The sequence below is a fragment of the Ectobacillus antri genome, from assembly GCF_003852715.1.
Lineage (GTDB): Bacteria > Bacillota > Bacilli > Bacillales > Bacillaceae_G > Ectobacillus > Ectobacillus antri.
Genome location: NZ_RIAV01000011.1, coordinates 1 through 92,748 on the forward strand (window position 1 = coordinate 1; position 92,748 = coordinate 92,748).

Sequence of the window (92,748 nt, forward strand, 5' to 3'; positions counted from 1 at the left end):
CTAGTGATGATGGCAAAGAGGTCACACCCGTTCCCATACCGAACACGGAAGTTAAGCTCTTTTGCGCCGATGGTAGTTGGGACCTTGTCCCTGTGAGAGTAGGACGTCGCTAGGCATACAGCAAACCGGTCAACATGACCGGTTTTTTTGCATGCAAATAATCATCAATAATTGTATAATTTCTGATCTCTCCTGCTGAAAAGAAGCAAGAAAAATTGAAGGAAGAAGTAACTTGGATTATGGAAACCTTGCGTAAACATCACATAACAGGTGTGGATCGTCTGCAACTTTTAGTAGAACTAGATATTTGCTTAGAGCGCGAAGGAGCATTAGAGGAGTTTATACAAATAGGAAAAGATGCTTCTTGCGGAAAGTAAGGAACATAGTGAATGAGAAAGCTCATGTTTTGGGGGCGTTTTACTAATGACATATACTAGGGAAAATAGGGTATGCTAAAAATATTGCTATAAAATACAATCATTATAAAGCAGATGTCTATGCGTCTGCTTGGTATACGTTTTCCGTAAAAGTTAGCCATCATCTTAAAAAACATAGCTGCTTCTATTTGTATGTATATATACATAACAGTGCTATAATAATACATGTATTATACATAGGGAAGGATGATAACCCATGACATTACAACAACAAATTATGAAAGAGCTTAATGTCTCCCCAACTATTGAGCCAGAACAAGAAATACGTAAGCGTATAGATTTCCTAAAAAGCTATTTACTGAAATCAGGAGCTAAGGGCTTTGTTTTAGGAATTAGCGGTGGACAAGACTCCACACTTGCGGGTAGATTGGCACAATTAGCTGTAGAAGAGCTACGAGCAGAAGGAAAAGAAGCTAAGTTTGTAGCTGTACGTCTGCCTTATGGTGTGCAGCAAGACGAGGCAGATGCACAAGCTTCCTTAGCATTTATTCAAGCGGACGAGCAGATTACTTTCAATATTAAAACAACAGTTGATGCATTTGCGATGCAATATGAGCAAGATGCAAGCGAAGCGCTGACAGATTTTAATAAAGGAAATGTAAAGGCTCGTGTACGTATGATTACACAATATGCAATTGGCGGGCAAAATGGTTTGCTTGTCATTGGGACAGATCATGCAGCTGAGGCTGTTACAGGTTTCTTTACAAAATACGGTGATGGCGGCGCGGATTTATTGCCACTTTCAGGTCTAACCAAACGACAAGGTCGCGAGTTGTTAAAAGCATTGGATGCAGATGAGAGATTGTATCTAAAAACACCTACTGCCGATTTGCTAGACAATAAACCGCAGCAAGCGGATGAAACAGAGCTAGGCATTACATATGATGAGTTGGATGATTATTTAGAAGGTAAAGAAGTGTCTGCGGCGGTCGCAGAAGCTATTGAAAAGCGATATAAAATGACAGAACATAAACGCCAGCTACCTGCAACTTTGTTTGATGCTTGGTGGAAGTAAGCAAAAAGCGCAAGATGAACAATCTGTTCATCTTGCGCTTTTTTAGTGTACCGCCGTATTGATACAATCATTGTCTTGTATGCTCATATATTTTTCTTCAATCATTTCAATAAATGGCTCTACATAGCGTCCATCAAACTGTTTATCTGCACAAGCGCGAAGCTCTACAATTGCTTCTGCGAAGGTTTTCGTAGCTTGATACGGTCTTTCTGTCGTCATCGCATCAAAGGAATCAATAATACATAAAATACGTGCCAGCTTTGGTATTGCATCTCCCTGAAGACCGTACGGATAGCCCTTGCCATCAAAGCGTTCGTGATGAAGCTCTACTAATGGAATAAGATCAATCAGCTTTTTGTTGGTTGAAATAATTTCTTTACCCCAAGTTACATGTTTTTTCATGATTTCCCATTCATGAGAGTCGAGTTTGCTTGTTTTATTAATGATATCGCGCGGAATTTCCAGCTTACCAATATCATGAATCAAAGCCCCTAAGATAAGTGTTTTTCGTTCAGTTTCATTTAGTTGTAACTTGTTGCTGAAGTCTACCGCATATTTAAAGACACGTTTACTATGTCGATATGTATACACATCTTTTGAGAGAAAGATATTAAGCTGTTGTTCAATTTCATATAATTCTTTTTCAAGGGTAACGGATTGCGATGCAAAGTAAGAGGACTGTTCATCAAAGACATGAATTAAATTTCGGCCCTGTGCTTTTGCATAATACATCGCTTGATCAGCCTTGCTTAATAATTCTTGTGAGTCATATGTATCAATTGTATATTCAGCAATTCCTGCTGAGAAAGATAAGCATTTATAAGGAAGGTATTCAACACCATCAAAATAAGTATCGTTTACTTTTTTACGAAGGCGCTCCATGTATAAATAAGCGTCTTCTTTTAAGGTGTTAGGCATTAAAATAGAAAACTCTTCTCCTCCATAGCGAGCGACAAAATAATTTTGTTTGGCGCACTCACTTTGTAATAGTGAGCCAAAGAACTTTAAAAGTTCATCACCTTTCATATGGCCGTATAAGTCATTATATTTTTTGAAGTTATCAAGATCGACCAATGCAAGACTCAACGAACGTTTGTGCTGAGAAGCTTCTCGTATATAATCTTCAAGACTGTCCTTGAAAGAACCATGATTATTTAAACCAGTTAAATAATCAGTGTTCGCTTTATGATTTGCTTGTAGGTAAACTGCGAAATGTTGTTTAAAGGCAATTGATAATAGAATAGCTGTTGCTAAGAAAAGTAGTAAGCCAAATAAATTTTGATACGTAACTAAAATGATTAAAACCATTGATAATAATAGAGTAGCTATATATCCGGCAGTTCCCTCTTTCAACATAATTTGGAATATAGAATATCCTGATTGATTAGTATTTATAATAAAATATAGAACAATTATGATGACATTCACTACAAAGTAGAATATTAAGGAGCCTATATAAGGTAATAAATTAGATGCAATTAATTCATTAGGACTACCACCTAAAAATATGAACATGTAATGGAAGGAAATAATCATGATACTATATAATGATATATTAAAAACCTGCTTTGATATCCCAATTTTTCTTCCGTAGTGTTTCATAAATGTTAAACGCCCAATTAGAATCATGTTTAATGTGAAGCCTAGTCCATACATAAAATCTATAGCTAAATACAATGATGAATCTATAGAAAATGAATTTCCTCGAGGTGGTAAGGGAATAGTCATATAACCGAGTGTAGAAATACAAAGAATTAAAAACACTTTAAATGCTAAGTCTTCTAAATTAAGTAAAGAAGTAAATGAAAAATATAAATTAAGAGATACTCCAGTGATACAGATGAATCCTATATATAGATTTAATAGAGACTTATTTAGTGTCATAGCCTATCACTCTCTCTAAAAAGTAGGTAATATCAATAAATTACTTTATATATTAAGTTATAATTTAAGATACGTAGAGAAGCGTCATAAAATTATGACGCTCTTTCTCAACCACCCAATTGAAAACCGGATGTTAAAGCTATAATGATAGAACCCAAGATTACAGCGTTCACAAGAATACGAGTCGCTTTCATGCTGTCTCACCTCCTTTAAAAGAAGGTGTACGTCTGCTCGTAACCATGAGCCATTGGATGAAAATAAAGATACCGACATTCATAATGACATCACCAATGCTGATTACCTGGGATTTCGGATAAGGATCGGTGATAGGAATAATGTCTCCTAAAAATCCTAGGTTTGTATCAGATGTAAGCGCTTGATGCTTGGCATATAGATCGCCATTCTTTAACATATCAACAAATACGGGATCCAGTACGGTAGCAGCTTCTATTGAGACAGGCATGCGACCACCGTTTGCGGCGATGACAATAAAATTTAAAAGAACACCAATTAAAATGATTGTGAATCCTCGATGATGACGGTTTATGTATAAGAAAAATAATCCGACAATATAAACGAGAATATAGATGTAGTTACTGAGCGTTTTAACGAACAAAATCTTATCCTGCATTATAAAAACGAACACTTCAATCAGTAATAACACAGGGAAGATCCAGCCATGCTTTACATGGAAGTCAGCTAATCCTTTGAGACTGCCCTTTCGCAAAAAGCCAATGATGATAGATAGTAAAATTCCGTCAAAAACCATGGTATAATCACCTTTTGCGTATGTATATGGGGTTTCTAAATAATATATAAAGAAATTCGAGTGTATAAATTTTCTAATATACCTGTTAAGTGAATCATATATTTAAATATATACAAAGTCAATATAAACATTATTATAATATACAAAAAAAATAATAAAAGCGTTTTTTTTACGAATTGTATATTTCATTTTATAAAAACATAGAATCTGAAAAATAATGTAATAGATAGAATAAAATGATTGGAAAATGTATGACGGAATGATCTGCCCATTGATTATAAAAGGTTGCCTTCACATGAGAGTTTGTTCTTATATAAGAACAAACTCTCATTACAAATATCTAGAAAAAGGAAACAAAAAGCTATTTTTTGTGCTATGTATTTATATTAGTAAATATAAATACGAATGTTATTGATTGATTTCTATTTAATGTTCGATTTTTGTTGACCATTTCTATAAAAATTGTTAAGATAACGATGGAGATTGAAATATAAAGCCTCATATAATAGCAGGAATAGGGCCTGCGAGTTTCTACCCGGCTACCGTAAATGGCCGGACTATGGGGGAGAGTAGCTCGGTATATTTTATGTACGGAACCATTATGCCTGAGCAGAGTACTTTCCTTCATAGGAGAACTCTGCCCCAGGCTTTTTTATTTGAAGGGGGAGCATATATGCCGACAGTTGGAGTTATTATGGGAAGCACTTCTGATTGGGAGACGATGAAGCATGCTTGCGACATACTAGAAGAACTTAATATTTCTTACGAAAAACAAGTTGTTTCGGCTCATCGTACACCGGATTATATGTTTCAATATGCGGAAACTGCGCGTGAGCGAGGATTAAAGGTGATCATTGCAGGTGCAGGCGGAGCTGCTCATTTGCCGGGAATGGTGGCGGCAAAGACAACGTTACCTGTCATTGGTGTACCCGTGCAATCAAAGGCTTTAAATGGTCTAGACTCGCTCTTGTCCATTGTACAAATGCCGGGCGGTGTACCTGTCGCGACGGTGGCGATAGGCAAAGCCGGTGCCACCAATGCGGGATTGCTTGCGGCGCAGATATTGGGAGCATTTGATGAAAGAATCTATGTGGCTTTAGAAGAAAGACGAAAAGAGACAGAGAAAACGGTATTACAAGGTGAACTAGTATGAAAATGATTTTACCAGGTCAAACAATTGGTATTATTGGCGGCGGTCAATTGGGAAGAATGATGGCAATTGCCGCAAAAGAGATGGGATATAAGATTGCGGTGCTCGATCCGATGCCAAATTCCCCATGTGCGCAGGTTGCCGATACAGAGATTGTCGCACCTTACAATGATATACATGCGATTCAGAAACTTGCATCAATCAGCGATGTCATCACATACGAATTTGAAAACATTGATTATGAAGCATTGCGTTGGTTAGAGAAGGAAGCGTATTTACCACAAGGGAGTGAAGTGCTGCGCCTAACACAAAACCGCTATACAGAGAAAAATGCGGTTATGCGCTCTCACATTCCAGTCGCTGCTTTTCGTTTAATCTGTACAGAGCAAGACTTGCTTCATGGTGTTGCCGATTTTTCTTACCCTTGTGTATTAAAAACAACAACAGGTGGATATGACGGAAAAGGTCAAGTGGTGCTACAAAGCGAAGCGGATTTACCACAGGCAAAAGCATTGCTTATGAACAATGAATGTATTTTAGAAGACTGGATTCCGTTTGAAAAAGAAATTTCAGTAATCGTCGTTCGTAGTGTGAGTGGTGAAACGAAGGTATTTCCAGTAGCTGAAAATATTCATATTAATAATATTCTGCATAAAACAATTGTGCCTGCACGTATCCCGACAGAGCTACAGGAACAAGCAATTTGTTATGCAGAGACACTGGCTAACGATTTGAACCTAGTTGGAACGTTGGCAGTAGAAATGTTTGTAACCAAAGATCAATTATATGTGAACGAACTGGCACCAAGACCACATAACTCTGGTCATTATACAATGGATGCCTGCGAGACAAGTCAGTTTCAGCAGCATGTTCGTGCCGTATGCGGTTGGCCTCTTGGAGAAACCACTTTAACGAAAAATGTTGTCATGGTCAATATTTTAGGAGAACATATAGAAGGGGTTCTAAGCAATGTAAATCAATTTGCGCATTGCAAGCTGCACTTGTACGGTAAAGCGGAGGCGAAGCACAAGAGAAAAATGGGTCATCTCAATATTTTGTGCGACATTGACACAGCCTTGCAGAAGGTACAAACGCTCGGGATATGGAACCGCGAAGAATTGGAGGTTACGCAATGATTAATCGTTATACACGCCCAGAAATGGGTGCAATTTGGACGGAAGAAAATAAGTTTCAAGCATGGCTCGAGGTAGAAATCCTTGCATGTGAAGCATGGGCTGAGCTTGGCGATATTCCTAAGGAAGATGTAGAAAAGCTTCGTGCGCATGCTTCGTTTGACATCAACCGTATTTATGAAATCGAAGAAGAAACACGTCATGACGTAGTAGCATTTACAAGAGCGGTTTCTGAAACGCTAGGTGAAGAGCGTAAGTGGGTACATTACGGTTTAACATCAACAGATGTGGTAGACACGGCGTTGTCTTATTTGTTGAAGCAAGCAAACGATATCTTATATAAAGATTTGAACAACTTCATTGAAATCTTGAAAAATAAAGCGCAAGAGCATAAATACACAGTAATGATGGGACGTACGCACGGTGTACATGCGGAGCCGACTACTTTTGGTTTAAAGCTGGGTCTTTGGTACGAAGAAATGAAGCGTAATCTGGAGCGCTTTAAACATGCGGCTGACAGTGTACGTGTTGGCAAGATTTCTGGTGCAGTTGGTACATATGCCAATATTAATCCATTTGTTGAACAATATGTATGTGAAAAGCTAGGGCTTGAAGCTGCAAAAATTTCCACACAAACATTGCAGCGTGATCGTCATGCTCACTACATGTCTACCCTTGCGCTAATCGCAACTTCTATTGAAAAGATGGCTGTAGAAATTCGCGGTCTACAAAAGAGCGAAACACGTGAAGTTGAGGAGTTCTTCGCAAAAGGTCAAAAAGGTTCTTCTGCGATGCCGCATAAACGCAACCCGATTGGTTCTGAAAATATGACAGGTCTAGCACGCGTCATTCGCGGTTACATGATGACGGCTTATGAAAATGTCCCGCTATGGCATGAGCGCGATATCTCCCACTCTTCTGCGGAGCGCATCATCTTGCCTGATGCAACAATTGCTTTGAACTACATGTTAAATCGCTTCGGTAATATCGTGAAAAATCTAACGGTGTTCCCTGAAAACATGAAGCGCAATATGGAGAGAACATACGGTTTAATTTACTCACAGCGCGTTATGCTTTCGCTAATTGATAAAGGCATGGTTCGCGAAGAAGCTTACGATATTGTACAGCCAAAGGCAATGGAGGCTTGGGAAACGCAAGTTCCTTTCAAAACATTGGTGGAAGCAGATGAGCGTATTACTAATAAGCTCACACAAGCAGAAATTGATGAGTGTTTTGACTATTCGTATCACTTGCAGCATGTGGACACAATCTTTACACGACTTGGCTTGGATTGATAAATGCATAGGCACAGGATCATATTCTGTGCCTCTTTTTATAATCAGATGATTTTTACTATTAAAAAATATTAAAATTTACCGTTGACTACAAATGGCTTTGCAAGAGCCGTTACAAAAGGGGAGTGCCGGGGATGGAGAAACTGGATTTGCTGTATGAAGGAAAAGCAAAAAGAATCTATCGCACAGAACAAGAGGATATCGTATGGGTGGCATATAAAGACAGTGCCACTGCTTTTAATGGTGAAAAAAAGGCTATAATTACAGGCAAAGGTCGATTAAATAATGAGATTACAAGTCTATTATTTATGAAGCTGAGGGAAGCGGGTATTAACAGTCACTTTGTACAAAAAATCTCTGATACAGAGCAGCTTGTACGCAAAGTGAACATCATTCCGCTTGAAGTGGTTGTTCGCAACATTGCGGCTGGTAGCTTATCCAAGCGTTTAGGCATAGAAGAAGGCACGCTGCTTCCGGAGCCAATTGTAGAGTTTTATTACAAGAATGATGATTTAGGAGATCCGCTTATAACAGAAGATCATATCCGAATCCTGCAAGTTGCGACACCTATGCAGCTGCAGGAGCTTCGAGAACGTGCTCTGCAAATCAACAACGTTTTGAAAGCACATTTCGAGGGCTGTGGTGTAAGATTGGTAGACTTTAAGCTTGAATTTGGGGTTACTGAAGAAGGAGAAATTCTGCTTGCTGATGAGATTTCACCAGATACTTGTCGCCTTTGGGATGCAAGCAGCAATGAGAAATTTGATAAAGACGTATTTCGTCGTGATCTTGGCAATTTAACGGATGCTTATGAAGAAATATTAAAACGATTAGGGGGAATTTCACATGTTTAAAGTAAAAGTATTTGTCACATTAAGAGAGAGCGTTTTAGATCCACAAGGAGTAGCTGTTAAGGGCGCACTTCACAGCCTTTCTTTTGTAGAGGTGCAAGATGTTCGTATCGGCAAATACATGGAGCTTACCATTGACCGTACTGTATCTGATCTTGATGCAATGGTAAAAGAAATGTGTGAGAAGTTACTTGCGAATGTAGTAATCGAAGACTATCGCTACGAGGTTGAGGAGGTAGTTGCGCAGTGAAATTCGCCGTAATCGTTTTTCCGGGTTCAAACTGTGATGTTGATATGTATCATGCGATTAAAGATGAATTAGGTGCGGAAGTAGAATATGTTTGGCATGATACCAAAAGTTTAGATGCATATGATGGCGTGTTATTGCCAGGTGGATTTTCATATGGTGACTATTTACGCTGCGGAGCCATTTCCCGATTTTCCAATGTTATGAATGCTGTAAAAGAAGCTGCTGAAGCAGGAAAGCCAGTTTTGGGTGTATGTAATGGCTTTCAGATTTTGCTAGAGGCAGGGCTGCTGCCAGGGGCATTGATGCGCAATAAAAATTTGAAGTTTATGTGCCGGACGGTCGGCCTTTCTGTTGAAAACAACAAAACTATGTTTACTTCGCATTATGCGCAAGGTGAAATCATCAATATCCCGATTGCCCATGGTGAGGGTAATTACTACTGTGATGAAGAAACATTAAAAATGCTAGAAGAAAATAATCAAATCGTGTTCAGATATACAGACAATCCAAATGGAAGTGTTTCTGATATCGCGGGTATTACAAATGCACGTGGCAATGTACTTGGTATGATGCCGCATCCGGAGCGTGCTGTGGATGAGCTACTGGGAGGAGCCGATGGCTTGAAGCTCTTTCTATCAATCTTAAAACACTGGAGGGAACACCATGCCGTTACTGCTTGAGCCAAATCCAACACAAATCGAAGAGCAAAAAATTTATGCTGAAATGGGTCTTTCTGACGAAGAATTCCAAATGATTAAAGATATTTTAGGCAGAACGCCAAATTATACAGAAACAGGATTATTTTCTGTCATGTGGTCAGAGCATTGTAGTTATAAAAACTCCAAGCCTGTTCTTCGTAAGTTCCCGACTACAGGTGAACGCGTCCTACAAGGACCAGGCGAAGGTGCAGGTATTGTTGATATCGGCGACAACCAAGCGGTGGTGTTTAAGATTGAAAGTCACAACCATCCATCCGCAATTGAGCCTTATCAAGGGGCAGCTACAGGCGTAGGCGGTATTATTCGTGATGTATTCTCCATGGGCGCGCGTCCTGTTGCACTATTAAACTCTTTGCGTTTCGGTGAGCTACAAACACCGCGCGTAAAGTACTTATTTGAAGAGGTTGTTGCAGGAATCGCAGGCTACGGCAACTGCATTGGCATTCCAACAGTAGGCGGCGAAGTGCAGTTTGACCCTTGCTATGAAGGAAATCCGCTTGTGAATGCGATGTGCGTTGGGTTAATTAACCATGAAGACATCAAAAAAGGGCAAGCGCACGGAGCGGGCAATACAGTGATGTATGTTGGCGCTTCTACAGGACGTGATGGCATTCATGGCGCGACGTTCGCTTCGGAAGAATTATCTGAGGATTCCGAGTCTAAACGTCCTGCAGTACAGGTGGGAGATCCGTTTATGGAGAAGCTCCTTCTAGAAGCATGCCTTGAATTAGTAAAATCAGATGCTTTGGTCGGTATTCAAGATATGGGTGCAGCTGGCCTAACTTCTTCTTCAGCAGAAATGGCAAGTAAAGCTGGTATGGGAATTGAAATGCATCTAGATGATGTACCACAGCGTGAAGCTGGTATGACAGCGTATGAAATGATGCTTTCAGAATCTCAGGAGCGCATGCTGATTGTCGTGAAAAAAGGCCGTGAGCAAGAAATTAAGGACTTGTTCCAAAAATATGGTCTTGCGGCGGTTTCAATAGGTACAGTAACAGAAGATAAAATGCTTCGTTTATTCCATAAAGGAGAGATGGTGGCGGAAGTACCGGTCGATGCTTTGGCTGAAGAGGCACCTGTTTATCATAAACCTTCTCAAGAGCCTGCTTATTTTGCGGAATTCCAAGCGATGGAAAATGATGTTCCGCAGGTTGACAATTATAATGAAACATTACTTGCTTTGCTAAAGCAGCCAACGATTGCAAGCAAGGAATGGGTATACGATCAATATGATCACCAAGTACGTACAAGCACAATCGTAACACCGGGATCAGATGCAGCAGTTGTACGTGTGCGTGGTACACAAAAGGCGCTTGCGATGACAACAGATTGTAACTCGCGCTATATCTATTTAGATCCAGAAACAGGTGGTAAAATCGCCGTAGCAGAAGCGGCTCGCAACATCGTATGTTCTGGCGCTGAACCGCTTGCGATTACAGATTGCTTAAACTACGGAAATCCAGAGAAGCCGGAAATCTTCTGGCAAATTGAAAAATCTGTAGATGGTATGAGCGAGGCATGCCGTACATTATCCACACCGGTTATTGGTGGAAACGTATCTCTTTACAATGAGCGTAGCGGCGATGCAGTGTATCCGACACCGACGGTAGGTATGGTTGGCCTTGTACATGATTTAACTCATGTTACGACACAAGATTTTAAAGAAAATGGTGACTTGATATATGTAATTGGTGAAACACAGCCGGAGTTTGGTGGCAGTGAGCTACAAAAGATGATGTACGGAAAAATCTTCGGTAAAGCACCTGCGATTGATTTAAAAGTAGAAGCGAAACGCCAAAAACAATTACTTGCAGCCATTCAAGCAGGTCTTGTGCAATCTGCGCATGATATCGCTGAAGGTGGTTTTGCGGTAGCGATTGCCGAGTCATTGATGGGAACAGCATTTGGTGCGGATGTAACGATAGAAGGAGAAGCTACAACTGCCTTGTTTGCAGAAACACAATCTCGTTTTATCGTATCCGTAAAGCCAGAAAATCGTGCAGCCTTTGAGCAGGCTGTGGAAGCAACGTATATCGGTACAGTAACAGAAACAGGTAAACTCATCATTCGCGGTGCAGAAGAACTAATTCATGCTGATGTACAGGAGCTGAAAACCGCTTGGAAAGGGGCAATTCCATGCTTGCTGAACTCAAAGGCTTAAATGAAGAGTGCGGTGTTTTTGGGATTTGGGGGCATGAAAATGCAGCGCAAATTACGTACTACGGCTTGCACAGCCTTCAGCACAGAGGCCAGGAAGGTGCAGGAATCGTTGTAAACGATGGCACTAGCTTAACCGGACATAAAGGGCTTGGCCTAATTACAGAAGTTTTCTCACATGGTGAGCTTGATAAATTAAAAGGAAAAGCGGCAATTGGGCATGTAAGATATGCAACTGCGGGCGGGGGCGGCTATGAGAATGTGCAGCCGCTTCTCTTCCATTCGCAAACAGGTAGTCTAGCACTTGCGCACAATGGCAACCTGGTGAATGCAAATCGCTTAAAATATGAACTTGAGATGCAGGGTAGTATTTTTCAAACAACGTCTGATACAGAAGTATTAGCGCATCTGCTTCGTCGTCACAATGAATTTCCTCTTATCGATCGAGTGAAAGTCGCATTAAACAAAATTCAAGGGGCATTTGCCTTTTTAATGATGACAGAAACACAGCTTTTGGTTGCGCTTGATCCAAACGGCTTCCGTCCTTTAGCAATCGGTATGCTTGACGGGGCATATGTAGTCGCTTCTGAAACATGTGCGTTTGATATTGTGGGGGCGACGTATATTCGTGATGTGGAGCCGGGCGAGCTTCTCATTATTTCTGACGAGGGTATAGAATCAAGAGTGTTCACAACAGAAACAAAGCATGCAATCTGCAGTATGGAGTACGTGTATTTTTCTAGACCAGACAGCAATATTGACGGTATCAATGTTCATGCGGCTCGTAAAAATATGGGTAAACTGCTTGCAAAAGAAGCGCCAGTCGAAGCGGACGTCGTAACAGGGGTACCGGATTCCAGTATTTCAGCAGCAATCGGATTTGCAGAGGCATCAGGTATTCCGTATGAGCTTGGTTTAATTAAAAACCGCTATGTAGGGCGTACGTTTATTCAACCATCGCAAGAATTACGTGAACGTGGTGTAAAGATGAAGCTCTCTCCTGTTCGCGGTATTGTAGAAGGTAAGCGCGTAGTTATGATTGATGATTCCATTGTGCGCGGCACAACGAGTAGAAGGATCGTACAAATGTTGCGTGATGCCGGCGCGACAGAGGTGCATGTGCGCATTGCAGCACCGCCGATTGTCAATCCATGCTACTACGGTATTGACACATCCACAAGAGAAGAATTGATTGCATCCAAGCATAGCATAGAAGAAATGAGAGTACTCATTGGCGCGGATTCTTTATCATTTTTAAGTGAAGAAGGTCTTGTTGATGCAGTAGGACGCAAGCGCGGCGAATGCGGCGGACAATGTATGGCTTGCTTTAACGGACAATATCCAACACCGATTTACGGTGAAGAGCTGATACATCAGCGTAATTAATCATGCAATTATTAGAAGTGGTTTCAAAAGGAGGCGTACACGGTGGCACATTCTTATAAAGAAGCAGGAGTCGATATTGAAGCGGGATATGAAGCGGTGACGCGCATGAAAAAACATGTTCAAAAAACGACTCGTCCTGAGGTTTTGGGCGGCTTAGGCGGATTTGGCGGCATGTTTGATATCTCGAAATTCGGTATGCAGGAGCCTGTTTTAATTTCCGGTACAGATGGTGTAGGGACAAAGCTGATGTTGGCGTTTATGATGGATAAGCATGATACAATCGGAATCGATGCGGTAGCCATGTGTGTAAACGATATTGTGGTCCAGGGAGCAGAACCACTGTTTTTCCTAGATTATATCGCTTGTGGTAAAGCAGATCCTGCTCGGATTGAAAGTATTGTAAAAGGAGTGGCAGAAGGCTGTTTACAAGCCGGCTGCTCCTTAATTGGCGGTGAAACTGCAGAAATGCCAGGGATGTATGCCGAAAATGAATATGACCTAGCTGGATTTACAGTTGGAATTGCGGATAAGCAAAAGCTCATCACAGGGCAAGGCATCGAAGCTGGAGATGTATTAATTGGTCTGTCTTCAAGCGGTATTCACAGCAATGGCTACTCGCTTGTGCGAAAAGTGCTACTAGAACAAGGACAATTGTCTCTACATGAAACATACGGAAATTTGGAGATGACGCTTGGAGAAGAATTGCTTCGTCCGACGCGTATTTATGTGAAACCAATCCTAGCGGCATTGAAGCATTTTCCTATTAAAGGAATGGCACATATTACAGGCGGCGGCTTTATTGAAAACATTCCTCGTATGCTGCCAGAAGGAATCGGTGCAGAGATTGACTACGGCTCTTGGCCTATTCCGCCAATTTTTGATTTGCTACAAGAAACGGGCGGTCTGAATCGAAATGAAATGTTTAATATTTTTAATATGGGAATTGGTATGGTGCTTGCGGTGTCGGAATCAGAGTTTGTAGGTGTAATTAAATTGCTAGAGGCACAAGGAGAAAAGGCATATATTATCGGTAGAGCGGTTGCAGGAGAAGGTGTAACGTTTGGCGGAGGAGCAGTCGTATGAAAATAGCGGTATTCGCGTCGGGGAACGGCTCCAATTTTCAAGCGATGATAGATGCGATGGAGAACGGTGCGCTATCAGTGGAAATTGGTCTGCTCGTTTGTGATAAACCAGGAGCGATGGCCATTGAGCGAGCAAAAGCGCATAGTATTCCGACTTTTGTATTTGCAGCTAAAAGCTATGCTTCTAAAGAGGCTTTTGAAACAGATATTTTGGAGCAGTTGCGTGCTCATCAGATAGAATGGATTTTCCTCGCTGGTTATATGCGTTTGATTGGTACAGTTTTGCTGGAGGCGTATAAAGGTCGTATTGTAAACATTCATCCGTCGCTATTACCTGCTTTTCCAGGCAAAGATGCGGTAGGTCAGGCTTTGGAGGCTGGGGTAAAAGAGACTGGCGTGACAATCCACTTTGTTGATGAAGGTATGGACACTGGGCCTGTAATTGCACAAGCACCAGTGCCAATTGAACCGAGTGATACGCATAAAAGTCTGCATCAAAAAATTCAAGCTCTGGAACATACCTTGTACATCCAGACCATTCAAACTTTAGTAACAGGAGTGAAATTGTCATGAAAAAGCGCGCGTTAGTAAGTGTATCTGATAAAACGGGCATTGTTGAATTCGTTAAAGGGTTAATAGAAGCAGGTGTTGAGGTTATTTCTACAGGAGGTACGAAAAAGCTCCTGCAAGAAAATGGCTTGAACGTAATCGGTATTTCTGAAGTAACGGGATTTCCTGAAATTATGGATGGACGCGTTAAAACGCTTCATCCGAACATTCATGGCGGCTTGCTTGCAGTTCGTGACAACGAAACGCATGTGGCGCAAATGAATGAGCTTGGTATTCAGCCAATCGACTTTGTGGTAGTTAACTTATATCCCTTTAAACAAACAATTGCAAAGCAAGATGTAACATTTGAGGATGCAATTGAAAACATTGATATCGGTGGCCCAACAATGATTCGTTCCGCTGCGAAAAATCATGAATATGTTGCTGTCATCGTAGACCCTACCGATTATTCAGCAGTTCTTACAGAATTAAAGGAAAACGGCGATGTATCTAAGGAAGCAAAGCGTAAGTTAGCGGCAAAAGTGTTCCGTCATACGGCTGCATACGATGCTTTAATCTCTGAATACTTAACAAAGCAAACAGGGGAAGAAAGTCCTGAGACGATTACAGTTACTTTTGAGAAAAAGCAAGATTTGCGTTACGGTGAAAATCCGCATCAAAAAGCGACTTTCTATAAAAGTCCATTCGTAGCTGCTTCCTCGATTGCGTATGCAAAGCAGCTGCATGGTAAAGAATTGTCGTACAATAATATTAATGATGCCGATGCTGCGCTTAGCATTGTAAAGGAATTCGAACAGCCAGCTGTTGTGGCAATTAAACATATGAACCCATGCGGCGTTGGAATCGGTGCTGATATCCATGAGGCGTACCAACGTGCGTACGAAGCTGATCCGGTTTCTATTTTTGGAGGTATTGTGGCGGCGAATCGTGAGATTGATAAAGTGACAGCGGAAAAATTGCATGAGATTTTCTTAGAAATTATCATTGCGCCTTCCTTCTCACAAGAAGCTCTGGATATCTTACAAAGCAAGAAAAATCTTCGTCTATTAACGGTAGATATTGCGAAAGAGCAGGCAGCTAATAAAATGACGTCTGTACAAGGCGGCTTACTTGTCCAAGAAGAGGATACTTTGTCATTGGAGGATGCAAATATCACAATTCCGACAAAGCGTCAGCCTACGGAACAAGAATGGGAAGATCTAAAGCTTGGCTGGAAAGTTGTAAAGCATGTGAAATCAAATGCCATCGTGCTTACGAAGGACCATATGACGATTGGCGTTGGGGCAGGTCAGATGAACCGTGTTGGTGCGGCTAATATTGCAATCGCACAAGCAGGGGAAAAAGCAATGGGGGCATCTCTTGCATCTGATGCGTTCTTCCCAATGGATGATACAGTAGAAGCGGCGGCGAAGGCTGGCGTAACGGCAATCATTCAGCCTGGTGGCTCTATTCGCGATGAGGATTCTATTAAAAAGGCGGATGAATACGGAATCGCAATGGTATTTACAGGTGTTCGTCACTTTAAACACTAAGGGGGAGAAAGCATGAACATTCTGGTTATCGGACGAGGCGGTCGTGAGCACGCATTGGCATGGAAGCTCGCGCAATCAGGCCATCATGTTTATGTAGCACCAGGTAATCCTGGTATGCGCGATGTTGCACAATTGGTGACACTTGATGAAAACGACATTCCAGCACTGATTGCATTCGCAAAGGAAAAAGAAGTGGCTTTGACAATCGTTGGCCCTGAGGTTCCTTTAATGAATGGAATTGTAAATGCGTTTGAAGAAGCGGGTCTTCGTATTTTCGGTCCGCGTAAGGAAGCAGCAGTCATTGAGGGAAGTAAGGCCTTCACGAAGGATTTAATGAAGAAATACGATATTCCTACAGCTGCATATGAAACCTTTACTGAATACGACAAAGCTGTAGCTTATATTGAGCAAATAGGTGCACCCATTGTAATTAAAGCTGACGGATTGGCTGCCGGAAAAGGCGTTACTGTAGCCATGACGAAGAAAGAGGCGCTAGAAGCACTACAAGAGATGATGCTAAATGAGAAGTTTGGTGCTGCAAGTAAAAAGGTCGTAATTGAAGAATTCTTGGAAGGACAAGAGTTTTCTTTAATGGCATTTGTGGCGGGTACGAAGGTATATCCAATGGTAATTGCACAAGATCATAAACGCGCTTTTGATGGAGACCAAGGCCCTAATACAGGGGGAATGGGTGCGTATTCACCGGTCCCGCAAATTCCTGCGAGTGCCGTAGAGAAGGCTGTTGAAACAGTACTTCTGCCCGTTTCAGCGGCAATGGTGCAAGAAGGTCGCTCTTTCACAGGCATTTTGTATGCTGGTTTAATTTTAACAGCCCAAGGTCCTAAAGTTATTGAGTTCAATGCACGTTTTGGCGATCCAGAAACAGAGGTTGTATTGCCGCGCTTGGAGAATGATTTAGCAGATGTTATGCTGCGTCTGCTCGATGGAAAAGAAGTTGAGTTGCAGTGGTCAGCAGATGCAGTTGTCGGTGTCGTGCTTGCGGCGGTCGGCTATCCGGAAGCATATGAAAAGGGTCATGTCATTCGAGGTCTTGATCAAGTAGGCGAAGGCACCCTCATCTTCCATGCTGGTACGTCCATGCAAGACGGTGAATTCGTTACAAATGGTGGTCGTGTATTATTTGTAGCATGTAGAGGAAAAGAATTATCAGAAGCACAAAAGCGCGTATATGAAGAAATCCGTCATATTGAAAGCGCAGGCTTGTTTTTCCGCTCTGATATCGGTAAAAAAGCAATCGACTATATAATGGTATAAGAAAACAGCCGGTGCTATTGTAGCACCGGCTGTTGGTGTGTGGTAGAAAGGAAATTCAGTCGTTGCAGTGTTGACAAGAAAATGCGTTTTCTCTTCCGAATTCAGAATGATTTCGTACCCAAAATCGCTTCGGCTATATCAGCCTCAATTTCCTTGTCTGAAGCACTATAAGCTTCTTTATCATGATGTGAAGGCTCATCATGATGCGCTTTATGTGCCTCTTGTTTATTAGAATGTCCCTTTTTCATAAAGCTCATCATAGGTAAATTCATGTATTTGTTAAGTTTAAATGCTTCTGTAATCGGACAGAAACGAACTATACCCTCGGCAACCTTCATCGCCCCTAATACAACAGAAAGCTTTGCGGAAAAGCACCAAGGTTTACGCGTTAACTTAATAGCGGCAAAGGTAACCATTGTCAATCCCGCTGTAATGCGGATTAACGCATTTAACGTGCCGATGTTTGGTTTGAACACGAGAAACAGCTCCTTTTCCTTACGGTTGAAGTAAATCATCTACCTCGTATCTTATTGTGTGTCACCTCCAGAGCACTATACAATCCAACATTTAGGACAAACTATATAAGGTCAGATTAGCGGTTCGTTAATTCATGAAACTTTGTTATAATGAAATGATGCATAAAGCAGGAAAGAGGTGTTCTTATGTACGACATAAAACAATGGAAGCATGTATTTAAGTTAGACCCGAATAAAGAGATAAGTGAAGAAGATCTTGAAAAAATTTGCGAATCGGGAACAGATGCAATCCTTGTAGGTGGTAGTGACGGTGTAACCTTGGATAATGTATTATTCATGCTATCAAGCATTCGCAGATATACAGTACCTTGCGTACTCGAGGTATCATCTTTAGAGGCAGTAACACCCGGTTTTGACTACTATTATATTCCTTCCGTTTTAAACAGTCGTAATCCGCAGTGGATTACTGGTTTACAATACGAAGCATTAAAGGAATTCGGCGATATTATGAACTGGGACGAGATTTTTATGGAGGGATATTGTGTTCTAAATCCAGATTCCAAAGTCGCGGCGTTAACAGAAGCGAATTGTGCGTTAAATCATGATGAAGTGATTGCTTATGCACGCCTAGCGGACAAGTTGTTGCGCTTACCAATTTTCTATTTGGAGTACAGTGGTACATATGGAGATCCGGAGCTTGTAAAAAAAGTAAAACGCGAGCTAGAATCCGCTCATTTATACTACGGCGGAGGCATCTCGACAAAGGAACAGGCTGCAGAGATGGCCCAGTATGCAGATACGGTTGTAGTCGGCAATCTAATTTATACAGATGTAAAAGAGGCTTTGCGTACAGTGCAAGCGGTGAAAGGGGAGTGACAACATGAGCGGATTGCAATTATTAACGGGCTTAAATCCCGAGCAGCAAGCTGCGGTCAGAACAACAAGCGGTCCCCTGCTAATTATGGCAGGTGCGGGCAGTGGTAAAACAAGAGTATTGACGCACCGTATTGCTTATTTGCTACAGGAAAAAGGTATAGCACCATGGAACATACTCGCCATCACCTTTACAAACAAGGCAGCGCGCGAGATGAGAGAGCGTATTGATAAATTGGTTGGTCCGGAAGCAAATGATATTTGGATTTCAACCTTCCACTCCATGTGTGTTCGGATTTTGCGCCGCGACATCGATCGCATTGGCATTAGCAGGAATTTCACCATTTTAGATGATAGCGATCAAATGTCAGTTGTCAAAAACATTTTAAAGGATCGCAACGTTGATCCGAAAAAGTTTGAACCACGCGCTTTATTAGGTGCAATCAGTAGTGCTAAAAACGAACTGATTACCCCGGAGCAATATACAAAAGAAGCATCTCCCGACCCGTACGAAAAAATGGTTAGTGATGTGTATACGGAATATCAAAAGCGTCTTCGCAAAAACAATGCTTTGGACTTTGATGATTTAATCATGACAACCATCCACTTGTTTGAGCGCGTACCGGAAGTGTTGGAATTTTATCAGCGGAAGTTTCAGTACATACACGTCGATGAGTACCAAGACACAAACCGTGCGCAATATTTACTCGTGAAAATGATAGCTGCACGTTTTCAAAATTTGTGTGTTGTGGGTGATTCGGATCAGTCTATTTATCGTTGGCGCGGTGCGGATATTACAAATATTTTGTCGTTTGAGAAAGACTATCCGAACGCAACCGTAATTATGCTAGAGCAGAATTATCGTTCTACCAAAAATATTCTACAGGCTGCTAATACAGTAATTAATAATAATGTAAATCGCAAGCCCAAGAATTTATGGACGGATAATGAACAAGGATCTCCAATTTCCTACTATCGTGCGGTAACGGAGCAGGATGAGGCGTACTTTGTTGCGAAAAAAATTCGCGACGATATCCAAAATGGCAAACGCAGCTATAAGGATTTTGCGGTGTTATATCGCACTAATGCTCAGTCTCGTGTGGTGGAGGAGGTTTTCTTAAAATCTAATATTCCGTATAAAATCGTCGGTGGTATTAAGTTCTATGACCGCAAAGAAATTAAAGACATCCTAGCCTACTTACGCTTAATTGCAAACCCACAGGACGAGATTAGCTTCTCTCGTATCATTAATGTACCGAAGCGCGGTATTGGCGCATCCTCCATCGATAAAATCATCAACTACGGAACGGTGAATGACCTGCCTTTAAGCGATGTACTAGAGCAAATTGATTTTGTCGGACTGAGTTCCAAAATTACGAAGGCTGTCGGAGAATTTCATCGTCATATGAAGAGCTGGGTACAGCAGCAGGAATATTTGTCTGTAACGGAATTGGTGGAAGAAGTGCTAGAGAAAACAGGGTACCGTGATATGCTCAAAAACGAGCGTTCTTTAGAAGCACAGGCGCGTCTTGAAAACTTAGAAGAGTTTTTATCGGTTACACAAAACTTTGAAGCACAAAGCGAAGACAAAAGCTTAGTCGCGTTTTTAACGGATTTGGCGCTCGTAGCGGATATTGACCGCGTTGATGAAGAGCCAGGCAGTCAAGAAGAAGTAATTTTAATGACCATGCACTCAGCAAAAGGGCTGGAGTTTCCAGTTGTGTTTATTGTTGGTATGGAGGAGGGAATCTTCCCTCACTTGCGTTCCTTAATGGACGAAAATGAAATGGAAGAAGAGCGTCGCTTGGCTTATGTGGGCGTGACGCGAGCCGAACAAGAGCTGTATATCACAAATGCCCAAATGAGGACGCTTTATGGTAGAACGAGTATGAATCCAGAATCCCGTTTTATAGGCGAGATTCCACAAGAACTCATACAGCCACTTCATAATGTGCCGCAAAAAAGAAAGACAACGCCGACCGCAGCGCCTCGGATGCACCCTGTACAGCAACCGACATTGCAGTCAACAGGCGGAGAGCAGCATGGCTGGCGTGTAGGTGACAAAGCGGCACATAATAAATGGGGAACAGGTACAGTTGTGAGTGTAAAGGGCGCTGGAGATAATATGGAGCTTGATATTGCCTTCCCAAGTCCAACAGGTATTAAACGATTGCTGGCCAAGTTTGCCCCAATTACAAAGGTGTAGGAGGTTACTATGTTAACTGAAATTGCACAGCGCATAGAAGAATTGCGCGATATGTTAAATAAACTTAATTATGAGTATCATGTTTTGGATAAGCCTTCCGTTTCAGATGCTGAATATGACAAGTATATGCAAGAGTTGATGCGGTTAGAGGAAGAGCATCCGGAATTTTTGACAGACGATTCCCCTTCCTTGCGTGTCGGCGGGCAAGTCCTTGATGTATTTACAAAAGTGACACACACATCCCCTATGCTTAGCCTTGGCAATGCATTTAATGAGGCGGATTTACATGATTTCGATCGAAAAGTCCGACAAGGTAGTGGACGTGAGCACATTCGCTATGTATGCGAATTGAAAATAGACGGTTTAGCAGTGTCACTTCGTTACGAGAACGGCTTGTTTGTGCAAGGTGCTACGCGCGGCGATGGGGTGACAGGTGAAGATATTACCCAAAACTTAAAAACAATTAAGGCAATTCCGTTGCGTTTAAAGGAATCTGCTACAATGGAAGTGCGCGGAGAGGCATATATGCCGAAACGTTCTTTTGTAAAGCTCAATGAAGAAAAAGAAGAAAAGGGCGAAGTTTTGTTTGCGAACCCAAGAAATGCTGCAGCTGGTTCTCTACGTCAATTGGATCCAAAAATCGCAGCACAGCGCAATTTATCGTTCTTTGTGTACGGTTTAACGAATTTAGAAGGACAGACCATCTCCTCTCATAGCGAGGCGTTGGATTATCTTGATGCACTTGGCTTTAAAACGAACACGCATCGTCGTGTTTGCGGCAGTATAGAGGAAGTGATTGCCTATGTGGAGGAGTGGCAAATCAAGCGTCCAGAGCTTGATTATGAAATAGACGGTATCGTTATTAAAGTAGATGATGTGACGATACAACAGCAACTAGGGTTAACAGCGAAAAGTCCAAGATGGGCTATAGCTTATAAATTTCCCGCTGAAGAGGTTGTGACAAAGCTACTTGATATTGAGCTAAACGTAGGTCGTACAGGCGTTGTTACACCAACCGCAAATCTCGAACCTGTTCGTGTTGCTGGTTCCATTGTGCGCCGCGCTTCGCTTCATAATGAAGATCTAATTCGTGAAAAAGACATTCGTATCGGTGATTATGTAATCATCAAAAAGGCCGGAGATATTATTCCCGAGGTCGTAAGTGCATTGGTCGAGCGTCGCACAGGAAAAGAGCAAGAGTTCCGTATGCCAGAGACTTGTCCAGAATGTGAGAGTGAATTAGTAAGATTGGAAGGAGAAGTCGCACTTCGGTGTTTAAATCCATCTTGTCCAGCACAAATCCGCGAAGGGTTAATTCACTTTGTATCTCGTGATGCCATGAATATTGATGGGTTGGGAGAACGCGTGATTACACAGCTGTTCAATGAAAAGTTAATTCATACGGTTGCTGATATATATAAACTGGAAAAAGAACAACTACTGGCGCTTGAGCGCTTTGGTGAAAAGTCCGCTTCTAACTTAATTGCAGCTATCCAAGCTTCTAAGAATAACTCTCTAGAGAAGTTATTGTTTGGATTGGGGATTCGTCATGTTGGATCAAAGGCTGCTCGCACATTAGCCCAGCATTTTGACAGCATGGAAAATCTGCGCAAGGCAAGCGTAGCAGAATTAACAGCTATTAATGAAATTGGTGATAAAATGGCAGAGTCTATTGTCGCTTATTTTGATAATGAAGAAGTAGAAGAATTGCTTCAAAAGCTTGCCGAGTATGGGGTAAATATGACATATAAAGGTGCAAAACCTTCAGAAGCGGTAAACAGCGATTCGTATTTTGCGGGCAAAACAGTAGTGTTAACTGGTAAACTGGAACTCATGGGACGCAGTGAGGCAAAGAAGAAAATTGAAGAGCTTGGCGGAAAAGTGACTGGAAGTGTGAGTAAAAGTACAGATTTACTAATTGCAGGAGAAGCGGCCGGTTCCAAACTAGCACAGGCTAAAAAACATAACGTAGAAGTATGGAATGAAGAGAGGTTTGTGGCGGAGTTAAATAAGTAAGAGGTGTGAATATGAAGAAGCTTGCATTATGTATAAGTCTGGGGCTCATTCTGACAGGATGCGCCCCAAGCTTTCAAAAGGACGAAAAGATTGTCCAAAAAGTGGGGAAATCTAAAGAGAATTCAATTATTCCGAGCTACTCTATTTCAGATGAATATTATAAATCCATCATTCCGTTTCAAGAAGGTGCTGCCCGCGGCTTGGTAGTACAAGGGCTTAACAGCCGTTTAGATATCGATGAGTTTGAAACAGGTCTGATGCGCATTGCGCAAGAGTCTTTCAGTACAAAAGAGTACTTGTTTCAAGAAGGACAATTTCTAAGTAGAGAAACCATACAACAACTTGTACAGAGAAAACGGACAGATGCGCAGCAAGCAGAAGCGGAAAAGCGTCAAAACAATTTAAATAAAAAGGTTAAAGTGCCAAATATGGGGTTGAACCCACCATATGATAAAAATGCTCCTGGTTCTGTTGAAGATAAAAATGCTAAAAGTCCAATTTATTTATCTAATATTTTAGAGCATAACTATATGATTAAAAACGGTAACGGTGAAGTGCAGGTTGGCGGTGTTGTAATTGGTTTGGCAATGAATTCTGTTCATTATTATAATCTTCCGCCGGAGCAAGGTGGGTATCCGCGTGAAACACCTATTCCGGAAGGTGAGATGCTAGAACAGGGCAAAAGAATGGCCCAAGCTATCTTAGATATTTTAGTCAAACAAGAAAAATGGAGAGATGTTCCTGTTACTTTTGCAATTTATCGACAAGAAGCCAAGTCTTCTCTTGTGCCAGGGCATTTTGTAACCTATACAAAATTGGACAAGGGTGAAACCAAAATTGGTGATTGGGACAGTATTGATGAACGATACTACTTATTCCCTTCTGAAGCCGGAAAAGCGGATTATCGAGAAGATAATACAAAGATAGAAAACTTTAAGTCAGATATTGCCGAGTATTTCCCAAATAATTTCACGGCAGTAGTCGGTCGAGGATTTTATAAAGATAAGCAAATTCAAGAGTTAAAGCTAGATATACCTGTCCAGTTTAATGGAAAAGCGGAAATCATCGGCTTCACACAATTTGTGACAGGGTTGATTATGGAGCACTTTCCAAACTACGTTAAGGTCGAGGTGAATATTCATTCCGTCGGCAGGCAAGAGGCTGTAATTTTACGGGATTCAGAGCAAGAACAACCAATTGTTCATATATTTGACTGAGTAGGGTCATTCTTATAAAAGCTTTGGATAGACAAAAATATGATAGAGAGTGTATAAAAGGGAAGCTATTTCCTTGTTATACACTCTCTTCTTTTAAAATTTTATTTCTTAATATAAGACTGATACTTTTCCATATCTGTACTAATTACTTTTGCAGGTACTCCTGCAATAACGCAATTACTTGGTACTTCTTTTGTTACAACAGAGTTTGCGCCAATTACAACGTTATCTCCAATTCGTCCTCCCAGACACTTTGTACCTGGTCCTATAAATACGTAATCACCTATTGTTGGTAGCGTCTCTCTAGAGCCGATGGTTACATTTTGTGATATAACACAGTTCGCCCCAATTTTTGCTTTCGCATGAATGACAACCCCAATCCCTCCATAACCTAGTCGTGTTCCTTTTCCGATTTCGGCAGTATAAGGAATGATTGAGTTGAATCGGAAATGAATAAAGCTTTTAAGGAAGTTAGCTCCTTGTATCAAACCATTAAGGTAGCAATCACGAGCGATTCGATATAAGTCTAAAGCTGTCATATTATACATGGTCTCCAACACTTTATTACTAGGAAAGAAATTGTAAGAGAATATCTCATAGTGCAAGTGCATTTGTCTAAATAATTGTTCGGTGTCTTCTAGGAATTCATCAGCTACAATGATTTGGTGTGCTGATAAGTCTGTAATATCTTCTAAGCTTACGATAGTAGCTCCAAAGAAATTCGCTCCCTGTTTAGAAGTATCTGGTGACACAAAATAAGAAATTTCATACTTTGTTTGTAGGATAAAGCTAGCAGCAGCGGCCCATTTAGAAACCCCATAGATGATAATAGGTTGTTTTTTCAGGGATATACCAGGAGATTGAAAGCCTCTAAAAGTAATTTTTTCAGTATTTTGTATAGCCTTATTTCCTAATTTATCCTTTACAAAGACACGAATAAAATAATGACCTGGTTCATTCAATATGAAATAAACTTCCGAATCAGATGAATAAGAGGTTTTCTCTATAACCTCTTTATCTTTATATAAATAATATGCGTAGCTTACTTTATCACTAGAAGCTGTTACCTTTACATATAAATGAAAAAAATTTTTGATTTCTGTACAAATCTCGCGAATAGCTAACATAATTGTCCACCTGCTAAAAATTTATTTATAAAATGATTTCTTCATAATTATATATTAGTGTGTTATTGATTTACAATTCTACATACAGGCACGAATATCTTGAAAGAATCTTGCATCGTTAGGGTACTTGTAAATGGATGAATGATTTCTAGGGTATAAAGATAGTGATGAGAGCCTTAAAAATATTTTAAGAAAATGTTGCATGTATAAAAATATGTATAAAATTAAGTGTTTATCCGTTTCTTTACATTAAGTATGTAAGGGGATGTATTTTTATAAAAGTTAGAGAGCAATGAGGATAAAGGTATTTTATAGAATGTATACAAGCTTTTTCAAGTGAAGCCCATCAGAAGTTTTTTAGTGCTTTTATGAAAACGTGCACATATCATTTCGTTGTAAAATTATACACTTTATACAAAAAATAATGTTTCAAGAAAGTTTGAACTAATCATAATAATCATGTAGAATAGAGAGTGTGATGTAAACGCTTTTCATATAAAAAGGGAGGCATTGATTATGGTAGTAGCTTACAAGCATGAGCCTTTTACAGACTTTACGGTAGAGGCCAATAAACTTGCATTTGAAGAAGGTTTAAAGAAGGTAGAATCTTATCTTGGACAAGATTATCCACTAATCATCGGGGGAGAACGTATTACAACAGAAGATAAAATTGTATCCGTGAACCCTGCAAATAAAGAAGAAGTTATCGGTCGCGTATCAAAAGCAAACCGTGAGCTTGCAGAAAAGGCGATGCAAATTGCTGATACAACGTTCCAAACTTGGAGAAAAACAAAGCCAGAAATGCGCGCTGACATCTTGTTCCGCGCAGCTGCAATTATCCGTCGTAGAAAGCATGAGTTCTCCGCAATTCTAACGAAAGAAGCAGGAAAGCCTTGGAGAGAAGCGGATGCAGATACTGCAGAGGCAATCGACTTCTTAGAGTACTATGGTCGTCAAATGCTAAAATTAAAAGACGGTATTCCAGTTGAAAGCCGTCCAATTGAATATAACCGTTTCTCATATATTCCACTAGGAGTAGGCGTTATCATTTCTCCTTGGAACTTCCCGTTCGCAATCATGGCAGGTATGACAACTGCCGCAGTGGTATCCGGTAACACGGTTCTATTAAAACCTGCGAGCACAACGCCTGTTGTTGCTGCGAAATTCATTGAAGTATTAGAAGAAGCAGGTCTTCCTGCAGGTGTTGTAAACTTTGTACCGGGCAGTGGTTCTGAAGTGGGAGATTATTTGGTTGATCACCCTCGCACACGCTTTATCAGCTTCACAGGTTCAAAAGAAGTTGGTATTCGTATTTATGAGCGTGCGGCTAAAGTAAATCCGGGTCAAATTTGGTTAAAGCGTGTTATCGCAGAAATGGGCGGTAAAGACACAATTGTAGTAGATAAAGAAGCAGACCTTGAATTAGCAGCGCAATCTATCGTTGCATCCGCATTCGGCTTTTCTGGTCAAAAATGCTCTGCTTGCTCTCGTGCGGTTATCGTAGAAGATGTATATGATACAGTACTTGAAAGAGCAGTAGAATTGACAAAAGAATTGACACTTGGCAACCCGGCTGAACAAGGCACATACATGGGTCCTGTAAATGACCAAGGTGCGTTCGATAAAATCATGAGCTACATCCAAATTGGTAAAGAAGAAGGTAAGCTCATGACAGGCGGCGAGGGGGATGATTCCAAAGGTTGGTTCATTCAACCTACAATCTTCGCTGATGTAGCTGAAGATGCTCGTTTGATGAAAGAAGAAATCTTTGGACCGGTTGTAGCGTTCTGCAAGGCAAAAGATTTCGATCATGCAATCGACATCGCCAATAACACAGAGTTTGGTTTAACAGGAGCGGTAATCTCCAACAACCGTGCAAATATTGAAAAAGCTCGTGAAGACTTCCACGTAGGTAACCTATATTTCAACCGTGGTTGCACAGGCGCGATCGTTGGATACCAACCATTCGGTGGCTTCAACATGTCCGGTACTGACTCTAAAGCAGGCGGTCCTGACTATTTGCTTCTTCACATGCAAGCAAAAACAACATCTGAAACACTTTAATAAAAAAGGTCGATAGAGTACTACAATTGAAGTAAAAAGGAAGGGCGATATATAGCTCTTCCTTTTTTGTTTAGATGTAGGGGAAGAAAATAGAGAAAACAACAAAATTGTACAACATTAAGGGTGCACAATTTGAAATAAATATGCTAAAATACTAAATTGTGCAGAAGTTTTGACAATATTGTAAGGAGGAGCATCTGTGAATCAATTCTTCCATAAGAAATCGATACAAGAGATTATGGGAAATCGCGATAAAGGTCTAGAAAAAACGTTAGGAGCATTCGATCTCGTTCTCCTTGGAATTGGCGCGATTGTTGGAATAGGGATTTTAGTATTAACAGGCATGATTGCGGCAAACTACGCCGGACCGTCTGTTATTTTTTCTTTTGTACTAGCTGCGATTATATGTACATTTGTAGCGTTTTGCTATGCCGAGCTTGCATCTGCTTTACCGACTTCAGGTGGGGTATATATTTATTCATATCTTACTGTCGGAGAGCTTGTAGCGTTCTTAATCGGCTGGGCACAAATGCTTATGTATATATTGGCTGTAGCCGCAGTAGCTAATGGGTGGTCTGCTTATTTTGTATCACTATTGAGTGGTTTTGGGTTAGAAATCCCTAAAGTATGGCATACGGATCCGATGCAGGGCGGATTTGTCAATATACCCGCCGTTGTAATTGTCTTGTTATTAACATGGGTGTTAACACAAGGAGCAAAGGAAAGCAAACGAATTACCAATATGATGGTTATGATTAAAATCATCATCATTGCTTTGTTTATTGTGGTGGGCATATTTTATGTGAAACCGGATAACTGGACACCATTTATGCCATTTGGTGTGGAAGGGGTTATTGGCGGTGCTGCAGCTGTATTTTTCGCATTTTTAGGCTTTGACGCGGTAGCTGCGGCAGCAGAAGAAGTGAAAAATCCGAAGCGCGACTTGCCAATTGGGATTATTGGTTCTTTGGTCGTTTGTACGATTTTATATGTTGTCGTTTCTCTTATTTTAACTGGCATGGTGCCATTTGAGCAGTTGGATGTATCAGATGCGATGGCATTTGCGTTGCATGCCGTTGGACAAGATATGGTAGCAGGTATTTTGTCGGTTGGAGCATTAGCCGGTATTACAACCGTTATCCTTGCGTATTTGTACGCGGGTGTGCGCATGTTGTTTGCGATGAGTCGTGACAAACTATTGCCACAAACGTTTGCTCGCATGGATGCTAAAACAAATACACCTGTGTTTTCAACATGGTTGCTTGGTTTACTTGCAGCTGTGTTAGGTGGCTTTGTAGATTTAAAGGCATTATCAGATCTGGTAAACATGATTGCCTTATTAACATTTATTATGGTAGCAATTGCAGTCATCATGCTGCGTCGAACACATACAACCTTGCAGCGCGGTTTTACAGCTCCGTTTGTTCCGTATTTACCTGTGCTTGTGGTAATTTGTAGCGTCTTTTTAATGTTAAAGCTAAACCAGCTTACATGGCTCTACCTGGCATTTTGGCTGCTTCTAGGTGCAATTTCGTATTATATGTACGGACAATCACGGATTAAATCAAATAGTTTGAATAAAAAAGCTGGATAAAAGGAGCCCTTTAGCATGTGCTAAAGGGCTCCTTTTTAATAGGTATTAATCTTTGTTAAATTGCTTTCATGAATAAATAAACTGTTGTACGTAGTAGAATCGGAGAATACCTCATAGTATAGACCTTGTGAGGTTTGAACTGTTCCTTTAATAGCTACCGTAATCTCTTTACTTGTTACACTTGCTCTTTTACCAGCTAAATTTTCAAGCATGGTAACGCCAGCAGAAACTTTACCGAGCTGATATGTTTTATAATTACGGTTGCTATACATTTTATCCAAGCGATGCATAACGGATGAAATATTTCGGGACCAGTTGCTGTCGCTTGCATATAATACATTCATGCCTCGAGCTTTATCTCCAAGAAACGCACCATTATAGAATTTTGCATCGGGTGTTAAATAGTTTCTATGAATATATCCCGCACAATAGTCGATGCCCTCTTGTAGCGTTGCAAATGATGCGGCGCCTTCATAAGGATTGGAGTCTACCGCTTTAAATCCGAATAAATTATTCTTTTCTCTCGCAATCCGGCTTGTTCCCCATGCAGACTCTACAATGGCATGTGAAAGCAGATAAGCTGCATTCATATTATATTTGTTAGCAGCTTCAATAAAATAGATACCTGTCCCAATTAATGGGCTATCAGGTCGACTGGCACGAATAAACGCATCTAGTTCAGCTGCTGTATAGGATGATGGTACGCGCAAAGGCAAATATGCAAAGTATTGATAGCTATCCTTTCCGCCAATTAAAGTCCGATCAAAAGCTGTATACTGTACGCCATCTTTTAAATGTGTAGGTGCATAGCCTTCATTTAAGACATAGTAGCTGTCGGTAGCGGCCTGGTAGGAATTATAAAAAATGTTGCCGGCCTTTACTGTATAAAAAGATGTTTTCATTTTTAGCAAATTAGGATGTAGTTCTACATCTTGTGCAAATACGTATCCGTGTTTACCATCAAAAGACACATGAATACGGGAGCCATCTACTTTAATAAACTTTAAATCTGTATTGGGCGCAACATATGTTACTTGTTTGTGAGTTTCTAAGTCATATATATTAGCAACTTTATTGGTACGTACAAACCCTTGTTTCATATCAATAACTTTTCCGTTTCGTGTAACATAGCCGTCTACTTTCAAAGAAGCAAAGGTTTTTATAGCTTCTTGTTGATTTGCTTGCAGCATGCTGTAAGAGCCGGTAACGATAGAATATGAAGCTGTGCTTTTTTCTGTTTTAACATACCCTAAAGAAATATAAGCATATGTACCATTAAACGCAATCTTTCCCCAGCCATTTTCTTTGCTTACGATTGTAACGGATTGACCTTGATTTATTTTTCCTACAATGGCACCGTTTGTAGAAGGTGTAGATCTAACATTTAAAGTAGCTGTTGTAACAGATGTTTCTTCTTCTTGTAAAGGCTGTACTGAAAGAGCAGGGATAAACGCTTCTTTTCCGTTAAATAGAATGGTTAACCAATCCTTATCCTCTGAAACAACTTGTACTTCGCTGTTCTGTTTTACAACACCGAGCGACTTTCCTGTATAAGTAGCCTGATCGTATACTGTGGTTTGTGGGACTGTAATTTGTTTTTTTACAGTCCCTGTTGCAGGTGTATCTTTGAACTGTAAATACTTCGTGAATACGAATGCTTCGCGTCCGTTCAACCAGATTTTTGTCCAGGTTTTCTCCTGACTAATAACAGCAACTGTGCTTCCTTTTTTGATTTTATCTAAAATCTCCGCTTGAGAAGAAGCTGTAGCATACACGTCTAATAGAGTAGCTATAACAGTTGCTGGTTCTGTCTTAGGTGATGGGGCATCACTAGTCGCAAAACGTAAAAACTCAGTAGAAACGAAAGCGTCTGTGCCGTTAAAAGAAATTTTTGCCCAAGCGCCTTGTTTGGAAATAACAGAAACAGTTTGCCCCTTATTCAACTTGCCGAGCACCTTGGCAGAAGTAGAAGCGGAAGCTCTAACATTAAGCTTGTCAGCAGTAACAGTAGCAGACTCAGGCGCACTTGGAGCAGGAGTTGGAGTCGGAGCTGGTTTAGTCGCAAAACGTAAAAACTCAGTAGAAACGAAAGCGTCTGTGCCGTTAAAAGAAATTTTTGCCCAAGCGCCTTGTTTGGAAATAACAGAAACAGTTTGCCCCTTATTCAACTTGCCGAGCACCTTGGCAGAAGCAGAAGCGGAAGCTCTAACATTAAGCTTGTCAGCAGTAACGGTAGCAGACTCAGGCGCACTTGGAGCAGGAGTTGGAGTCGGGGCTGGTTTAGTCGCAAAACGTAAAAACTCAGTAGAAACGAAAGCGTCTGTGCCGTTAAAAGAAATTTTTGCCCAAGCGCCTTGTTTGGAAATAACAGAAACAGTTTGCCCCTTATTCAACTTGCCGAGCACCTTGGCAGAAGTAGAAGCGGAAGCTCTGACATTAAGCTTGTCAGTAGTAACAGTAGCTGTTTCACGAGACGCTGTTGATGGATGTTCCTTTGGTGCAATCAGTTTAATATATTCCATTGATATGTAAGCTTCTTTACCATTAAATAAGATGGTTCCCCAGCCATTTTGTTGTTTTGTTATGACAACGGCTTGTCCTTTTTTTAGACTTCCGAGTATCTTTCCTTTTGTAGAAGGCTCAGAGCGTATATATAAGTTGCTTGCCTCTACTGTTCCATTTGGTGAGGATTGTTCTTGTTCAGCAAATGCGTTGGGAGCAAATAGTGACAAGTTAAGTACGGCGATTGTTCCTAAAACGGTGGCTTTGTGTAAATAGTTCATATCTAATCTCCCTTTTATATGAATTATATAAACTGTCATACGTATGTAATTTAAGTAAGTGAATTTAGGATAAAAATAACAATTGGTTCGTGATTCTTATCTATAAAACCATTTTTATTAATATTTATATAATACATTATAATAAAATATAAAGATTAATTGTGTATTTTTATAAAAAATGTATATAAAATTAAAAAAACTTGTAAAATCTTCTTTTACATTAGGCTGTGTCACAGCTTAATATTGTTAATGGGTGCTGGTTAATGGGAGTAAGACGCATAGCGCATGTTCTCTGAATGCCCGCGGAAAGTAACAACAAACTTTAAGAGAGTCTTATAAATTAAGACAAAACGAGCTTCTTTTTTAGATGAGGGGCCCGTATGGAGTGTAGCAATATACAGTCAGTGAGTCGTTCTAGCGCTTTTATTTCAACATGTCAGCTAAGAGACTATATTTTATAGAAGAAAGTAGTATTTTGAAGAAGACACCGGTTGCTTGTCGCTTTAAAAATTTGGTATTATCAGTATCATATGAAGACAAAGATAGTTTGCAAGCTATACACTTTAAATGGAGGTGTCTGAATGACGTCAAGAATTTCGGTCGAAAACGTAAAGCATGTAGCACATTTGGCTCGATTGGCTATTACGGAAGAGGAAGCGAAAAAGTTTTCAGTGCAATTGGATGCAATCATTACATTTGCTGAGCAATTAAACGAGTTGGATACAACAAACGTAAAGCCAACATCGCATGTGTTAGAAATGAAAAATGTGATGCGTGAAGACATTGCAAAACCAGGTTTACCTGTTGAAGATGTACTGAAAAATGCTCCGGACCATAAAGAGAATCAAATACGAGTCCCGGCAATTTTAGAATAGGGGGAAACATAGATGGCTTTGTTTGAGCATTCTGTATCGCAATTACATAAGAAGTTGCAAGATAGAGAAATCTCTGTTACAGATTTAGTAGAAGAATCGTATAAAAGAATCGCAGCAGTTGAGCAGAAGGTCCGAGCATTCCTTACGCTTGATGAAGAAGGCGCGCGCAAAAAAGCAAACGAGCTCGATCAGAAACTAAATAGTGGAGAAGAAACAGGCCTCCTGTTTGGTTTACCAATCGGTCTAAAGGACAATATTGTTACGAAGGGGCTTCGTACAACCTGCGCTAGCAAGATACTAGCAAATTTTGATCCAATTTATGATGCGACAGTTGTGCAAAAGCTGCATAGGGCGGAAACTGTAATAATTGGAAAGTTGAATATGGACGAGTTTGCAATGGGCTCATCAAATGAAAACTCTGGTTTTCATCCGACGAAAAATCCTTGGAACATTGAATACGTACCAGGTGGCTCCAGTGGTGGCTCTGCTGCCGCAGTAGCTGCGGGTGAAGTGTTATTTTCTCTTGGTTCTGATACAGGTGGATCGATTCGCCAGCCTGCCGCTTATTGTGGTGTTGTCGGCTTAAAACCAACGTATGGTCGTATTTCCCGCTTCGGTCTTGTAGCGTTTGCTTCTTCATTAGACCAAATTGGCCCTATCACAAAAAGCGTAGAAGATAACGCATATTTGTTACAAGCTATTTCCGGTCACGATGAGATGGATGCTACATCCGCAAATGTAGCAACAGCAGACTATGTGGCTGCTTTAACAGGAGATGTAAAGGGATTGCGCATTGCTGTTCCGAAGGAGTACTTAGGCGAAGGTGTTAGTGAGGAAGTACGTCAATCTGTTTTACAAGCATTGCAAGTGTTAGAAGGACTTGGCGCTACTTGGGAGGAAGTATCACTTCCGCATTCGAAGTATGCACTGGCAACGTATTATTTGCTATCTTCTTCAGAGGCATCTGCAAACTTAGCACGCTTTGACGGGGTTCGTTATGGCATGCGCTCTGATAATGCCTCTAGCCTGATTGAATTGTATAAGCAAACGCGTAGCGAAGGATTTGGAGATGAAGTAAAGCGCCGTATTATGCTAGGCACTTTCGCCTTAAGCTCAGGATATTACGACGCATATTATAAAAAAGCACAACAAGTACGTACGTTAATTAAGCAAGACTTTGAGAATGTATTTGCAAACTATGATGTTATTATCGGACCGACAACACCAACACCTGCTTTTAAGATAGGGGAAAAGGTAAATGATCCATTAACCATGTATGCAAATGATATTTTAACTATCCCGGTAAACCTTGCTGGTGTTCCTGCTATTTCTGTACCTTGTGGGTTCGGTGCGAATGGTATGCCACTTGGCTTACAAATTATCGGTAAGCATTTTGATGAGGCAACAGTATATCGTACGGCCCATGCGTTCGAACAAGCAACAGAACATCATAAAAAAAGGCCACAATTGTAAGGAGGGAAAAGATAATGAACTTTGAAACAATCATTGGTTTAGAAGTACACGTGGAATTAAAAACAAAATCAAAAATCTTTTCCGCCAGCCCGAATGCATTTGGAGCACCACCAAACACGCAAACAAGTGTAATTGAGTTGGGTTATCCGGGTGTGCTGCCTGTTTTAAATAAAGAAGCTGTTGAATTTGCGATGAAAGCGGCTATTGCTCTAAATTGTGAGGTTGCAACAGAGACAAAGTTTGACCGTAAAAACTATTTCTATCCAGATAACCCAAAGGCGTATCAAATTTCTCAATACGATAAGCCAATTGGCGAAAACGGCTGGATTGATATCGAAGTCGATGGTGTCAAAAAGCGAATCGGTATTACACGTATTCATCTAGAAGAGGATGCGGGCAAGCTTACACATACGGGTGACGGCTATTCACTTGTTGATTTCAATAGACAAGGAACACCTCTTGTAGAGATTGTTTCTGAACCGGATATTCGCACCCCGCAAGAAGCGTATGCATACTTAGAAAAGTTAAAATCCATCATTCAATATACAGGGGTTTCTGACTGTAAGATGGAAGAGGGCTCGCTGCGCTGTGATGCTAACATCTCATTGCGCCCAGTTGGACAAGAGAAATTTGGTACAAAAACAGAATTGAAAAACCTAAACTCCTTCGCCTTTGTACAAAAAGGATTAGAATATGAAGAAAAACGCCAGGAGCAAATTTTACGTGCCGGCGGTGTTATCGAGCAGGAGACACGTCGTTACGATGAAGCAACCAAAACAACTATTTTAATGCGTGTGAAGGAAGGTTCCGATGATTATCGTTACTTCCCAGAGCCGGATTTGGTTGAATTATATATCGACGATGCATGGAAAGAACGTGTTCGAGCTGAGATTCCTGAACTTCCAGATGCGCGTCAAAAGCGTTATGTGGAAGAATGGGGATTGCCAAGTTATGATGCTGGCGTGCTAACAGCGACAAAAGAAATGGCGGATTTTTTTGAAGCGACAGTTGCAGGTGGAGCGGATGCAAAGCTTGCTTCCAACTGGCTGATGGGAGAGGTGTCAGCTTACCTGAATAAGCAGCAAAAAGAGCTCAAATATATCGCGCTGACTCCAGCAAGCTTAGCCGATTTAATCACTTTAATTGAAAAAGGCACAATCTCCTCAAAGATCGCCAAGCAAGTATTTGCGGAGCTAGTTGAAAAAGGTGGAGAGCCAGAAGCAATTATTAAAGCAAAAGGACTTGTTCAAATTTCGGATGAAGGTACACTGCGAGCAATGATTACAGAAGTGCTGGATAAAAATCCGCAATCCATTGAGGACTACAAGAATGGAAAAGAAAAAGCGATTGGCTTTTTGGTAGGTCAAATTATGAAGCTTACAAAGGGACAAGCAAACCCGCCTCTTGTGAACAAGCTTTTATTAGAAGAGATAATTAAGCGATAAGGTAATTTGTAAATAGGAATAAAGCCTTCTTTTTTATCAGAGCTTATGTTCTCAGAGAAGTGCCCAATCAGCTTTACAGAAAATAATATATCGTTGTAAAAGAGGTGTCCTTATCGCTTGGGGGCGCCTCTTTTCTGTTTAGCTCCGTGTTAATAGTTAGAAAAAATGAATTGTAACAGCGTTTTTCATAGAGGTAGGTGTTTAAACAAACGTTTGTTTACTTATACTATACAGATGAGCATAAGCGTTCACCAAATTGTGCGATAGCATTCTTATGCTTGTGTTGGCTGTTTGTTCATAAAAATGGTAAAATATATGATGGTGTACATAGAATACAAAGAAATTTTATCTACTGTTGAGGATGGATAGGATATGAAACGAGCAAGAATTATATATAACCCAACTTCTGGACGCGAGATCTTTAAAAAGAATTTACCAGAAGTACTTGAGAAATTAGAAAAATCTGGATATGAAACATCTTGTCATGCGACAACCTGTGAAGGAGATGCTACAAGGGCTGCAGCGATAGCGGCGCAGCGCGGTTTTGATGTAGTCATTGCAGCAGGTGGAGATGGTACATTAAATGAAGTAGTGAATGGGTTAGTAGGACAAGAGCATCGTCCGAAATTTGGTATTATTCCGGTCGGTACAACCAATGATTTTGCCCGTGCAATCGGTGTACCGCGTACCATTGAAGAGGCTGTTGATATTATTTGTGAGGGACATTCCGTACCGCTTGATATCGGTAGAGCGGGGGATAAATACTTCATTAATATTGCAGGTGGCGGTCGTATTACTGAGCTGACATTTGAGGTGCCAAGTAAGCTGAAAACTGTTCTAGGGCAACTTGCCTATTACTTGAAAGGCATTGAGATGTTGCCGTCCCTGCATCCTACCTATGTCGAAATTGAGTACGACGGCAAGCTTCTGCAGGAAGAGATTACGCTTTTTTTGATTACGAATACAACATCCGTAGGTGGATTTGAAAAGGTAGCACCATATGCGTCTATTAATGATGGCTTATTTGATTTGCTTGTATTAAAAAAGGGTTCTGTGGCGGACTTAATTAAAGCTGCATCACAAGCGTTGCGAGGAGAACATATCAACAATCCACGTATCTTATATACACAGGCGAACCGCATCAAGGTTACAACACCTGAGAAGCTGATGATTAATCTTGATGGTGAGTACGGCGGAGATGCACCTATGGAATTTGAAAATATGTATCATTATTTGGAGCTGTTTGTTCCAAAAACAAGAGTAGAGTAATGTGTAAACGAAGGCATAGACCTTCGTTTATTTTTTATTGTCAGGCTTTGTTAAATCAGAGTGGAACAGTGCACCAGCAATCATGAATGGATAAAGGAAGGAGAAATATGATACAATGATACGCAGGCAATTCAAAAAAAGAGGTCGAGAGATGAGCGTAAAAATGACACCCCCTGTTGGGAAGAATGAATATATAGATGTAATTTTTGAGGATTTAACACATGATGGTGCTGGTGTGGCAAAGGTGAATGGCTATCCGATTTTTGTAGCACAGGCGCTGCCAGAAGAGCATGCAACAATCAAGATTATTAAGGTAAAAAAGAATTTTGCGTTTGGCCGCTTGATTGAGCTGCATAAGAAAAGCCCCTATCGTCAAGAAGCGCCTTGTGCTGTGTATAAGCAGTGCGGTGGCTGTCAACTTCAGCATTTGAGCTACGAAGGTCAGCTAAAAGCAAAAGAAAAGCAAGTACGTGATGTGATGCGTCGTATTGGCGGCTTGGAAGACGTACTGATCCATCCAGTGTTAGGCATGGAAAAGCCATGGGAATATCGGAATAAGGCGCAGGTACCGATTGGTGATAGAGAAGGCGGGTTGGTCGCTGGTTTTTATCGTCAAGGAACACATGAGATTATTAACATGGAAAAATGCTTAATTCAAATTGAAGCAAACGATGTGTTAATTCAAGCAGTAAAAGCCATTTGCGAGAAATACGGCGTACAGGCATATCGAGAGGAGCAACATAAGGGAACATTGCGACATGTGATGGCACGCTATGGACAAGTGACCGGTGAAATTATGCTGGTGTTTGTGACGCGTACGGAAGATTTGCCGCAGCAACAGCAAATCATCGATGAGATTGTCGCACAATTTCCAAATGTGAAATCCATCGTGCAGAACGTAAATACAAAGCGTACGAATGTTATTTTTGGCGATGTAACAAAAATATTGTACGGCTCAGAATATATTTATGATTGTATCGGTGATATTAAATTTGCAATTTCAGCCCGCTCCTTTTATCAAGTCAATCCAATACAAACAAAGGTATTATACGATAAGGCACTGGAGTATGCTGCACTTAGTGGGCAAGAAGAGGTAATCGATGCGTATTGTGGAATTGGAACTATTTCCCTTTTCTTAGCGCAAAAAGCCAAAAAGGTGTACGGTGTTGAAATTGTTCCGGAAGCAATTGAAGATGCAAAACGTAACGCTGCACTGAATGGCATGACAAATGTAGAATTTGCGGTAGGAGAAGCAGAAACAGTAATTCCTAATTGGTATAAGCAGGGTATCCGCGCCGATGTAATGGTCGTTGACCCGCCGCGTAAAGGCTGTGACGACTCGCTGTTGGCGACCATTATTGATATGAAGCCAAAACGCGTTGTATACGTGTCTTGTAATCCTGCCACACTTGCTCGTGATTTACGTATCTTAGAGGATGGCGGCTTTAAGACGCGAGAGATTCAACCTGTTGATATGTTCCCGCAAACGATGCATTGTGAAGCGGTAGCAGTTTTAGAAAGTGTATAAGGAAAAGAGGCTGTAACAAAAGGTTTTCAGCCAAAGAAAAATCCGAACTATTACCCAGAATTCTCTACCCAGAATTCGATTTAGTTCGGATTTTTCCTTTATAGTGTTTGGCATTAGAGTTATATGATTCAGTTATGTCCTGGCCTCTTTTTTGTATAAACATAAATTATTTTATTTTTAAAATTATTATATACAAAAATACGGTTTTTATAATAGAATCTTCTTATGTAAATTTATCATATTTGCAATGTGAACGTGTAAAGAAGGAGTAAGAAAATGACTGGGTTATACATGTTAGGTGTTTATTTGCTTTCTATTACAAGTTGTTTTGTCATTATTACGTTACGAATGAATTATGAAAGCAAACGAGAAAAATATAAAGCGATATGGGGGCCTGTGTTATTAACCCTCCTTTTTTGGTGCATTCATATATTAACCGTATTATCGTTCGGATTGCCTCTTTCTGTAAATCCTATCACGTATTTTGTCAGTAGCTTAGTCATGGGCGGGTTGATGGTATGGGTCGTTTTACATTTGGCCTACAGTATATTTTTAACTCATGTTCGATTTCTTATGGCTGTTCTTGCTGTATCCACATATATGTTTGTAAGTCATTATATTACCTCTTTATTTGTATATGAAACGTTTGTAGATGTTAAGCTATTGCAATTGATGATGGCATTCACACTAACATTAGCCTATATTTATGCCGGACTTCGCTATTTAATTGAATTAGGGCGCTCTGAATCGTTAAAAAAAATATATATTTGGAAAGTGCTAGGTTCACTATTAGGTGGTATTGTCATGGCTGGTATTCCGTATGTGACATTTTTAGCAATTATAGAAACTGAAGATTCATTTCTAGGTTTGCGGGAAACAAGCTTTATACCTTATTACATACAGATTGTGTTTGTATTTTTATTGAATCTTGTTCCTGACTTAATGAGAGAAGAAACTGTGAGGGAGCAAGAGACACGGATTACAGATAATCAAAATAATCAGCAATTGTTGTTTGATAACCATCCAGAGCCTGTATTTGTATTAAGTAGAGATGGTATATTTGAACAAGTGAACGAAGCTTTTGAACAATTTACGAGGCGACCTAAACAGCAGATTATAGGTAATCACTTTGGGGATTTTATGTTCGGAGAAGTAAAGCGGCAATTTGAACAGCTGTTTAAGAGTACAATAGAAGGTGGTGCTCATCATAAAGAACTTCAGATTGAAAGGCAGAATACATACAAATTAGATGTAATGGTTACGACAATTCCTATAGTGGTAGAAGGTAAAACGACAGGGGTATATGGCATTATAAAAGACGTAACGGAAGCCAAAAAGGTAGAGGCGACCTTTCAACGATATGCTTATCAGGACGAACTAACACTGCTTCCTAATCGCCGTTCTTTTCTCAATAAGCTACGAAACTTAGAGGAAAGTACAGCGCCATATGCCATCATGTTTATTGACATGGATAGCTTTAAAAAATTGAACGATTTGTTCGGACACTCATTTGGCGATCAAATTATTCAAGCTTTTGCCGGACGTATAGCTAAGCTTTTACAAGGTAAGCATGTATTTTCACGTATTGCCGGAGATGAATTTACAGTATTGATACAAGAAGGGCTAGAAGAAGAATTATTATGTCAGTTAGCACAAGACATTATTGATTCCATGAAAGAGCCATTTTATGTAGCGGGTAAAGAGTGCTATGTAACGGCCAGTATCGGCATAGCGATGTATCCAAAGCATGCGGGTGCGGCATCTATAGTGATGAAGTATGCCGATGCAGCTATGTACCATGCGAAAAAGAAAGGTCGTAATACCTTCCAAATTTATAATGCAACCATCCGTGAAAATACAGAAATGCAGTTAACGTTGGAAAATGATTTGCGAAGAGCAATCAGCCTTGGAGAACTCACATTGCATTATCAGCCTAAACTACATGCATTATCAAATGAAGTGATTGGTTTAGAAGCATTGGTACGCTGGAAGCATCCTAGTCTCGGTATGGTGCCGCCCGGAAAGTTTATTTCGATAGCTGAAGAAACAGGTCTTATTGTAGCGCTGGAACGGTGGGTAATGAAGGAAGTTTGTCGTCAAATTATCCGATTTGAACAAGAGGGTGTTGTGCCGCCACGTATTGCCTTTAATTTATCCACTCGTCATATTTGCCAAGAAGATATTGTATTATTTATCCAAGAGTTATTAGAACAAACATGGGTTAATCCTAACTTATTAGAAATCGAAATCACAGAAAGCTTGTTTATGGAAAATACAAACCAAGCAATTGAAAAGTTACAAGTATTGAAAGACATGGGCATTCGTATTAGCATGGATGACTTTGGTACTGGGTTCAGTTCATTAAGTTATTTGAAGTCTTTACCTCTAAACTGCATGAAAATTGATCAATCATTTGTTCGTGATGTAACAAGTGATGAGAACAGCAAAGCAATTGTTGCTATGATTATTTCTATGGCGAACTTATTGCAATTTGATGTAGTAGCAGAAGGGGTTGAAACGCAGGAGCAATTGGAATGCTTAATCAATCTGCAATGTCACCAAGTGCAAGGATATTATTTTAGTAAACCATTACCTATAGACGAAATACAGCTCTTTTTACAAAAAGCATCGTAATAAAAGCACGGAGGTCCGTGCTTTTGTTATTTGTTTTTGTTAAAGTCTCTTATTGGTTTTTACTACTATATAAGTCTACATGTTTTTTTCGACAGATAAATAGCAAGAAAATCACAGCTCTAGAACGCCGTGCTATGTGTGTATGTTCTTACTTGAAACGCGTAGCTCTTAGGCACTGACTGGACCCTACCTTGCCCGTTCTCCTTTCCTACCCAAAAAGCATGTCGAGTTGTACTTATATAAATTTACTTTCTGCGTACTTGTTTAGTATTCCTTTCGTTACTTCAAGAGTAACTCACTGTGCAACGACTACTTGATTGCGTCCTTGTGCTTTGGCTTGGTATAAAGCTTGATCAGCTTGATGAATGAAGTGTGCAGCAGAGCTACGAGCATATTTTGCGACACCTGCACTGATTGTAATAGGGATATGTTTACCTCTATGTGTAAAATGGGCATTAGAAACTGCTGTTCGAATTCGTTCTGCAATCTGTAGGCATTCCTTTGTTGTAGTTTCCGGAACTAACACAACAAACTCTTCTCCTCCTATACGAACCAAGCCATCCGAAGCTCTAATATTATCTTGTATGATGCCTGCGACCTGCTTTAAAATATTGTCTCCGGCTGAATGGCCATATGTATCATTCACTGCTTTAAAATAATCGATATCGAGGAGAATGATGTGAAGTGGGATGCCGGTTTTATTACTGAGCGTAATGGTTTTTTCCATATAAAAATCAAAATATCTGCGATTGTATACACCCGTTAACTGGTCTACCAATGTTAGTTCTCTTGTTTCACGTAACGCCCGGTTGTATTGAATTTTACAATAAGCAACGGTGAATAGAACGGAGTGGTTCGTAATCGTTCCAACCATAAATTCAATGAGCATATCTCGAGACATATCCTGCGATATAAAAGCAAATGAATATTTTACAGCGCTGAGGAAAAAGGCAACTAACACCGCTACCCTCCAACTCGGAAAAGCAGCAATAAGTAAAATACCGGGTAAAATCATAAGAGACCAAATTGCATTATAGGGAAATAACGAATATAAAAACAGAGGCGAGAGAACAGTAATAGGGATTAAGAATAATAGTATTTTCTTATTCATTGCAACTTCCTTTCGACAACCAAGCTATCATAGCGTTTCCGCCTTAGACCATAGGTTTTGCGTCCCTATCTTTCAACAGGTTTGCCCTTTTCGTAGGATGATTTTGTAACTTAATATTACTAAATCGAGATATTCATTTCAATGAAAATGAAAAATATAAAAAAAAACTTGCGCAATTGCGCAAGTTTTTTTATAGGATAAAGCTGACAATTACAGCAGACAAAACGCTTACAAGTGTTGCTCCGTATAGAAGACGTAAGCCGAATCGTGCAACTGTATTTCCTTGCTTTTCGCTCAATCCTTTAACCGCACCAGCGATGATGCCGATGGAAGAGAAGTTTGCGAAGGATACAAGGAAGACAGAGATAATTCCAAGCGTACGAGCACTCAAATCATTTGCTACCTTACCAAGATCAATCATAGCCACAAACTCGTTTGTTACAAGTTTAGTTGCCATAATACCACCTGCTGTTACTACTTCAGAAGCAGGAACACCCATGATGAAAGCAAATGGTGCAAAGATATAGCCAAGAATTTGTTGGAATGAGATACCGAATATCATATCAAATACGTTATTGATGGCAGCCATTAAAGCAACGAAACCAAGTAGCATTGCACCTACGATAATCGCAACTTTAAAGCCGTCCATGATATATTCGCCAATCATTTCAAAGAAGGTTTGTTTTTCTTCCTCTTCTTGAATTTCAAGAATATCTTCTTCTTCTGTAACTGTGTAAGGATTAATAATTGATGCGATAATAAAACCGCCGAATAGGTTAATAACAATAGCTGTTACAACATACTTTGGCTCAATCATCGTCATGTATGCACCTACAATGGACATAGAAACTGTTGACATTGCGGATGCACATAATGTGTACAAGCGGTGAGAAGGAAGCATATCTAATTGTTTTTTTACAGTAATAAATACTTCAGATTGTCCCACCATAGCAGATGCTACTGCATTGTATGATTCTAATTTTCCCATTCCATTGATTTTGCTTAGAAGTAAACCAATCAACTTCATAATGAATGGAAGAATTTTAAAGTATTGAAAAATACCGATTAGAACAGAGATAAATACGATTGGTAAAAGAACACCTAAGAAGAAAGACATCTGACCTTCGTTTACAAGACCACCGAATACGAAATTAATACCTTCATTCGCATATTCAAGCAACTTTTCAAATACGCCGGCAATACCTTTAATTAAAACAAGACCAAACTTTGTGTTTAGTAATACATAAGAAAGAACCAATTGAACAACAATCATAATAGCAATAGGTTTAAATTTAATGTTCTTTCTGTCGGAGCTTACTAACCAAGCTAAACCCAAAACAACAACTAATCCTAAAAGGGCGATTAAATATTTCATTGCTGCCTCCATGAAAATAATAATAATAAATTACGAGTTACATAGATTACAAGTCTTTAGAAGAAAAGCCACCTGGTAACAACTCTTGTACAGATGTTACTTTGTAGTCGCCTTTTAAATTGGCAAGGATAACAGGAGTATGATCTTCGCCAAACTCTGCAATAACTTGACGGCACGCACCGCATGGTGAGATAGGCCCCTCTGTATCGCCGACAACCGCAATTGCCGAAATCTCAGTTTCGCCTTCAGAAACCGCTTTAAATAAAGCTGTTCGTTCAGCACAATTTGTTAAGCCATATGAAGCATTTTCCACGTTACAGCCGAGAAAGATCGTATTATTTTTTGTTAATACGGCTGCACCTACTTTAAATTTAGAGTACGGAACATAAGCATGATTACGTGCTTCAATTGCTTTGGCAATAAGCTTTTGAACATCCATTTGCTAGCCTCCCAATCTTCTAAAGATAGTTGTCAGATTGTAGAATAATCTTATAAGTGAAATGTAATGATTTGTATGATGTATGACTTCTGACAATATTGAATATATCCGAAAATTCGACACAAGTCAACAAAAAACTGATAACGTTTTCATTGGTTTTATATTGTCTGAATAAAATACAATTTCAGTGAAGGGGTGTGTTATAGAGAAATAGAAGTAATACATGTTTAGTTTTCTGACAAAATGTAAGAAGATATAGGACTTAAGTCGTATTTGTGTCTGCAGCAGTAGTATATATGAACAAGTTGGTCTAGAATGAATATAGAGGGAGTGATGACTTTGGAAAATATACAAAAAGAATTATTGTCTCCGTCACCACAGGAGCATGTGGAGCCTATTGCAGATATTATTATTAAAGAAGAGGAGCTAATGCGCCTTAACAAAGAAGCAGATTCATATGTTGAGCAATTAAATACAGAGAGAAATGCTGATATATCAAATGTTCTCACACAGCTTGCCGCTCTTGGCGATAAAGAACAGCGTGAAGCGGGTGACACGCTAACGGCCTTAAAACAACCGGTAGCTGCCATGATGAATGGAAAAAATGATGAAATTCCTGCGACTCTCCTTGAACTACGCAAGGTTGTGTCACAACTAGATCCGAACACAGTACAAGCTTCTGGTCTCAAACGGATGGTTCATAAAATGATGCGTAAAAATCCGATGGAAGCATATATGCATAAATATCAGTCCATTGATAAGCAAATTGAAGTCATTATTAAATCACTTCTTGTTGGTCGTGACAATCTACAAGAAGACAGCGTTGGCCTGCAGATGCTTAAAGAGCAGTCGCTGAATAAAATTCACAATCTAGATAAACAGGTATATTTAGGACGCAAATTGGCGGAGATGCTAGAAGTAGAGAGACAAAAGCCAGATCGTCAAAAAGATGTCCCCCTTATTAATGATGCGCTTGAAAAAATCTTGGTGCGAACCCGCAACATGCAACAAGCGAAAAGTGTCTTACTGCAATCTATTGCTTCCGTGGATATCATTAAGAAAAATAATGAAAAGCTTATTGAAGCGATACGAAATGCAATTACGATGACACAAAATGTTGTAACTGTTTCAGCTTCTATTCAATTAGCGCTCAACAATCAGCGTAAAAGTATTGATGCGGTAAACGCAACAAATGAAGCGATTGAAACCATGATATTAAGTAATTCACGTGCACTTAAGCAAAATACAGAAGAAACAACTCGATTACTTGAGAATCCGGCAATTGGTATGGATAAACTACGCGAATCGTTTCAGAACGTGTTCGCCGCAATTAAAGCTTCAGAAGAGTCTACAGAACGTATTATTCAATCAAGCAAAACATTTGTTAAAGAATTAGATACCTTTAATGATGAGATGAAGAAGAAGCTGATTGAATATAAGCGGAAGTAGAATTTAGGTAGGAAAGAAGAGCAGGCGTGCGGTATGTTCGTGCAGAGGAAAACCATATGTACAGCGTGTATGTGTGAAAGAAAAAGTGAGGTGTAAGATGGACACGATTATATCTATCATTTTAACGATTCTTGGCATTGGGGCAGTGCTGCTGTTAGGTACAGGGGCAGTCGTTGTAATAGCGGGAAGGCGTTTGTATGTTTCTTGGAAACAGCCTTATAAACGTGCGGTAGATTCTATGGAAAAGCTTTCGCATAAATCTATTCCGTTTTTACAGGATTTCACGCATCATGCTTCCTTTAGACGCTGGCTGCGCGAAGAGGGCAGAAGTGATATAGAGGCCCTGAGTGTACTGTTTTGTGCGACAGATCATAGTACAAAAGGATTTATTTTAGATGCTTTACCAAGACACGAGCAAAAGCGTCTGCATATAAAAATTAAACAAAAAAAGAACTTTGCAAAAGAAGACATTGATTTTACGGCAGTGAAAATTCGCGAATACATGGAGCAGGCATATCAACAAGCTGACCAAACATTAGACATGTCTTTTTACACATTGTATTTTCATGAAGAATACGGGGAAACGCTCAAATATATTCAAAATGCAAGCCGCACTGTTCATGCAGAGCTCCGTGAAACCATTCAAGTGGTGGTAACAGCTGTTTTACGAAATATACCATATTATCGAACACGCCGTCTTTACGAACAGCAACACAAATACGAATCTTTTATAATGAAGGATTTGCCTGAGATGTTGGAGATTATTACACAGCTTCCTCCATCACAGCGTCCGCCTAAAGAAGAAGAACTAACCTCTTATTTACAAAAGTTCTATGATGAGTTTCTTACAGAGGAAAGCATGATGTATAAAAACTTGGACAGTGCTTTGCAGGTGAAGATGCAGGCGACAAAAGAAAAGTTTTTTAAAAACTAACTTGTTTTAGATGACCAAAAGAACGGATGATATATGGTTGCAGTCTTGTCTGTGCTGAGTAAGGTTTTAGTGAGGTGCTCTCTCATTTTCATATGAAACCAGTTGTACTTATTTAGGGGCGGATTCAACAGCCCCTAAATGCATGTAGGATAAAAAGCGAGCGTTTGTCATATGAAGATGGAAATACGAGTTACATGTAATCATGGTATTGACATTTTTTTCTTTTAATATTATCATTATCGATAATGATAATATTTTTGATACAGACACATATACATGATGGTGTAGAAAGCAAGGTGATTGGTTTGGATGAAAAAGCAAAATTAATTATACATCCGGTTCGCATGAGAATCGTACAGACCTTTATCGGAGGACAAAAGTTAACCGTGCAGGAGATACAAGAAAAGCTAAAGGACGTTCCGCAGGCTACACTGTATCGTAATTTAAATAAGCTTGTAAAAGGCGGTGTGCTAGAAGTCGCCGCAACAAATCAGGTGCGAGGAACTATTGAAAAAGTGTATGAATTGGTAGGCGGAGAGGTGGGCCTTTCAGCGGAAGAATTTCAAAATAGTTCGCGTGAAGAACAAATGGGCGTATTTATGAGATTTGTCGGCAATCTAATTGATCAGTTTGGCCGGTACTTGGATCAAGATGAAATTGACTTAGTCAAGGACGGTGTCACAATGCGCCAAGTGGAGCTGTATTTAGATGACAAAGAATATTTGGAGCTAATGAAAAGTGTCGCCAAGCTATATCAGGAGGCTATGAAACACAAACCAGAGGGTGAGAGGAGAAGAAGGTTTGTTACAACGATTGTTGTTCCAGAGGTATTGATAGGAAAGGAGAAAAGTCATGATTAGAGAAGAGAACATAAAGATTTTAAGCGCTTATGAATTAGGAGCAACTTTAACCTTCCCAGCAACGGAAGACGTACAATCTCCCGCTATTTTGTTAATTCCGGGTACGGGTGGCAGCGACCGCGATGGAAACAAAGGCGGATTAGATATGAATTTATATAAAGATTTGGCTCACTTTTTTACCAAGCAAGGCTTTGTTACACTGCGCTATGATAAAAGAGGGATGCATGAGAGCGGAGGAGATGCCTATGCGTGCGGTATGTGGGATATGGTTGATGATGCAGCAGCTTGCTTGCGCTTTTTAAAAACGCATCCGCAAGTTGATCCTAACCGTATTATTATTTTTGGTCATAGTGAAGGTTGTATTCTTGGAACGGCTTTACAGATAAAGGAGCCTGTGAGTGGACTCATCATGGTAGGTGGCGGTGCGATGTCATTAAAAGAAGCTATTGATCAGCAACGCGAGAGCGCATTCGTAGCTATGCAGGCACAAAAAGGATTTAAAGGCTGGTTGTTTCGAACATTAAAAGCAGTGGAAAAAGCGAAAAAGCAAAATGCAGCGTTTGATGAAAAAGTGCTGAATTCTACAGAAGATACAATTAAAATGATGGGAAAAAAGCTGCCTGCGAAATGGCTACGTGAGCATTATTCCTATGATATATGTGCAGATTTAGCAAGTGTCACATGTCCAACGCTTGTTATAAGCGGCTCTAAAGATTTACAGGCTCCTATTGAAGGGGTGTTGAAGGTAGAGAAGCTTGTACAAGGAGCAGTAGAGACACATATCATTCCAAATATGACGCATATCTTAAAAACATGGGATGGAGAAATAGATGGTTTGAATTTGATGAAAGTGTATAAAGAGCAAGTAAATCAGCCAATCGATGGGACGTTTCTAAAGGTACTAGAAAATTGGCTGTTGCGCTATAAGGAGGCGAAGAGCGAATGGTTAGTCAATCAGCAATAGCAGGTCTCGTTGTACAATGTATGATATCAATCCTTATTCCCATCTTTGTGTACGTGTTTATGAAAAAGAAATATAAAATCTCATTTCGTCCGGTGTTGGTGGGGGCAGCTATTTTTATAGGGTTTGTATTAATTCTTGAAGGCGCATTGAATGCTTATGTGCTGCATGTTAATGAAACCACAGCAAAAATTACGGAACATCCTTATTGGTTTACCTTGTATGGATCGCTGATGGCAGGTGTGTTTGAAGAAGTTGGAAGGTTTATCGCATTTACCTATCTGTTAAAAGTGTATCGAGACCGAAAAGATGGTCTTGCCTTTGGTCTGGGACATGGAGGAATTGAAGCTATTATCATTGGCGGCATAACAGCAATTCAAAGTATTGTATATGCGCAGCTGCTCAATACAGGGAAATTAGAAACCGCGTTTGGCCAGCTTCCACCAGAAGCTTTACAAGGAATAAAAGATTCTTTGCTAGATTTAACCTTTGTTTCAGGGATTATGGGTGGTGCGGAGCGTATCGCAGCACTTGTCCTTCAGATTGCTCTTTCCATCTTAGTTTTATATGCAGTGAAAGAGAAGAAATTCAGTTATGTTATGTTAGCCATATTTCTGCATACCCTTGTTGATTATGTCGTGTTCTTGCATCGAACAATCGGTTTATCTCTCATGGTTGTAGAAGTATTTTTATGGATAGTAGCGATATGTTCTTATATTTTCATAAAAAGAAGTAAATCTTTATTTAATATATAAGTACAACTAGAAAAACCGACATTCTTTTTTGGGTGGGAAAGAAGAACGGGCAATGTATGGTTGCGGTCAGTGCCTAAGAGATACGCGTGTCAAGTAAGCATATACACATGTAGCGAGGCGTCCTGGAGCCGTGATTTTCTTGTTGTTTATATTTCGAAAAAAACATGTCGACTTATATAGTATTGTGAGGCTGGGACATAACTAGCTTTTACAAATAAAAAAGTGAAATCGCTCCGCCGATTTCACTTTTTTCAATTTATTGTTGAATTTTGTCCTAGCCACATTTTGATAATAGGCATTTGCCGACCGTATTCCTGTAACGGAAATGAACAACGAATTTGAACAGGGCCTGTTATTAAGCAGCCTTGGAGACCGGCGGCGTATGAGTTGGTTTCGTTTGATCCCAAATTAAGCCCATACAAGCGCCGCATACGGCTGGAACAACCCAGCTAAGTCCTAGAGAAGAGAATGGTAATGCATCGAATACGGGTTGTAATCCTGATAAGGAAACACCGAATGCTTTTAAGCCGTCACATAACGCAACGAGCCCTGTCAATAGCATCGCGCCTGCATACACTTTACGCTTCTTGGTCATAAATGACAAAACAACTAATACGATGGTGAGAGGATACGCTGTTACCAAGAATGGAACAGATACAGAAATGATTTGGTTCAATCCCATATTCGCAACCAATAAGCTTACAAGTGTGACCGCTGTGACAATAAATTTATAAGTCAGCTTTGGCGAAAGTTGTTCAAAATAATGACCACATGCAGTAGTCAAGCCTACACAAGTTGTAAAGCATGCTAATGTGAAGATAATCCCAAGCAATACTGTCCCGCTAGATCCTAAGAACATGCTTGCTGTATCTGCCAAAATAGCAGTGCCGTTTTCAAATGAACCTTCTGAACCCATTTTTGCACCAGTGAATCCAATTGCTACATATACAAAAGCAAGTGCTGCACCTGCTACGAGTCCAGATGCTAACGTATATTTCATCACAGCCCTTTTTTCTGTTACACCTTGACTGTGAATAGCAGATAAGATGACAATACCAAATGCCAATGCAGCCAGGGCATCCATCGTGGCATAGCCTTCAATAAACCCTTTAAAGAAAGCACCTGTTTCATACTTCTCGGTTGGTGCGGAAAGCGCCCCATCTAAATGACTTAATGCAACAACACATAGAACGCCGATTGCTACAAGCAAAGTTGGTGTGATAAAGCGCCCCATGTAATTTACCATTTTTGATGGATTTAAGCTAACTGCATACACAAGTGAGAAAAATACAAGAGTGAATATAAACAATGTTACGGTAGAAGAAGTCCCTGTAAAAGGCTTTACACTCATCTCAAATGCTACGTTCGCATTTCGAGGAATTGCCAGAAATGGACCGATAGATAAGTAGATAATCGCAATGAAAATTGTACCGAATAATGGGTGGACACGTCCTGCTAACTCTTGCGCGCCGCCTTTTACTAACAAAACAGCGGCTAATACGAGAAAGGGTAAACCAACGCCAGTTACGATAAATCCTAGCATAGCAGGTACAAAGGAAGTTCCCGCTTCCATTCCTAAAAAGGGCGGGAAAATTAAATTGCCGGCGCCAAAGAACATCGAAAATAGCGTAAGACCGATAAAGAAAATTTCTTTTGTTTTCATCATGAACACTCCTTAAGATAAAATAAAAAAGCTCGCCCCTATAATAGGGACGAGCTTAACTCGCGATACCACCCTAGTTCCGTAAAATGAATACGGCCCTCAACAACGTACAAACATACGCGATCCCGGTAACGGAGGACATCCGGCAAATCCTACTTACACCTTCAGCTTTGCGCCTCAAAGATGATTTTCACACAAGTTTTGTACATCAGCTTTCACCATTTGCTGACTCTCTGGAGAACAAAATTCTTGGCTACTCGTTCTTATCATTGGCTGTTGAACTTGAATATGTTGATAAGGTTAACACACTAATATCTGATAGTCAATATATTTTTTAAATTCTGAAAATTAATCCGTGAATGCAACCGTTTTTATGGCAGATGCTGCATTGCGCTCGTAACGCTTTTCAATTTTAAGCTCAATTTTTTCCAAAGCTTCTCGATCTCGCAATAGGTTTGCTTTGTTTTCTTGGACAAGCTGTTGAAATGATTTGCGCTGTGCTTTTATTCGTTTTAACATGATGCATTACTCCTTTTAGTCAGTCCGGTTGTATAATTCAGAAAATATTGCATATTTGAATAATACATCATTTTGTTATATTTGAATAGTATTTTTATAGCGTTTTCATAAAAAGTTCACATGTTAAAATAACAGAATCAGTATGGTAATTTGGCAAGCATCCATACATCATGAGATGTTCCGTTTTGCATGAGGTAGTTTCGTAAAATACCCTCTTTTTCAAATCCGTTTTTTTCTAATACACGTACGGAAGCCGGATTTTCTGGAAATACAGTGGCGCCGAGTCGAACAAGTTGCAGTTCAGAAAAACTATATGTCGTTATGGCTTGGATCGCTTCTGTTACATACCCCTTACTCCAATAGTCTGGATGAAGCTCGTATCCTACTTCAGCACGTCTATGTGTTGTATTCCAGTTATTTAACCCAATTGTCCCTAGCAATGTAGGTTCGCCTTTTAAAGAAATACCCCAGCGCATACTCCGCTTTGCCTCAAAGCCTTCTGCAAAACTTTTCACCATGTGTTCTGCCTGTTCAATGGATGTGAACGGCTCCATCCCATAGTAGCGTGTTACATCGCTACGAGAAAAAGTAGAAAATAAAGCAGTTGCATCTTCAACTGTAATTTGCCGTAAATATAAGCGTTCGGTTTCTAATATAGGAAAGTCCATATATTTCCTCCTTTTCTGTGATACTATCAATATAGAATGAAAATTTTGTAAAAACAAGTTATATATTCTATATGAAGATGGTGTTACAGCCTGATATTGCTATATGCGGAAGAGAAAATGTTATCACAAGTAGAGAGGTGTAAAGATGATGAAGAACTGGGATTGGTTTCGTAAACAGAATGAAAATAGAGGTATTTTGCTGGTGCGCTGCGCAGATCGTGCGGGAATTGTCGCAGCTGTTTCACAGTTTTTATTTAGCTACGGTGCAAACATTATTGAGTCTCACCAATACTCTACAAACCCAAAAGGCGGTACATTTTTTATACGAATTGAATTTGAATGTCCTGGACTGCGAGAAAAGGAAGCGGGTATGAAGCTCGGTTTTCAAGAAGTAGCGAGGGTATTTCTGATGGAGTGGAAATTAATTGCGGTGCGTGAAGTAAAGCGTATGGCAATCTTTGTATCCAAGGAATCACATTGTTTACTTGAACTTCTTTGGGAATGGCAAAGTGGTGATTTGATTACCGAACTGGTGCTTGTTATTAGTAATCATGAGGATACAAAAGATATGGTAGAGGCGCTGGGGGTCCCATTTTATTATATACCTGCGACTAAGGAAAATAGGCAAGAGGCAGAGAGGCAGCATTTGACACTTTTGCAAGAACATCAGGTTGATTTCATTGTATTGGCGCGCTATATGCAAATTTTAACACCATCTTTTGTAGCGAATTATCAAAATAAAATTATTAACATCCATCATTCATTTTTACCAGCCTTTGTCGGTGCAAAGCCGTACGAACGTGCGTATGAACGCGGTGTGAAGCTGATTGGTGCAACTTCACATTATGTGACAAACGATTTGGATGAAGGTCCCATCATTGAGCAGGACATTCAGCGAGTAAATCACCGAGATGACGCTGAGGCGCTTAAGCGGATTGGACGATCTGTTGAAAGAAGTGTCCTGATTCGTGCTGTGAAATGGCATTTAGAGGACCGAATTATTGTTGATGGAAATAAAACAATTGTTTTCCAATAACTCATACGAAAGTATGAGATAAAAATCATCCGACTTGGCGATGTTTCATTGTTCCTCTTTTTCTACAATGTAAGTAGAAGAAATCGAAAGGGGATTATAAAATGAATCAACAAGTTGTGATGATAACGGGAGCATCAAAAGGGTTAGGTAAGGCTTTAGCCTTAGCTTTTGCAAAAGAAGGGGCACGTTTGGCAATCAGTGCCCGCGGGGAAGCTGCGCTTTTAGCAGTTGCGCAAGAGTTACAAGAGTTGGGAGCAGAGGTGCTCGCACTTGCAGGAGATATGGCTGATGCAAATGATGTAGATCGCTTTGTTTCTATAACAGAAGCAACTTTTGGCAGAGTGGATGTATTAATCAATAATGCTTCAGTATTTGGACCTGGTCCTTCTCTCTTGCTGGATTATACAGATAAAGCTTTTGCAGACGTTTTGCGGATTAATGTGATGAATCCATTTTTGGTAACAAAGCGTGTGTTGCCTGGTATGCTTACGCAAGGTAGTGGCAGCATTATCAATGTAACGTCAGAAGCTGGTAAAACAGGATTCGGTGAATGGGGGGCCTATGGCATTTCTAAATTTGCGGTAGAAGGTTTGACACAAACATGGGCTGACGAATTAGCGGGGACGGGTGTGCGCATGAATATGGTGGACCCGGGTGAGATGGATACGGAAATGCATGCGATTGCTGTTCCGGATTGTGATTATGAGCTAGGAAATCCAGAAGAAAGTACAGCGGTGTTTTTATATTTAGCTTCTGAAAAAGCAGCAGCTGTAAACGGCCAACGATTTCAAGCCCGTCAGTTTGGGGGTGTCGAATAATGCAGGTAGCAAGATTTCATATACCTTCATATCTAAATGCGAGCATTCCAGCAGAGTATAGAGGCATGAAACGAGATGAAGTACGTATGATGAGTCTTGATACAAAAGGGCGTATCTCGCACTTACGCTTTCATCATTTGGTTGATTGCTTACGCCCTGGTGATCTTCTTGTTTTGAACAACAGCCGTACGATTCCGGCGGTGTTATATGGAAAGAAAGGCAAGCAAACCGTAGAAATTCGTCTATCTCAGCGATTATCCGCGCAGGAGTGGGAGGCGGTTGTCATCGGGATGGTGGCGGTGGGGGATCAGATCATGTTGCCAGGTGATGTGCAGGCAACGATTGTGGCGGGGGGTTCGGAAAAACCACTGGTCATTCTACGTTTTTCAGAAAGCAGCTTGGAGTTCATTTATAAATACGGCAGACCTATTCGTTATGAGTATATTGACACACCTTGGCCGCTTGATGCGTATCAAACGGTATACGCATCTGTGCCTGGATCTGTGGAAATGCCCTCGGCTGGACGCGCGTTTACATGGGGCTTGCTCAATCAGCTGCAAGACAAAGGAATAGGTATTGCTTTTTTACAGCTGCACACAGGTCTTGGCTATTACGGAAATGATCAGTGGGCTAATCCGAAGTTTCATCATGAAGCGTATGCTATCCCGCAGAAGACAGCAACATTAATCAATGAGACCCAAAAACGAGGCGGTCGCATTATTGCAGTTGGTACAACTGTCGTGCGTGCCCTTGAAACGGCAGCGAATGATAATGGAGAAGTAACTGCTAAAGCAGGTACCACAAATTTATATATCAGAAAAGATTATAAGCTTCGTGTTGCAGATGGATTAATTACAGGATTTCACGAGCCGGAAGCAAGTCATTTGGATTTATTGACAGCTTTTATTCAAGAGGATGTTCTATTAAAAGCTTATCAAGAGGCATTGCAACAGGGGTATTTATGGCATGAGTTTGGCGACATGAACTTAATTTTACCGGCAGACTTACAATGAAATGGCATCATGTGGGGATGTATGTACAAAGTATAGAGACGTCTCGTGCGTTTTATGAAGAGATGTTTGATTTTAAAGCAGCGGACTCATTTCAGTTTTTAGGAGAGCAAATTGTCTTTTTAAAGCGAGGCGAAGCGTTGCTCGAGTTGATAGAAGGAAAACAAAATCTGAGCGGCATGCATATGTGCTTCGAAGTAGAGGATATAGAAGAATGGATAGAGCGACTTCGCCAGCGGGGCTTATCACCTGTTGAAGGTCCGTTTCGACTGGACTGCGGCTGGAAGGTTGTCTTTTATGAAGGGCCGGATGGGGAAGTCATTGAGCTTTTGGCAAAGTGACCGGAATATCTCACAAAGTAGCTGAAATATCTCTAAAGTGACCGGAATATCTCACAAAGTGACCGGAATATCTCACAAAGTAGCCGAAAAAAGGTGTCCAGCTTCCGCAGGACACCTTTTTTATGACTTACCGAGCACCCATTTGCATTATGAAACCTTACTCTAAAGAGCATGTGAAATTCAAACATCATATGACTTTACAGTTCCTTTGAAGCCGCTGCTAGATTGCAGGTGCGCACGAGCCGTCATGCTGGTATTGTTATAGTAGAGGTTGTAAATAGCACGCTTCCCTTGCCGAAAGAACAGGCGGATGGGTTATTTCAGTATTTTGGTGTAAGCTCTAAAGAAGGGCACGAGGGTGTGGGTACATATATAATTGCTAATACGGTTTCTAGATACGGAGGCAATATCTCTTATAAATATGAACAAGCAAAGCCTGCGATTAAAGTGAAGTTACCCATTATAAAATGATAAAGTTAGGTGATGAAATGGAAACGTTTGAGATTTCAGTTCGCACTCTTGTTGAGTATGTGTTTAGAAGTGGTAGTATTGACGCAAGATTTCAAACGTCTCAAACGATGCTAGAAGGAACCCGCATTCACCAAAGTATTCAAAAGACCTACAGTGAACTTGACAAAAAAGAGGTTCCGGTGCGTTTAGAGCTTGTACATCAAGATGTTCATTTTACGTTAGACGGCCGATGTGATGGGTTATTGTGGGAAGATGGTCCGCTCGTTGTAGATGAAATTAAGTCAACGATGCGTGACTTAGCTGAAATTACCGAGAACTCTTATCCGGTGCACTGGGCGCAGGCAAAGTTTTATGCCTATATGTACGCAAAAGAGCAGGATTTAAACGAAATGACAGTGCAACTTACATATGTCCAGGTAGAAAGTGGTGAGCAAAAGCGTTTTCGTGAAACTATGGATTTAAAAGATTTAGAGGCGTTCGTATTTGGGGTGTTAAATCAATATGTACCGTATGCAGCGCTGCGAGCGAAGCAACGAAAAGAGCGGAATGAAAGTATGAAAAGGCTTGCGTTTCCGTTTCCAGCTTACCGCGAAGGACAACGTCAGCTGGCTGGTGCCGTCTATAAAACGATTGCGGAAAAACGAAACCTTTTCGCCAATGCGCCTACAGGTATTGGAAAAACCATTTCAACAACCTTTCCGGCCGTAAAAGCGATTGGAGAAGGGCTGGCTGAGAGATTGTTTTACTTAACGGCAAAAACGATTACGCGCACAACGGCAGAAGAGGCGTTTGCGCGGATGGAGAAACAGGGTCTCTGCATGCGTAGTGTGACTATTACGGCGAAGGACAAGGTTTGCTTTAAAGAAGAAACTCGCTGTCAAAAGGAGTACTGTGAATTTGCGGATGGTTACTATGATCGAGTTAACGGAGCGGTGCTTGATATATTAGAACACGAAACGCTGCTTACTCGCGGTACCATTGAAACCTACGCGCGTAAGCATACAGTATGTCCATTTGAGTTTTCTATTGAGTTGGCGTACGCTGCTGACGCGGTGATATGTGATTACAACTATATTTTTGACCCGCGTATTTCATTCAAACGTTTGTTTGAAGAGCAGAAGAAGCAAACAGTACTGCTAATTGATGAAGCACATAACCTAGTAGATCGTGCCAGAGAGATGTATTCTGCGGAGATACAAAAATCACAATACTTGCAGCTACAAAGGAGTTTTAAAGGAGTAAGTGTGCCCATTTTTGAAAGAGCGCGTGCCATCAATCAGCACTTGCTGGAAGTGAGAAAAAGGGCAGATGGAGAATTGGTGGAAAAGCGGATAGATGAAGAACTAGTGGGCTTAGTAGAAGGTTTTGTACAAGCTGCTGAGAAGGAGTTGATGGTGCAGGCGAATGAAGAGTTATTAGATGCATATTTTAAGGCGCAGGCATTTTTGCGTATTGCCGCGCTTTATGATGAGCGTTTTGTGATGTATGCGGAGACTACAGGGAGCGAAGTTCGCTTAAAGCTATTTTGCTTAGACCCGTCACATTTATTGAGACAGATGGGGAAAAACTATCGTTCTAAAGTCTATTTCTCTGCTACACTGACACCACCTTCGTATTATCGTGATATGCTCGGAGCGCAGGAGGAAGACTTCTCAATCGGCATTCCGTCACCGTTTCGGCGTGAACAGCTACAGGTGTTAGTACAGCCTGTTTCTACTAAATATCATGAACGGGAAAAAACAAAGCCGCATATTGTCGCCGCGCTTGGGCGCATGACGGAAGTGCGAGGAAATTATTTAGTGTTTTTTCCATCCTATCAGTATATGAGAGATGTGTATGAACTTTATAAAAGTGAATCGCCACATATCCAAACCATCATGCAGGATACAGGAATGCGTGAAGATGAGCGTGAGTATTTTTTACAACTGTTTCAAGCTGACAATCCTGAAACGCTAGTTGGTTTTGCTGTGCTAGGAGGGATTTTTTCAGAGGGAATAGACTTAAAGGGAGATCGCTTAAATGGTGTTGCGATTATTGGTGTTGGTCTTCCGCAGCTGGGACTTGAGCGTAACATTATTAAAGATTATTTCAATGAAAACGGCAAAAATGGATATGACTATGCGTACGTGTTTCCGGGCATGAATAAAGTGTTGCAGGCAGGTGGGAGATTAATTCGCTCGGAAGAAGATACAGGGACAATTTTGCTGATGGATGATCGCTTTTTACAAATGAAATATCGCAAGCTGTTGCCAGAGGAGTGGCAGCATTTTCAGATTCTGCAGTAGCTTGAGCAAAATATTTGGCGCATGTGCGGAAGGTGTTATAATACAAGATAATTCAAGCAAAGAGGTGAAAAGGATGAGCGAACAAAAAGAACTTGCGACGTTTGCGGGTGGTTGTTTTTGGTGCATGGTAAAACCATTTGATGAAATAGACGGTGTATATGGAATTGTGTCAGGTTATACAGGAGGTCATACAGAAAATCCGACTTATAAAGAGGTTTGCTCGGAGACAACAGGACATTACGAAGCGGTGCAAATCACATTCGATCCGTCTCGCTTATCGTACGAGGAACTTTTAGAAATGTACTGGCGTCAAATTGATCCGACAGATGCAGGCGGTCAGTTTCATGACCGCGGGCAGTCGTATCAAACAGCTATCTTTTATCATACAGAAGAACAGCGCAAAAAGGCAGAAGCATCAAAACGAGCACTTGCAGAAAGCGGTGTTTTTAAAAAGCCAATTGTGACAGAAATTCTGCCTGCTAAGCCGTTTTATCCAGCGGAGGAGTACCATCAGGATTATTATAAGAAAAACAGCTTCCGTTACGAAATGTATCGCAAAGGATCGGGTCGCGATGCGTTTTTAAAGAAGCATTGGCCAAAAAACAATGAGCATCTTAAGGAAAAGTTAACAGATATGCAGTTTTACGTTACGCAAGAAAATGGTACAGAACCTCCGTTTCAAAATGAGTTTTGGGATCACCAGGAAGAAGGTCTTTATGTAGACATTGTTTCAGGGGAACCATTGTTTAGTTCTCGCGATAAATTTGACAGCGGCTGCGGCTGGCCGAGCTTTACAAAGCCGGTTATGTCGGCAAGTGTAAAAGAACATGTTGATCTCAGTCACCGCATGGTGCGTACAGAAGTGCGAAGCCGTGAAGCCGATTCTCACCTTGGGCACGTATTTGACGATGGACCGCGTGATAAAGGTGGATTGCGCTACTGCATTAACTCAGCAGCACTTCGCTTCATTCCCAAGGAAGATCTAGAGCGCGAAGGCTACGGTGATTTTAAAATTTTATTTGATAAGAAATAAGACTGCTACAATTGATACGAAATTCAGCAATGAAAAGGAGGAGCAGATATGGCTCTTCCTTTTTAAATGAAAGCTAATGTTGCTCATTTGCATTTGTTGATTGAAGCGCCTAATCGGGTTCTGGTGCAAAGATTACATCCATTTGAAAGAGGTATATAGATTCCTAATGGAATCTGTTCTTATGCAGCCATTCCAAATAGTTGATGAATGAACTTCACTTGGTTTTGGACAGACTTGTCCTGTAAAGTAAGTTGTCCTTTTTTAATGATATGCATCGCTTCTATTCCAGAAAGAATAGATTTTGCTTTTCCATACTAATCATGTCCTTTTTTAGAGTGGTAGTATTAGTATGTCCAAGATTTATAGATTAATTTCAAGTTAGCTGAAATTTTTGCACCAGAACCTGGAAAAGCGTTCAGACACAAAAACAGGCTGTGGAGAAAGTCTTCTTCACAGCCTGAAAGCTCCTTCAATAAAAACTGGATGGGCTTACTTTAAGAGTTTGTTAAAATACTAGGATTATCTTTTTTTAGATGCGGTAACAAATTTTCCGCCACTTTCCATCCAGCTATGCATCCAATTACATTTAGAATGATATCATCTATATCAAATACTTTGTTGGGGTAATGTGTTATAAAATCTATAATTAGTTGGATACATTCAATACTAAGGGTTAATAACAAAGAAACTACAAGTACTTTTTTTAGACTTTGAACTCTTTTACTTAATATCTTCAAATAAACGCCCACAGGGAATAGCAAGGCCATATTCCCTATAACCTGTATCCAATTATGGTACTTTAGGGAAGGAATTATGCTTTTAAAAGGAATTACCTGAAAAAACATTGAAATTTTGATGTCTGAAGTGTCTTTAAAGGTGTAGATTGGAAAGAAGACAACCTTTATCAAACACAAAATATAAACTATTACCGAGTATATTAGAAGCGTACTGAGTATATCTCTACGGTTCTTTTTAATCAAAAAATCCACTAAAAAGAACAAAAGAAAAGCTCCTAATATTAATATTCCGAGAATCGATTCTTTAAAATCATATCTATGACCTACAATATCTCCTAGAATCACTTAATCACCCACTTTTTAGTATGATACTACAATGCTACCAGACATAACTTGTCCAGTGAAGTTTCTTAAATACAATCTATGATTTCCAGAAGTTGTAGGATCTAAAGTACAGCTATCATTTACGTAAGAATAATTCCAAGAAGAATCTTCTACATTACCATTTGCATTCTCTAGATAAATGGTCATTGTTTGACCATTTACACCTTGTGTAGGATATGTTTTTACAGTTACAGTTGCGCTACTACTAACAGAGAAATATCTAGTGAATAATCCACCAGTCATCCAATATGTAGAAGAGAATGAACCTGCAAAAGCTACTACGGAAGGTAAGAGTATTGCTGCTGCTAGGCCTAACATTGCTAATTTTTTCTTCATTTTTAAAAATACTCCTATAATTGTAAAATTTTGTTGCGATAACTATTTTCTTATTATACTATCTATTTGTCAATTGTTTTTTTGAATGTAAAAATAAAGCGATTACAAGGAATGTTAAGATGGTTATTTTGTTCAAAGAACTTTTTTGATTTTCACTTAATTTGAAGAATAAAAAATGAATACTCCATACATAGCTAGTTAACATAAGTCGGCATTATGGGTAGTTCCATGCTCAAGGGAATCCACGCCATTACTGGGTTTCTCTCATTCTTGGACATTATGAAATATGCAGAATTTTATACATCCCCTACGCATCAGCGTTTGATGGAAATGATAGTTCCAAAATCCTGTATGAAATCCTGCATATCCTTAGCGTATAATATCCGCGTTTTACCGTCAGGACTCCATGCCCATCAAGCTAAGAAGTTTGGAACTACCCCAAAACGAATATTTTAAACAAATAAAAGGGTGGTATTCCGCTATGAGGAATACCACCTTTCTTTGTCCGAAGCATAGTTAAAAATTTTGAAAACAACTATAAGCCTATAAGCCTATAAGCATTAAGCGTGGTTCAGTGAGAATACTTTTTCTACCTTTTTTCTATTTACAAGCAAACAACCTATTGCAGTAATAAATATAATAACTTTAAATGCAAGTACATCCTCGTTTTGGAAGTTAAACGCAAGAATGTCAGCCGATATTACACAAACTAGTTCAATTAAGCGCTCTTTTAATGCCAACTGACGGAGAAAAAAATATTGAATTACTAATAATGCAGACCCAATGAATAACAAGGTAGCTAGCGTATATAAACCGTAGGAGTCACTTTGTTCATTACCAATACGTGAAAAAAATGAACCAAAAATAAATAGATATCCTAAAGTACCTAGGCTATAAAGCATGTTACGATTCTTTAATAGAGCCAAATGAAAAAGAAGGTGTTCGTATTGAGGATACAAAAATATGTCAGCGAAGCAGGGATATATCCGAGACGAGAAATTGAGCGGATGATCCGAGATGGCCGGATAACGATTAACGGCACGCCTGCTCATAAAAATAGCATGTTAGCAGAGGAAGATATGGTGCTTGTTGATGGTAAGCCGCTCGTAAAAGCAGAGATTCAGCCAGTGTACATTGCCCTGTATAAGCCGGTGGGCATTACGTGCACAGCACAAAGCAGTGTGAAGGAAAATATCATTGACTTTATGAATTATCCGGAGCGTATTTTTCCGGTGGGGCGTTTAGATAAGGATTCAGAGGGGCTTATTATCATGACAAATGATGGTAGCATTGTAAATCGGATGATGCATAGCTCACATGAACATGAAAAAGAATATATCGTCACCGTAGATAAGCCGTTTGATGAGGCTTTTCTGCAAGGAATGGCGGCGGGCGTACCGATTTTAAACACGGTCACGAAGCCTTGCATAGTATCGCGGGTCGATGAAAACGTGTTTCGCATTATCCTCACACAAGGCTTAAACAGGCAAATCCGTCGTATGTGCAAAGTGTTTGGCTATAGAGTAACGAGGTTAAAGCGAATTCGGATTATGAATATTCATCTCGGTGAACTGCAGAGCGGAAAGTGGCGCTACGTGACAGAAAGCGAGCTTTCTGAGTTGATGTACCAACTAGAAGAGGACCTCAAATGAGATCCTCTTCTTTTGCTTTATTTACAGCCTGTAGGCGGTTTTTCACATCGAGTTTATGATATAAACTTGAGATATAGTTTTTCACAGTACCTTCTGATAAAAAGAGGCGCTCTGCAGTGTCTTTGTTGCTTAAACCGTGCGCTAAGCATTCCAGTACCTGCACTTCACGTTCTGTGAGATCGTACGGAGCAGGCGCTTGAACTGCCTGAGTGACAGACGGTTGAATTTGTTGTACCAGTATCTTTGCCAAATCATTCGGCAGCAGTGTGCCTCCTGTATGAACAAGTTTGATGCCGGCAATAAGGTCTTTTGGATGCATCGCCTTGAGTAGATATCCTTCCGCACCGATAGAAAGTGCATCAATTACATGCTGAATTTCCTGAAACGTTGTCAAAATCATAATGCGTATTTCAGGATGAGTAGCCTTAATGAACTTAGTAGCAGTAATACCGTCCATAATGGGCATCTGAATGTCCATTAAAATAATATCAGGCTTCTTTTCCTTACTGAGCTCAACGGCTTCTTGTCCATTTTTAGCTAGGGCCACTACTTCCAGCTCAGGGTCCGTGTTTAATACAAACGCTAAGCTCTCCCGAATCAGTTCTTGGTCATCTACTAGCATAATCTTAATCATATTGTATACCTCCTTTTAATGGGATTGTACATGTCACTACCACATGTTTTTCTATATTTTGTATGTGTAAATGTCCCTGTAGCTCTTCTAAGCGATTGCGCATACCAGTAAGTCCAAAGCCGTGCTGGATATCCTGTAATGCTTCCCCGTCATTTGTAATTTGTAACACCAGCTGTTGTGAGGTTATGGACAGTTTTACCTCTATCTTCGTCGCATGGCCATGTCGTTTCGCATTCGTTAAAGCTTCTTGCAGACACCTAACCAGTGTGAGTTTAATCTGGGGTGACAGAGCGGTTTCTTCCCCCTGCAAAGTAAAGGTGACTGTTGTTTCCGCATGCTGTTGAAAATCAGAAGCAACACGCTGCAGTTGCTTCCAAAGTAGTTCATCATTGTCTGTTGGTGCGATTTGATGGATGTTTTTGCGAATGGCATCTAAACCGGTGCGAGACACTTGTGCTAGCGACTCCGCTTTTTGCTTGGCTAACGCGGGATTGCTGTCAATCATATACGATAACGCATCAAGCCCTACAATTACTGATGTAAAATGATGGCCAATAGAGTCATGAAGTTCTCTGGCTAAGCGATTTCTTTCCTCAAGAAGAGTTACACCTTCAATTTGCGCTGCGTATTGCTCGAGCACTTTGTTTTGCTGTTGAATAAGGTGGTATTGTTTCATGTTTTCTTGTAATAAACGCTTTGCTTTCATATGGGAACTAATAATAACATTTAGACTGATACCAAACCCGAAAAATATAATGATATCAACATACTGCATGAAAAATTCGAACGAAAATCCCAACGCTTTGTAGCGTGTAGCTGGCAGAAGAACAACAAACACAGGAATGGCCCAGCGCCCGGTTTGCTTGGTTGCAAGATATCCAGCGGTAAGAGCGCTCATGAGAACAATCGCAGCCCCGAGCTCAGCCTCTAGAATAAGTTGTGTGTACAGAATAAAGCTACCTACCAATAAAAAATCTACTAAAAAAAAGAGCGCTACGTTTTTATACTTAGGATTCCAGAAGAAATGCGGTACAAAATACGCCAAGGTGATGAAAACTACAAAATACGTATATGGAAAGCCTGAGAGTTTGTGAGGCTCTAAGTAGAAGAATAATAAACCTGAGGCAAACCAAATAAATCGAAGAGAACTGATAAACCAATCGATCCAAAGCCATTCACGTTGCATCTCCATGTCATATCTCCTTTATATAAGTACAGTCATAACCGTACAGTATCACTTCTTCCTAATTTTACTATATTGCTGCTGAGAAAAAAATCACAATATATTATGACTCTCTTCACTTGGTCATGTGACCATTCCTGTTTATGATAAACGTATCATGATTAAAGGAAGCTGATGATATGAGCAGAGAAGATCTAAGAAAAGAGATGGAAGCAAGATTTAAAGGGTTGCCTCCTGAGGAATATCAAAAAATGCTGTCATTATATGAAGAACTATATGAAACTGCCCAGCGAAACGGTAAAACAGAGAATGAAATTATGTCTGCTTTAGGTTTAGAAACGAAGCCGATTAAGCCTGAAGTATCCGGAATCAGATTTACACTCTCAGTTTTGGGATTGTTGTTTTTTAATATCGTTGTTGTGCTAGGGCCAGCTTTAACGATATTTGCAGTTTATCTTTCTCTATGGGCTGTAAGTTTTTCGCTGATTATCAGTGCCGTGGCGGCGATTGGTGCAATCCTGTTTTTGGGGGAAAGCAACGCCCTGCAGCTCGTATTTCTGGCGATGGCGCTCGGCGGAAGCGGCACGTTGCTTGGAACCGCTTTGATACCGCTTGGAAAGCTGCTGTATAAGGTCACAATTTGGTATGCAGCTTTGAATATCAAAATTGCGAGAGGAGAATAAAGGATGCTGAAAAAAATAGCATTGGCAGCAGGGATTTTCACTACGGTAGGAATCGTCGGTTTAACAACCACTGCTTTTACACAGGACGGAATTTCATGGGAGAATGTGATGGGCAAGCAGTACGCATTTGATGAAAATAAATCGGCTGAAGCAGAGAAGGTTCAAAAGATACAAGTAGAGGTTGGGTCTGCAGATATTACAGTTAAACAAGGTGCGGGCGATCAAATTAAAGTCCGTTTACACGGGGAAGGAAATAAAAAAGGCATTCAAAAGATGAAGCTGGAACTGGTAGAGGACAATGATGCGTTAAAAATTCGTACAAAAAGCAATCACTTTGGCTGGTTTACGTATATCAACGCGAAGCTCGATGTAATTGTTCCTGAAAAGCTGTATGACCAAATTGCAGTGGAAACCGGTAGCGGTGATATAACAGTTGAAAATGTAAAAAGTAAGCAAATAGAAGTTGAAGCTTCTTCAGGTGATCTGCATATGTCTGGGCTTACTGCTGAGAAAATTAATCTACACGTGTCATCTGGGGATATCTATGGCGAGCGTTTGACAGGGGAAGTGAAAACAGAATCAAGTTCAGGTGATACGTTCTTGAAGTTAACGGAAGTTGCACATAATATAAATCTCGACTCATCGAGCGGTGATATTGAAGTAACAATAGAAAAGGAACCAACAAACATGGCGCTGGATTTTAAAAGCTCCTCAGGAGATGGGAGAGTATCCATCCCGATGAATTATGAAGAAAAAACAAGCGATGAGATTCGCGGAAAAGTTGGTGCTGGTACACATCAGATGCAAGTAAGAATCAGTTCAGGTGATTTTACCTTGCATACGAATTAATATAGGGCCTCCTCATATAGGAGGCTTTTATAAAGGCTGTTTTCGCAAACTTTGTTGCTATGTAACAAATAGTGGGGAGTGGTTGATTTCCGCTCGGGGTTGCTTGCTTTCCGCGAGGTGTGCGGTGAGCCTCCTTGGCTTACAGCCTGTGGGGTCTCACCTGACCCGCTGCTCCCGCAGGAGTCTAGCACCTTCCGCTCCAACCAACCTTAAACAAAGAAACCCATCTTAAAACAACAATCTCTTAGAAAAGAGCTTTTATAAAACACGCATCAAAAAATATGTATGTTTTACTTTTTCCTACTTCTTGTCCTTGGTATGATAAAAAGGAGAGGAGAGGAATTATGAAGGATAAAAAGGGAATATGGGCGACATTAGGCGGTATTGGCCTGTTTGCGCTCACAAAAGCAAAGTTTTTAGCAGTAGTATTAAAGCTATTAAAATTTAAAACGCTGATTTCCATGCTGGTATCTGTATGGGCCTATGCGCTTTTATATGGATGGAAGTTTGGGATTGTTCTTGTGTACTTGTTGTTTGTACATGAAATGGGTCACGTGTATGGTGCGAAAAAGAAGGGTATACCGACATCTCCAGCATTGTTCATCCCGTTTTTAGGAGCGGTTGTTGGTATGAAGGAATTACCGAAACGCTTAAAGGACGACGTGTTCATCTCTATCATGGGACCATTTGCTGGCTTGCTTTCTATCATTCCATTTATCGTATTGTATTACGTAACGGGAGTGGATTTTTGGCTGCATATGTTTAAGGTTGGCGCACTGCTAAACTTATTTAACTTACTGCCGATGATGCCGCTAGACGGTGGACGTATCGCGCGTGCGCTGAGCACAAAATTAATTGCAATTGCCTTTACAATCATGCTTGCCTTTACGTTCGTAAATCCGGATCCAATTCTTGTGCTTATCATTGTGTTTGGCGGTTTATATTTTGTATCCGCAGCATCTGAACGCTACGGCTGGCGCGAGAAGGCTGCGTATCGAGATGAATATCAGACTGCACTGCAAAAGTGGGAAAGTTTGCGAGCGGAGTGGCACGAAATTGCACCTGAAGATCGCTTATCTTGGTTAAATGGTAAGTTATATGAAGAAGGTCGCGTATTGGCGCAATACGAGCAGGAGTTTTATGCTTGGAACGGCAAACAAAGTAAGTGGCGCTGGACGCCAGAGACTGAAGCATTTAAGCGTGCCGAAGGAAAATTACAAGGTCAGTATCTCATTACGAAGGAAATGCAAACTTGGTATGACAATGAACCAGGTGAGTTACACAGTATTCATGAGGAGCTAAAAGCGTTGTCTGAGGAACTGGCGAAACAAGAGCTGTATGAAAAGTTAAGCAAAAAAGAGCGTGTTATCATTTTACTGCAATATGTATCTCTTGTTCTTGTATTGTCTGGTTGCATCGGTTTTGCGATGACTATGGAATGAAAAAAGGTTGCCGTTTGGCAACCTTTTTATATTCCAATCTCTTTTACCCGTCCCACTTGCCCATCGGTTAGCCGCACTTTAATGCCATGGGGATGAGATGGGGCATTTGTTAAAATATCTTTTACAATGCCAGAGGTCAGCTTACCTGTTCGTTGATCCTGCTTTAGAACAATTTTTACAGCGGAGCCGGGCTGGATATCACGACGATGATGGCCATTCATTATACACCCATGCGTCTACGTTGGTTGTTTGGCTTCTTTGTTTGCTGACTCTTCATGCCTTTTGTAGCTGTCGAGCCTTTCAGACTCCCTTTCCCCTGCGCCTGCGCTTGTTTTTTTGCCGCCAATTGCTGCATCATTACTTCTTTTAAGCTTAGCTTTTTTCCGTTTTGTTCGGTTGCCATGTATGTGGTCTCCTTTTGTATGAAGTTGGTATTCTCATTATAATACACCGCAACTCAGAAAGCCATGTGGCAAAAAGTTCAGCCGAGCGCCATGTTTTCCAGTATACTGAGAAAGGCATACTAAAGAAGAGGTGATGATGTGAAGGACTTTGCAAGTCTTACCATACATGAAGATTTACAGAAAAGATTACAGCGTAATGGATTAAGCAGCCCTACACCGGTACAGGAAAAGGCAATTCCGTTATTGCTCGCAGGAAAAGATGTAGTTGCACAGGCGCAAACAGGAACGGGAAAAACATTGGCATTTGTACTGCCAATTCTACAACATATAAACCCTGACTTACCGCACATTCAAGCACTTATTGTTGCACCAACGCGAGAACTGGCTGTCCAAATTACAGGCGAAATTGAAAAGCTTCGCACACCGGATATTCATGTGCTTGCTGTTTATGGGGGACAAGATGTAGAGCGACAAATCAAGAAATTAGCAGGTGCAACACATATCGTTGTTGGGACACCCGGTCGCCTTCTTGACCATATGCGCCGCAAAACAATTGATGTGTCGGATATTTCGACGCTCGTACTAGATGAGGCAGACCAGATGCTGCACATTGGATTTTTATCGGAAGTAGAAACGATTATTGAAAAAACATCTCCGGACCGACAAACAGCTTTATTCTCGGCAACCATGCCAGGAGAAATTCGAGCGCTAGCGAAGCGTTATATGAAGAAGCCTGAAAATGTCCAGATCAAAGCTTCGCAAATTACTGTAAAGTATATTCGCCAAATTGCCGTAGAAACAACAGACCGTACGAAGCAAGCTTCTTTGCGCGATATGCTTGAGCGCGAGCAGCCATTTCTTGCAATGATTTTTTGCCGCACAAAGCGCCGCGCAAGCACACTAAATGCTGCACTGCAAGAGCACGGCTATAACTGTGACGAATTGCACGGTGATTTATCGCAAGCAAAGCGTGAAAAGGTTATGGAACGCTTTCGCCAGGCAAAGCTACAATTCCTAGTAGCGACGGATGTTGCGGCACGTGGCCTTGATGTAGAAGGGGTGACTCACGTTTTCAACTACGATATTCCACATGATGTGGAGAGCTATATCCACCGCATTGGACGAACAGGTCGTGCGGGAGAAAGTGGATTGGCTGTCACATTCTTCGCGCCAAAAGATAAACAGCATTTAGAAATGATTGAAAAAGGAATCAAAATGAAAATAGAGCGCATTGAGCGCCCGAAAACAGAAGAGGTACAAGCAGACAGACCGAATCGGGAGCCGCGAGGCAAAAAGCCGGCATTTAAACAAGGCGGTCGAAAGCCAGCACGTGCGCAGGCAAAAAGCAGTCAAGGGCGCCGAAAGAGGTAAGATATGATTAATCATATGTGCGAAACCGCATATGGAATTTGATTTGTAAAGGCAGCTTTGAATTACAAGCTGTCTTTTTACGTATAAATATCGGAAAATTTACAAAATTAATGAAAAAAGGATGTGGAAATGTTGTATGATAACGGAGTGTGTATTTCAAATAAAAAGGAGAATGAGGACATGAAAATGCAGTATGCAAAACGTTTTTTTGCACTTTTAGTTATCATGACATGTATCATGACAACCGTATCCATGAAGTCAGTATTTGCTGGGGACGGATCGGCCGCTTCACCGTACACGGTAGCGCAAGCAATCGCCACGCAAAACAATACACTGAAAACCGTGCAAGGGTACGTTGTGGGACAACCGACAGCAACCAACACAGTCGTTACAAGTAATTATCCAAATGATTATGCACTTGCGTTAGCGGACAGTCCAACCGAAACGAACACAGCTAACATGATTTACGTACAAATTCCCACTTCATATCGTACAACTTTTGGTTTGCAAAGCAATCCAAGCTTAAAGGGTACTGCAGTAAAGGTGACAGGCTACTTAACAGCGTATTTTACACATGCAGGTATTAAAAATGTAACGAGTATGGAAAAGAGCGCCAGCACGGGCGGCGGTACAACAACTCCTTATGATAGTACATACTACAGTAGCGCCATCGGTAAAACAGGTAGCGCATTAAAACAAGAGTTGCATAACATCATTGATGATCATACAAAGCTTTCTTATGATGCGGTATGGGATGCACTGCGTTATACAGATGAAGATCCGAACAATACTAACAATGTAATTCTACTATACACCGGTCGTTCGCAAGGGAAGTTCACAAACGGATCTGGCGTGGACGACTGGAACCGTGAGCATGTGTGGGCAAAATCGCATGGTGATTTCGGAACTACGGCAGGAGCGGGCACGGATCTACATCATTTGCGTCCGACAGACGTATCCGTAAACAGTGCACGCGGCAATTTAGACTTTGATAACGGCGGTGTATATCACTCCGAGGCGACGCAATGTCGTTATGACAGCGATTCTTGGGAACCAAGAGACAGTGTAAAAGGCGATGTAGCACGCATGCTGTTTTATATGGCGGTGCGCTATGAAGGGGACAACGGTGAACTAAACTTAGAGATAAACAACTATGTAAATAACGGCACAGCTCCTTACCATGGAAAACTTTCTGTGCTGCTACAATGGCACGCGCAAGACCCTGTTGATAACTTTGAAAGAAAGCGCAACGATATTATCTACACAAAATATCAACATAACCGCAATCCATTCATTGACCATCCGGAGTGGGTAAATGCCATCTGGCAATAATGCCTAGACCTGTGCGATTGCACAGGTCTTTTTTAGAATAGCTTATAAAGATAACGAAGAGGAATCGGCCGATAGAAGTAGGAAACCGGCCGATAGAAGTAGGAAACCGGCCGATAGAAGTAGGAAACCGGCTGATAGAAGTAGGAAACCGGCCGATAGAAGTAGGAATCGGCCGATAGAAGTAGGAATCGGCCGATAACAATAGCAACTCGGTTGATATTGCTACAAATAAATGAAAAATAATTTGTGTAAGCTACTCTCCATTTAGAGTAATTTATATTTTCAGAAAACATTGACAGATAGAAAGGTTATTCTTTACCATGAATATGAAAGATGTTTTGTAAAAGACTTCTTAGTATATAACCGTATTGTTTCTGCAAAGGAGGTATCTGTTTACAGTTGCACCGGATCTCACATCTCATTAGGGTGATTACCCATACGTAGGGAGCAGACGCGACAGGTTGCATTTGTAGACAGTATTTGTCTATATTCAAACAAAAATGTAATCGCTTCCATAATAGCTGGTTAAAATTTAATACTCCAGCTGACATTTATGCAGTACAAAGCCAGCTCCGCTCAAACGGCTATGATTCAAATGAACGTCTGGCTAAAGGGAAAGACCACGATGATCACAGGATAAAGGAGGATAATATTATTACGAATTTGTATTGCTAAATTATTTCGTAAGGAGACTGTTATGATTATTGATATTTCTAGACCGCTTCATACGAAAACACCGACTTGGCCAGGTGATACACCTTTTTCATATGAGGTCAGCTGGTCAAAGGAGCAGAGCGGATCAGTAAATGTAGGAAAGCTAACGATGAGTATTCATACCGGTACGCATGTAGATGCGCCATTTCATTTTGATAACGAGGGCAAACAAACGTGCGAACTGCCGCTAGAAAGATATATCGGTAAGGCTCGCGTTGTGGATATGATAGGAAAGCAAAGCATTGGTAGTAGTGACTTTCAAGATTTGGATATAAAAGGAGTCGAACGTTTATTGCTTCGCACGTCTTCTTGGAGTAATTCAGAGATGTTTCCAGATTCTATTACGTACCTAGAGGCTGATCTTGCACCATATTTGGCAGCGCAAGGCGTGCAACTCATTGGGGTGGATGTTCCCTCGGTCGACCCGCTTGATAGTAAGAAATTACTGGCTCATCATGCACTTCACCGCCACGGCATTCATATTTTAGAAGGTTTGGATTTAGAAGGAGTCAACCCAGGTGACTATGAGCTTGTTGCGTTGCCGCTAGCGCTCATAGAAGGAGATGGTAGTCCTGTGCGTGCGATACTTCGTTCATGGAAAGGGGACTAAAACAATGAAAAAGCTAACAGATTACGAGAAATATATTCGAACAGAAGAGCTGTTGGAGTTGCAGAAAACAGAGGGAGAATTATGCTGTGATGATGAATTGACGTTTCAAACCATTCACCAAATTGCTGAGCTGCATTTTAAACTGATTCTGCAGCATATTAAGCTAGCTAATCAATATATGAGAGGAAGCGAGCTGACAAAAGCAATTGCGCAGCTTCGTCGGATAAATGTGCATCTCGAGCACTTACCGCATGTATTTGATATGGTGAAAGCGATTAGCCCGCGTGATTATCACACAATCCGCTTGGCTTTAGGAAGAGGAAGTGGTCAGGACTCTCCAGGATTTAATGCGATTTTACAACAAGGCCCTACACTGTGGGCACCGTTTGAAACATTACTTTTGCAAAATGGATTATCGCCTCTTACATTACATCAAGATGCACACAAGTATTTTTCGCTCTTTACCTTAATGCAGGAGTTGCATACATTTGATGAAAAGTTTCAAAGCTTCCGTTATTCACATATTCAGCTTGTACGCCGCATGATTGGTCTTGAAACAAAAAGTTTAAAAGGGGTACCTGCACAGGCGTTAGAACGCGGAGCTCGAACGATGTTTTACCCGCAGCTTTGGCGTGCAATTAGTGATCTAACGGATGTAACAGGATCTAGCTATAACCCACAGCCACTGGATTGAACAAACTAAACAAACGTTTGATTAAAAGGTGTGTATCCGCAAAATACATACCTTTTTTTGCATATACGTTCCGTTATTCCGGAAAATTCCGTTTTAGCGGAAATGCAAGTGTTTAAATTCCGATTTTTCGGAAAATAAACAAAATATAGTGGGTATTGAAGTTTCTTTTTAGAAGCAGGTACAAAAGCTTCTCGTTGATACGATTAAGTTTCTAAAAATTGTACGTAATAATTATATGAGTTGGCACAGTATTTGCTTTATTAAGAAGAGAAAAGGAACAAATATTAAGGAAAGGAGAAGCTACTAAACTTTTATTATAACAAAAATGAAAACGGTTACTTTTTTATTGCAATTATTTATTTTTATACAAACCGTATAAAGGGAAAAGGGGGATGTTTGTGGAATTTGTTGTTATTCTGTTGGCGCTGGGGCTTTTGATGTTTGTTGCTTACCGCGGATTCTCTGTCATCTTATTTGCACCAATCTGCGCTTTGTTCGCAGTTCTTTTGACAGACCCGGAATTCGTCTTGCCGTTCTTCTCCAATATTTTTATGGAGAAAATGGTGGCCTTCATTAAGATGTACTTCCCTGTATTCTTACTCGGTGCCATTTTTGGTAAGGTTGTTGAAATGTCAGGATTGGCTGAATCTATTGCTAAAACAATTGTTCAACTTGTCGGTGCAAAACGCGCTGTACTAGCAATTGTATTGATGGGAGCGATTCTTACATACAGCGGTGTGAGTTTGTTCGTTGTGGTATTTGCTGTGTATCCGTTCGCTGCGAACTTGTTCCGGGAAGCAAATATTCCAAAGCGCTTAATTCCAGGAACAATCGCACTTGGTGCATTCACGTTTACAATGGATGCGTTGCCGGGAACGCCGCAAATTCAAAATGTCATCCCAACGACATTCTTTAAAACTGATATTTACGCTGCTCCAACGCTTGGAATTATCGGTGCCATCTTTGTATTAATCCTAGGTATCTGGTATTTAGAAACTCGTCGTAAAAAAGCAGAAGCAGCGGGAGAAGGTTACTATGGTTTTGATGGTGCAGAGCTTGCGGCTGCGCAAGAGGCACCTGTAACAGAACAACAAACGCCACTTCGTACGAATACGAGCATGGGGCGTCAGTTGCTTGCGTTTGTCCCGCTCATTCTAGTTGGTGTGATGAACAAAGTTTTCACAATTTACATTCCGCAGTGGTATCCAAACGGCTTTGATTTTGCGGCAATTGGCTTAAAAGCATTTGGAAAAATTGAAACTGCATCAGTTGTAGCAGTTTGGTCGGTACAGATGGCGCTTTTAGTGGGTATTATTACGACAATCTTATACGACTGGAACCGCGTAAAAACAAACTTCCAGGCTGGTCTTAATGCAAGTATTGGCGGTGCTTTGCTGGCAGCGATGAATACGGGTGCAGAGTACGGCTTTGGGGGCGTTATCTCTTCTCTGCCAGGGTTCGGTGTTATTAGTAAAGGGATTGGAGAAACGTTTACGAACCCACTTGTGAACGGCGCTGTTACAACAACGACACTTGCGGGTATCACAGGATCTGCATCCGGCGGTATGGGAATTGCGCTAAGCGCCATGTCTGAAAAGTACTTGGAAGCAATTGAAAAGTACAATATTCCGCCAGAGGTAATGCACCGCGTTATTTCCATGGCATCCGGCGGTATGGACACACTGCCACACAACGGAGCGGTTATCACATTACTTGCGGTTACTGGGCTTACGCACCGTCAATCGTACCGTGATATTTTTGCGATTACAATCATTAAAACAATTGCAGTATTCTTCATTATTGGTGTCTACAGCTTAACAGGTCTGGTGTAAATGGTAGATTCAGTCGCCGGAATCCGGCGACTGGAATGTTCTACATGATAAATTTTAAGGGGGAACGGTCATGAAAAAAGGTAAGGTAGTTAGCTCATTTCAAGAGGCAGTAGCAGATATTCACGATGGCGCGACCTTGATTGTCGGAGGATTCGGTCTTTGCGGTATACCTGAAAAAGCGATATTAGCGCTGCGTGACCAAGGTACAAAGGATTTGACGGTAGTAAGCAACAACTGCGGTGTAGATGATTGGGGATTGGGATTGTTGCTTGCAAACCGTCAAATTAAAAAAATGGTCTCTTCCTATGTGGGTGAGAATAAAATCTTTGAGCGTCAGTTCTTAAGTGGAGAGCTTGAAGTTGAACTTGTGCCACAAGGTACATTAGCTGAACGTATTCGCGCAGGCGGTGCTGGTATTCCAGGCTTTTATACAGCTACAGGGGTCGGAACGCCAGTTGCAGAGGGTAAGGAGCATAAGGAGTTTAATGGCCGTATGTATATTTTAGAGCAAGGTATCGTTGGTGATTTTGCATTGGTAAAGGCATGGAAGGCAGATACACTTGGCAATCTCGTGTTCCGTAAAACAGCTCGTAATTTCAATCCAGTAGCGGCGATGGCGGGTAAAATTACAATTGTTGAGGCAGAGGAGATTGTTGAAGCAGGTGCGTTAGATCCGGATGAAATTCACACACCAGGTATCTATGTCCAACGTGTGCTACTTGGAGAAAACTATGAAAAACGAATTGAGCGCCGCACGGTTGTGCAGGCATAAGGAGGGGCAAATATGAATGCAAGAATGAAAATTGTAAAGCGTGCCGTGAAAGAAATTCAAGATGGTATGAACGTAAACTTAGGAATTGGTATCCCGACGCTTGTAGCCAATGAAATTCCAGCAGATTATAATGTCCTATTGCAATCAGAAAATGGTCTTTTGGGCATCGGACCGTATCCAATCGAAGGAACGGAAGATGCGGATTTAATTAACGCAGGTAAAGAAACAGTGACAGCGGTTACTGGAGCCGCTTATTTTGACAGCGCTGAGTCTTTTGCGATGATTCGCGGCGGTCATATTGATCTCGCAATTTTGGGAGGTATGGAAGTATCAGAAAATGGCGACCTGGCAAACTGGATGATTCCAGGTAAGATGGTAAAAGGTATGGGTGGTGCGATGGATCTTGTAAACGGCGCGAAACGTATCATCGTTATCATGGAGCATGTTAATAAGCATGGTGAATCTAAGGTGAAGGAAGTATGTACATTACCTTTAACAGGCCGACGTGTTGTGCATCGTCTTATTACTGATTTAGCTGTGTTTGATTTTACAGATGCAGGTATGGTGTTGGTTGAGACGCAAGAAGGAGTAACTGTGGAAGAGGTACAGGAGAAAACAGAAGCTTCTTTCTCGGTAAGCCCGAATGTGCGCATTGGCGTAAGCTTGTAAGGGGGGATCATGATGACGGCACTTACACAAAAAGTAGCGTTAGTAACAGGAGCAGCAAGCGGAATTGGTTTGGAGATTGTAAGAACCTTTGCCGCTGAAGGCGCAAAAGTCGTGATTTCTGACTTGAACGGAGAAGCGGCGGAAACGGCAGCTCATCATTTACGCGAACAGGGCTTTGAAGCAATCGCCGTAGCGTGCGATGTTACCAAGGAGGAACAAGTACGCGATAGCTTTGAACGGGTTATGCAGGAGTTTGGAAGATTAGATGTTCTAGTAAACAATGCAGGTTTACAGTATGTGTCTTCCATTGAAGACTTTCCAATTGAAAAGTTTGAATTGCTTGTAAAGGTAATGTTGACAGCGCCTTTCATCGGCATTAAATATGCGTTTCCTATTATGAAGAAGCAAGGATTCGGAAGAGTTATTAATATGGCATCTATTAATGGCTTGGTAGGGTTTGCGGGTAAGGCCGCTTATAACAGCGCAAAGCATGGTGTAATCGGCTTAACCAAGGTAGCAGCTCTAGAAGGAGCGGCACATGGTATTACGGTTAATGCACTATGTCCTGGGTATGTAGATACACCGCTTGTGCGTAATCAATTGGGTGATTTGGCAAAAACGCGTAATGTACCACTAGAGAGTGTGCTCGAGCAGGTAATTTACCCGCTGGTACCACAAAAACGCTTGTTGTCTGTAAGTGAGATTGCAGACTATGCAACGTTTTTAGCGAGCGATAAAGCAAAAGGAATTACAGGGCAAGCGGCCGTACTTGATGGTGGGTATACCGTGCAGTAAAAAAAGAAGAGGGAAACCTCTTCTTTTTTTTGTTGATTGGTAAGTATTTCTCTAAACAGGCTTATAAGATGCTGAAAATTCAGTCTGTTTTTGGTATGATAGACATACAGGGGAATGCGGAGGAGATATGGATGATGACGCAAAGTAAACTACCGTACGAGTGGCTGGAGGAAATCTTAAACCTAGCTGCAGAGTGGATTGTAGTTGTAGATCGTGAAGGAATCATTCGTTATATAAACGGGGCGTATTGTGATTTTTTAGATACAGATACAGTGAACGCAGTTGGTAAGCATGTGCAGGATGTAATTGAGAATACAAGAATGCATTTGATTGTGAAAACAGGTCAGGCAGAAGTAGCTTCTATTCAATCTATTAAAGGGAGTGAAATGATCGCCAATCGCTATCCTTTGTATGTGGGCGGGGAATTAGTTGGTGCGGTCGGAACGGTCATGTTTCGGAACTCACAGGATTGGCTGGACTATTCTCGTAAGGTACAGCCTGTTTTAGAAGAGTTAAAGTATTATAAAAAGCGATTTGATAAGGAGCTTCGTAGTAAATACGGATTTGGAGATTTAATTGGTATACATCCGAAATTTCAAGAGGCAAAGCGTTTGGCAGAGCGAGTGGCTGGGAGTCAATCTGCTGTACTTCTCTCAGGGGAATCTGGTACAGGCAAAGAGTTGTTTGCTCATGCGATTCATCAAACAAGCCCTCGGGGACATTTTCCATTCGTTCGTGTGAATTGTGCTTCTATACCAGAACATTTGCTTGAATCAGAGTTGTTTGGCTATGAAGAAGGTGCTTTCACGGGCGCTAAAAAAGGTGGGAAAAAAGGGAAATTTGAGCTCGCGCATCGCGGTACATTGTTTCTTGATGAAATTGGGGACATGCCGCTTCATATGCAAAGTAAATTGCTTCGTGTATTACAAGAAAAAGAGATAGAAAGAGTTGGAGGGCAGCTTCCAATCTCTGTTGATGTACGTATTATTGCCGCGACCCATCGCGATTTGGAACAGATGGTGCGCGAAGGGAAGTTCCGTCAAGATTTATACTATCGTTTACATGTGATGAAAATTGAGATTCCACCGTTGCGTATTCGTAAAGATGACCTAGTGGCAATCGCCAAGTCGCTCCTTCGAAAATTGGAGCGTAAGTTTAATCGGCAAGGTCTATCATTATCATATGAAGTTATTACACGCCTTCAGCAGCATAGTTGGCCTGGGAACGTACGCGAGCTAGAAAATGTTCTTGAACGCGCAGTCAATGTTCTAGATGGTACCGTGATTCAAATCGTACATTTACCATTATACTTACAGGAACATGTACCTCATACAGCGCAGCAAAGCGTTTTGGGTACACAGCATACACCAATTATCCCAATGAGGGACGTTTTGATGCAAGCTGAAAAGCAGGCCATACAAAATGCGTTACGTCATACATCAGGCAATAAGCAGCTTGCGGCGAAGCTGTTAGGTATGGGGAAAACGAGTTTTTATGATAAGTGTAGGTTGTATGGGCTGTGAGGTAGAGATGAACGATTTTCTCTTAGATGATAGAGAGGTCGGGTGTGGTGTTGAAGCGGACAGTGCTGAAGAGGAGCGCGTGCGGTGTGAGAATGAACTTAGTAAATTTGTGTCCCTAAAAGCGTTCTAAATATCAGATTATGGTGGGGAAGCTATCTTACCGGGCGAAGTGATATGAGGTCTATGAAAAGGAACAGGCAATTGTTCCTGTGTAGGGGGGGTGTTCGCTATAACGTATTGCACCGGAATGTATTGAATAAACAAAGTGTAATAATTGATGATGAATACGGAAAACCAGGGTATCATGATGTATGAGCCATTGTTAACGCATAATCTGTAATAAAAATAAAAGAAGTACATCTCTATATTTTTTAAAATAATTAAAATAAAAATAAAAAGTGTGTATTTTTTTATTTTCCATATCCTTATATCAAAAAACCTTGTAATATAAATATATAAACTATTATGTAATATACGGGGAGGATATGATGGTGAAAAAGCCGCGCTTTTTCTTTGGGTTAAAGTTTAAATTGATGTTGTTCACAACGGTATTAGCAATGATTACGTATTCTGTAAGCGCATTTTTTATCTTTGTAATTTACGATTATGTGAAAGAGCAAATGAGCGAAGGTTTGTTTGTAACGCTTGTTATGTTGCTTGGGGTAGTGTGGTCAGGGATTTTGGCATACAGTGCTGGTGGATTTATTGTAAAGCCACTTCGTCAATTAGAAGAAGCGGTTCGCAGAGCTGCGCAAGGTGATATACAAGAAGATGTACCGCTACCGAAGATGGAGGATGAGGTACGCTCTTTGAGTTCTGCATTTAATATGATGCTAGCAAGCTTGCGAGCAATGGTTCGCAATATTGATACAAACTTTACGGAAACAAATGAAAAGGTTGAGCAGATTTGCTTGCGTACCAGTGAAGTTGCGCAGCAAGCAAAAGGAGTGTCTGCGACGTTGCAGGAAATTGCAGGTGGTGCTGACCAATCGGCAGCTTCTATTCAAGAAATTTCCGGTACAGTTTCTAAAACAGTTGATCTTGCGGGTCGTGCAGAAGAACAAGCAAGACATTCTGATCAGTTAGCTTCGCAAATGGTACAGGCTCTTGGTCAAAGTACAAAGGTATTTACATCATTAATTCAAGGTATTCACAGCTTAGCAGAAGAAAATGAACAGTCTATGCAAAGTGTGCGCAGGCTAGAGGAGCATACAAAGCAGGTTGGAAATATTGTGGAACTTGTAAGTGCAATTGCAAGTCAAACGAACTTATTGGCGCTAAATGCCTCTATTGAAGCGGCTAGAGCAGGTGAGCATGGCAGAGGCTTTGCGGTTGTAGCGGAAGAGGTACGTAAACTTGCTGATGAAAGTGCACACTCTGCGCAAAGTATTTCTAGTTTGTTAAGCAGTATGCAAACAGAGGTTCAGATTGTTGTAGAACGAATGAGTGCACAAGTAAAGACAGCAAACGATGAAGCAAAGCGCGGGGAAGCGACGGAGTTACTTTTGAAAGAAATGTCCGTATCTGTTACTGACGTAGCGCAAGGTGTAGCAAAGATCAGTGAGTATATGAAGCAACAAATTCAGCATATTCATGCGGCGGGTGCACAGGTGTCGGCAATTTCTGCTATTGCTGAGGAATCAGCAGCAGGCGCCCAGCACGTGGCATCAGCAACGGTGCAACAAACAGAGCATATTGAACTAGTAGAAGAATTAACACGAGAGCTGCAACAGAAAGCGGCTGATTTAAAGAAAACAATTGAGCAATTTAACGTATAAGCTCTCGCCATTGGCGGGAGTTTTTTTGTTGTATCATTATGATAAAAGTTAGAAAGATTAGCACTTTTTGATATGATATGCCTATGGAGTAGAAAAAACATGAGAATCATATTGTATGTGCACAAATATAAAAAGGTAATATTACATGTTAAGGTAGAGAGGAAAAGTTATGAAAATTCAGCGAATCATAGTAACGGGTAGACTGCGTGAGGTTATACGGCAATACGTGGATGAAGATTTATATGAATATAAGTTTATGGCAGAGGAAGAAGTGAACGAAGCCGACTTGTCTTGGGCAGATGCCTACGTTGGCTTTGCGCCTCCTGCACAAGCAAGTCTTACATCTGTAAAATGGGTGCATAGCTTAGGTGCGGGTGTGGATGCTTTTCTTTTTCAAAGACCTTGGAACAAAGCAGTGTTGCTTACCCGTACTATTTGCTCTTTTGGTGAACGAATCGCTCAGTATTGCTTAAGTTATATACTTCGTGATTTGCAAAAGCACGATGAGTTTCAAGCGCAGCAACAGCAATACCGGTGGGTACCAGCTACACCGCATTTACTACATACGCAAACAGTTGTTGTGTTCGGCACAGGGGAGATTGGACGTGAATTAGCTAAGGTATTGTCGTCTTTTGGTGTTACAGTAATCGGGCTCTCTAGAAGCGGAGCGGCGCAGATATATTTTGATCAAGTCTACGAAATGGGACGTGCCGAGGAAGTGATAGGGAAAGCGGACTGGATTATCTCGACGCTTCCGTTAACGCGTGAGACAGAATGTATATTCAATCGCAACTTTTTTTGTCAGCTGCGCCATGCCGGCTTTATAAACGTGGGGCGAGGTAGAACGATACAGGATGAAGCACTTGTAGAAGCTTTAGCGACTGGCAACGTTAGAAAAGCGGTACTTGATGTATTTGCACAGGAACCGCTTTCGAAGGATTCTCTCTTGTGGAATCACCCGAATGTAATCATCACACCCCACATTTCTGCGGTTACTACGCCCGAAGAAGCGGTGCAATGTTTTTTAGAGACACTGCGAGAAGTTGAAACAGGGAATGTCCCTAGTAATATAGTAGATTTGCAGAAAGGATATTAAGCTTACTTTTTAGATAGGAGAGAAGAACGAGCCTTGCGTGATTGCGGTGAGGGGTTCTGATCGTCTTCAAAAAGCGGTACTCCGTATAGGTAGGGTCCACCTAGCAAGTGTAAAGAAGCAAACGACAAGCCATCATGCTTGTCGTTTTGTTATGTAATCTGAATGAGTAAAGGAATGAATTCTCTTTTGTTCGGAGTTCAGGCAATGAAGTAAGCGTTTTCAAAAAATATAAGCAACAATGCTGGAAAAAAGACGAAAATTCCCAAAAAAATATGCAAAAAAATATTGAATTATTTGATAGACATAGAATATAATGAGTTCATGTTAGAAAATATGACACGTAAATGAGAGGAGAAATAACATGACTCAAACAACTGCTTCTAAAGTTACAGAAGGTACACTTACATTGGAAACGATTCAAGAGATTATTACTCAAAAAAGCGTAGAATTGCTGCATTTGCAGTTCGTTGATATTGAAGGTATTTTAAAGCACGTAACGGTAACGGCAGAGCAGTTGGAAGATGTGGTAGAAGGAAAAATGATGTTTGATGGTTCTTCTATCAAAGGCTTCTCTCCAATTAATAAATCAGACTTATATTTACAACCGGACTTAAACACGTTCGCGGTTCTTCCTTGGACAGTAGAAGAAGGCTATGCAGAAGCTCGCTTCTTGTGTAGTGTTGCAAATCCAGATGGAACACTTTTTGAAGGTGACACACGTAACGTGTTGAAAAACGTTATAGATAAAGTGGCGGATAAAGGTTATACAATTTCTGTAGGTCCTGAGCTAGAATTCTTCTTATTCGAAGCTGACGAAAAAGGCACACCTACTGCAGTCCTTCATGATAATGCAGGTTATTTTGAGCCATCTCCTAAAGACTTAGGTGAGCGCGTTCGTCTAGAAATCTACCGTGCGCTAAAAGCGATGGGCTTTACCATTGAAGCTTCTCACCACGAAGTAGCAGAAGGTCAGCACGAAATTAACTTTAAATATGCTAGCGCTCTTGAAGCAGCGGATAAATCTACGACTTACAAGTGGGTCGTAAAAACAATTGCAAAGAAATTTGGCTTGCATGCGACATTTATGCCAAAGCCTGTATTTGGTATCAATGGTTCTGGTATGCACGTAAACATGTCTTTCTTTAAAGATGGCGAAAACGCATTTTATGATGCAAATGATAAAGCACAATTGTCTCAAACAGCATATCAGTTCATTGCTGGTTTAATGGAAAATATTAAAAGTTTCACAGCAATTACAAATCCACTTGTAAACTCTTACAAGCGTCTTGTTCCTGGTTATGAGGCACCTTGCTATATCGCTTGGTCTGCATCCAACCGTTCTGCATTGATTCGTATCCCTGCAAAACGCGGCGTTGCAACGCGTGTTGAGCTTCGTTGCCCAGATCCATCTGCTAACCCTTACTTAGCATTTGCGGTAATCGCGGCAGCTGGTTTAAAAGGTATCGAGCAAGGTCTAGAAGCACCAGCTCCTGTTGATGCAGATATCTTCCACATGTCTGAAGCAGAGCGCAAAGCTTACGGCATTGAAAACCTACCAGGTAGCCTAGAGGCATCTGTAGAAGCACTACAAGAAGGCACAATTGGCCGCGAAACACTTGGCGAGCACGTATACGGCGAGTACGTAGCGCTGAAAAAAGCAGAGTGGGACAGCTACAGAACAGCAGTTCACACTTGGGAGCTTGTAAACTATCAAGCAAAATTCTAATACAATGTAAAGAGGTACTGACTCCAAATGTCCGTTACAAGCGAACTTTTGGGTCAGTACCTCTTTTTTACTTGTTATTTCTTCTTTTTGGGAGTAGAATGTGTTTGAAAACAAAATAAACGTACCGGGAGCCTGAGAAGAGGGCTGAGAGTACGGCTACTTTGCCGTAGACCGTTTGAACCTGTTGGATAATGCCAGCGTAGGGAGAATGTTGCTTGAGAAATTCAAGGCACTTTGCATACGCGAAGTGTCTTTTTTATTTTGCTAAAGGAGTGAAGAACCATGAAGGAAAGAGTAGCAAGTTTACTAGAGAAGGTACGTAATGAAAATCCGCTGATACATAATATTACAAATGTCGTAGTGACAAACTTTACAGCCAACGGTTTGTTGGCGTTAGGTGCGTCTCCTGTGATGGCATATGCACACGAGGAGGTGGCGGACATGGCGCGCATTGCGGGTGCGCTTGTTTTAAACATGGGAACGCTAAACGCGGTAGAGGTAGAGGCGATGTTACTTGCAGGAAAAGCGGCTAACGAGCGCGGCGTTCCTGTTATTTTTGATCCGGTTGGTGCAGGTGCGACGCCGTATCGAACAGAAATAGCTCGTGCCATTGCTGGGACAGTGAAGCTGTCAGCCATTCGCGGGAATGCGGCTGAAATTGCCAATGTGATTGGAGAAGCGTGGGCAATTAAAGGAGTGGACAGCACCGGGGAAGGTAGCGTTGTAGAACTAGCGCAAAAGGCTGCCAAGCGACTGCAAACGGTTGTCGTTGTAACGGGGAAGGAAGATGTAGTTGCTGATGAGCAAGGTGTATACATCATTGCAAACGGCCACCCCCTTTTAACAAAGGTAACTGGAACAGGCTGCTTGTTAACATCGGTTATTGGTGCATTTGCCGCAGTAGAAACAGACGTTGCATTTGCTGCGGCTGCAGCACTTGCTTGCTATGGTGTGGCGGCAGAGCTAGCGTATGAACAAGCGGGAGATAACCCGGGGAGTTTTCAAATTGCTTTGCTAGATGCGCTTGCTATTGTTTCGCGTGTTCATGTTGAGGAAAGAGCTCTTATAGAAGGGATGAACAGTCATGTATAAAGTATTAACGATTGCAGGATCAGACAGTGGCGGTGGTGCCGGCATTCAAGCGGATTTGAAAACGTTTCAGGAGCTTGATGTATTCGGTATGTCTGCTATTACCGCTGTAACAGCGCAAAATACACTTGGTGTGCAAGGTGTGTATCCCATGTCAGTCGAAGCCGTAACACAACAAATTCAATCAATCGGTACTGATATGGGAGCAGATGCCATCAAGACGGGTATGTTATTTAGCGCAGAAATCATTCGCGCTGTTGCGGCAGGTATTGAACAATTTGGCTGGAAACATGTTGTCGTGGACCCGGTTATGATTGCTAAGGGCGGTGCATCTTTGCTGCAGCAGGAGGCCGTGGAGGCATTAAAAGAAGAGCTACTACCACTGGCTACTGTAGTAACGCCGAACATACCGGAGGCAGAGGTTTTGACCAAAATGAAAATTGAAACGATGGCAGACCGTCAGCGTGCGGCAAAGCGACTGCACAGTATGGGTGTAACGTATGTTGTCATTAAAGGTGGTCATGATGTACTTGACGAAGCAACGGATCTTTTATATGACGGTACTTCCTTTTTCTACTATACAAGCCCAAAGATTGCGACGAAAAATACACATGGCACGGGATGTACGTTTGCGGCGGCGATTGCAGCGCAATTAGCAAAAGGACAATCTGTACAAGAAGCAGTGCAAGTAGCCAAAGCGTTTATTCAAGCGGCTATTACAGATGAGCTGCAGATTGGGGCAGGCCATGGCCCTACGAATCATTGGGCTTATCAAAAATCGCTCAAGCAGGTGTTACGATGAGTAGAATTACAGCGAAGAAGATGAGAGAGCTGCTGCCGGTGTACTTTATCGCCGGCAGCAATAACTGCAAAGAAAATCTAGAAACAGTTGTGGAGCAAGCCATTCAAGGTGGCATTACATTATTTCAGTTTCGGGAAAAAGGAAACGATGCGCTGCACGGCGAACAAAGATATGCATTAGCACAAAGAGTGCAGCGGATTTGTCAGGAGAACGGGGTGCCATTCATCGTAAATGATGATATTGAGCTGGCCCTTTCCTTAGATGCGGATGGTGTTCATATCGGACAGGAGGATGAAGCAGCTTCTCTTGTGAGGGAAAGAATCGGCAATCGTATCTTAGGTGTATCGGTGCATAGTGTAGAGGAGGCAAAGCAAGCGATTCGAGATGGTGCCGATTACCTCGGCATCGGTCCTATTTTTCCAACAAACTCAAAAGCAGATGCCAAGCGTGTACAAGGAACGGTGGTTATTGAAGAAATAAGAAAGCAACACATTGCTATTCCGATTGTGGGAATTGGCGGTATTCATGTAGAAAACGCAAATCAAGTCATACGAGGCGGCGCTGACGGCATTTCTGTTATCTCTGCGATTAGTGAGGCACCGGCCGTTGCTGCGCGTGTAAGAGAGTTACGTAGAGCGGTAAGTCATGCCCAATAAGTGTTGTGTAGCTTGTTCCATATCTGTGCGCCCATCCTACTTTTGCTTTTATGATAAAATTTGATATATATCAATAGCTCACACACGTTAGAACTATATTACACATCGACATATAAAAGTAAGAATATAGCATCTCACTACATGTGTATGGTCTTACTCCGCACGCGTATCTGTTAAGCACTAACCGTAGCAAAACATGGTCCGTCCTTCTCTCCCACAAAAAGAACGTTGGTTTTTCTATTTGTACCTAATGTAGTACCTGTTTACATCTCTCAGTTTCAAACTAAATAGTTTCTATCTGTTAGATTTTTCTGTATACTTTAATGAGAGATACTGCTGTATGAGGACTGACCTAGTGTGTAGTCTTCGTGCGCCTTACGCTTGTAAGGAGACGTAAACAGCATGATACATATAGGAGGTTTGTAGAATGACACAATTCCAAGAAAAAGTAGAGAAGTATGCCGAGCTTGCTGTTCGCGTTGGTGTGAATTTGCAGGAAGGGCAAACGCTTATTATCAATGCGCAGATTGAAACAGCGCCATTTGTGCGTTTGGTTGCGAAAAAGGCATATGAGGCAGGCGCAAAAAATGTTCATGTGGAGTGGAATGATGATGAACTAACAAGAACGAAATACGAAAGCGCGCCTGATGAAGCGTTTACAGAATATCCGCTTTGGAAAGCGAAGGGCTTAGAAGAAATGGCAGAGAGCGGCGCGTGTGTGCTTTCTATCTATGCACCAAATCCAGATCTACTAAAAGGCATCGACTCGCAGCGTATTTCTAATGCAAATAAAGCAGCGGGCTTAGCTTTGAAAAAATACCGTAGCTACATGATGACGGACAAAATGCGTTGGTCTATTATCACAGTTCCAACAACAGCGTCCGTTGCAAAAATCTTCCCGGATGTTTCTTTAGAGGAAGGAACAGAAAAGTTATGGGAAGCGATTTTCCATATTAACCGTATTAACGCAGAAGATCCAATTGCTGCATGGCATACACATAATGAAACATTAAAGCAAAAAGTAGCTTATTTAAATGAGAAGCAATATGCAAAAATCGTATATGAAGCACCGGGTACAAACTTAACAGTAGAACTACCTGAAAATCATTTATGGCAGGGCGGTGGTTCTGTGAGTGCGGATGGTGTGGTATTCAATCCAAATATGCCAACAGAAGAAGTATACACAATGCCGCACCGTAACGGTGTGAACGGCGTTGTGCAAAGCACGAAGCCGCTTAACTACGCAGGCAACCTAATCGACAACTTTACACTAACATTTGAAAACGGAAAGGTTGTTGATTACACAGCTGAAGTAGGATATGACACATTAAAACTGTTGCTTGAAACAGACGAAGGCGCACGTCATCTAGGTGAAATTGCATTGGTTCCTCATAAATCGCCAATCTCTGACTCTGGTTTAATTTTCTACAATACACTGTACGATGAGAATGCCTCCAATCATTTAGCGCTTGGAGAGGCGTATCCAGTAAATTTAGAAAACGGTACATCAATGACAGAAGAAGAACTACAAGAGCGCGGCGCAAACAAAAGTCTTGTACATGAAGACTTTATGATTGGTTCTGCAGAAATGAATATTGACGGTATTACCAAGGATGGTAAACGCGAACCAATTTTCAGAAACGGAAACTGGGCGTTTTAACGAAAAGAGGCTGGGATAGAACTGAATTTTCCCTTGCAAAAGCTGAATAAATCCATTTAAAAGGCTGTTTTCGCAAACTTTGTTGCTATGTAACAAGTAGTGGGGAATGGTTGATTTCCGCTCGGGGTTGCTCGCTTTCCGCGGGGCGTGCGGTGAGCCTCCTCGGCTTATAGCCTATGGGGTCTCACCTGAGCCGTTGCTTCTGCAGGAGTCTGAAACAAAGAAACCTATCTAAAAACAACAGTTTTTTTAGAATAGAGCCATTTAAAATAGCAATACAAAGAAAAGGACCGAACTATTACAAAATTCTAAATTAGAATTTTGCATGATAGTTCGGTTTTTTCTTCACTTAAAATATGTTTGTCCCAGCCTCTTTTTAATCTTCACGCAATTTGACATGCAGAAAAACATTAACCATAAAAATAATGATAGCTAATGTCAGCGCTGTGCCACCGATTGCGACAAAGGGACCGGCAGCTTCTTTGCCTTTTACGACAAAAGAAAGTGCAAGCATCATAATAGGGAGTGCGATGTTATGTAGCCAGAAGTGGATCTTACCAAGCCTTGAAGCTGCTGCATCTGGGAAGAGATGATAAAGGATACCTGCAACTGCCATAGCGGCCCAACCTAGTAAGTTAATGTGTACATGCACAGGTGTCAGTATGTAAGAGTGTGTAATAGACATATACATTCCCAAAACAACCCCAACGACTAAATAGATTGTTGAAATCTTAATAAAGCGAACGCCCATTTAACTACCTCCTCTTTCTAAAAAAGTGTTATTGAAATACGTTTCCATATATATGAAACCAACATTTTTTATATTCTTTTCACCCTAAAAATCTTTCTTTCAGGAATTCATGTATAATAGTAATTATTAAAAATTTTTTAATAATTTTAACAACTTATTAAAAACGTAAAGAAGGTATGATTTCATGGAGAAGGAACTTTGGAAATGGATTTTTCAAGAAATGGATGAAGAGAAATTGTATCAAATTATGAAAAAAACAGACATCACTATCAATGGTTTTCGAAAAGTAGATCGTGAAATGCTTCGAAGATTGCGAACGAAAGTAATTGCTGATTTATTAAAGCCGCGATTATTGGCTCGTGTACAAAGTGTGTTAGGAGATATGAACTTACAGCATGCTTGGCCTAAGACAAAACAAGAACTATTACATGAGATGAAGGATTTTAAAAGGGGTGCTGAGGTTTTAGCAGGATTATTGCTTTCAGAAGAAGAAGAGCAACTACAAATGGCAGAACAATTATATAAAAGCTTGCAAGCACCTGTGGCTTCGCAAGAAATAGAAAATCCTATCCAGTCGTTACAAAACATTATTCGAAATTTAGAAGAAAAGGTTAAAAAGCAGGATGGGAAAGTAAAAGAGCTGTCCAAAGATTTGTTGCAAGTGGAACAAGCATTAAAGAACAAAGAAACCGAGATAAAGAAAGCAGAAGGTGAAATACAAGAATTAAAGAAACGAATACAAGAAGAGAAAGAGAGAAATCTTGTATATGAATATGAGCAAAAGTTACATGAACAGGAAACGTTAAAGCTACGTGAGGAGCTGCATAGGGTCATGAAAGAAAGCCATAAACAGCAAATAGAGATTGAAACCTTACGTGCTCCGCAAGCCTTTTTAATATCACCGGAGCCGCAAAAAACGATTGCTGTGCTTGGAGATCTAGCAGAACTTGCTACAGATAAAGCAGAAGTATTTCTTTCAAATGAGGCAATTCAACAGGCAATTGGAACGGAAGTATTATCTTCTTTTGAATATGTTTGTTTGCTACGATTTACAATGACACCTTCATTGCTGAGAAAAGTTAAAAAATCTGTACGCACGGAGCAGATAAAAGAGTTCTATAATATGCATGAATTTGTGCGATGGGAGGCCTCAATATGATGAAACAATGGGATATTTCTATGCTAGGTACAGTGGCTTCAAATTATGATGTTGAAACAAATTTAGGTAAATCGAGAAGTGTATTTGTGAATAGTCAAAATACGGTTCAGTTTTGGATTAAGCGTATATCAAAAGCACCTAAGTCATTTCCAAATCAATATTATTTCACAGGGTATGCAACGGAACTAGAGAAGTTTGGTTTTCACGATGATTTAAGGAAACCGGATTATATTCGTGAAGAAGATGTGCGTAACTTTTTAGAGAATTACCTTGTTGTATTTACACCTATACGTAAGCAAACTGCAAGCGGAGAAGTATTTTTAGCTCGTGATATTGAATTACTGCGCAAGGCCGATACATTCCAAAATCGTGACATTTTTGTTCCTGTCCCTGTGTACAGCCAGGAAAAGCACGGTTATTCCATGGAAGAGTTTTGCCAGCGAACTAAAGCCAAGAAGCACGTTGGGAAAATACCTAAAATTTCTACCGAAAGTAACGATACACCGGAGTTCGTTTTCTGGAAAGAAAGTGAAGAGGTGGTATATGTTATCGGTTCTTTTAGCGGCCATTCCCATGCACATGGTGGATTTTGTTTTCATTGTCAACAGAAGCTGAAGGTTCAGGTGCTTCCAGAAATGTGGCTTGATGATATGTATGAAGCTTCGGCAACGCTATCTTTTATGAGTATTCATATGTATGACAGCCTGAAGGCTTTGCTTAGTGACACAGAACCTTTTGAGGTCGCAATAGATGAGGTAGCCGCAACAGCTTCTCAAATCGACCGTATAGAAGAGAAGGCAGAGGAGGAAGCATTTCTGCAGCATTTTATACGTGTCACAAAAGCGGAAGGACTATTATATGCTGAAAAAGATTTAGTAAACTTTCATACAGCGATGAAGGTTTCAAATCTAGTCATTCTTCAAGGAATGAGCGGAATTGGAAAGTCTAGACTTGTCCATGCATATGCAAAGGCTCTTGGTATCCATAATGAGCGTCAAATGTTATTTATTCCGGTTAGACCGGCATGGACAGATGATACACATGTAATGGGCTATACGGATTTGTTAAATAATGTGTATCGGGCCAGTGATTCCGGTTTGGTTGACTTATTAATAGATGCTTCTAAACATCAGGACAAGCTATATGTGGTTGCATTTGATGAAATGAACTTAGCGCGTGTTGAACATTATTTTTCTCAGTTTTTATCGGTTTTGGAAATGGGACGAGAGAATAAGGAAATTCGTTTATATCATGAAAAATTAAAAACAACTCTTCATAATGCAGAGCAATATCCACCGACAGTTCCCATTGGGGACAATGTAATGTTTGTCGGTACTGTAAATGTAGACGAATCTACGTATCATTTTTCGGATAAGGTGCTCGACCGAGCGAATGTTATCACCCTCAATATTATGAAATATGCTCTTCTTCAGGAAGATAGCCTTATTGAAACAACGCCCATTTCGTACGAGAGGTATACATCATTCCGCCAACCCACTGGATTTGCACTGAGTGGAGCTGAAATCGATTTACTATGGGATATACATGAAGCTATGCATAAGGCAGATGCGCGTACAGGGATAGGTCCTCGTGTAGTGAGACAAATTAATGCGTACCTGCAGCTATTGCCGCACACGGGAAGTATGACGCGAGAAGAAGCTTTAGATTTACAGATTGTGCAGCGTGTTTTAACAAAAATACGCGGAGCGGAAGAAGTTTGGAGACCTTTGGTTGGTACGTATGAAAAGGAAAAAGGTGACATTGTGGCAGGTGAATTATTAGTGCTTTTGGAAAAGTATAAGCATTTGTCCACTTTTGCACACACAATTGCCCTTTTGAAACAAAAAGCAAAAGAGTTGAAACTACATGGCTACACATACTGAATTCCAGGTATATTTTGAACAGCAAGGGCAGGCTAGAGAGCAGTTGATGTTTGTTGAAGAGGAACATGAGCTCAACGGATGCAGCATAATCCGCGAAAATATTGATGTGACTGTCTTGTTTCAAAGTTCGTATGAAGATTGTCGTTTATATATTGAAGGGCTGGATGATTGTGTAATTCAAACATCGAGTGACGGAGAGGGAGAATCATACTTATTACCATCTTCGCAAAAAAAGCTGTTGTTTTCACATGAAAACTTTCCTCTCATACCAGGTGATTATTTAGTTAGGGTGTATTGCGGGCGTTGGTATTATGCGATGCTTCGCATTCAACCTAAGCAGGTGACAGAAAGCCAGTTACAGGTGATGAAGGATGAGGTGCAGGAGTTCTTGGAGGGCCTTGCTTATGATGTAGTGAGCCAAGGTTCAGTGTATAGGATGGTACCGCATGAATTTGCACATAAAGCAAGAGTACTTCAATATCACTATAAAACGGTATTGCCTGCACTCGTTGAGCTTGTATCGCATGCAAACTATGAAATGGCAACAACGTATGAATCTAAGATCAATTATCAACCTATCGTGATGGATGCAGAGACATTCGCCCAGCGCCTTCGCTACCCTGATCGAGCGCATGAATGGCGGGTTCCAGTGCGTCGTTTGAATTATGACATACATGAAAATCGGTGGATTAAATCTGTTGTACAGATGATGAAGCCCTCACTTATTGAAATGCGCAATGAAAGTGTTGTTCATCAAAGTATGCTGAAAAGACAATTGCAACGAGAAGGAAATAGTCAGAAACGGTCGCAACTGCAAAAAGCGCTAGGATGGCTGGAAAATGTGTATAAAGAGGTCAGTCAGCTTATTATGAAACTCAATATCTTGCAATCTGCTTCTTGGTGGCATGAAGTTGGGATATGGGATGGTAATATTTTACCACGAGCCGCTCAGTTAAATGCTAAATATCGTGCCTTTCTTCATATATACAGAGACTGGTGCGGTAATCGGTCTATGAATTTAGATGCATCGTATCATCTGCGCTGGAAACGAACGGATAAGCTGTATGAGACTTGGGGGTTTATTCAATTCCTTAAGCTTTTAATAGAAGAACTACATTTTTCTCCGCAGGAGGGTTGGATTTTCTCTAATTCTCATTCAGAACAGATTCAAATACCTACATTGGATAGAAATACAAGTATAACATTAAAAAGAGGAAACCTTAAGGTGCTCTTTGTATATGAAGGAGAAATTCCAAGTGAACCTGCACATACGTCCCTTCAGGTGCCTCTGTATACAGATAGTACAAATAATTGCCCTGATATGCGCATGGATGTATTTGAGGAAGATGTTTACATGGGAAGTCTCGTATTCGATTTTAAATATAGGCCGCTTCATCACATATGGGATGCTACTAGAGTAAGACAAAAAACAGCTACGATGAAAAAGCTCACAAACTATGCCGGAGCTTGCAGGTCTTTATTTTTATTTGGATTGGATTACGCGAAATATATAAGACCTGTCCATGAAGTATGGGCAATCCATCCGAATGTACATGTCGATTATCCTGTATCCAAAGTGCTAGAGCACCATGCTCTTCGTATTGTACAGCTAAGCCCTAAGCATGATATGTCTCATATTGCAGAGGATTTAAATAAATCTCTTACTGAGATGATAGAAAAACGACGATTGCTTCGGTGAAATCTGTTATTCTATCGAAAAATGAGAGAGTTTTCATTATAATTGAAAAAGAGATAGCTACAGCGAGAGGGGACATATTATGCGAAAACTAGCGTCATTCATGTGCATGCTCTTTCTATTGACAGCTTGCAGTTCAGCATATGAAAACCATATCAAAGCGGGGGTAAAAGCAGTAAAAGAGGAGCGTTATGAAGAGGCTGTTGCTTCCTTTAAACAAGCTGCGCAGGAAAAAAATGATAAAAATGTTCAATCCTATGTAAAGACATTGCAGGCCATGAAAAGCAGTATAGATGCACTTGATGAGGGAGATACAAAGAAAGCAATTTTATATGCACAGCAGATTGTTAATGAAACAGAAACAAACAAAGTTACAGAGATTATAAAACCGCGAGCGCGTGAAGTGATAGTAAATGCCCAGAAATTAGAGGTGCAAGTTCAGGAGCTTAGCGGTAAGCTTGAGAAGGCGCGTGCATATGCGGATGCTGAGCAATATGCAGAGGCAGAACAAATTCTACAAGAGTTGTCTTCCGTTACGGTCTTAAGTCAAGAAGCTCAGGATATTGTGCGTGAGTCTATGGAGCTGTGGCAGCATGTTGAACGAGAAAGAAGAAAACAGGAATCTGGTGGCGCATAAGAAAGAAGACACTGTCCCAACGACAGTGTCTTTTTACATTAAACAAACGTTTGATTAAAAGGCGAGAAGCGTTGAAGGAATAGGTAATTCTAACTAAACAAACGTTTGATTAGACAGCTAAGGTAAGCGCGGAGGTGGTGCTGCGGTCTACCTAGCTTGGGATGAAAGCAGATGTACCGCGAGAAGGTCTAGCGGAGCACGTAAGGTGGGAAAAGCGAGGTTAGGTGTACCGCGAGAAGGTCTAGCGGAGCACGTAAGGTGGGAAAAGCGAGGTTAGGTGTACCGCAAGAGGGTCTAGCGGAGCACGTAAGATGAGGAAAGCGAGGTTAGGTGTACCGCAAGAGGGTCTAGCGGAGCACGTAAGGTGGGAAAAGCGAGGTTAG

The 92,748-nt window shown here is 40.9% G+C and carries 82 protein-coding genes, 1 rRNA gene, 1 pseudogene, 3 riboswitches and 1 other annotated feature; of the genes and pseudogenes, 64 read left to right on the forward strand and 20 right to left on the reverse strand.

The window, feature by feature from the left end:
* The 3 genes from rrf (at window position 1) to nadE (ending at window position 1,452) form a co-directional block, all read left to right on the forward strand.
* A 5S ribosomal RNA gene (gene rrf / locus EEJ45_RS11325) occupies window positions 1-115 on the forward strand.
* Window positions 116-215: 100 nt separating this feature from the next.
* Window positions 216-377, forward strand: coding sequence for a hypothetical protein (locus EEJ45_RS18450; protein WP_164464264.1), 162 nt, complete (start codon window positions 216-218; stop codon window positions 375-377).
* A gap of 256 nt (window positions 378-633) precedes the next feature.
* Complete coding sequence (gene nadE, locus EEJ45_RS11330; protein ID WP_124564932.1) at window positions 634-1,452, forward strand: ammonia-dependent NAD(+) synthetase; 819 nt, start codon at window positions 634-636, stop codon at window positions 1,450-1,452.
* Window positions 1,453-1,494: 42 nt separating this feature from the next.
* Here the strand turns inward: nadE and EEJ45_RS11335 are convergent, their stop codons facing one another.
* Window positions 1,495-3,336 (reverse strand): bifunctional diguanylate cyclase/phosphohydrolase, encoded by a 1,842-nt coding sequence (locus EEJ45_RS11335; protein WP_124564933.1) that lies wholly within the window; start codon window positions 3,334-3,336, stop codon window positions 1,495-1,497.
* 190 nt (window positions 3,337-3,526) lie between these two features.
* Window positions 3,527-4,105, reverse strand: a complete 579-nt coding sequence (locus tag EEJ45_RS11340; protein WP_124564934.1) for a DUF5317 domain-containing protein — start codon at window positions 4,103-4,105, stop codon at window positions 3,527-3,529.
* A gap of 478 nt (window positions 4,106-4,583) precedes the next feature.
* Window positions 4,584-4,685: riboswitch (purine riboswitch) on the forward strand.
* A 93-nt stretch (window positions 4,686-4,778) separates the two neighbouring features.
* Here EEJ45_RS11340 and purE point away from each other — a divergent pair.
* The 12 genes from purE to purD all read left to right on the forward strand — a co-directional run bounded on the left by purE (window position 4,779) and on the right by purD (window position 17,508).
* A complete protein-coding gene (gene purE, locus EEJ45_RS11345) occupies window positions 4,779-5,258 on the forward strand; it encodes a 5-(carboxyamino)imidazole ribonucleotide mutase (RefSeq protein WP_124564935.1) in 480 nt (159 codons plus the stop codon).
* Window positions 5,255-6,391, forward strand: coding sequence for a 5-(carboxyamino)imidazole ribonucleotide synthase (gene purK / locus EEJ45_RS11350; RefSeq protein WP_124564936.1), 1,137 nt, complete (start codon window positions 5,255-5,257; stop codon window positions 6,389-6,391). The genes purE and purK overlap by 4 nt, the downstream gene beginning before the upstream one ends.
* Window positions 6,388-7,683 (forward strand): adenylosuccinate lyase, encoded by a 1,296-nt coding sequence (gene purB, locus EEJ45_RS11355; protein ID WP_124564937.1) that lies wholly within the window; start codon window positions 6,388-6,390, stop codon window positions 7,681-7,683. The genes purK and purB overlap by 4 nt, the downstream gene beginning before the upstream one ends.
* Before the next feature lie 134 nt (window positions 7,684-7,817).
* Window positions 7,818-8,537, forward strand: a complete 720-nt coding sequence (gene purC / locus EEJ45_RS11360) for a phosphoribosylaminoimidazolesuccinocarboxamide synthase (RefSeq protein WP_124564938.1) — start codon at window positions 7,818-7,820, stop codon at window positions 8,535-8,537.
* A complete protein-coding gene (gene purS, locus EEJ45_RS11365) occupies window positions 8,530-8,784 on the forward strand; it encodes a phosphoribosylformylglycinamidine synthase subunit PurS (protein WP_124564939.1) in 255 nt (84 codons plus the stop codon). Before purC ends, purS begins: the two co-directional genes overlap by 8 nt.
* A complete protein-coding gene (purQ, locus tag EEJ45_RS11370; protein ID WP_124564940.1) occupies window positions 8,781-9,464 on the forward strand; it encodes a phosphoribosylformylglycinamidine synthase subunit PurQ in 684 nt (227 codons plus the stop codon). Before purS ends, purQ begins: the two co-directional genes overlap by 4 nt.
* Window positions 9,448-11,667 (forward strand): phosphoribosylformylglycinamidine synthase subunit PurL, encoded by a 2,220-nt coding sequence (purL, locus tag EEJ45_RS11375; protein ID WP_124564941.1) that lies wholly within the window; start codon window positions 9,448-9,450, stop codon window positions 11,665-11,667. Before purQ ends, purL begins: the two co-directional genes overlap by 17 nt.
* Window positions 11,643-13,049 carry an amidophosphoribosyltransferase gene (gene purF / locus EEJ45_RS11380; RefSeq protein WP_124564942.1) on the forward strand — a complete coding sequence of 469 codons (1,407 nt, stop codon included), beginning with the start codon at window positions 11,643-11,645 and terminating at the stop codon, window positions 13,047-13,049. The genes purL and purF overlap by 25 nt, the downstream gene beginning before the upstream one ends.
* A gap of 42 nt (window positions 13,050-13,091) precedes the next feature.
* Window positions 13,092-14,132 carry a phosphoribosylformylglycinamidine cyclo-ligase gene (gene purM / locus EEJ45_RS11385; RefSeq protein ID WP_124564943.1) on the forward strand — a complete coding sequence of 347 codons (1,041 nt, stop codon included), beginning with the start codon at window positions 13,092-13,094 and terminating at the stop codon, window positions 14,130-14,132.
* The gene (gene purN, locus EEJ45_RS11390) at window positions 14,129-14,704 is read left to right on the forward strand and encodes a phosphoribosylglycinamide formyltransferase (protein ID WP_124564944.1); all 576 of its coding nucleotides are present in this window, start codon (window positions 14,129-14,131) and stop codon (window positions 14,702-14,704) included. The genes purM and purN overlap by 4 nt, the downstream gene beginning before the upstream one ends.
* The gene (gene purH, locus EEJ45_RS11395) at window positions 14,701-16,233 is read left to right on the forward strand and encodes a bifunctional phosphoribosylaminoimidazolecarboxamide formyltransferase/IMP cyclohydrolase (RefSeq protein WP_124564945.1); all 1,533 of its coding nucleotides are present in this window, start codon (window positions 14,701-14,703) and stop codon (window positions 16,231-16,233) included. The genes purN and purH overlap by 4 nt, the downstream gene beginning before the upstream one ends.
* A gap of 12 nt (window positions 16,234-16,245) precedes the next feature.
* Window positions 16,246-17,508, forward strand: a complete 1,263-nt coding sequence (gene purD / locus EEJ45_RS11400) for a phosphoribosylamine--glycine ligase (RefSeq protein WP_124564946.1) — start codon at window positions 16,246-16,248, stop codon at window positions 17,506-17,508.
* A gap of 101 nt (window positions 17,509-17,609) precedes the next feature.
* Here the strand turns inward: purD and EEJ45_RS11405 are convergent, their stop codons facing one another.
* Window positions 17,610-18,023, reverse strand: coding sequence for a YgaP family membrane protein (locus EEJ45_RS11405; protein WP_124564947.1), 414 nt, complete (start codon window positions 18,021-18,023; stop codon window positions 17,610-17,612).
* Window positions 18,024-18,170: 147 nt separating this feature from the next.
* Between EEJ45_RS11405 and pcrB the strand changes: the two genes are divergently transcribed.
* From pcrB to EEJ45_RS11425, 4 genes are read left to right on the forward strand one after another with little or no spacing between them, the layout of a single operon-like run.
* Window positions 18,171-18,860 (forward strand): heptaprenylglyceryl phosphate synthase, encoded by a 690-nt coding sequence (pcrB, locus tag EEJ45_RS11410; protein ID WP_124564948.1) that lies wholly within the window; start codon window positions 18,171-18,173, stop codon window positions 18,858-18,860.
* Between the two features lie 4 nt (window positions 18,861-18,864).
* Window positions 18,865-21,063, forward strand: a complete 2,199-nt coding sequence (pcrA, locus tag EEJ45_RS11415) for a DNA helicase PcrA (RefSeq protein WP_124564949.1) — start codon at window positions 18,865-18,867, stop codon at window positions 21,061-21,063.
* A 9-nt stretch (window positions 21,064-21,072) separates the two neighbouring features.
* A complete protein-coding gene (ligA, locus tag EEJ45_RS11420) occupies window positions 21,073-23,079 on the forward strand; it encodes an NAD-dependent DNA ligase LigA (protein ID WP_124564950.1) in 2,007 nt (668 codons plus the stop codon).
* A gap of 11 nt (window positions 23,080-23,090) precedes the next feature.
* Window positions 23,091-24,296 (forward strand): CamS family sex pheromone protein, encoded by a 1,206-nt coding sequence (locus tag EEJ45_RS11425; RefSeq protein ID WP_124564951.1) that lies wholly within the window; start codon window positions 23,091-23,093, stop codon window positions 24,294-24,296.
* A gap of 101 nt (window positions 24,297-24,397) precedes the next feature.
* On the opposite strand, the gene EEJ45_RS11430 is transcribed toward EEJ45_RS11425, so the two are convergent.
* Window positions 24,398-25,423 (reverse strand): triple tyrosine motif-containing protein, encoded by a 1,026-nt coding sequence (locus tag EEJ45_RS11430; RefSeq protein ID WP_124564952.1) that lies wholly within the window; start codon window positions 25,421-25,423, stop codon window positions 24,398-24,400.
* 516 nt (window positions 25,424-25,939) lie between these two features.
* Between EEJ45_RS11430 and pruA the strand changes: the two genes are divergently transcribed.
* Window positions 25,940-27,487 carry an L-glutamate gamma-semialdehyde dehydrogenase gene (gene pruA / locus EEJ45_RS11435; protein WP_124564953.1) on the forward strand — a complete coding sequence of 516 codons (1,548 nt, stop codon included), beginning with the start codon at window positions 25,940-25,942 and terminating at the stop codon, window positions 27,485-27,487.
* Window positions 27,488-27,686: 199 nt separating this feature from the next.
* Window positions 27,687-29,081 carry an amino acid permease gene (locus EEJ45_RS11440; protein WP_164464265.1) on the forward strand — a complete coding sequence of 465 codons (1,395 nt, stop codon included), beginning with the start codon at window positions 27,687-27,689 and terminating at the stop codon, window positions 29,079-29,081.
* A 35-nt stretch (window positions 29,082-29,116) separates the two neighbouring features.
* Here EEJ45_RS11440 and EEJ45_RS11445 read toward each other — a convergent pair whose 3' ends face one another.
* Window positions 29,117-31,864 carry an SH3 domain-containing protein gene (locus EEJ45_RS11445; RefSeq protein WP_164464266.1) on the reverse strand — a complete coding sequence of 916 codons (2,748 nt, stop codon included), beginning with the start codon at window positions 31,862-31,864 and terminating at the stop codon, window positions 29,117-29,119.
* 581 nt (window positions 31,865-32,445) lie between these two features.
* Between EEJ45_RS11445 and gatC the strand changes: the two genes are divergently transcribed.
* The 6 genes from gatC (at window position 32,446) to EEJ45_RS11475 (ending at window position 41,088) form a co-directional block, all read left to right on the forward strand.
* The gene (gene gatC / locus EEJ45_RS11450; RefSeq protein ID WP_124564955.1) at window positions 32,446-32,739 is read left to right on the forward strand and encodes an Asp-tRNA(Asn)/Glu-tRNA(Gln) amidotransferase subunit GatC; all 294 of its coding nucleotides are present in this window, start codon (window positions 32,446-32,448) and stop codon (window positions 32,737-32,739) included.
* Window positions 32,740-32,751: 12 nt separating this feature from the next.
* On the forward strand, window positions 32,752-34,212 hold the full coding sequence (gene gatA / locus EEJ45_RS11455) for an Asp-tRNA(Asn)/Glu-tRNA(Gln) amidotransferase subunit GatA (RefSeq protein ID WP_124564956.1): 1,461 nt from the start codon (window positions 32,752-32,754) through the stop codon (window positions 34,210-34,212).
* Window positions 34,213-34,226: 14 nt separating this feature from the next.
* Window positions 34,227-35,657 carry an Asp-tRNA(Asn)/Glu-tRNA(Gln) amidotransferase subunit GatB gene (gatB, locus tag EEJ45_RS11460; RefSeq protein ID WP_124564957.1) on the forward strand — a complete coding sequence of 477 codons (1,431 nt, stop codon included), beginning with the start codon at window positions 34,227-34,229 and terminating at the stop codon, window positions 35,655-35,657.
* A gap of 372 nt (window positions 35,658-36,029) precedes the next feature.
* Window positions 36,030-36,926, forward strand: coding sequence for a diacylglycerol kinase (locus EEJ45_RS11465; protein WP_124564958.1), 897 nt, complete (start codon window positions 36,030-36,032; stop codon window positions 36,924-36,926).
* Between the two features lie 151 nt (window positions 36,927-37,077).
* Window positions 37,078-38,454 (forward strand): 23S rRNA (uracil(1939)-C(5))-methyltransferase RlmD, encoded by a 1,377-nt coding sequence (gene rlmD / locus EEJ45_RS11470; protein WP_124564959.1) that lies wholly within the window; start codon window positions 37,078-37,080, stop codon window positions 38,452-38,454.
* Between the two features lie 276 nt (window positions 38,455-38,730).
* On the forward strand, window positions 38,731-41,088 hold the full coding sequence (locus EEJ45_RS11475; RefSeq protein WP_124564960.1) for a putative bifunctional diguanylate cyclase/phosphodiesterase: 2,358 nt from the start codon (window positions 38,731-38,733) through the stop codon (window positions 41,086-41,088).
* Between the two features lie 295 nt (window positions 41,089-41,383).
* Here EEJ45_RS11475 and EEJ45_RS11480 read toward each other — a convergent pair whose 3' ends face one another.
* The 3 genes from EEJ45_RS11480 to EEJ45_RS11490 all read right to left on the reverse strand — a co-directional run bounded on the left by EEJ45_RS11480 (window position 41,384) and on the right by EEJ45_RS11490 (window position 44,013).
* Complete coding sequence (locus EEJ45_RS11480; RefSeq protein WP_124564961.1) at window positions 41,384-42,199, reverse strand: GGDEF domain-containing protein; 816 nt, start codon at window positions 42,197-42,199, stop codon at window positions 41,384-41,386.
* A gap of 11 nt (window positions 42,200-42,210) precedes the next feature.
* A riboswitch (cyclic di-GMP riboswitch) is annotated at window positions 42,211-42,295 on the reverse strand.
* A gap of 94 nt (window positions 42,296-42,389) precedes the next feature.
* Window positions 42,390-43,574, reverse strand: a complete 1,185-nt coding sequence (locus tag EEJ45_RS11485; RefSeq protein WP_124564962.1) for a NupC/NupG family nucleoside CNT transporter — start codon at window positions 43,572-43,574, stop codon at window positions 42,390-42,392.
* A 46-nt stretch (window positions 43,575-43,620) separates the two neighbouring features.
* Window positions 43,621-44,013 (reverse strand): cytidine deaminase, encoded by a 393-nt coding sequence (locus EEJ45_RS11490; RefSeq protein WP_124564963.1) that lies wholly within the window; start codon window positions 44,011-44,013, stop codon window positions 43,621-43,623.
* Between the two features lie 429 nt (window positions 44,014-44,442).
* Between EEJ45_RS11490 and EEJ45_RS11495 the strand changes: the two genes are divergently transcribed.
* The 5 genes from EEJ45_RS11495 (at window position 44,443) to EEJ45_RS11515 (ending at window position 48,972) form a co-directional block, all read left to right on the forward strand.
* Window positions 44,443-45,462, forward strand: a complete 1,020-nt coding sequence (locus EEJ45_RS11495; protein ID WP_380018180.1) for a toxic anion resistance protein — start codon at window positions 44,443-44,445, stop codon at window positions 45,460-45,462.
* A gap of 97 nt (window positions 45,463-45,559) precedes the next feature.
* Complete coding sequence (locus EEJ45_RS11500; protein WP_124564965.1) at window positions 45,560-46,396, forward strand: DUF3974 domain-containing protein; 837 nt, start codon at window positions 45,560-45,562, stop codon at window positions 46,394-46,396.
* Between the two features lie 257 nt (window positions 46,397-46,653).
* Entirely contained in the window at window positions 46,654-47,256 is a 603-nt protein-coding gene (locus EEJ45_RS11505) for a helix-turn-helix domain-containing protein (protein ID WP_245999886.1), read from the forward strand.
* Window positions 47,249-48,220, forward strand: a complete 972-nt coding sequence (locus EEJ45_RS11510) for an alpha/beta hydrolase (RefSeq protein ID WP_124564967.1) — start codon at window positions 47,249-47,251, stop codon at window positions 48,218-48,220. Before EEJ45_RS11505 ends, EEJ45_RS11510 begins: the two co-directional genes overlap by 8 nt.
* Window positions 48,199-48,972: a YhfC family intramembrane metalloprotease gene (locus tag EEJ45_RS11515; protein WP_124564968.1), complete on the forward strand. Its 774-nt coding sequence runs from the start codon at window positions 48,199-48,201 to the stop codon at window positions 48,970-48,972. The genes EEJ45_RS11510 and EEJ45_RS11515 overlap by 22 nt, the downstream gene beginning before the upstream one ends.
* A 355-nt stretch (window positions 48,973-49,327) precedes the next feature.
* Here EEJ45_RS11515 and brnQ read toward each other — a convergent pair whose 3' ends face one another.
* From brnQ to EEJ45_RS11530, 3 genes are all read right to left on the reverse strand, one after another.
* Window positions 49,328-50,635 carry a branched-chain amino acid transport system II carrier protein gene (gene brnQ, locus EEJ45_RS11520; RefSeq protein ID WP_124565011.1) on the reverse strand — a complete coding sequence of 436 codons (1,308 nt, stop codon included), beginning with the start codon at window positions 50,633-50,635 and terminating at the stop codon, window positions 49,328-49,330.
* 42 nt (window positions 50,636-50,677) lie between these two features.
* Window positions 50,678-50,914 (reverse strand) — a binding site (T-box leader).
* A gap of 69 nt (window positions 50,915-50,983) precedes the next feature.
* On the reverse strand, window positions 50,984-51,154 hold the full coding sequence (locus tag EEJ45_RS11525) for an FbpB family small basic protein (protein ID WP_124564969.1): 171 nt from the start codon (window positions 51,152-51,154) through the stop codon (window positions 50,984-50,986).
* Window positions 51,155-51,291: 137 nt separating this feature from the next.
* On the reverse strand, window positions 51,292-51,822 hold the full coding sequence (locus EEJ45_RS11530) for a GNAT family N-acetyltransferase (RefSeq protein WP_124564970.1): 531 nt from the start codon (window positions 51,820-51,822) through the stop codon (window positions 51,292-51,294).
* A 145-nt stretch (window positions 51,823-51,967) separates the two neighbouring features.
* Here EEJ45_RS11530 and purU point away from each other — a divergent pair, with 145 nt between their 5' ends.
* From purU to msrA, 7 genes are all read left to right on the forward strand, one after another.
* On the forward strand, window positions 51,968-52,858 hold the full coding sequence (purU, locus tag EEJ45_RS11535) for a formyltetrahydrofolate deformylase (protein ID WP_380018163.1): 891 nt from the start codon (window positions 51,968-51,970) through the stop codon (window positions 52,856-52,858).
* 101 nt (window positions 52,859-52,959) lie between these two features.
* Window positions 52,960-53,676, forward strand: a complete 717-nt coding sequence (locus tag EEJ45_RS11540; RefSeq protein WP_124564971.1) for an SDR family NAD(P)-dependent oxidoreductase — start codon at window positions 52,960-52,962, stop codon at window positions 53,674-53,676.
* Entirely contained in the window at window positions 53,676-54,689 is a 1,014-nt protein-coding gene (locus tag EEJ45_RS11545; protein ID WP_124564972.1) for an S-adenosylmethionine:tRNA ribosyltransferase-isomerase, read from the forward strand. The genes EEJ45_RS11540 and EEJ45_RS11545 overlap by 1 nt, the downstream gene beginning before the upstream one ends.
* Window positions 54,686-55,027, forward strand: coding sequence for a VOC family protein (locus EEJ45_RS11550; protein ID WP_124564973.1), 342 nt, complete (start codon window positions 54,686-54,688; stop codon window positions 55,025-55,027). The genes EEJ45_RS11545 and EEJ45_RS11550 overlap by 4 nt, the downstream gene beginning before the upstream one ends.
* Window positions 55,028-55,258: 231 nt before the next feature.
* Window positions 55,259-55,498: a GHKL domain-containing protein gene (locus EEJ45_RS11555; RefSeq protein WP_245999888.1), complete on the forward strand. Its 240-nt coding sequence runs from the start codon at window positions 55,259-55,261 to the stop codon at window positions 55,496-55,498.
* A 17-nt stretch (window positions 55,499-55,515) separates the two neighbouring features.
* A complete protein-coding gene (locus tag EEJ45_RS11560) occupies window positions 55,516-57,783 on the forward strand; it encodes an ATP-dependent DNA helicase (protein WP_124564975.1) in 2,268 nt (755 codons plus the stop codon).
* Window positions 57,784-57,856: 73 nt separating this feature from the next.
* Window positions 57,857-58,816, forward strand: coding sequence for a peptide-methionine (S)-S-oxide reductase MsrA (msrA, locus tag EEJ45_RS11565; protein ID WP_124564976.1), 960 nt, complete (start codon window positions 57,857-57,859; stop codon window positions 58,814-58,816).
* A 179-nt stretch (window positions 58,817-58,995) separates the two neighbouring features.
* Here msrA and EEJ45_RS11570 read toward each other — a convergent pair.
* The 4 genes and pseudogenes from EEJ45_RS11570 to EEJ45_RS11585 form a co-directional block, all read right to left on the reverse strand.
* Window positions 58,996-59,130: pseudogene (locus tag EEJ45_RS11570) on the reverse strand (IS6 family transposase); the annotation flags it as partial.
* Between the two features lie 180 nt (window positions 59,131-59,310).
* Window positions 59,311-59,898, reverse strand: a complete 588-nt coding sequence (locus EEJ45_RS11575; protein ID WP_124564977.1) for a VanZ family protein — start codon at window positions 59,896-59,898, stop codon at window positions 59,311-59,313.
* 15 nt (window positions 59,899-59,913) lie between these two features.
* Window positions 59,914-60,273, reverse strand: a complete 360-nt coding sequence (locus EEJ45_RS11580) for a hypothetical protein (RefSeq protein ID WP_124564978.1) — start codon at window positions 60,271-60,273, stop codon at window positions 59,914-59,916.
* A 560-nt stretch (window positions 60,274-60,833) separates the two neighbouring features.
* Entirely contained in the window at window positions 60,834-61,175 is a 342-nt protein-coding gene (locus tag EEJ45_RS11585; protein WP_124564979.1) for a hypothetical protein, read from the reverse strand.
* Window positions 61,176-61,220: 45 nt separating this feature from the next.
* Between EEJ45_RS11585 and EEJ45_RS11590 the strand changes: the two genes are divergently transcribed.
* Window positions 61,221-61,925, forward strand: a complete 705-nt coding sequence (locus EEJ45_RS11590; RefSeq protein ID WP_124564980.1) for a pseudouridine synthase — start codon at window positions 61,221-61,223, stop codon at window positions 61,923-61,925.
* Here EEJ45_RS11590 and EEJ45_RS11595 read toward each other — a convergent pair.
* Both EEJ45_RS11595 and EEJ45_RS11600 read right to left on the reverse strand, forming a co-directional pair.
* Window positions 61,918-62,559 carry a response regulator gene (locus EEJ45_RS11595; RefSeq protein WP_124564981.1) on the reverse strand — a complete coding sequence of 214 codons (642 nt, stop codon included), beginning with the start codon at window positions 62,557-62,559 and terminating at the stop codon, window positions 61,918-61,920. The two genes, EEJ45_RS11590 and EEJ45_RS11595, sit on opposite strands and share 8 nt — an antisense overlap.
* Window positions 62,552-63,751 (reverse strand): sensor histidine kinase, encoded by a 1,200-nt coding sequence (locus EEJ45_RS11600; protein ID WP_124564982.1) that lies wholly within the window; start codon window positions 63,749-63,751, stop codon window positions 62,552-62,554. Before EEJ45_RS11600 ends, EEJ45_RS11595 begins: the two co-directional genes overlap by 8 nt.
* Window positions 63,752-63,921: 170 nt before the next feature.
* Here EEJ45_RS11600 and EEJ45_RS11605 point away from each other — a divergent pair, with 170 nt between their 5' ends.
* The 3 genes from EEJ45_RS11605 to EEJ45_RS11620 all read left to right on the forward strand — a co-directional run bounded on the left by EEJ45_RS11605 (window position 63,922) and on the right by EEJ45_RS11620 (window position 66,716).
* Window positions 63,922-64,425 carry a DUF1700 domain-containing protein gene (locus EEJ45_RS11605; RefSeq protein ID WP_124564983.1) on the forward strand — a complete coding sequence of 168 codons (504 nt, stop codon included), beginning with the start codon at window positions 63,922-63,924 and terminating at the stop codon, window positions 64,423-64,425.
* A gap of 3 nt (window positions 64,426-64,428) precedes the next feature.
* On the forward strand, window positions 64,429-65,274 hold the full coding sequence (locus tag EEJ45_RS11610) for a DUF4097 family beta strand repeat-containing protein (protein ID WP_124564984.1): 846 nt from the start codon (window positions 64,429-64,431) through the stop codon (window positions 65,272-65,274).
* Window positions 65,275-65,618: 344 nt separating this feature from the next.
* Window positions 65,619-66,716, forward strand: a complete 1,098-nt coding sequence (locus EEJ45_RS11620; RefSeq protein WP_124564986.1) for a site-2 protease family protein — start codon at window positions 65,619-65,621, stop codon at window positions 66,714-66,716.
* Between the two features lie 26 nt (window positions 66,717-66,742).
* On the opposite strand, the gene EEJ45_RS11625 is transcribed toward EEJ45_RS11620, so the two are convergent.
* Both EEJ45_RS11625 and EEJ45_RS11630 read right to left on the reverse strand, forming a co-directional pair.
* Window positions 66,743-66,937, reverse strand: coding sequence for a YwbE family protein (locus EEJ45_RS11625; RefSeq protein WP_124564987.1), 195 nt, complete (start codon window positions 66,935-66,937; stop codon window positions 66,743-66,745).
* Window positions 66,937-67,119 carry a hypothetical protein gene (locus EEJ45_RS11630; protein ID WP_124564988.1) on the reverse strand — a complete coding sequence of 61 codons (183 nt, stop codon included), beginning with the start codon at window positions 67,117-67,119 and terminating at the stop codon, window positions 66,937-66,939. The genes EEJ45_RS11625 and EEJ45_RS11630 overlap by 1 nt, the downstream gene beginning before the upstream one ends.
* A gap of 139 nt (window positions 67,120-67,258) precedes the next feature.
* Between EEJ45_RS11630 and EEJ45_RS11635 the strand changes: the two genes are divergently transcribed.
* The 17 genes from EEJ45_RS11635 to EEJ45_RS11710 all read left to right on the forward strand — a co-directional run bounded on the left by EEJ45_RS11635 (window position 67,259) and on the right by EEJ45_RS11710 (window position 86,239).
* A complete protein-coding gene (locus EEJ45_RS11635) occupies window positions 67,259-68,491 on the forward strand; it encodes a DEAD/DEAH box helicase (RefSeq protein WP_124564989.1) in 1,233 nt (410 codons plus the stop codon).
* A gap of 225 nt (window positions 68,492-68,716) precedes the next feature.
* Window positions 68,717-69,823 (forward strand): endonuclease, encoded by a 1,107-nt coding sequence (locus EEJ45_RS11640; protein ID WP_380018178.1) that lies wholly within the window; start codon window positions 68,717-68,719, stop codon window positions 69,821-69,823.
* A gap of 697 nt (window positions 69,824-70,520) precedes the next feature.
* Complete coding sequence (gene kynB / locus EEJ45_RS11645) at window positions 70,521-71,147, forward strand: arylformamidase (RefSeq protein ID WP_124564991.1); 627 nt, start codon at window positions 70,521-70,523, stop codon at window positions 71,145-71,147.
* A gap of 4 nt (window positions 71,148-71,151) precedes the next feature.
* Window positions 71,152-71,841, forward strand: coding sequence for a tryptophan 2,3-dioxygenase family protein (locus EEJ45_RS11650; RefSeq protein WP_124564992.1), 690 nt, complete (start codon window positions 71,152-71,154; stop codon window positions 71,839-71,841).
* A 398-nt stretch (window positions 71,842-72,239) separates the two neighbouring features.
* On the forward strand, window positions 72,240-73,673 hold the full coding sequence (locus EEJ45_RS11655) for a GntP family permease (RefSeq protein WP_124564993.1): 1,434 nt from the start codon (window positions 72,240-72,242) through the stop codon (window positions 73,671-73,673).
* Between the two features lie 70 nt (window positions 73,674-73,743).
* The gene (locus EEJ45_RS11660) at window positions 73,744-74,445 is read left to right on the forward strand and encodes a CoA transferase subunit A (protein ID WP_124564994.1); all 702 of its coding nucleotides are present in this window, start codon (window positions 73,744-73,746) and stop codon (window positions 74,443-74,445) included.
* Between the two features lie 12 nt (window positions 74,446-74,457).
* The gene (locus EEJ45_RS11665) at window positions 74,458-75,114 is read left to right on the forward strand and encodes a 3-oxoacid CoA-transferase subunit B (protein WP_124564995.1); all 657 of its coding nucleotides are present in this window, start codon (window positions 74,458-74,460) and stop codon (window positions 75,112-75,114) included.
* Between the two features lie 9 nt (window positions 75,115-75,123).
* Window positions 75,124-75,909 carry a 3-hydroxybutyrate dehydrogenase gene (locus EEJ45_RS11670; protein ID WP_124564996.1) on the forward strand — a complete coding sequence of 262 codons (786 nt, stop codon included), beginning with the start codon at window positions 75,124-75,126 and terminating at the stop codon, window positions 75,907-75,909.
* A gap of 131 nt (window positions 75,910-76,040) precedes the next feature.
* Window positions 76,041-77,432: a sigma-54 interaction domain-containing protein gene (locus EEJ45_RS11675; protein WP_124564997.1), complete on the forward strand. Its 1,392-nt coding sequence runs from the start codon at window positions 76,041-76,043 to the stop codon at window positions 77,430-77,432.
* The gene (locus EEJ45_RS18455; RefSeq protein WP_164464267.1) at window positions 77,422-77,562 is read left to right on the forward strand and encodes a hypothetical protein; all 141 of its coding nucleotides are present in this window, start codon (window positions 77,422-77,424) and stop codon (window positions 77,560-77,562) included. The genes EEJ45_RS11675 and EEJ45_RS18455 overlap by 11 nt, the downstream gene beginning before the upstream one ends.
* 355 nt (window positions 77,563-77,917) lie before the next feature.
* Window positions 77,918-79,210 (forward strand): methyl-accepting chemotaxis protein, encoded by a 1,293-nt coding sequence (locus EEJ45_RS11680; protein WP_124564998.1) that lies wholly within the window; start codon window positions 77,918-77,920, stop codon window positions 79,208-79,210.
* Window positions 79,211-79,379: 169 nt separating this feature from the next.
* Window positions 79,380-80,306, forward strand: coding sequence for a D-2-hydroxyacid dehydrogenase (locus EEJ45_RS11685; protein WP_124564999.1), 927 nt, complete (start codon window positions 79,380-79,382; stop codon window positions 80,304-80,306).
* Window positions 80,307-80,667: 361 nt separating this feature from the next.
* A complete protein-coding gene (locus EEJ45_RS11690; RefSeq protein WP_124565000.1) occupies window positions 80,668-82,032 on the forward strand; it encodes a glutamine synthetase family protein in 1,365 nt (454 codons plus the stop codon).
* A 114-nt stretch (window positions 82,033-82,146) separates the two neighbouring features.
* A riboswitch (TPP riboswitch) is annotated at window positions 82,147-82,256 on the forward strand.
* Window positions 82,257-82,314: 58 nt separating this feature from the next.
* Window positions 82,315-83,124 carry a hydroxyethylthiazole kinase gene (thiM, locus tag EEJ45_RS11695; RefSeq protein ID WP_124565001.1) on the forward strand — a complete coding sequence of 270 codons (810 nt, stop codon included), beginning with the start codon at window positions 82,315-82,317 and terminating at the stop codon, window positions 83,122-83,124.
* Window positions 83,117-83,923 (forward strand): bifunctional hydroxymethylpyrimidine kinase/phosphomethylpyrimidine kinase, encoded by an 807-nt coding sequence (gene thiD, locus EEJ45_RS11700; RefSeq protein ID WP_124565002.1) that lies wholly within the window; start codon window positions 83,117-83,119, stop codon window positions 83,921-83,923. Before thiM ends, thiD begins: the two co-directional genes overlap by 8 nt.
* Window positions 83,920-84,579, forward strand: coding sequence for a thiamine phosphate synthase (gene thiE / locus EEJ45_RS11705; protein WP_124565003.1), 660 nt, complete (start codon window positions 83,920-83,922; stop codon window positions 84,577-84,579). Before thiD ends, thiE begins: the two co-directional genes overlap by 4 nt.
* A 427-nt stretch (window positions 84,580-85,006) precedes the next feature.
* Entirely contained in the window at window positions 85,007-86,239 is a 1,233-nt protein-coding gene (locus EEJ45_RS11710; protein WP_124565004.1) for an aminopeptidase, read from the forward strand.
* 376 nt (window positions 86,240-86,615) lie between these two features.
* Here EEJ45_RS11710 and EEJ45_RS11715 read toward each other — a convergent pair whose 3' ends face one another.
* Entirely contained in the window at window positions 86,616-86,990 is a 375-nt protein-coding gene (locus EEJ45_RS11715; RefSeq protein WP_124565005.1) for a cytochrome-c oxidase, read from the reverse strand.
* A 184-nt stretch (window positions 86,991-87,174) separates the two neighbouring features.
* Between EEJ45_RS11715 and EEJ45_RS11720 the strand changes: the two genes are divergently transcribed.
* The 4 genes from EEJ45_RS11720 to EEJ45_RS11735 all read left to right on the forward strand — a co-directional run bounded on the left by EEJ45_RS11720 (window position 87,175) and on the right by EEJ45_RS11735 (window position 92,365).
* A complete protein-coding gene (locus EEJ45_RS11720; protein WP_124565006.1) occupies window positions 87,175-88,149 on the forward strand; it encodes a coiled-coil domain-containing protein in 975 nt (324 codons plus the stop codon).
* Entirely contained in the window at window positions 88,146-90,032 is a 1,887-nt protein-coding gene (locus EEJ45_RS11725; protein ID WP_164464268.1) for an McrB family protein, read from the forward strand. The genes EEJ45_RS11720 and EEJ45_RS11725 overlap by 4 nt, the downstream gene beginning before the upstream one ends.
* Window positions 90,016-91,731: a nuclease domain-containing protein gene (locus tag EEJ45_RS11730; protein WP_124565008.1), complete on the forward strand. Its 1,716-nt coding sequence runs from the start codon at window positions 90,016-90,018 to the stop codon at window positions 91,729-91,731. Before EEJ45_RS11725 ends, EEJ45_RS11730 begins: the two co-directional genes overlap by 17 nt.
* Window positions 91,732-91,810: 79 nt before the next feature.
* Window positions 91,811-92,365, forward strand: coding sequence for a hypothetical protein (locus tag EEJ45_RS11735; RefSeq protein ID WP_124565009.1), 555 nt, complete (start codon window positions 91,811-91,813; stop codon window positions 92,363-92,365).
* Window positions 92,366-92,748: the final 383 nt, after the last annotated feature.

What these genes read in the sequence shown, in the direction of transcription:
- nadE (WP_124564932.1), top strand. Translation starts at nt 634, where the DNA reads ATGACATTACAACAACAAATTATGAAAGAGCTTAATGTCTCCCCAACT.
- EEJ45_RS11335 (WP_124564933.1), bottom strand. Translation starts at nt 3,336, where the DNA reads ATGACACTAAATAAGTCTCTATTAAATCTATATATAGGATTCATCTGT.
- EEJ45_RS11340 (WP_124564934.1), bottom strand. Translation starts at nt 4,105, where the DNA reads ATGGTTTTTGACGGAATTTTACTATCTATCATCATTGGCTTTTTGCGA.
- purE (WP_124564935.1), top strand. Translation starts at nt 4,779, where the DNA reads ATGCCGACAGTTGGAGTTATTATGGGAAGCACTTCTGATTGGGAGACG.
- purK (WP_124564936.1), top strand. Translation starts at nt 5,255, where the DNA reads ATGAAAATGATTTTACCAGGTCAAACAATTGGTATTATTGGCGGCGGT.
- purB (WP_124564937.1), top strand. Translation starts at nt 6,388, where the DNA reads ATGATTAATCGTTATACACGCCCAGAAATGGGTGCAATTTGGACGGAA.
- purC (WP_124564938.1), top strand. Translation starts at nt 7,818, where the DNA reads ATGGAGAAACTGGATTTGCTGTATGAAGGAAAAGCAAAAAGAATCTAT.
- purS (WP_124564939.1), top strand. Translation starts at nt 8,530, where the DNA reads ATGTTTAAAGTAAAAGTATTTGTCACATTAAGAGAGAGCGTTTTAGAT.
- purL (WP_124564941.1), top strand. Translation starts at nt 9,448, where the DNA reads ATGCCGTTACTGCTTGAGCCAAATCCAACACAAATCGAAGAGCAAAAA.
- purF (WP_124564942.1), top strand. Translation starts at nt 11,643, where the DNA reads ATGCTTGCTGAACTCAAAGGCTTAAATGAAGAGTGCGGTGTTTTTGGG.
- purN (WP_124564944.1), top strand. Translation starts at nt 14,129, where the DNA reads ATGAAAATAGCGGTATTCGCGTCGGGGAACGGCTCCAATTTTCAAGCG.
- purH (WP_124564945.1), top strand. Translation starts at nt 14,701, where the DNA reads ATGAAAAAGCGCGCGTTAGTAAGTGTATCTGATAAAACGGGCATTGTT.
- purD (WP_124564946.1), top strand. Translation starts at nt 16,246, where the DNA reads ATGAACATTCTGGTTATCGGACGAGGCGGTCGTGAGCACGCATTGGCA.
- EEJ45_RS11405 (WP_124564947.1), bottom strand. Translation starts at nt 18,023, where the DNA reads ATGATTTACTTCAACCGTAAGGAAAAGGAGCTGTTTCTCGTGTTCAAA.
- pcrB (WP_124564948.1), top strand. Translation starts at nt 18,171, where the DNA reads ATGTACGACATAAAACAATGGAAGCATGTATTTAAGTTAGACCCGAAT.
- pcrA (WP_124564949.1), top strand. Translation starts at nt 18,865, where the DNA reads ATGAGCGGATTGCAATTATTAACGGGCTTAAATCCCGAGCAGCAAGCT.
- ligA (WP_124564950.1), top strand. Translation starts at nt 21,073, where the DNA reads ATGTTAACTGAAATTGCACAGCGCATAGAAGAATTGCGCGATATGTTA.
- EEJ45_RS11425 (WP_124564951.1), top strand. Translation starts at nt 23,091, where the DNA reads ATGAAGAAGCTTGCATTATGTATAAGTCTGGGGCTCATTCTGACAGGA.
- EEJ45_RS11430 (WP_124564952.1), bottom strand. Translation starts at nt 25,423, where the DNA reads ATGTTAGCTATTCGCGAGATTTGTACAGAAATCAAAAATTTTTTTCAT.
- pruA (WP_124564953.1), top strand. Translation starts at nt 25,940, where the DNA reads ATGGTAGTAGCTTACAAGCATGAGCCTTTTACAGACTTTACGGTAGAG.
- EEJ45_RS11445 (WP_164464266.1), bottom strand. Translation starts at nt 31,864, where the DNA reads ATGAACTATTTACACAAAGCCACCGTTTTAGGAACAATCGCCGTACTT.
- gatC (WP_124564955.1), top strand. Translation starts at nt 32,446, where the DNA reads ATGACGTCAAGAATTTCGGTCGAAAACGTAAAGCATGTAGCACATTTG.
- gatA (WP_124564956.1), top strand. Translation starts at nt 32,752, where the DNA reads ATGGCTTTGTTTGAGCATTCTGTATCGCAATTACATAAGAAGTTGCAA.
- gatB (WP_124564957.1), top strand. Translation starts at nt 34,227, where the DNA reads ATGAACTTTGAAACAATCATTGGTTTAGAAGTACACGTGGAATTAAAA.
- EEJ45_RS11465 (WP_124564958.1), top strand. Translation starts at nt 36,030, where the DNA reads ATGAAACGAGCAAGAATTATATATAACCCAACTTCTGGACGCGAGATC.
- rlmD (WP_124564959.1), top strand. Translation starts at nt 37,078, where the DNA reads ATGAGCGTAAAAATGACACCCCCTGTTGGGAAGAATGAATATATAGAT.
- EEJ45_RS11475 (WP_124564960.1), top strand. Translation starts at nt 38,731, where the DNA reads ATGACTGGGTTATACATGTTAGGTGTTTATTTGCTTTCTATTACAAGT.
- EEJ45_RS11480 (WP_124564961.1), bottom strand. Translation starts at nt 42,199, where the DNA reads ATGAATAAGAAAATACTATTATTCTTAATCCCTATTACTGTTCTCTCG.
- EEJ45_RS11485 (WP_124564962.1), bottom strand. Translation starts at nt 43,574, where the DNA reads ATGAAATATTTAATCGCCCTTTTAGGATTAGTTGTTGTTTTGGGTTTA.
- EEJ45_RS11490 (WP_124564963.1), bottom strand. Translation starts at nt 44,013, where the DNA reads ATGGATGTTCAAAAGCTTATTGCCAAAGCAATTGAAGCACGTAATCAT.
- EEJ45_RS11495 (WP_380018180.1), top strand. Translation starts at nt 44,443, where the DNA reads ATGCGCCTTAACAAAGAAGCAGATTCATATGTTGAGCAATTAAATACA.
- EEJ45_RS11500 (WP_124564965.1), top strand. Translation starts at nt 45,560, where the DNA reads ATGGACACGATTATATCTATCATTTTAACGATTCTTGGCATTGGGGCA.
- EEJ45_RS11510 (WP_124564967.1), top strand. Translation starts at nt 47,249, where the DNA reads ATGATTAGAGAAGAGAACATAAAGATTTTAAGCGCTTATGAATTAGGA.
- EEJ45_RS11515 (WP_124564968.1), top strand. Translation starts at nt 48,199, where the DNA reads ATGGTTAGTCAATCAGCAATAGCAGGTCTCGTTGTACAATGTATGATA.
- brnQ (WP_124565011.1), bottom strand. Translation starts at nt 50,635, where the DNA reads ATGAAAACAAAAGAAATTTTCTTTATCGGTCTTACGCTATTTTCGATG.
- EEJ45_RS11525 (WP_124564969.1), bottom strand. Translation starts at nt 51,154, where the DNA reads ATGTTAAAACGAATAAAAGCACAGCGCAAATCATTTCAACAGCTTGTC.
- EEJ45_RS11530 (WP_124564970.1), bottom strand. Translation starts at nt 51,822, where the DNA reads ATGGACTTTCCTATATTAGAAACCGAACGCTTATATTTACGGCAAATT.
- purU (WP_380018163.1), top strand. Translation starts at nt 51,968, where the DNA reads ATGATGAAGAACTGGGATTGGTTTCGTAAACAGAATGAAAATAGAGGT.
- EEJ45_RS11540 (WP_124564971.1), top strand. Translation starts at nt 52,960, where the DNA reads ATGAATCAACAAGTTGTGATGATAACGGGAGCATCAAAAGGGTTAGGT.
- EEJ45_RS11545 (WP_124564972.1), top strand. Translation starts at nt 53,676, where the DNA reads ATGCAGGTAGCAAGATTTCATATACCTTCATATCTAAATGCGAGCATT.
- EEJ45_RS11550 (WP_124564973.1), top strand. Translation starts at nt 54,686, where the DNA reads ATGAAATGGCATCATGTGGGGATGTATGTACAAAGTATAGAGACGTCT.
- EEJ45_RS11560 (WP_124564975.1), top strand. Translation starts at nt 55,516, where the DNA reads ATGGAAACGTTTGAGATTTCAGTTCGCACTCTTGTTGAGTATGTGTTT.
- msrA (WP_124564976.1), top strand. Translation starts at nt 57,857, where the DNA reads ATGAGCGAACAAAAAGAACTTGCGACGTTTGCGGGTGGTTGTTTTTGG.
- EEJ45_RS11580 (WP_124564978.1), bottom strand. Translation starts at nt 60,273, where the DNA reads ATGAAGAAAAAATTAGCAATGTTAGGCCTAGCAGCAGCAATACTCTTA.
- EEJ45_RS11585 (WP_124564979.1), bottom strand. Translation starts at nt 61,175, where the DNA reads ATGCTTTATAGCCTAGGTACTTTAGGATATCTATTTATTTTTGGTTCA.
- EEJ45_RS11595 (WP_124564981.1), bottom strand. Translation starts at nt 62,559, where the DNA reads ATGATTAAGATTATGCTAGTAGATGACCAAGAACTGATTCGGGAGAGC.
- EEJ45_RS11600 (WP_124564982.1), bottom strand. Translation starts at nt 63,751, where the DNA reads ATGGAGATGCAACGTGAATGGCTTTGGATCGATTGGTTTATCAGTTCT.
- EEJ45_RS11605 (WP_124564983.1), top strand. Translation starts at nt 63,922, where the DNA reads ATGAGCAGAGAAGATCTAAGAAAAGAGATGGAAGCAAGATTTAAAGGG.
- EEJ45_RS11610 (WP_124564984.1), top strand. Translation starts at nt 64,429, where the DNA reads ATGCTGAAAAAAATAGCATTGGCAGCAGGGATTTTCACTACGGTAGGA.
- EEJ45_RS11620 (WP_124564986.1), top strand. Translation starts at nt 65,619, where the DNA reads ATGAAGGATAAAAAGGGAATATGGGCGACATTAGGCGGTATTGGCCTG.
- EEJ45_RS11625 (WP_124564987.1), bottom strand. Translation starts at nt 66,937, where the DNA reads ATGAATGGCCATCATCGTCGTGATATCCAGCCCGGCTCCGCTGTAAAA.
- EEJ45_RS11630 (WP_124564988.1), bottom strand. Translation starts at nt 67,119, where the DNA reads ATGGCAACCGAACAAAACGGAAAAAAGCTAAGCTTAAAAGAAGTAATG.
- EEJ45_RS11640 (WP_380018178.1), top strand. Translation starts at nt 68,717, where the DNA reads ATGACATGTATCATGACAACCGTATCCATGAAGTCAGTATTTGCTGGG.
- kynB (WP_124564991.1), top strand. Translation starts at nt 70,521, where the DNA reads ATGATTATTGATATTTCTAGACCGCTTCATACGAAAACACCGACTTGG.
- EEJ45_RS11650 (WP_124564992.1), top strand. Translation starts at nt 71,152, where the DNA reads ATGAAAAAGCTAACAGATTACGAGAAATATATTCGAACAGAAGAGCTG.
- EEJ45_RS11660 (WP_124564994.1), top strand. Translation starts at nt 73,744, where the DNA reads ATGAAAAAAGGTAAGGTAGTTAGCTCATTTCAAGAGGCAGTAGCAGAT.
- EEJ45_RS11665 (WP_124564995.1), top strand. Translation starts at nt 74,458, where the DNA reads ATGAATGCAAGAATGAAAATTGTAAAGCGTGCCGTGAAAGAAATTCAA.
- EEJ45_RS11670 (WP_124564996.1), top strand. Translation starts at nt 75,124, where the DNA reads ATGATGACGGCACTTACACAAAAAGTAGCGTTAGTAACAGGAGCAGCA.
- EEJ45_RS11675 (WP_124564997.1), top strand. Translation starts at nt 76,041, where the DNA reads ATGATGACGCAAAGTAAACTACCGTACGAGTGGCTGGAGGAAATCTTA.
- EEJ45_RS18455 (WP_164464267.1), top strand. Translation starts at nt 77,422, where the DNA reads ATGGGCTGTGAGGTAGAGATGAACGATTTTCTCTTAGATGATAGAGAG.
- EEJ45_RS11680 (WP_124564998.1), top strand. Translation starts at nt 77,918, where the DNA reads ATGATGGTGAAAAAGCCGCGCTTTTTCTTTGGGTTAAAGTTTAAATTG.
- EEJ45_RS11685 (WP_124564999.1), top strand. Translation starts at nt 79,380, where the DNA reads ATGAAAATTCAGCGAATCATAGTAACGGGTAGACTGCGTGAGGTTATA.
- EEJ45_RS11690 (WP_124565000.1), top strand. Translation starts at nt 80,668, where the DNA reads ATGACTCAAACAACTGCTTCTAAAGTTACAGAAGGTACACTTACATTG.
- thiM (WP_124565001.1), top strand. Translation starts at nt 82,315, where the DNA reads ATGAAGGAAAGAGTAGCAAGTTTACTAGAGAAGGTACGTAATGAAAAT.
- thiD (WP_124565002.1), top strand. Translation starts at nt 83,117, where the DNA reads ATGTATAAAGTATTAACGATTGCAGGATCAGACAGTGGCGGTGGTGCC.
- thiE (WP_124565003.1), top strand. Translation starts at nt 83,920, where the DNA reads ATGAGTAGAATTACAGCGAAGAAGATGAGAGAGCTGCTGCCGGTGTAC.
- EEJ45_RS11710 (WP_124565004.1), top strand. Translation starts at nt 85,007, where the DNA reads ATGACACAATTCCAAGAAAAAGTAGAGAAGTATGCCGAGCTTGCTGTT.
- EEJ45_RS11715 (WP_124565005.1), bottom strand. Translation starts at nt 86,990, where the DNA reads ATGGGCGTTCGCTTTATTAAGATTTCAACAATCTATTTAGTCGTTGGG.
- EEJ45_RS11720 (WP_124565006.1), top strand. Translation starts at nt 87,175, where the DNA reads ATGGAGAAGGAACTTTGGAAATGGATTTTTCAAGAAATGGATGAAGAG.
- EEJ45_RS11725 (WP_164464268.1), top strand. Translation starts at nt 88,146, where the DNA reads ATGATGAAACAATGGGATATTTCTATGCTAGGTACAGTGGCTTCAAAT.
- EEJ45_RS11730 (WP_124565008.1), top strand. Translation starts at nt 90,016, where the DNA reads ATGGCTACACATACTGAATTCCAGGTATATTTTGAACAGCAAGGGCAG.
- EEJ45_RS11735 (WP_124565009.1), top strand. Translation starts at nt 91,811, where the DNA reads ATGCGAAAACTAGCGTCATTCATGTGCATGCTCTTTCTATTGACAGCT.